Origin of the sequence: Arthrobacter wenxiniae (assembly GCF_013376105.1) — a bacterium.
Taxonomy (GTDB): Bacteria; Actinomycetota; Actinomycetes; order Actinomycetales; family Micrococcaceae; genus Specibacter; species Specibacter wenxiniae.
Window position 1 is genome coordinate 1 of record NZ_JAAMFM010000018.1, and the last position, 81518, is coordinate 81518.

Genomic DNA, 81518 nt, shown 5'->3' on the forward strand with positions numbered 1-81518 from the left:
ACTCCTGCGAGTGGAACCCATAACAATAGTCTCCTACAGTCGGGAACCCGGGCCAACCTCATCCGTGTGCACCAAACCGGGGACGCTCCAGTTGGCGGGGCTCTGTGACGGTACGGCCGCCGGAACAACCATCGACCGCAGGGTCGGTGAAGACCCGGCGGTAGTCGGTTTGCTGGTTGCCAGCGGCTTGCTGGTTGCGAGCGGCTTGCTGGTTGCGAGCACTGTGAATGGAGTAGACAGTGTGCTGGTACCGGGGGCGGTGACAGTTATGTTCCGGGTCCCGGCGCTGGCCGTTGGTACGGTGCCGTTAATCCTGAAGGTACCGTGGGCGTCGACGATCGCAGACCCGATTCGAAGGCCGCTTGTGCCGAAGGCCGCGGTGACTTTAACTCCCGGCGTGTACCCGGCTCCTGCGATGACAAAGCCCGCACCTGCCGCGCCTGTGCCGGCTGACAGTCCAATCTGCGGATGCACGGATGCATCAAGGACGGTGTACTGCGCGGTTTGGGGCGCTGTAGTCCGCGATCCGACCACGGTGACCATGTCCGCCCCCGCTGCCGCCCCGTATGGGACATTGGCCAGAACATAGGTCGAGGCGTCAGTACCGACGGTGGATTGTTGGATCAACTGCCTGTTGGGGCCGAAGAGGACCTGCACGGTTTCGTTCGGAATGTAGCCGGCAACGTTCACCTTGAATTCCGCCCCGGGTATCCCTGAGGCGGGGGTCAGGGAGAGCGCCAGGGATGGGGCAACGACGTCGAACGCGAACTGTTGTGATGGGTCCTGGTCCGAGGACACCTCGATTGTCTGCTGTCCGGCGGGGATCATATACGGCACAGTGACAGGAAGGGAGAACGTGCCGTTCCCGGCCCCCGACACCTGCGCCGAACCCAACTGCATGCGGCCCAGAAATACCGTCAGGGTCTCCCCCGTGGTGTAGCCAACACCGGAGACCGTGAACCCGGATCCACGGATCCCAGCCATGGCGGACACAGACATAACCGGTGGGAGTACAGTGAATGGCAGACTCTGGAGCGGTTGGGACGCCATGTCTCGCAAGGTGATGACCTGCTGACCCGGCGCGGTGCCGGCCGGAATGCTCACCAACACGGAGAATGTTCCATCCGCCGCCACCCGGGCGGTGCCCAAAAAATCTCCCATGTCGTAACCGGAGTTCGGTCCCATGAATACGTTCAACTGCTCGCCGCTGGGATAGCCGGAGCCCGACACTGTGAAGGGCGATTCCTGGTAGCCGGTGGCGACACTGAGCTGCATCGCAGGTTGACCCGTAACGGCCGGTTGCGATACCGGGGACGGGGCCACGGCGGGCGTCGAAGCATCGGCTGCCGTGATGCCCGCGGTCGAGCTCGCGACCAGCAGCAACCCGCCGACCGCTACAGATATCCAAGCCCCTGCGCGTGATTTGATCTTCAAGACGTCCTCGGTATCAGTGACGGAAGTTGATGTTCTTCAACCCTCCGCAACCAATACAGGATGCGACCCACTCCATGGGTGGCATCCAACGTTGCCGACTATCGACACGTAGCTACCTTTGCGCACGTGCGGGCTCGCCCGGCCGTAACACGCCCGCAAGCATCCGCAGGGCTGGCCGCCTGATGTCGGGCGCTCCGTCAAAGGCGACGGAAAACCGCCTCGGTACTGGAGCGTCCCCGCTGCGGTGATCTGGCCGGCACGGCCGCGCGGGAGTTTGCCGCGATCCGGCAGCGCCGACCCCCGGCCTCTGGCCGGACAAGCAGGACGCCCCCGCCAGGGTGGCCCACTGACCACCACCGTCACCACCCCGCGCCCCTCCGTCCGCACGTCCAAAGTGTTGCCAAAGTCTTTATTTGTCCAACCTTGGGGCAATAAAAGCCCCCCAACCTGCCGTCTACCGCAGCTCAGGGGCTTTCGGGTGGAGCCAAGGAGATTCAAACCCCTGGCCTCCTCTCAGGGGAGGGCACTTTTGGGCAGTTGCGTTAGGTCGCTAAATCTCTGAGTTTCCGCGAATTTTGAGGCTGTTTTGCGGCATTCGAAGCTTCCCATATGTGGTCATTTTCGATCGTTTCCGCGGGGTAAACGTGGGGTGAGATTCCTGCGCATCGTTCGCATGCACAGAACCGATCCCAGTTCTCGCCGCAAGGGCCGCAACTTCGGAGCACGTGATCCGCGGTCAAGGCCGCGCCCAGCTTCCGCAAGTGCTTCCTACGTCCAAGCCTTAATGGTCTGACCAGTTTCAGCGCCATAGACGCTGCGTACAAAGGCGGCCGCTGCCACGCCGCCGGGAACAGGCTGGAAACCTGGGAAGACTGACGCATATGCGTCGGCTGACTCTTCCAGCACCGTGGCGCTGACAGTGTTCAGCCGCAAATTCGGCAGTTCTGCGGAGGCGCTTTTGACGAATGCGTCGAGCCCGATGTTGACGATGGCGCTGGGTGACCCACCGTGGAAGACGTAATGGCCCACGATGCCACTCGTGAGCGTTATTGACCCGCCCGTACTAACGTGGACTCGAGCCGCCAGCGCAATGCGAAGCTGGCACAACAATTTACCTTCGAGCGTCGACTTGTACGTTCCAAGGTCAGCCTCCGAAGCCGATGCCCATTTGGCGCCGCCAATGGTGCTCACCACTGCATCCACGATGCCGACTTTTTCAAAGAGTGACCGGACGCTCAGGTCGTCGTGGCAATCAACAGGGTACTCCGACGATGAACGTGAGGCACTGAGGATTTCAAGGGTTCCCGTGCAGTATCTGGCGTGGTGCGCCTGCAGCGCATTCACGACGTTCTTCCCCAAGGCGCCCGTGGCACCGATGACGAGTATTCGCATGATTGTGTCCTCCATTGTCGGTTCTCAAAAATGTTTGGATTGCGCCCTGGGTCTTATGGACGCAAGGGGTCGAAATCCCTAATTTCCGGTGGGATCGTTCCGGTCATGATCTGCTCTGCCAGGAGTTGTCCCGTTGCCGGGCCGAGTACCATTCCCCACATGCCGTGTCCCCCAGCCGCATAGATTCGGGGCGGGGCCAGGCGCCCGACGACTGGTAGGCCGTCGGGTGTAACGGGCCGGGAGCCGACCCACTCATCTCGTCGTGACGACCAGTCGATGCCTTGCAGGAGAGGACGAACAGCTCGCACCACAGAGTCGAGTCGGGAAGTGTTCATGGGCTCATCCGGGCGAAGAAACTCCATGGTGCCGGCAATTCGGAGAGCACCTTGATAGGGGGTGCAAACGACTCGTTGTTCCGGGAAGTAAAGCGGCCCTGCCGGCAGGCGGTCACCGTCGACGGTGAATGAATAGCCGCGGCCGGCCTGAACCCCAATTTTCAGTCCCCATTTTTTTGCGAGGCCGTGTAGCCAAGCTCCGGTGGCGAGGACAACGACATCGGCTTGAATGGTTCGTCCGTCGTCGGTGGATACTTCTGCCGTTGCCAGGCCGGCATCGATCGCGGAAGCGCAGGTACCTTCCAGGATTTGCCCGCCGCGCGACTTAAAGTCTCTGGCAAGGTCGCCAACAAATTCCCCAGGGTCCAGGTAGCTCTGCCCGGTCATTTCCACGCCTTGAACCACGGTGCTCGAGAGTATTGCCGGGCGGCGCTCGGCATTGATCCGGCTCACGCCGATGTTTTGGCCCATGTCCTGCAGGTGTTCAAGTTCGGCCAGGAATGTCTCCGCTGCTTTGGCGTTGGTGAAGCCGGCAACGTAGGGGGCGGCCAAAACTGGTGAGGCGATGCCGTTGGCCTGCATGAACGCGAAGGATTCGTCGACCATCCTGGTGATGGGCCCCAGCGAAGCCATGGTCTTTTGCCACCGCTTCGCGTTCATATTCATGGCGAAGCGGACCAGGAACTTCCACAGCTGAGGGTCCAACCTGAGCGGGACGTGCAGGGGCGCATTCGGGTCCGTAATGCTTTGAACGGCATATTTCCAGGCTCCGGGTTCGGCCAGCGGCATGACCAATCCCGGTGTCACCCATCCTGCGTTTCCCCAACTTGCTCCCGCGGCCGGCCCCTCTTTGTCGATGACCGTGACTGCTACCCCACGTTTCTGAAGATGCCAAGCGGTGGACAGTCCGATTATTCCTGCACCCACGACCAGGGCGGTTCGTGGAGTTTCCGGCTGGTTGGTCATCAATTCCCCATCTCCTAGAGGTGCCGGCTCAGTAGGCGTTCCGCGCCGACGGACAGCCACGTTGCGGGGATCGAAATGGCGGCATAAAGTAGGCCGGCAACGATGAAGACGGGCAAATATTGGAACGTGGACGAGCCGATGGAGTAGGCCTGGCTCATGAGTTCCGGTACCGCGACCGAATACGCAAGCGACGTGGCTTGGAAGAGGAGGACCGCAAATCCCATCAGTGATGGAAGCGCGATGCGCAGCCCCTGCGGGATGACAACGAATCGAAGGCAGTCTCGGTAACTCATGCCAAGTGCGTGGGAGCCTTCGATTTCACCCGAAGGTACGGACTGCATTCCGCCGCGGATTAATTCGGCGCTGTAGGCAGCAGTCGTCCACGTTAGTGCCAGGCATGCCGAAGCCATGGAGCTCAGCGTGAGGTTGGCATTAGGCAGGCCGTAGTACATGAGTTGAAGGAGGACCAGGGCTGGCGCACCACGACCAACCTCGACGAAGAACACTGAAATATAACGGAATGCCTTGTTCTTTGCCGTGACACCAAACGAGAAGAGAAGGCCAATCGGCAGGCCCAGGGCCAGGCTGAGGATCGTTAGCGTGAGGCTGACTTTAAGCCCGCCAAGCAGTGTTGGACCGTATTCGATCGCGACATCCACGAGATTGTTCATCGGGCGACCGCCTTCCGCATCTTCACGTCAAGATGCCTCGAGAGCAGCCCCAGCGGAACGCTCAAAAGTATGTAAATACCCGCCGCGACGAAAAACACCAAAATCCCGGATCCTGATTGCCGTGCATATTGGCTGGACATGAACACGATCTCGGAAACGCCGATCGTGGAGGCAATCGATGAGTCTTTGAGCAGCCCAATGGCAAACGTCGTGTACGCAGGGATTGCTGCCCGCGCGGTTTGCGGACCGACGATTCTGGTCCAGACGGTGGCCCGGTGAAAGCCCAGGGCAGAACTGGCTTCCCATTGACCTTTGGGGACCGCGGAAATTGCGCCCCGGAAGATTTCCGCCAGGTAGGCGGCGGCGACCACCCCCAGCCCCAGGACTCCAGCCTGCAACGCCGAGAGCCTCACGGCCCCGATGGAAATGCCGTAGTAAAGCATGAAGAGCCACACCACAGGCGGGATGCCGCGGAGCAGGTCAACGAGTCCGCGGGACATCAGCCAAATGAGCCGATTTCTGCTTCTCAGCCCGGCTACGATCGGGAGTGCCACGACCGTGCCAATCATCAGGGCCAAGATTGTCACCAGAACTGTGAGTGGCAGGCCGATGGCAATCGCCTTGAGCATCTCCATGGCTCAGCGCTCCAGCACGGCACGGAGGAAGCGGCGGGTACGCTCATGCTGGGGATCCTTCAGGATCTGTCCGGGATGACCCTTTTCGATGATTCCTCCGTCGGCCATCACTACCAGTTCGTCTGCTACGTTTTCTGCGAACGCCATCTCATGAGTCACCACGACCATCGTCATGCCAGTGGAGGCAAGTTCCTTCATGACTTCCAGAACTTCGACCCCCACTTCTGGATCCAACGCCGAGGTTGGTTCGTCAAACAGCATGACTCGGGGGCCAAGTGCCAGTGCCCTCGCAATGGCAATGCGCTGTTGCTGGCCGCCGGAGCAGCGCGAGGGATATTGGTCGGCTTTATCTGCCAGCCCCATGCGCTTGAGCAACTCCATGGACTTCTCATTGGCCTGCTCACGGCTACATCCAAGGACCCGCTCCTGGGGGAGACTGACATTGCGAAGAACCGTCATGTGGGGGAAGAGATTGAAGTGTTGGAAAACCATGCCCGCGCTGCGTCTCAGAGCCGCCAGGCTCTTCGGGCTGGTCTTCTTGCCCGCATTGATGCAGTGCCCGTCAATAACAATTTCACCGCTGTCTGGTTGCTCCAACAGGTTCATGCAGCGCAAAACAGTGCTCTTGCCGGCGCCGCTTGGCCCGATCATTGCCGTCACGGATCCTTCGGCCACGGACAGTGATACATCGCGAAGCACTACGTTTGACCCGTAGGCCTTGGCAAGATTCTTCACCTGAACAACCGGCTGTGTGGTCTGGGGATTGAGTTCAATCATCAGTTGTTCCATTTCTAGTAGTCCTTCCGTGTCGTTCACTGGGGCGCCTTGGCCGAAGGTATGCCCGCTGGGTAAATCCGATGCGCGACAATCCAGTGCTAGGCAGCTTTTGAAGAGAATGCTTCGTAGACTGCCGTTGCCACCGCCAGGTCTTCCCACGGCATGCCTGTGGTCTTAAAGACAGCCGGCCTGTCGACGGGCACCTCCGTGCGCCCCACGACCAAATCAGCCAAAGTGACCAGCTGTGCCTCGTCCGCTATGGCGCCGGACTCCAGTGCCTGGATGACGTCACCAGCCTCACGTGTTGCCGAGTCACGCGATTCAACACAGACTGTGGCCCTTGACAAGAGGGCGTCATCCAGCTCGCGGTGGTCGCGGTCATGTGATCCTATGGCCACCACGACGGCGGTTGGTTTCACCATGGTGCCGTCAAAAAGCGGCGTCGACGACGCTGTGGCGCAGACGACGAGATCGGCATCCTTCACGGCATCGGGGCCCGCTGCGGTGGCGTGCAATCCGATCCCTTGGGCGTCTCTCGCCATGTCCTTCGCCGTATCCGAATTCCGGCCAACGATTTCCACGCTGGCCAGGTCAAAAAGTTCAGCAAATGCGACGATGTGAGCCCAAGCCTGGACGCCAGTGCCGAAAACAACTAGCCGCTTGGTTCCTGGAGACGCCAGCAAAACTGCCCCCATCACCGAAACCGAAGACGTTCGCAAGTTGGTCAATGCAACTCCATCAAATACCGCGAGCGGTCGCTGGTCGCCTCCACCGAAGAGCGCGTAGAGTCCCTGGATTACAGGGGACGCCGTTGTCGCATTCCCCGGCGTGATCGTCAGGAGTTTTGTCCCGACGAATGTGCCGCTGGCGGCAGGCATCTGCATGAAAGTTCCGCCCTCGGTCTCAAGACGGGTCCTGGGTGCGCCGGATTCGGGATCGAACCCGGAAGCAAGGAGCGATTTCATGGAACCGACGGCCGCGCGCACCGTCAGTGAACCGGCAACCTCGGCATCATCGAGGTAGACGGGGCCTGACCGTTGTCGCTCAAGGAAGCTGAGGCTTGAATCCATGGAATTCTCTCCTATTGGTGACTGTACGAAGGGTGCTGCGCGGAGTCGGACCTATTTCACCAGGCGGGGTGCACCCGTATCGGCTGCGGATTGAGGCAGACCATAGGCCTTCACGATCTCCGCGATCTTGCCGCTGGACTTCATGGAGGCGATGGACAGGTCGACGGCCTTGGTCATGTCAGTGTTGTCTTTACCGATGGGGAAACCGATTTGGGCAGGTTCTTTGGACGCAATCACCCGAGCGTCAGGTGTGGCACCTTCAACCTTGTACTTGGAATCGGTCTTGTACATTTCGACGGCGGATCCGAAGCCATCGAGACCGGCCTGTATACGCCCGGCCTTGAGGTCAGCCTGCATTTCGACGGCGCTGGGGTAGATGGTCAAATTCGCGCCCATCACCTTCTTCATGTCCTGCACCCAGAGGTAGCCGTCAACGGTGCCGACCTTGAGGCTCTCGAGGTCCTTAATGTTTTTGACGCCGGATTCGGAAATGATCCCCATCTGATCCGTGTAGATGGGGTCGGACAAGCTGACGATGTCCGCCCTGATTGCGGTCCGGTAGTAGCAGCCAATCGCCACATCTGCACGTCCGCTCTGGACGGCCGGAATGGTTCCTGCATAGGCCGTCGACTCGACCTTGATGTCGAGACAGTTCTTGGCTGCGAATGCCTTGATGACGTCGGCGTCAACGCCGGTAAGCTTTCCATCCTTGTTGGAAGAAAACGGCGGAAATTCCGGGGCAGCGACGGTCAGAAAACCGGCGTTTATTGTCTTGAATGTTGATTCAGGCTGGCACCCCTTCGCAACGCTGCTCGCTGCAGAACCCCCGCAGGCGGTCAGTGAGAGTGCCAGCAGCGCAATGGACGTGCCGCCTACCAGGAGCTTTCGAGCATTCATGGTGATCCCCTTTGATCAGTGCTGATATTTTGTCGATGCCGAACGATTCGAGACACAGCCACCGGCTACAATGGTGATGTATGACACACAATCGATTGTCGATAACCAATCTCTATTGATTCCCCACGGATGTCAAGTGGCAAGCCCGTAAGAACCAAATGGACATCGGCCAGCAGCTGGCAAAATCCGCCCGATTGTCACCTACGTTTGACTTAGGGTTAGCCATAACGACCACTGACTGAGGAGCAAAATGACAGAACAGCGAAACCCCGTTGTGGGAATATCCGGCTTGGCGGAAAGCCGGCCGACCCTCAAGGACGAAGCCGTCTCCATCGTTCGACGCGCCCTCATGTCAGGAGACATGCAGCCCGGCAAGATCTACTCGGCCAATGCCTTGGCAAGCCAGTTGGGCGTCTCCAACAGCCCTGTCAGGGAAGCCATGATGGCGCTAAGCGAGAAAGGGCTGCTTGAAGTCGTGCGCAACAGGGGTTTCCGCGTTGTGGAAATGAGTCCGGACGATCAGCGGGAGGTTTACGATCTTCGCCTGCTGATTGAAGTTACCGCTGTCGGCCGGGTCGCCGATCGAGGCGTATCCACTGAGGATGGCCAACGACTGGCTGCCATGGTAGACGCCACTCTCGCAGCCGCCAGGCCCGACAACATGATCGACTATCTGGAGCGGGACCAGGAATTCCATTTGTCCATGGTTCAACTCTTGGGCAACACTCGAATGACCAAAATCATTGAAAACCTCAGGGACCAAAGCCGCGTGAGCGGCTCTTACCATCTTGCCGAGCGCGGGCTGCTCGTCGCAAGTGCAGCCGAACACGGACCTATTCTGGCCGCCCTTCTCAGCGGCGACCGAAACCTCGTCGAATCCCTCATGACAGAGCACCTCAGCTACTCGCTGCCATGACCGGCACCCTTTAGCCCGGCCCCCACCCCACGTAGAAGATTAGATGCTGGGGTCGGTTCGCCGCCAAAGGGGGCCACTTTGGCGCGCCCTCTACCCCATTGGCCGCTGGCGGACCGACCCCGGAACGTCCATCGGCGAACAATGATTAAGCCGCAAGGGTCGCGTCGCCAAGGGCGCCTGGCGACCTCGATGAGCAATCTCACGGAAGTCCACTCGCAAGCCGGTCCCTGAAAAATCGATAACGCGACAGCTTGACGCAGATCACACTCTGACTCATGATGGTTATATATAACCCGTTACCGATAGTTGATACCCACGGAGTGGTGGGTACAACATCCGCATCTGAGACAGGACGATCAATGTCACGTGTGGTCTCGCTTCAGCTTCCCCCCGGAACCAAACAACCTTCGCACGCAGATGTGGTCATCATCGGCGGAGGCATTATGGGAACCAGCATCGCGTTTCATCTTGCCGAGGCCGGTATTCGCAACATCGTTCTTGTTGACCGGTCCGAGCTCGGCACCGGGTCCTCCGCCAAGCCGCTTGGCGGCGTGAGGGCGACATTTTCAGACCCCGCCAACATTGTCCTGGGCCAGCGCAGCCTGGCCGCTTTTGACACTTTCCAGCAGCGATTCTCCACCGACATTGGATTGCGCAAGGTCGGATACCTCTTCCTGTGCCGCAGCGAGTCAGAAATGCTTGACTGCGAGCGAAGCACAGTCATCCAAAACAGTTTGGGCGGGGACAGCCGGATGATTTCCCCTGCCGAGGCCGTCAGGATCAACCCCTTCCTGAGCCAGGACGCCCTCATGGGCGCTTCCCACTCACCACAGGACGGATTTGCCGAGCCCGGAAAGGTTGTCCGGGCCTACGCCGATGGGGCGGCTGCCCTTGGCGTGCGCATTCTTGAACACACGGAAGTCATGGATGTCGGCACGACCGGCGGAAGCATAAGTTCCGTGACCACCAATCGCGGCACCATCAAGACGGCCGCCGTCATTTGTTGTGCCGGCGCCTGGTCCAAGCGAATTGGCGGAATGGTTGACGTCAGTCTTCCGGTGGTACCGGTGCGGCGCCAGATTGGCATGACCCGCCAAATGAGCACACCAATGCCTACCGTACCGTTCACGTTGGATCTTGCGACCACGATGTACTTCCACAACTATGGCAACGGCATGCTCCTCGGCATATCCAACTCCAACCAGGAACCTGGGTTCGACCGGGACTTCACGCACGAATGGCTGCCCGAGTTCACGGCGGCGGCCCGGGTGTGTGCGCCCGCATTGGCTGCCCCGGACCTGGAAGGCGGCTGGGCCGGTCTCTACGAGAACACTCCCGACCACAACGCGCTCATCGGCACGTCCCATTCCGTCGAGGGATTCTACTACGCCACCGGATTCTCCGGACACGGCTTCCTCCAGGGACCCGCCGTCGGCGAACTCATTCGAGACCTCTATCTGGGCCGGGAATCCTTCATGGACCACACCTCGTTCTCCGCGGACCGATTCGAAACGGCCGATCATCGCATCCAAGAAGTCCACATCATTTGATACTGGCCCCGTAGCACCCGGCAATCTCGCATCATCAACGCATTTATCGAAAGGAACCATGCAATGACCGTCCTTGAAACGTGGGAACTTCGGGCCGAGTTCGCACGGCGGCTCTCCGTCATGTACGGAGAGGAAGTACCTGCCTACAACACGCTCGTCGACGTTTCCAAGGAAGTGAATGAAGCCTATGTCGCCAAACACGGCGCCGAGGCTGAACGGCTGGGAAGCATTTCACGCGTTACTGCTGAGCGCCACGGTGCCATTCGTGTCGGATCGCCGAAGGAAATGGCCCAGGTTGCCCGCATCTTTGCCGCTTTTGGCATGTACCCGGTGGGTTTTTATGACCTTCGAGACGCCTCCTCCAGTTCGGTGCCAGTGGTTTCGACGGCGTTCCGTCCCATCGACAGCAACGAGTTGGCAAGGAATCCCTTCCGCGTCTTCACGTCCATGCTCGCAGCGGAAGATCCGAGGTTCTTTGACAGCGATCTACGTGCCGAGCTGGCCAGATTCATCGGGGCACGAAAACTCTTTGGTGAGGATCTGCTGCGTCTGGCCGACAAGGCCGCGGCCGATGGCGGGCTTGACCAGGACGACGCCGAGCGTCTCCTCGATCTTGCGACGGCGGCCTTTGAACTCTCAGGAGACCCTGTGGACTACCAGTGGTATAGGAAGCTGGAGGCCGTCTCAGCCGTCGCCTCCGACATCGGCGGCGTTTCCACTACTCACATCAACCACCTCACACCACGCGTCCTGGACATCGACGATCTCTACGCGCGCATGCAAGCCCGCGGAATCACCATGATCGACGAGATCCAGGGTCCCCCGCGCTGGGACGGACCTGATGTGCTCCTTCGCCAGACGTCCTTTCGGGCACTGGGAGAAAACCGAGTATTCCGCTACGCGGACGGTTCCACTAATGAAGGTGAGCTACGGGTTCGCTTCGGCGAAGTCGAGGCGCGCGGCATCGCCCTGACCGTGAGCGGGCGCGACCTCTACGACCGCATGGTTGCCGAATCTGACGCCAGACTCGCAGAGGCTCCGCCCGGAACGACGCGCGTTGAGGCAGCAGCCGGGGTGTGGGCCGAGAATCTTCCGCGCACGGAGAAGGAACTGGCACTGCAGGGCCTGGCGTACTTCACCTACCGACTGGACGAGGGGCAGCTTGGTCAAACGCCTTTCGCCAGCCCGGTCACATTGGCCGACCTTGTCGAAGCCGGCATCGCCGTGCCGGAACCGATTGTTTACGAGGACTTCCTCCCCCGCTCTGCCGCCGGAATCTTCCAGTCGAATCTGACCGAGGAAGGCTCAAAGGACGAGGAGCAGACCGGCACCAACTACGACATCCACCGAATGTCGAGCATTGTCGGCACGAAAGTCCACGACCCCAATGAGCTTTACCAGCGCCAGCAGGAGGACTCGATTGCATCCCTCGCGCAACGCCTCAATGTCTCCATCACCAATTAACCACCCTTCATCCACAGACAATCAATACCAACCACAGGAGATCACGATGACTGAAACTCTGACCCAGACGTCTGAAATTGCAACGATGGTTCGATCCTCGCTCGAAGCCTGCGGCGTCAACATTGATGCCCTTGGCGGCGCCCACGAAGCATCTTCGCCCCTCACCGGTGAAGTGTTGATGACCCTGCCGGTCAACTCGGCCGAGGACATCCACACCATGATCGGGCAGGCACACGAGGCCTTCAAGACGTGGCGCGATGTGCCGGCACCGGTCCGCGGCAATCTGGTCAAACGCTGGGGTGAACTGCTGACCGAGCACAAGGACGACCTGGCGCGGATTGTGACAGCCGAGGCTGGCAAAATCCAGTCCGAGGCCCTTGGCGAAGTACAGGAAATGATCGACATCTGCGACTTTGCCGTCGGCCTGTCCCGTCAGCTTTATGGCAAGACCATGCCGTCGGAGCGTCCCGGCCACCGTCTGATGGAGACCTGGCACCCACTGGGTGTTGTCGGCGTCATCTCGGCCTTTAATTTCCCCGTGGCGGTCTACTCGTGGAATACGGCCTTGGCCCTTGTCTGCGGCGACACCATCGTGTGGAAGCCTTCCGGGATGACCATGCTCAGCGCACTTGCTGCTGATGCCCTGCTGGGCCGTGCCGCGAAGGATGTTGGCGCGCCAGAGAACCTCCACAAGCTGGTCCTGGCCGACCGCACCGGTGGGCAACTGATAGTCGATGACCCCCGTGTTGCACTGCTCTCCGCAACCGGGTCCGTCCGGATGGGCCAGGAAATCGCCCCCCGCGTGGCACAGCGTTTCGGCCGCGCGCTCCTGGAACTGGGCGGCAACAACGCAGCCATCGTCACGCCGTCGGCCGACCTGGACTTGGCCCTGCGCGGAATCGTTTTCGCCGCTGTCGGAACCGCCGGGCAACGTTGTACTTCCATGCGCCGACTGATTGTCCACGAGTCGATTGTCGAGGACCTGACGGCCAAACTGGTCAGCGCCTACGCGACGCTTCGCATCGGCACGCCGCTGGATGAGGAGAACCTGATCGGGCCGCTGATCAACAAGGCCAGCTTCGAGGGAATGCAGGACGCCATCAAGTCTGCCCAGGAGCAGGGGGGCACCGTGTTGTGCGGTGGTGGCCGGGTAAACGCCGACGGCGAGCCCGGCGCCTACTATGTCGAGCCGGCAATCGTGCGCATGCCCTCACAAAGCGCCGTCGTCAAGGACGAGACGTTCGCCCCCCTGCTCTACGTCATGACATACACCGATTTTGATGACGCCGTTGCCCTGCAAAACGACGTTCCCCAGGGCCTGTCGTCGGCCGTGTTCACCAACGATCATGCCGAGGCCGAACGCTTCATGTCGGCCAGCGGCTCGGACTGTGGCATTGCCAACGTCAACATCGGCACCTCCGGGGCCGAGATTGGCGGGGCCTTCGGCGGCGAAAAGGAAACCGGCGGTGGCCGCGAGTCCGGCGCCGACTCATGGAAGACCTACATGCGCCAGGCAACCAACACCGTCAATTTCTCCGGTCAGCTTCCACTGGCCCAGGGCGTGAAATTCCTCTAGGTCCCGGACGGAGCCGGTGCCGGCATATTCTGCCGGCACCGGCTCCAACCACCCCGTTACGCCTGCCCAAGAACTTTGCCCTAACACAGAAGGAGTACCCAACGATGGCCAGTCTGTTCGACATGATGGATGAATGGGGACCGGAAAAAATCGTCTCGGTCAGCGATTCCAAGACGGGGATGAAAGGCGTTCTTGTCATCGACAACACCGCCCGCGGCATGGGCAAGGGCGGCACCCGGATGCAGCCGGGCGTCACTGTCGAGGAAATTTCCCGGCTGGCCCGGGTCATGACGTGGAAGTGGGCCGGCGTCGACCTCTTCTTCGGAGGCGCCAAGGCCGGCATCCGGGCCGATCCCCATTCCCCACACAAGGAAGCAATCCTCCGTTCCTTTGTGCGCGCCCTAAGCAACGAGGTCCCTTCCGAATATGTCTTTGGTCTCGACATGGGTCTGACTGAAAACGATGCAGCCATCATCATTGACGAACTCGGTGACCGCGGCGCCGCGGTGGGCACACCCTATGACTTAGGCGGCGTGCCCTACGACCAGCTCGGCATCACCGGCTACGGGGTCGCTGAAGTAGCCGATGAGGCAGCAGCAACCATCGGTCTGCAAGGCCAGCGCGTCGCCATTCAAGGCTTCGGTGCCGTCGGCCATGCAACCGCCGCCCGGCTGCACGCGCTCGACTACAGCGTTGTGTCCATCTCCACGGCGGAGGGTGCCTTGCACGACCCGGCAGGCCTGGACATTCCGAAACTTTTGGCCATGCGGTCCCGCCTTGGCGACGGGTTCGTAAAGGAGTTCCCGGAACTGGCCATCCCGATCGGTTCGGAGTTGTTCGTGGATGCCGAAATCGCGATTCCTGCCGCACTGCAAGATGTCATCAACGAGACAAATGTTGGCGGGATCTCCGCCAAGCTTGTTGTGGAAGGTGCCAACCTCCCCACCAATGGCGCCGCACAGCAGGCTCTTCGCGCCGCATCCGTCACGGTGGTACCGGACTTCGTTGCCAACGCCGGCGGAGTCGTAAGTGCAGCCTTTGCCATGGAATCCAGGTATTCGCCGTTCCGTCCCGAAACGGAGCAAATCTTTACCACCGTTTCCACGAAGCTCAGGGCCAACACGGTCACCGTTCTGGCCGAGGCTGACAGACTGAACTCGACCACACATGAGGCGGCCCGGTCCCTGGCACAGAGCCGTGTGCGCCGCGCCATGGAGCTCCGCGGCAAGCCCCTGCATTACTAGTAGCCGCCACACACCTCTGCAGGGAAAAGGAATGCACCGCGCATGAACATCGATCAGGTTGTCCGCGAATTGACCGCGGCCGTTGCAGGCATCGTGGACAGCAGCACGCGCCGGCGCGCGGAGTATTCAACGGATGCCTCGAACTACCGCGTGGTGCCCCAGGTGGTGGTCATGCCCAAAGACGAGGACGACGTCGTCACCGCCGTCAGAATTGCCCGTAAACACGGACTGGCCGTCACCGGCCGGGGCGGCGGCACATCCTGCGCCGGCAACGCGGTGGGTCCCGGGCTGGTGCTGGACTTCAGCAGGTTCATGAACCGGATCATCAGCATTGATCCGGACAGCAAGACTGCCGTTGTCCAGCCTGGCGTTATTCTCAGTGACTTGCAGAAGGCTGCAGCTATCCACGGGCTGCGATTCGGACCCGATCCTTCAACGTCCACCCGGTGCACCATCGGCGGCATGATCGGCAACAACGCATGTGGCCCCCACGGCCTCGCCTATGGGCGGACAGCCGACAATGTGCGCAGCCTGCGATGGCTGACCGGCTCGGGCCAGGTTGTCGGGTTGGGGTCCGGGAAGGACGCCACGGCGCAGATCCCCGGACTCGACGAATTTATCCTCTCGAACCTGGAGGTCCTCCGGCTGGAATTCGGACGGTTCGGGCGACAAATCTCCGGATACAGCCTCGAACACCTCCTCCCTGAAAATGGACGGAACGTGGCCGCTGCCCTGACCGGCACGGAAGGAACCTGCGGCATCATCCTCGAGGCCGAGGTCCGGTTGGTGGCACAGGCACCTGCCCCCGCCCTGGCCGTGCTCGGATACCCGGACATGCCGGCCGCGGCCGACGCGGTCCCCCGGTTGCTCCCGCACCACCCACTGGCACTTGAGGGCCTCGACGCCCAGCTCGTGAACGTCATCCGCACCGCCAAGGGTGAGCACTCCGTCCCGCATATGCCTTCCGGAAACGGGTGGCTCATGGTCGAAGTCGGCGGATCAAGCTCCGAAGAAGCGATGGCCGCGGCGGAGAAGTTGGTCCTGGACGCGGGGGCACTTGACTCGCTGATCCTGCCGGCCGGACCCGAGGCAAAACGATTGTGGCAAATTCGGGCCGACGGAGCAGGGTTGGCCGGACGGACCGCAGCAGGGGACCAGGCGTGGCCCGGCTGGGAAGATTCAGCCGTCCCACCGGAGCATTTGGGAGACTATCTGCGCGACCTTGAGCACCTCATGGCCCGCGAGGAGGTTTCAGGATTGGCCTACGGCCACTTTGGCGATGGCTGCGTTCACGTTCGGATTGATTTCCCGCTCGACGGCGACGCGGTCGTCATGCGACGCTTCCTGACCGCGGCCGCAGACCTCGTTGCCAAATACGGAGGATCACTGTCAGGGGAACACGGCGACGGGCGAGCCCGGGGTGAACTGCTAAAGACCATGTACTCGGCCAAGGCTCTGGCGGCCATGGCAGGTTTCAAGGCGCTCTTTGACCTGCAGGACATCTTCAATCCAGGTGTCGTCATCAACCCGGAACCCTTCGACGCAAACCTGCGCCGGCCTCAGGCCAAGAACCTGTTGGCCTCCGATGGCTTTGCCTTTGCGCACGACGGCGGCAACATCACCAATGCGCTCCACCGTTGCGTTGGCGTGGGGAAATGTCGGGCCGACCTGCGCCAGGAAGGTGGATTCATGTGTCCGTCGTACCTGGCAACCAAGGATGAAAAGGATTCGACCAGGGGTCGTGCACGCGTGCTGCAGGAGATGCTCAACGGCGGGACCGTGGACATGTCATGGAATTCCCCCGAGGTCCATGACGCACTGGATCTGTGCCTCAGCTGCAAGGCCTGCGCCAATGACTGCCCCACCGGCATCGACATGGCCATGTACAAGTCCGAAGCACTGCACCAAAGCTACAAGGGCAAACTGCGTCCCATCAGCCACTACACCCTCGGCCGGTTGCCCACATGGCTGGGCATGATCGGACCCTTCGGACCGTTGCTCAACAATGTTGCTTCCGTTGGGATCCTTCGTCGGACGATGCTGCGCCTTGCCGGAGCGGACCCCCGCCGCAGCCTGCCCACTTTCCCGAAGGCACCTTTTCATTCGCTAAAGGAAGCCGCCCGTCCGACGAAGGTCCATTCCCACGGCCCGACTTCCGATCTGACTAACCCCACATCCGGCGACGCACCAGCAAGACCACCCCGCGTCCTGCTCTGGGTGGATTCTTTCTCCGACGCCCTGAGTCCCGACGTTCCGATTGCTGCCCTCAAGGTCCTCCAGGCCGCGGGCTGCGACATCGAGATCGCTGGTCCCGGCGCCTGTTGCGGATTGACACTCATCTCCACGGGGCAATTGACAGCCGCCAAGGCGTCCCTGCGAAAAACCCTTGACATTCTGTACCCCCACGTCACTGACGGCAGAACAATCATCGGCCTTGAACCGTCCTGCACGGCCGTGTTGCGATCGGACTTGCTGGAACTGTTGCCGGACGATGAACGTTCCCGGCAGGTTTCCACGGCAACGAAGACAGTGTCGGAGTTTCTGGCATCCATCAGCTGGCAGCCCCCGGCAAGTGACGAAAGAATCGTTGCCCAGCCGCACTGCCACCAACACGCCGTCATGGGGTACGACAAGGATCTGGCCCTATTGGAATCCATGGGCTGCGATGTAGATGTCTCCAACGGCTGTTGCGGGCTCGCAGGAAACTTCGGCATGGAAAAGGGACACTACGACGTCTCGGTTGCGATAGCCGAACAAGGAATCCTGGCCAAAATGTCGAACCATCCCGATCGATCCGTCGTGGCGGATGGATTCTCGTGCCGGACGCAAGTGGCCGATCTGGCCGGCCGCAACTCCCGCCACCTTGTGCAGGTCATCGCCGAGGCCCTGGAAAAAGATGGCAACGAATAAAGACCCCTTAGGATTAGGGCCGACGACCCCCGCTTGCCGGACAGGGGTTAATACAAACCTGCCGATGGGTCGTTTTGGCCTTCTCCTGCATGACATGGTTGCAACAATGCAGGATACTAGCTGGCGCCTGTTCTGCCTTCAAAAGTATGAGTTTTGTATGACGCGGTGGGAACTCCCGCCTGCATGACCTTGAGTGTCGCCGATCGGCCACCGAGCCATGTTCGCTGTTTTCCTCCTGGTTCATCCCGCGGCGCCCAGCTGGGCAGTTAGACCTCAGGACGTATTCATTTCTCCTTTGATGCCTGGGTCTTTTGGGATGACAGGCGTCGTTAGACGATTACCGGCTGGTCGCGACGGACGGGCATCATTTGCCGCTACCGGGCTGGTGTTCCTTAGCTGCACTACCGACGCAGTTCGGCTCGGTGGCAGTCGATCTGGAACCCCCAGCGCCGCTTCATGCGCGTATTCCCGCGAGATGGCTCTCGGCGGGCGTGATGTGCCCCAGGCACCGGTTCGGGCGCACGAAGGGCTCGATGTGAACCGCGCTTGGTGGGGCTTGCATCTGGGCCAGTGCCCCTGGATGAGGCCCGGGTGCACGGCGCAGACGACATCGGTGTGCCCGCGCGCGATGTCGTAGAAGAGGCACTGATGCACCTCGATCGCCGTCGCGTTCCCGGTGGCGTTCCCCGTGGCGCCGCTGAGGGTCCCGACTGCGGTTGCGTTGCTGACTCGCGGTGCGGACCCCACCTCGTCAAGCAGCCCGACGGCACGGTCAAACGCGCGTGCGGAGTCCAGCGGTCCAGCGCCCCGCGTCCATGAGCTGGTCGAGGCGGGAGCCTACCGTATTGGTGTGCAACCCGATCTGCTTGGCGATGTCCTGAATGTCGAAACAGTCCGACGGTCACCCGCAGGGCACGCAGGACGGCAACCGGGCTTACTCCCGCAGGCACGCGATGCGTGCGGGAGTCGACCGTTTCAGGAGCGGGCGTTGTTTGCCCATGGCTTGTCGGCAAAATCCATGGGCCCGGCTTCAGCATGAGGTTCGTGACCGCATAAGCCGGTGACCATGAGTCAGGTCGCGCATCCCAGGCTTCGCGGCGTCCCCGGACAGAGTGCCTTCGGTCATGTCGTTGCCTCTTTCGACGGGAGATCGGGTGGTAGCCAAGATGGTAGTTTTTACTAAGAGTATAGTAAAAAAGAATCGTGCTCGACGGTCCAGAACCCATCACATGTCAGGAGACCCAGATGTCGCTCGAAACCCACCAGTCCTCCCCCACTGCGCCCGCCCCCGACGAACTGGACGTCCGGAACCTGCCGCACGGCGGGCGCCACGACATCATCTTCGCCAACCTCGACCAGCTCCGCCCGGGCGGCACCTTCGTCATCCTCAACGACCACGATCCCAGGCCGCTGCTGTACCAGACCGAGGCACTGTGGCCCGGACGGTACGAATGGAACTATCTTGAAGCCGGACCGCTCCTGTGGCGGGTCCCGATCACCCGTGCCGGCTGAAACCGCAGGTCACGAGACCATCGACGGGCTCACCCGAGTCCTGTCGCGAGCCTGTCGCCACCTCGCTCACGCCGGGCAACCCGAGGAAGCGGGCCGGCTCGCGGCGGATGCGTGGGCCCTGCTCCGCCATACCCATCCCGTTCAGGCCCAGCGCCTGGACGGCGTCATGCACCATGTCGCGCTCCTGGAAACCAAGCCGGAGGCGACGCCGTCGTCCGACCGAGAGGAAACAACCATGCCCGTCACCGACCGCATCGTCGATGTCCGTACCGAGATCCCCCGTATCCGCCACCAGCTGATCTTCGACACCTTTGCGTCGCTGGATGCCGGCACGGGATTCGTGTTGGTCAATGACCACGACCCCAAGCCGCTGTACTACCAGCTCGCGGCGGAGAACGCCGGCGAGTTCTCCTGGGACTACCTCGAGGAGGGTCCAGAGACCTGGCGGGTGCGGATCGGGCGGCTGGCTCCTGCCTAAGTCAGAAGACTGGCCGCCGAACGGAGCCAGCATCGCAAAGAGCTGACTCCCGGCGTCCAGGACGCTTTCCAGACCCCGGCAAGGCCGTCTTCGCTGACGGTGCGCTACCGGAGAAGACCGAGCAACCCGTCGCGGTGGCCTTCGCACACGTAACCCAACGCCCGGACTGCATCAAGGGCAGCACCGACCTGGCCGTCCGAAAGGGCAACAACCCCGAGGAAATCATGGAGGCGATTCCGGTCGCCACAGAGATGCGGGCCGTGGGTGCTTTCTCCCACTCGACCCTGGCCCTGGACCCCATCGAGGCCGCGCAGCCACATGTCGTGACCTGACGGGCCTCGGCCTGGCCCTGGTCCCTGGACAATGGCCGCCACATCACTTCACGTCGGGTGGACTCGAGCCGGTTCGGCCACCGCTGCCACTCTTTGCCACGGATTCAGCCGCGCAGACGGTTCAACGCAGAGGACGCCTGAAACACCCGCGACGCCGAAAGGGTGGCCTCGGCGTCTACCCGGGACTCCCCTGGCGCAACCGCGACTCACGACCTTTTCATTGCTGGTCACGATGCGATCGTGGAGTTCCTGCGGGGCGAGCGGGAACTGGACGACGTGCTGCGCAAATTCTGGGTCCGCTTGACGCTTACCGCATCGCCGTGCGTTTCCAGTACGAAGAGCATGACAGCGCGGGCGCCTGGTTTCGTCGGGACGGCAACGACCCATGGGAGTTCGTCTCCGATGGGTTGATGAGACGTGTGAAGCCAGCATCAACGAGGTGGCCATCGCCGCGCCGGACCGTCGTTACCTCGCGCCGCGGACCCGGGCCCAGACTCGGGCCGACTGGCTGCATCAGAACGGCACCAGTGACACACGCCACAAGACTCATTAGTGTTTTAAACTAATTTCAATGATAAAACTTAGAACATTCGGTTAAATGTACTAGACGTAACTAAACGCAAGTGGAGAGAAGAGCTCATGAACAGCAGAGTGAAACTGACGGTGGCCGCAGTCGCCTTTGCGATCGCCCTGGCGGTTCCGACCTGGGCGAGGGCGGAGCCACTGACCGCCGGCGGTTCTCCCGCGCCGGGCACGGCAGTTTCCTCCTCGATGCCTGACACGGGGGCAGGTAACGCCACGACGGGGGCGTCCTCGGGCGCTGCGGCCGGTGACTGGAAGGCGATGGACAAAACGATGGCTGCGCGGGACAAGAGCTTCCCGGCGGCCACCAAGGGGCGCGGCGGACAGCTGTTGGTTCCCAAAGTGCTGGCCGACGGAACCAAAGAGTTCCATCTGACCGCCGAGATCGCGAAGTGGGAGATCGAGCCGGGCAAGATCGTGGATGCCTGGACGTACAACGGAACGGTGCCCGGACCAACGATCCATGTGAACTTCGGGGACAAGGTGCGCATTGTGGTCAAGAACGAGCTGCCTGAGTCGACCAGCGTGCATTGGCATGGACTTCACGTGCCCAACAGCATGGACGGCGTTTCGGACGTGACCCAAGCTCCGATCAAGCCCGGCGCTTCCTTCACTTACGCCTTCAAGATCACCCAGCACGTAGCGGTGAGCTGGTACCACTCGCACCATGACGGGACCAAGCAGGTGTCCAGCGGGCTCTGGGGTGCGTTCCTGGTTGGCGAGATGCCTGTGCCGGCCGGGGTGCACGTCAACCAGCACGTGAACTTCCAGCTGCAGGACTCCGGCACCATCGGGTTGACCATCAACGGCAAGTCGTTCCCAGCCACGGAGCCGGTCAAGGCTCATCTGGGGGACTGGGTGGAGGTCAACTACTTCAACGCGGGCACGATGGCCCACCCGATGCACCTTCACGGCGTTGACCAGCTGGTCATCGCCAAAGATGGATTCCCCCTACCGGCACCGTATCTGGCAGACACGGTCAATGTGGCCCCCGCTGAGCGTTACACCGTGCTCGTCCACGCCGATGCGCTGGGTACTTGGGCATGGCACTGCCATATCTTCCCCCACTCCGAAGGGCCCCAGGGCATGTTCGGTTTGTTCACCGAGATGGTCATCTCCTAGGGCGCCCGACGTCCTCGTCGCGCTCAGCGGCCCTCACCAGAGGTCAATAAGGTGCCAGGCGCCGCGCTATCTTCTTCGCCCTGACAGTCACCCCCTTCCGTTTGGAGTATTTAGGTGCCAAATCTCTCATTACAATCCCTTCGCAGCCATGTCCGCCAGGCTGCAATATCCCTCAACAAGCTCCTGCCGGTGATCGGTACAGCCCTCAGCCTGGGGCTCATCATCGGTCTCATCATCGCCGGTACCTATCCCTCCACCTCACAGGGCGCGACCATGTCCTCCGCGGGCACGGGACACCCAGCCCTGGCCTCGACCTCGAAGAAAGTCACCTTTGAGATCGAGGAAGGAGACATGTACGTCAAGCCGAGCTCGATTACGGTTCCGGCGGGCGCGGACGTCACCGTGCATGTCACCAACAAGGGATCCCAACAACACAGCCTGGCATTGGAGGGCCAGAACGCTGTGATGATCGACGCCGGGAAGTCGGCGACCTTCCACTGGGGCACGATAGCTCAGTCCACCCAGGCTTGGTGCGTAGTGCCCGGCCATAAGGACGCCGGCATGGTGCTCGACGTCAAAATCGCCGGCCAGTCCGCAGCGCCGGCCCCAGCCGCCGCTGCTGCAGCCAGTAGCAACGACGCGACGATCGATGCGAACGCCAAGCCTGCAGCCGGCTGGAAGCCCCGCGACGCCACACTGCCGCCTGCGGACGGCCAGAAGATCCATTCGGTGACTTTCCATGTCACAGAACAGAAGATGGAGGTTGCCCCCGGCGTCAAGCAGCTGCGCTGGACGTACAACGGCACAGCGCCTGGCCCGATCCTACGGGGCAAAGTGGGCGACATCTTCAAGATCCACCTGGTCAATGACGGCTCGATGGAACACTCCATCGACTTCCATGCCTCCAAGGTCGCGCCGAACGTGCAGATGCACACCATCAAGCCGCATCAGTCGCTGGACTACCAGTTCACCGCGCACTTCTCCGGCATCTTCACCTACCACTGTGGAGCGAACCCGATGATCTACCACATGGGAAACGGCATGTTCGGCGCCGTGGTCATCGACCCGCCCAGCCTTGACAAGGTCGACAACGAGTTTGTCCTGGTTCAGTCCGAGCTCTACCTCGGCCCGAAGGGCCAGCCCGGCGATCTGAAGAAGATGCTGGCAGGCAAGACCGACGCCGTCGTCTTCAACGGATACTACAACCAGTACGCACTGGCCCCCATCAAGGTCAAGCCGGGCGCCCGGGTCCGGGTCTGGCTGGACGATGCCGGGCCCAACGAGAACATGGCGTTCCACACCGTCGGCACCATCTTCGACACCGTGTGGAAGGAAGGCCACTACGAGCTGAAAGCGGACAACGCCGACCACGGCGGCTCCCAAACCCTCGACCTCCAGCCCACCCAGGGCGGATTTGTGGAGTTCACCTTGCCCGACGCCGGTACCTATCCCTTCATCACGCACAAGATGATGAACATGTCCAGTGGAGCCCTCGGCCTCTTCCAGGTCGGCTGAGATAAGATGGAGCAGATCATGACCACCACCAGCACCCAAACCACCACTGCCGGCAACGTGAGAATGCGGAGATCCGCGGCGTTGCCGGTGGCAGCCACCGCCTCGGTACTGGCCGGCTTCATCCACTACATCGTGATGCCGGAACATCTGGCCGAATGGTGGGTGTATGCCGCGTTCTTCACTGCCATCGGCATGTTCGAACTGATCTGGGCTGCTTTGGTCTTTACCGGCCGGAATCGACAGGTGTTGCTGGTCGGAGTCCTGGTCAACGTCGCCGTCCTGGCGTTGTGGGTGGTGACGCGCACGACCGGACTCCCTATCGGTCCCGAGCCCGGCACACCCGAAGCGGTGGGTATCTGGGACCTGGTCAGCTGTGCCGCCGAGACCGTAACGGTCCTGGCAGTGCTCTACAGCCTGCTGGGCTCCAAGCGAACGCACCATGATTGAGGCGCGCCACAGCAGAGTCCGACACTTGGCCTCAGCATTTCGAGGAGGCAAGAAATGAAGCTGCAGCATCGTGGTAAACCTGATCCCGCGATCGGCGCACTGGGAGCTAGCAGAACACGCGTCCTGGAGGTGCTCCAGGACGCGGGCACGCAGCTGAATGTGAACGACATTGCCGCCAGGGTGGGCCTGCACACCAACACGGTCCGCTTCCACCTCGACGCCTTGGTCGCCGCCGGGCTCGTTGCCAGTAAGGCCGAGGAGCGCGAGCTGCCTGGACGTCCGCGGACTCTTTATGCGGCCAACGCTAACAGCGACAACGCCGGGAGCCGGAGCTACTTGCTCCTGGCGGAGATCCTGGCCAGCTCGATGTCGACTCAGACACCAGAGCCCCGCGAGGCCGCCGTCAAGGCCGGTCAGGAATGGGGCCGGTACCTCGGAGAAAGCCCCCCGCCGTTCAAACGAGTGGATGCCGAGGAGGCGACCGAGCGCCTTGTCAGTGCGATGGATACTCTCGGGTTCTCCCCAGAAAAAGTCACCCGCGGTCGTCAGCGCCAGGTGTTGCTGCACCACTGCCCGTTCCGCGAGGTCGCTAAGGAATATCCGGAGGTGACGTGCTCGATCCATCTAGGGCTCATGAAAGGCCTCCTTGCCGAGCTTGACGCACCGCTGGAAGTGGAGCGGCTCGACCCCTTCGTCGAGCCGACGCTGTGTGTGGCCAGCCTCGCCAGCCTCGCCCCCGGCACCGGCGACTGAGCTACAAGGAAACGGTTAGCGGCGTCGGGGCCATATATCTGACCGGACTGGTTTTGTTGACGCCATGGGCGGGCTGACAGCGGGCATTCCATGCTTGGTGGGCGTCCGCGTGGTTAGGACGGTGTCTGGCTAGCTGTATTGCCCGGGGACATTAGGTACATGCGGCGTGGCTGAGTGGCAAAAAGAAGACCTCTGGGTGAGGTGGAACTTTTCCAGAGATCCATTCACCCAACCCGGAGGTCCTCTTCATGTCCCATGTTGATGCTGTTTTGGCTCCGAAGGGGCGGCTGAAGCTGAACCGGTGCGTTGTGGAAGACGGCTGGCCCGTGCGTCGGGCTGCCGGGCGCGTCAGGTCTCGGCCGCGACCGCGTCCCGGCGGGCGGGCCGCTACCGGGAACTGGGCGATGCGGGCATGAGGGATCGTTCGTCCCGGCCAAGCCATTCCCCGCATCTGACTCCGGAACGCATGGATCATCAGGGTACGGGTGAAGCGTCGTTGGGGACCGGCCCGGATCGCCTGGCCCGGATTTTGCCTGATGCTCGGGTTGCCGGCCCGGCGGGGATTTGATTCTCTGTCGGGCCAGTATTCCTGTGCTGCACGTGCGGCTGGGGCCTCTTGCCGCTGGGTGGGCGTCAGTTTCCACTGGTGCCCAGGAGTTCGTGCTGATGGTTGGAGGGCGGGTCCTGGGTTTTCAGGACCGCGGCGGGACCCGTTGTCGGCGCTGTGCGAGCTCGGAAATGGCGGCCAGGAAGACCATGGCTGGATTGAGGACGGTAAAGCTGCCACCCTTCGCGGCTGCCACCCTGAAGAAGAAAATTTGCGAAGAGCGTCCGGAACCCGACGACATGCTGTTCCCATCTTCAACCGGCACCGTTCGAAGCCCCCACAATTTCAGGCGGCAATGGCGGGACGCCCGTGCCGGTTCCGCCTGCGAGTGGGTCACGCCGCATGTGTTCAGAAAATCCGTCGCCACGCCGATCGACCAGAAATACAGTTCGAAACGGCCGTCCCCCCAGCTGGGACACACGGGCACCGCCATCATGGAAAAGCACTATATTGCCAAGGCGTCGGAGACGCCCCACCTCACGGATGCACTTCAAAAGCTTGGCCAGCAGGAACCGCCGGAGGAACCCGGCAGCTAGGCTGTCGGAAAGTTCCGTCCGTAAGAGGCACCTGCCCCACAGATCGTCCTGCGAAGGCCTCCTCGAGTCTCCTAACCATCCCTCCGCATAATCTGTCACCGGAGAGGACAACCGTGTAGCTGAGATACAGGTCCAGATCCTGATGGAGTGCGTCTGCCGGACGCTTGATCAGATCATGTAGGTCGGTGGCGTCTCTTTTCCAGCCAGTTGCCGCCTCGCGGAGGAGACAGGGGCGGGAACTGTCAGGGGATGCTGTCGGGCCGCCTGCTCTCGGAGGAACACGTAGTAGTGGATGAGCTTACCCGTCGCATCGCCTGCAGGCTCCTGGATCGACTCTCCTTGGAGATGAGTGATGAGTTCCGTCGCCGCGTCTCCTGGGGGCCGCCAGATCGATCCAGTAGGGAACGCATAGGCGGGGGACGCTGCGCTTGATGGCGACCACGAGCCTGAGTCGTACTTCACGGACCCTCCGATGACGATGCGCTCGAAATCGTTCCTAGTGCCGTCGAGGGCCTCTTGGCCTCTCGGGTAGATCGGGAGTCCTAGGCTATTGTTCCGCATTTCTTTGGGCGAGAGGCAGTGCCAGTGTAAGTGGAAGACTGTAGCTTCGGCATGGGGGGCGGCCCAGCAAAGTCTCCCTCTGCCCACGGCCGAGGTATGCGGGTCGCTCCAGCAAAAGCGGGACTCCGCCGACTTCAGGAAGAGTGCCGGCCAGTTGGGCGGGCGCCTGGACCTGCAGGGGACCAAGTCCTTCCGCACTGGCCGGCCGCCCGCGCCAGCCCCAGAAGTTCGGAGTACCGCGCCAGCGTGGGAATGTAGACCCGGCTGGAGGAGGCGGCAACCACGGCCCCGCTGGACCGTGACGGCGATGGGGGCTTCCGCCAGCCCCGGGGGCGAGGACAGGACGTCCGCGGTCGTCCTGGCCATCGTGTGAAAGGCAAAATACACGCCCGTGATGAAGGCGACGAATCCGTGACGGCGTGCCCGGTGCAGGGGCACGGCCAGGCTAAGCGCCATGGACCCATCTCCGGCCCACCATGGTGGCCTTCACCACGGCGGCGGAGATGTTGCCGGGTGCTGTCTGGGCGGCAATGGGGTCCCGGTCGAGCAGAATGAGGTCTGCGACCATGCCTGCCTCGAGGGTGCCCCCTGCCCGCCCATGCCAACCAAGTCCGCGCTAATGGCGGGGGCCACGTGAAGGCCTCTAGGTGCACTCGGCCGGGACGTTGGTTACATGGTGAAGGGGGTGAAGACCTCTTAGCTTGGTGGTTGCCACACACACCGAACGACCAGGAGGTCTTCATGGTCCACCGTAATGCCCGTCCGACTCCTGCTGGTAGGACCATCCTTGTTCAGAGTGTTCTTCAGGGCCGGCCCGTGGACCATGTGGCGAAGGAAATGGGGGTCTCCCATACCTGCGCGCACCGGTGGTTCCGGCGCTATTTCGAGCACGGCTGGGCCGGAATGGAGGACAGATCCTACCGTCCGGGTTCGTGCCCGCACGCCACGGCCGAGGCGAAGATCCAGGAGGTCCTCGCGGCGCGGGTGAAGCACCGCGAAGGCCCGGTCAGCGGCGAACGCATCCGCGCCCGCCGGGCCACCGACCACCGCTACGAACGCGACACCGCCGGGGCACTGCTGCCCATTGATGTGAAGAAACCCGGGCTGCATCCCCGACGGTGGCGGCTGGCGGGTCCATGGCCGGCCCGAGGCCGTCAGAGGCCGCGGCATCGGCTACGACTACGTCCACGTCGCCGTGGACGATCATTCCCGCCTGGCCTACGTGGAGGTCCTGCCCGATGAGAAAGACCCGAGCTGCGCCCGGTTCCTGAGCAACGCCGCGGCGTTCATTGCCGCCAGCGGGGCACCTGTGCAAGCCAGCGGGGCACCCGTGCAAGAGGTCATGGCCGACAACGCCCTGGCCTGCATCCGCTCCGCGGCCCCCGCCACGGCCCTCGCGGATCCCGGCGCCAAACACCGGCGCACGAAGCCGCGCAGCCCCCGGCAAAACGGCAAGGCCGAACGATTCAACCGCACCCTCCAGGAAGGCCGGGCCCACAAGAACGCCTACGACTCCAGCGACCACCGCACACAAGCCCGCACAGGATGGCCAGGCTTCGACAACCACCGCCGCAACCACAGCGCCCTCGCCGGACCACCACCCATCAGCAGATGCAACCAACCTCCCGGCCGAGTACACCTAGACGGCGAAAAGAGCTTCGCGCACAGCGTGCTCGAAACCACTGATGTGGCTCCGAGCGAGCTCCGCGGCCCGGGCCTCATCTCCGTCGATAACCGCACGGAGCAGCCCCACATGCTCATGCACATGACGGGAGAGGTCGGGAAGGCGATCCAGGACCATGCACCAGATTCGTGTCGCGAGATTGTCGTAGCGAATCAAGATATCTTCGAGGTGGGGATTGGCGGCGGCCGCGTAAATGCCTTGGTGCACACGGGCATCGAGGCGCAGGGTTTCAACGACGGAGGCCGCATTTGTGTCGAAAGACTCGACGGCCTTCATGACGGCCCGCAATTGCTCTCTCATCGACTCCGTCGCCACGCGAGCAGCGCGGGAGGCGGCAAGAGGCTCAAGCTGGGCGCGGATCTCGGAAATAAACGCAAGATCAGTGATCTCCACCCGCGACGCGAAAGTGCCCCTCCGCGGATACGCAACTACCAGGCGATCCAGCTCCAGCCGCTTAAGGGCTTCTCGCACCGGAGTCCGGCCGACGCCAAGGTCCTTGGCGAGGTCATCGTCATCAAGCAGGTCCCCGGGCTTGATGTCAAGCATCAGCAGCCGGTCCCGGATGCGCTCGTACGCCACGTCGGCCAAGGACTTCTTGACCATGTCTTCCGCGCTTGCCAAAGCTTCAACTGCCATAACCCGGACCTCTTTCCATTCAAGTCAAACAGGCTATTGACCTCGCCCACTGACCAATATACGCTGACTCAAACCTAATATATCAGTTCCTGATCTGAGAATATATCTCACGAGAAGATACCTAAGGAGGAGACATGACCCTAGTGGCAACAGACTCATCAACCAGCACGCTGACTCAGCCCGACCCCCGCGTGGAAGACCAGGTCCAGAAGTTCGTACTCACACTGTCGTGCGTCGAACGTGCCGGTATTGTCCAGGCGGTCACCACTTTTCTCTTCGAACGCGGCTTCAACATCGACGAGCACCAGCAGTTCGACGACGGGCTCCGCGAGACGCTGCACCTGCGCACGGCATTCTCGGGTTCACCCGAATACACGCCGGAGAGGCTCCAAGAGGAGTTCAGCGCCATAGCGGACCGCTTCGAGATGAAGTTCAGCTTCCATGACCAGACCAAGCAGCGCATTCTGGTGATGGTGTCCAAGTTCGGCCACTGCCTGAACGACCTGCTCTTCCGCTGGCGGGGCGGAAGCCTCGGGGGCGACATCGCCCTTGTGGTTTCCAACCATGAAACCCACCGGGCCATGGCCGAGGCCGCCGGCCTGCCCTTAATCTACCTCCCGGTGACCCCCGAGACAAAGCTGGATGCCGAACAGCGCCTGCTGGAACTGGTGGACGAGCACAACATCGACCTCGTCGTGCTGGCCCGGTACATGCAGGTGCTCTCCGACGATCTCTGCCGTTCCCTTGAAGGGCGGGCCATCAACATCCACCATTCCTTCCTCCCTGGGTTCAAGGGAGCTCGCCCGTACCACCAGGCGTACGACCGTGGCGTCAAACTGGTAGGTGCTACTGCCCACTACGTGACAGCTGAACTCGATGAAGGTCCGATCATCGAACAGGAAGTCATCAGGGTCGACCACAGCTACGGACCGACCGCCTTATCAACCGTCGGCCAGGACGCAGAAGCGCTGGCACTCTCCCGCGCCGTGCGGTGGCATTGCGAACACCGTGTATTGCTGGACCGAACCAGCACTGTCGTGTTCCGGTAAGCACGCCCACCACACCAGCAGAGACAACACACGAAAACCAGTAGGAGAAACCACATGGCATCGACGCCAAACATTGTCATTATCGGAGCTGGAATCGTCGGCACAAACCTTGCCGACGAACTGGTCACCCGGGGTTGGAACAACATCACCGTCCTGGACCAAGGACCCCTGAACATGCCCGGAGGGTCCACGTCCCACGCCCCCGGTCTCGTCTTCCAGACCAACGCTTCAAAGTCCATGGCGCTCTTCGCCAAGTACACGGTGGAGAAGCTTCTGTCCTTAACCGAAGACGGCGTCAACTGCTTCAACCAGGTCGGCGGCCTCGAGGTCGCCACCACCGAGACCCGTCTGGCGGATCTGAAGCGGAAGCTCGGATACGCCGCATCGTATGGAATTAGCGGCAAGATCCTTTCGCGTGAAGAGTGCATGGAGCTCTACCCGCTGCTGAACGAGGAAGACATCCTGGGAGGGCTCCATGTCCCCAGCGACGGCTTGGCCAATGCTGCCCGCGCCGTTCAGCTGCTGATCAAGCGTACGGAAGCCGCGGGCGTCAAGTACCAGGGCAACACCACGGTCACGGGCATTGAACAGTCCGGACGGCGCGTCACTGGCGTCCAGACATCGGAAGGTGTTATTCCCGCGGACATCGTGGTTTCCTGCGCAGGCTTCTGGGGGGCCAAGATTGGCGAAATGATCGGCATGTCCGTCCCCCTTCTGCCGTTGGCCCACCAGTACGTCAAGACCACTCCGGTGCCGGCGTTGAAGGGCAAGAACCACCTGCCCAACGGCGCGTCCTTGCCCATCCTGCGGCATCAGGACCAGGACCTTTACTACCGCGAGCACGGCGAACGCTACGGCATCGGCTCCTACGCCCACCGCCCCATGCCCGTGGATCTTGCGGACCTGGGCACCTTTGAGCCGGGCGCGATCAGCGAACACAACATGCCCTCCCGGCTCGATTTCACCCTGAAAGACTTCCTCCCGGCGTGGGAAGCCACCAAGCGCATGCTGCCTGCGCTGCGCGAAAGCGACATCGAGGATGGCTTCAACGGCATCTTCTCCTTCACTCCCGACGGGGGATCACTGGTGGGCGAGTCCAAGGAGTTGGATGGTTTCTTCGTCGCCGAGGCCGTCTGGGTGACCCACTCGGCCGGCATTGCCCGTGCCGTTGCCGAACTCCTGACCACCGGCAGGTCGGAGATCGATCTGGGTGATTGCGATATTCACCGCTTCGAGGAGGTCCAGCTGACCCCGGAATACGTCCGCGAAACGTCACAGCAGAATTTCGTGGAAATCTACGATGTCCTGCACCCGCTCCAGTCCAAGCTTTCCCCCCGCAACCTTCGAGTCAGCCCTTTTTATGCCCGCCACAAGGCCTTGGGAGGATTCTTCCTGGAGGGCGGCGGATGGGAACGCCCCTACTGGTTCGAAGCCAACGCGGAACTGCTGAAGGAGATGCCGGCTGAGTGGCAGCCCCCGGCCCGTGATGCCTGGTCGGGAATGTTCAGCTCCCCCATTGCCGCCGCGGAAGCCTGGAAGACCCGCACCGCGGTGGCCATGTACGACATGACTCCGCTCAAGCGCCTCGAGGTCTCCGGCCCGGGAGCATTGAAGCTGCTGCAGGAACTCACCACCGCGGACATGACAAAGAAGCCCGGCGCCGTCACCTACACCCTCCTGCTGGACCACGCCGGCGGCATCCGAAGCGATATCACCGTTGCCCGCCTGAGCGAAGACACCTTCCAGCTCGGAGCCAACGGCAACATCGATACCGCCTACTTTGACCGGGCAGCACGCCACCAGACGGAAAGCGGAACCGCCAGCGACTGGGTCCAGGTGCGCGACACGACAGGCGGCACCTGCTGCATCGGCCTGTGGGGCCCCCTCGCACGGGACCTCATCAGCACCGTAAGCAGCGACGACTTCTCCAACGACGGCCTCCGTTACTTCCGTGCCAAAAAGGTGCTCATCGGCGGCGTCACCGTCACCGCCATGCGCCTGTCCTACGTCGGCGAGCTGGGCTGGGAGCTCTACACCAGCGCGGACAACGGCCAGCGCCTCTGGGATGCCCTGTGGAAGGCCGGACAGCCCTTCGGTGTCATCGCGGCGGGCCGGGCCGCCTTCAGCTCGCTCCGTCTCGAAAAGGGCTACCGCTCGTGGGGCACCGACATGACCACCGAGCACGACCCCCTGGAAGCCGGCCTCGAATTCGCCGTCAAGATGACCAAGGAAAACTTCGTCGGAAAGGCCGCTTTGGAAGGCCGCACCGAGGAAAACTCCGCCCGCCACCTCCGCTGTCTGACGGTCGACGACGGCCGCAGCATCGTCCTGGGCAAGGAACCGGTCTTCTACAAAGACCAGGCGGTCGGCTACGTCACCAGCGCCGCCTACGGCTACACCGTTGCCAAGCCGATCGCCTACGCGTACCTCCCGGCCGCTGTCTCCCTTGGTGACTCAGTCGAGATCGAGTATTTCGGACGACGCATACAGGCCACAGTCACCGCAGATCCGCTGTACGACCCCACGATGACCAGGCTCCGCGGCTAACCACGCGACGGACCATTAAAGGACGCGCGGCCCGGACTCATGCCGTAGAACCAGAGTCCGGGCCGCCGTTCTTCCATGGCCCGTCCCATACACCGCCCAGTCGACTCGAGCGAAGCCCAGGAAGACACATGATCAATTCAGAAACAATCACCGAATACCTCGCCAGCCTTGCCTCACGCGAGCCGACCCCAGGCGGCGGCGCAGCCGCGGCCCTCCACGCCGCGCAGGGTGCAGCGCTCGTCGCCATGGTTGCCAGATACACCACAGGTGCGAAATACGAGCAGCACGCCGAACTCGTTCAAAGGACCATCAACGCCGCCGACGGACTCGTAGTCGAGGCCCTGCGCCTGGCCGACGCTGACCAACATGCGTTCCAAGGCGTCATCGATTCCTACAAACTTCCGTCCGGAAGGGAAGACCTCAGGGCCGTGAGAACAGCATCCATCCAGGAAGCCCTCATCCTGGCCGCGCAACCCCCCACACAGCTCGTCAAGCTCGCCGGCGCCATCGTGGATCTTGCCACGGAACTCTTCGAGGTCGCGAACGCCAACGTCATCAGCGACATCGCCGCTGCCGCCGACGCAGCCCGCGCAGCCGCCACCACGGCGCGGGTGAACATCGACATTAACGTTGTCGCCATCAAAGACACAGCAGCCCGTTCACGGTTGGCTGACCAAACCGACGGCCTGGAGGAAAAGGTTATCCTGGCAGCGGACTCCCTCGTACGGCGTGTGCGCGAAAGGATTCTCGGTTGAGCACCTTACTCCTCTCCGGAAAGACACTGGCAAAGACCATTCAGCAGAAAGCCCACGATGAGGCCCGCGGCCTCGAGGCCGACGGGCTGCACCCAACGCTCGCCGTGGTTGTGGCCACGGACGACGGCTCCACGCACTGGTATGTCCGGTCCATCGAACGGGCCGCAGAAAGGGCCGGGATCAGTTGCCGCATTGTGGACCTTGGCCACGATGCTACCGGGGACGACTTGGCCGTTGCACTAAAGGACCTCAACGCCGATCCCTCAGTGAACGGCATCATCCTCCAGACGCCTCTGCCTCCCGGTGTCGAGTCAGATGAGCTGGTCGGGCACATTGCCCCGGAGAAGGACATCGATGGCGCGAACCCGTTGAGTCTCGGCCGACTGGCTGTCGGGCAGCCCTCGTTCGCACCTGCCACGGCCCGCGCCGTCATCGAGATCCTTGACCATTTCGACATCCCACTCGCAGGCCGGAACGTCGTCGTCATTGGCCGTTCCGCCGTCGTGGGGAAGCCATTGTCCCTGCTGCTGCTGGAACGCGACGCCGCCATTACCATCTGCCACTCCAAGTCTGGTCCGCTGGAAAGATACACCAAGACCGCCGACGTCGTGGTCGTCGCAGCCGGGCGCGCCGGCCTGCTCAACGGCGGCCACGTTTCTTCCGCTGCCATAGTGGTCGACGTCGGCACCAACGTCCTTCCCGACGGCTCCCTCGTGGGGGATGTCGATGAAGCCAGCGTGCGCGGCGTTGCCGCGGCACTGACACCTGTCCCCGGCGGCGTCGGCTCCGTCACCACATCCCTGCTTCTTCTGCACACCACCCAGGCCGCGCGGCAACAGTCGCGTGCTTTGATCCCCGGAACCGCCGGATGACCCGCCGAGGGCGCAACTGCCACCGCGCGGAACCCGTTGTCATATCCATCGAAGGCGCCGAGGCGTCTGACGGGCGGACCCTTGTCTCCGCACTGGTGCAGCTGCCGAGGCTGCAGGAGACCGCCACACTGCCACCCAGCAACCCTGCCAGCTCCCTGTTTCGTGCCCAGATCTGAAGGAACAATCACAGGTCTTCCAAAGCCCCGTTGCATGACATCGACGAGTCCAGGCTGACCGTCGGCAAACCCAAGACGAAGGCCGTCGGCATTCCCGCGGTGGTGAACTCGCTGAAGATCTCTCTCCAGCAGATGGGCCCGGTGCGCAGCGTGCAGAGGCTGCTGGCCGTCAACCAGGTCGACGGCTTCGACTGCATGGGCTGCGCCTGGCCCGAACACGGCAAGCGCAACACGGCGGAGTTCCGTGAGAACGGCGCGAAGGCGGTGATCGCCGAGGAGATGAAAGGGATGGACCACCCCGACGAAGCGGTTTTCTATACGTCGGGGCGGACCTCCAACGAGGCCGCCTTCCTCTACCAGCTCCTCGTGCGGGGCCTGGGGACAAACAATCTCCCCAACTGCTCCAACATGTGCCACGAATCCTCCGGCTCGGCCCTCGTGGAAACCATCGGGATCGGGAAGGGCTCGGTCAGCCTCCTCGACGTGGAAACCGCCTCGCTGATCTTTGTCGCCGGGCAGAATCCAGGCACGAACCACCCGCGCATGCTCAGCGCCCTGGAATAGGCGAAGAAGAACGGGGCGGGCATCGTCTCCGTCAACCCGCGCCCCGAGGCCGGGCTCCTGCGCTTCGAGAATCCACAGACGATCTCCGGCACGCTCGTGGGCACCCAGTTGACCGACGACTTCCTCAAGGACCACACCGTAGGCCTCGAGGACTACCTGGGGTTCCTCCGGAAGGCCCGGTGGGATGACATCGTCGAGGCGACGGGCCTGACGTTGGAGCAGATCCACTCGACGGGTGAACGCCTGCTGGCCTCCCATGCCACCATCGTGTGCTGGGCCATGGGCCTGACCCAGCACAAGCACTCGGTGCCGACCCTGCGCGACGTCGTCAACGTGCTGCTGCTCCAGGGCAACATCGGCAAGCCCGGGGCAGGCGTCTGCCCCATCCGCGGCCGCTCCAACGTCCAGGGCGACCGGACCATGGGCATCTTTGAAAAGATGCCGGAGGAGTTCCACGACATGCTGGACCAGCAGTTCGGGTTCCTGTCCCCCCGCAAGCACGGCTACGACACCGTGGCGGCGATCCGCGCCATGCGGGACGGGAAGGTCCGCGTGTTCATCGGCATGGGCGGCACCTTCGTCGTCCCCCACCCGCCGCGCGACGCCCGCAGGTTCGAGACGCCGTCGGGCAAGGCCCACTTCACCGGCAATGAGCTGGAATTCATCAAAATCCCCCCGGGGCGGCTGGTCCTGCAGACGCTGCGCTCACACGACCAGTACAACACCACCATCCACGGCAAGGACGACCGATACGGCGGCATCCACGGTGGCCGCCGGGTGGTCATGGTCAACGGGGCGGACATCGCCGAGCTCGGATTCAGCGACGGCGACATGGTTCACCTGGTATCCGAGTTCCAGGGGGTTGAGCAGGCCGTCCGCGAATATCTGTTTGCGATCGGAGGGAACCCGGACAGGCCAGGGCTCGTGGATACGCCCGCGCGGGTAGCCCGGGCGGCTGCGGAGATACTTGGCGGGCTTCACGAGGTCCCCCTGGCAGTGCTGGATAAGACCTTTGACCTTGGGCACGGAGAAATGGTCCTCGTCAAGGACATCCCCCTCTACTCCGCCTACGAGCACCACCTGGTGCCGTTCCACGACGTAGCCCACATTGGCTACATCCCATCGGCTGACGGTCTCGTCACGGGACTGAGCAGGCTGGCCCGGCTTGTCGATGCGGGGTGACCGGAAGCCCGGGGCCAGGACCATCACTTCAGCCGTCCGCGGGGAGCTGCGTCTGCCGGCGGCCCGGGCCGAGGCGCTCAGCCTGATCCACGGGCGTTAGGAAATTTCTGGACACACGCCGGCAACGGCGTGACCAGACCGACGAGCTCACGAATGTCGGCCCTACGAATCGCCAGGACGACCACGAGCAGGACTTAAGCCACTGCAGGGCTGTGCTGATTGCAGTGGTTGTACTTTCCCCGCGGCAGGCTCTTCTGCTTGGGGGAACTGCTTCGCATACTCCTTGGCTGTGCCGAATTTCGGCTTCCGCGGCGATTCCCGTGGCAGCCTCGTGGGCCCGGATTTCGTCCAGGACTTCAGCTAGCTCTGGCTCAGGCAGCCGATTCACCCGGAGATTGGAAGTCAGGCGTTCCTCGTAGCGCATGGTTGTTCCCGTCGCGTCGTCTGATCTCGGTAAGAGCTTCGCTCATTCGCCGCCGGGCTGTCCTGAGCGCTCGAATTCCTGCCGGCCCAGCTCAGTGAGTGTGAACTGCTTGCAGCCCGGACCGGTCTGGCCGTGTTACACCGTCTGCTCGACGAGGCGCCGGCCGCGGACCTGTCGCCACGTTCTAGACCTGCTGGCCCGTCGACAACAACTCGTGGCCATGCGATTTCAGAGATCGTCTTCGGGTCGGGCGGCGAGGATCCGATTGGCACTGACCTGAAGGATGCCGAGCGACTCCTGGATCAGGGGCGATGCGATGCTCCCCTTGCGCACAGCGGCGACAATGCGGCGCGCGGGCTTTCCGCTTCCCGTGATGCGCAATCTAACCACGTTTTCGGCACTGCGCAGGGGCGCCAGCCGCGGCAGCAGGCCCACGCCCAGACCCGCACCAACGAAGGCGATCTGGGTTTCCCATTCAACGGCCTCATGAGCAATCCGCGGTGTCACCCCGACTGCAGTGAACGCCGCGGTAAAAAGGGCATGGTAGGTGGAACCGGCGGCCTCTGTGATCCAAGGTTCCGACGCCAGCTCTTCGAGCGTCACCGTTTCCCGCGATGCCAACGGATGATCGGAGGGAATGATCACGTCCAAAGGATCGTCGAGCAGAACAGTCTGCTCGAAGCGCGGATCGTCCTCAACATAGGTGTCGGATTGCATCGCAACGATGACGGCGAGGTCGATTCGCTCGGCAACCAACAAGTCGAAGCAGCGAGCCGGATTGGCCTCAAGAACCTGCACGTCCAGCAGGGGACGTGTCGAGCGCAGGGTGGCGGCCAGCGGCGCGAGCAACTGGGCAGCCGCCGTGGAGAATCCGCCGAGCCCAAAATGGGACTGCACCTGGTCGCCGGCTTCCATGGCCGCGGCGCGCAGGCTCTCCCATTCCGCGATGAGCGCGTCCGAGCCCGCGACGAGAAAGCGGCCCGTGGCGGTCAGCCGCAGGCCCCGTCCCTCTTTCGTTAATAGCTGCATTCCGAGCACGCGCTGGAGCTCTCGCAGTTGCGCGGAGACGGCAGAGGGAGAATAACCGGTGAGCTCCGCAGTGGCGCCTATGGTGCCGCAACGGGCGAATACGCGGAGTGTGACGAGCCTCGCATCGATCATGCATCCATTGTGCACTGTGTTCCCTCAAATTTTGCGCTTTTCTTGCAGAACATTTGTGACTAATCTCATGGCTACAACATTTGCGAGGACGCCGACGGTTGCACCCCACCTCCTGGCCTCCCGAATCGCACACTTCCCCAGCCCTCCCGAAGGAAACCCATGACGGCTTCAGTGAACGTACCCCTCAATTCACGCGGAAAAATCGCTTCATCATTGCCTGCCGAGCAGCTGGCAGAAATTACCGCGTTGTTTGAGTTTCGGCGCGCCGGCCACTCCCTCGATGCCCCCTTCTACACCGACTCGACGATTTTCAAGATCGACATGGAAGCCATTTTCGGCCAGCACTGGATCTTTGCCGCCAGCACCGCCGAACTTCCGGAGCCGGGCGACTACGTCACCGTCGACTACGGGCCCTACTCCCTGATTGTGCTGCGCACCGACGACGGCGGCGTGAACGTCCTGCACAACGTATGCCGCCACCGCGGCGCCCGCGTTCTCACCGAAGCCGCAGGGTCAACCGGGAACCTGGTTTGCGGCTACCACTCCTGGACCTATTCCCCGGAGGGCAACCTGATCCATGCCTCCGCGCCCGGGGAAACGAAGTTCGACAAGAGCTGCTTCGGCCTCAAGCGCGCCCACGGCCGCGAGGTGGCCGGACTTATCTTCGTCTGCATTGCGGATGACCCGCCGGCGGACTTCGACGAAGCCGCAAAGATTTTTGAGCCCTACCTCGCCCCCCACGATCTTTCGAAGACAAGAATCGCCTACCAGCAGAACATCATCGAAGAGGGCAACTGGAAGCTCGTCATGGAGAACAACCGCGAGTGCTACCACTGCGACGGCCACCCTGAGCTCGCCTGCTCCCTCTTTCCCACCTGGGGCCTGACGGAGGGCCTGATCCCGACGCATCTTGAGGAAGTGTGGAACCGAAACAACGAAGCCCAGTCCTCGCTCGAGCAGCGGTGCCGCCGCTATGGCCTTCCCTATGAGGTCGTCGAGCAGCTTGACACGCGCATCGCGGGAATACGCATCTCTCGGGAATCGCTAGACGGAGACGGTGAATCGTTCTCGCCCGACGGGCACAGGCTCTCCAAGAAGCTGCTTGGCGACTTGCCCGACTTCCGCCTTGGCCGCTGCTCGATGCACCTGCAGCCCAACAGCTGGTTCCACTTCCTCGGCGACCACGTCGTCACGTTCGGCGTTTTCCCCATCAACGAACACCAGAGCCTCGTACGCACGACGTGGCTGGTGGCTGACGACGCCGTGGAAGGCGTCGACTACGACCTGGAGAAACTCACCTACACCTGGAAGCAGACAAACCTGCAGGACAAGGCGTTCGTGGAGCTGTGCCAGCAGGGCGCCGGCAGTCCCGCCTACGAGCCCGGCCCTTACATGAAGAGCGAATACCAGGTCGAGGCATTCATCAACTGGTACGTGCAGCGCGTACAGGAGCACTTGGCATGATTGAAGTCCTCACCGAAACGGCAATCCAGGAACCACAGCGGATTCGCGGTCTTGAAATGCCGTGGAACAGGGTGATGGGCAGCAACGAGGGACCCGCCCGGGCAGCCCACGCTTTGGGGCCCTGGCATCCGCAGGAGTTCATGGCCGAATGCGTCGAGACCGTTCCCGAGTCCGGTGCGATGATGACCTTCGTGTTCCGCCGCTGCGACGGTGCGCCCCTGGCGTTCCGAGCGGGCCAGTACGTGAACGTCGCGTTTCCCGTCAATGGCGAGGAGCAGGAACCGGTGGACCGCAGCTATTCGCTATCAAGTTCGCCCACCGAACCGTGGACCTTCAGTATTACCGTCAAGTGCGACTCCACGGGACTGGTCTCGCCATGGGTGCACGAGAACGTCAAACCCGGCACCGTTCTTGAGATGCTGGGACCGGTGGGCGCATTCCACCTGCCCGATGCCGACCGCCGGGCCCGGTACCTCTTGCTTGCCGCCGGCGCAGGCATCACTCCCATCATGTCCATGGTGCGGACCATCCACTCCCTGCCCGGACGCGCCGATGTTGCGGTGCTCTACCACGGCTCGGATGCTGGAGGCTTTGCCTTCCACCGGGAACTCGCCTATATCGCCTCCGTGGACTCACGCATCAAGGTCTACTACTCCCTGGGCGACCGCGGTGTACCGGAACTGTGGGAAGGACTCAGCGGAAGGCTGACGGCGGCCATGCTCGAGGAGGTGGCCCCGGACGCCAATGGCCGCCAGGTGTACGCATGTGGTCCTGAGGGTTACCTGAACACCGCCACCGAGCTCCTCAAGAAGGTCGGTGTGGACGACACTTCCATCTACATGGAGTTCTTCTCCGGAGACCGCCAGACCCTCCTTGAATACCAGGCGGAGGTGGCTCTCGCGGCCGACTTCGCGGAAGAGATCGCCGAGGAGATCGCAGAATCCGCCGAGGACTACTTCGAAAGCCAGCCCGCCGCATTCGGCCTCTACGAGCCGGTTTACGGCGCCGATGGAACCCTACGGGCCTCGGGGCTGCCGCTGGAAATCGTCGCCCCTGCGGCGCCCGGCTCCGACGCCTCAGCCGAGAGCGCGGGCCGGGAGCCGGAAGCTGCTTCACCTGATGACTCGAGCTTCGACACCGTGGGTACAGGCAGCCTCACCATGTCATTCATGCGTACCGGCGTCAATGTGCGGATCGACCCCAGTGAGCTCATCCTCGAGGTGGCCCAGCGTGCGGGCGTCAGAATTGGCGCGAACTGCAAGGAAGGCATGTGCGGCTCCTGTAAGGTCGTCAAGCTTTCAGGGGAGATCGAGATGAACCACCAGGGCGGGATCCGGGCACGGGAAATCTCTGCAGGCAAGTTCCTGCCCTGCTGCTCCACCGCGCGCACCGACATGGTGATCGATGCCTAACCGCTTCCAGCTGCTCTATGCCGGGCAGCAACAGGGATCGTTTTCACGGCACGAACACAAGTCCGAGAATGCCAGGCGTGGCGTTTCGTTTGCCCTCTATGGGTACGCGGGCTCCCCCAACCTCCTCGGGCCTTTCGGGGATATAAACGCACCACCGGCTCAAGGGCATGTTAGGACAAGTGCCGGCCACCAAACCCCCATCCATCGCGCCAGCCGGCCTGAACGCCTTCGTTGCCCGGTAGCGGTGTGCGTTGCATGTATCAATTAGCCCAACTCACTTCGCGAATACTGGCAACAACTACCTCGCAGACAGCCTGATGCACCCAGCATCACCGTGAAGCTCATGACTCGCCGAGCAAAGGATTCGCTCGTGGCTACAGGCAATGACTCAAAACCCCCTACGCCCGAGGAGTTGGCCGCCGAGAACAGCTTGGCACCAGCTTCCCCTGACGCAGAACCCAGAAGGGAACAAATCTCAATGATCCATCCGACCAGGACGACGGACTCCGTCGACACCTCCATATCAAAAGAGACCAGCTCCACGTTCAAACGCCGCTTCATGGTGCGGCTTGTCGCTGTCTTCATCGGCGGAATGTTCCTCGACGGTTACATCCTCGGAATCATCGGCCCCGTCACGGGACTCATGAGGTCAGAGCTCCATCTCAACGCACTATCTCTGGGCATGATTGCTGCAGGCCCGCTGGTTGGCATCTTCGTCGGCTCCCCGCTGGCTGGCTGGGCTACTGACAAGTTCGGACGCAAGCCCATGTTCCTCGTGGACATGGGCCTGTTCCTGGTCGCCTCAGGGGCCCAGTTCTTCGTAACATCCGGAGACGGGGCCGTGATCCAGCTGGCCATCATCCGGTTCATAATGGGCGTCGCGATCGGCGGCGAGTACTCAATCGGTGGGCCATTGCTATCAGAGTTCTCCCCTCCAAAGCTCCGCGGGCGATTGCTCGGGCTGACTCTGATCGCCTGGTACGTCGGTTTCATGATGGCATTCATCATCGGCACGCTCCTGCACGACGCCGGCACCCCCTGGCGCCTCATCATCGGCACGAGCACGATACTCGCATTCGTGCTGTTCCTCGCCCGCTTGGGCCTCCCCGAATCGCCGAGCTGGCTCATTACGAAGGGACGGCACACGGAAGCACTCGCGATCGCACGCAGCCATGTCGAATCGCCCCAGATGCACGACAGCATCACCGAAGAGATGGATCTGAGGATGATCCAGGAGGCCCACGCCGCACAGAGTGGGACAAAAATCAAGGGCGCCTCCTTTGGAATGCTGTTCTCGAGGCAGAACTGGCGCACCACCCTCTTCACCGCAGGTTTTTGGTTCTGTGCGGTCACTCCGTACTTCGCGATCGCGACCTTCGCCGACGACGTGCTCAACCGATTCGGCTTCGGCGGCTGGACCGGTGGAGTCGGCCTGTCCGCACTTGCGACGGCGGGTGTTGTCACCACCGTACTTCTGATTGACAAGCTCGGCCGCCGAATCCTCACCGTGCCCGGGCAGTGGCTCTGCGCAGGCATCCTGCTGATCATCGGAGTCTGGGCGGATGCACCAGCGATCATCGTGCTCGTACTGTTTCTCGCCTTCTCCTTCTTCAATGCCAGCTACACCACGCTGACCCAGGTCTATCCGGCCGAGCTATTCCCCGGCCACCTGCGCGGCATCGGCATGGGCTTCGCCGCGGCATTCAGCCGCATCGGAGCCGCACTCGGCACCTTCGCGCTGCCATGGGCGATCAGTAACATCGGCCTGGGCCCAAGCATGATCGTAGCCGCCGCCGTCGCATTACTCGGCGCAGTCCTCTCGCAATGGCTCGCGCCTGAGACGAAGGGGCGCACCCTCGCCGAAATCTCAGCAAACTTCTCCCACTGACACCGGAACTGCACGGTGACTTCGAGCCAGAGCCAAGGCCCCCAGGCGGATCATTGTCAGTAGGCAAATTCGCGCTTTGGGTGCCGGCCTCCTCGGAGAAAGGATCTGATACGTGATGTACGATCCGGTCGATCACGGTTGGGCCACGACGGGGTCGCCGAAGACGTCCACCACAAGGCGAACGGAAGATTCGAGGTCAGAATCAGGCAGGAGTGCTCGTAGTAGTGCCCATTAGCGTGGTGTAACAGCCCACCTCGGGCGTGTTGCTACCGGACGTAAGGCGGCCACCGCGTGATTCTTGAAACGACCTACCAAAGTACGTTTCGAAAGAGAGCCCACGCGATGACCGCACCCCATGTTATCGATCCTGCCCGCTTCCTGTCAGAACAGCTTGAGCAGGCATCACTGGATCTGATGCGATCCATGCTGACCACCTTTATCAACGCGCTGATGAGCGCCGAGGCGGACGCTGTTTGCGGCGCCGAATATGGTGCCCGCTCCGAAACCCGGACGAACTCCTGCAACGGCTACCGCCACCGGGACTTCGACACCCGGGTCGGGACCCTGGACGTCGCTATCCCCAAGGTCCGGCAAGGGTCCTATTTCCCGGACTGGCTGCTGGAGCGACGGCGTCGGGCCGAGGCCGCGCTGACGACGGTCGTAGCGACGTGCTACCTGCTTGGGGTCTCCACCCGGCGGATGGAAAAGCTCGTCGAGACCCTCGGCATCACGCGACTGTCGAAGTCCCAGGTCTCGGTCATGGCCGCGGACCTGGACGCGCAGGTGGAGGAGTTCCGCACCCGGCCCCTGGATGCGGGCCCGTACACGTTCGTCGCCGCCGACGCTCTCGTGCTCAAGGTCCGGGAGGGCGGGCGGGTAGTCAACATTCACGCCATGGTTGCCACCGGCGTCAACGCCGACGGGCACCGCGAGGTCCTGGGCATCCAGGCCTCCTCCGCCGAGGACGGAGCCGGTTGGCTGGGCTTCTTCCGTGATCTGGTCGCCCGCGGTCTGACCGGGGTGAAGCTGATGACCTCCGACGCGCACGCCGGCCTGGTCGCGGCGATCGGGGCGACCCTGCCCGGCGCGGCCTGGCAGCGGCGCCGCACGCATTACGCCGCGAACTTGATGTCAGTGACCCCGAAGGCTTCCTGGCCCTGGGTGAAGACGCTGCTGCACTCGGTCTACGACCAGCCCGACGCCGTCTCCGTGCATGCCCAGTTCGACCGCGTGCTGGACGCGCTGGAAGGGAAGCTGCCAAAAGTCGCCGAGCACCTGGAGGCCGCCCGGGCCGACATTCTGGCGTTCACGGCCTTCCCCAAAGGTCTGTGGCGTCAGGTGTGGTCCAATAACCCCCAGGAGCGGCTCAACCGGGAAATCCGCCGCCGCACCGACTTGGTCGGCATCTTCCCGGACCGTGCCGCGCTGATCAGCCTCGTCGGGGCCGTGCTGGCGGAGCAGCACGACGAATGGATCGAATCCCGCCGCTACCTCGGGCTCGACCTCATCCAACAATCCCAAGCCGCCGGCACCGCGCCAGCGACAGAGACAGAACAGGAGGACTCCAACCCCGATCTGGCGCTCAGCGCCTAACCAAAATCAAGAATCACGCGGCAAACACCTTACACCACGTCAATGGACTTGACCTTTTTGATCGCTTCCGTGGGGTAAGCGTGGGGTGGAACTTCAGGCGAGCCTTCATCTTAAATCTTAAGATGCTGTCCGCCCATAATTGATTTGCCGATGCCCTGGCACCGGGGTGATCTCGGTGGCTATGGCCGCACTCATTGCGGTGGTCTTTCATTAGTGGATCGCCGGGGCTGATGTCCACGTGGGCTGGCAGGTGCAGGCGCGTGTCAGCCGTGTTCCACGGCGTACCCCTGACCGGGGATTTCCTCGGAGGAAACCACTGGGCCTGGCGGCGGGACGAATTCATCACCGAGAACTGCTGGCTGGAACGGGGCTTTTCTTGTGCCACGGTGCTGTTGTTTCAGGCGTGCCAGCGCCCAGCCGGCGATCCCGCACCAGATGATGCTCGTGATCGCAGACGGCCAGGCCGAGTGGTAGATGCTATTGATGATCATCGCCCCTGCGCCCACCAGGTTCGCTGTCTGAAAGAGGTATCCGTTGGGGATCCGGTGGATCGAAAACAACAGGTAGGCCGCCGCGACGGTCAGGGCCCCGAGCCAGCCGCAAACTTCGATTGCAGTGCTGAACATGCGTGTCTCTTCCTATCACTCCGTGAATTGGGTCTGCCCATCGAACCGGAAACGGGCGGTGGCGGTTCTGTGGGCAGGGCGGTCATGCTGCCAGGCTCTGGAGGAAGCCCCCGCGCCGGCTGCCCCGTATGAGCCACAGGAGGTGACCTCTGTCGCTGGTGGTCATTTCCTTCACTACTGCGATGATGGTCAGCTGGTCTCCGGCAACGATTTCCTGTTTTAGGGAAGTTCCAGTTCGCCGTCGTCGTCACGATGCGGTACGAAGCGGACGAACATGGCCTTGAAACCCGGGGTGTTCGATTCCCTGGCCACGTTTTCCTTGTGGACCAGGGCATTGGCCTCGGGAAAGTACGCGGCAGCGCAGCCCCTCGCCGTCGGGTAGGCCACCAGCCGGAAACTATCCGCCCTCCGGTCCTGTCCCCGGAACGTGCTGACCACGTCCACGCGGTCGCGATCTTGGAATCCGAGTTCCGCCAGGTCCTCCGAGTGGACCAGAATTACCCGGCGGCCGTTGGAGATCCCGCGGTACCGGTCGTCCAAGCCGTAGAACGTGGTGTTGTACTGGTCATGGCTGCGCATGGTTTGCAGGACGAGGTGGCCCTCCGGCGGACTCAGGTATTCCAGCGGGCTGACGGTGAAGCGTCCGCGGCCGATGTCTGTCTTGAAGGACCGCGTATCGCGCGGCGGGTTGGGCAGCACGAAGCCGTTCTTTGTCCGGACACGGGCATTGAAGTCGTCGAAGCCTGGGAGGACCCGGGAGATGTGGTCCCGGATCACGTCGTAGTCCTCGGCCATTGACTTCCAATCCACCGGATGCCCTGAGCCGAAGGTTGCTTCGGCCATCCGCGCCACGATGACAGGTTCGGCGAGCAGGTGCTCGGACACTGGCTGAAGCCTCCCTTGGGTCGAATGGACCACGGACATGGAATCCTCTACGGACAGGAACTGGGCGCCCCTCGGGTGTTTGTCGTCCTTGTCCGTGCGGCCCAAGGTGGGGAGGATGAGGGAGGTGCGCCCGTGCACCACGTGGGACCTATTCGGCTTGGTGGACACATGAACCGTCAAGCCGATCCGTTGCATGCCTGCTTCCAAGGTCTCGGTGTCCGAGCACGCCAGCGAGAAATTGCCGCCCATGGACACGAAGACGTCCACCTCGTTCCGCTCGAAGGCTTCCATGGTCTCCACCGCGTCATGGCCGTGGTCCCGCGGGGACCGGATGCCGAATTCCTTCTCGAGGGCTTCGAGCAGCCACTCCTGTGGTTTTTCCCAGATGCCCATGGTTCTGTCGCCTTGGACATTGGAGTGCCCGCGTACCGGGCAGGCGCCGGCGCCGGGTTTGCCGAAGTTGCCCTGCAGGAGCAGAACGTTGATCATTTCCTTGATGGTGTCCACCGAGTGCGGCTGTTGGGTGACGCCGAGGGCCCAGCAGAAGATGGTTGCCTTGGACCGCCCCAGCATCCCCGCCACGTCCTCGATCTGCTGCCGGCTGAGCCCAGTGGCCCGTCCAGTCTCCTCCCAGTCAAGTTCGCGGCGTGCCTCGCGGTACGCTGCGAAGCCGTCGGTCTGCGCCGCGATGAAGGAATGGTCGACGACGGCGCCAGGGTTTTGCTCCTCGGCCTCCAGCAGCAGGTGGCCGAGGGCCTGGAACAGCGCAAGGTCCCCGCCCACCTTGATCTGCAGGTATTCGTCGGACAGCGGTGTGCCACCGCCGACCACGCCGGAGAGCGTCTGCGGATCCCTAAAGTTGAAAAGGCCGGCCTCCGGCAGCGGGTTGACGGCCACCACCTTGCCTCCCTTGTCCTTGCACTCCTTAAGCGCCGAGAGCATCCGGGGATGGTTGGTGCCGGGGTTCTGCCCGACGACGAAGATCAGTTCCGCATCGTGGATATCCTCCAGTGAGACGGTCCCCTTTCCGATGCCGATGGTCGGGTTCAGTGCTGAGCCAGAGGACTCGTGGCACATGTTTGAACAGTCCGGCAAGTTGTTGGTGCCCAGGGCCCGTGCAAAAAGCTGGTACATGAACGCCGTCTCGTTGGCCGTGCGGCCCGACGTGTAGAAGACGCAACGGTCCGGGCTGCTTGCGCGGAGGTGTTGGCCGACGAGCTCAAAGGCGTCCGCCCACGAGATCGGCGAATAGTGGGTTTCCCCTTCCCTGACCACCACCGGTTCGCTGAGTCTGCCCTGGTTGCCCAGCCAGTACTCGGTCTTCCCTGCCAGTTCCGCAATGGAATGCGTGGCCCAGAACTCCGAACCGGCCGTGCGCAGGGTACTATCCTCGGCCACGGCCTTGGCACCGTTCTCACAGAACTCGGCCGCCTTGCGTTTCTTATCCGATTCCGGCCACGCACAGCCGGGGCAGTCGAACCCGCCGCGCTGGTTCAGGCGCAGCAGTGACTTGGCCGTCCGCGACACCCCGGCCTGGGCCACAGCCCGCTCCAGGGCAACCATCACCGCCTTGACTCCGGCAGCTTCCTTCTTGGGTTCATGGACCACAAGGGCATCCTCGTTGATGTCCGCAACGGGGGCCGGCTGCTTGCCAAACTTCACTGGATCCTCATTCTTAGGGGGTAGTTCTTCGTTGACCGCTTCATGGAAAGCGCGGGCTTCGCCCAACTGCCCGCAAAGATGCAATACACCGCGGCGGGAGGCGGCGGACAACCTCATCGCAAAGGCATACGGAGCTGGCACGGACGCGAACGCGGAAGGCCGGACGGCATCGAGGCAGCATGCCGACCGGTTCGGCGCTGTTCAGTCCATGAAGCCCGGTGTCTCCGGGCACACCCTCCGATTCTGTCTGGGGAATACCTCCAGCCTTGTCCCGGGTCTCGGGGTGGGGCGTTGAACATTCGCGCGGAGAGCAGCCGGAAGCGGCGATGACCCCGACCCGAAAGGGGCATGGAATCATCGCCGCACCGCTTTGCCCTCCAGGCGGGCAGGGACGATCTAGGAGGCTGGGACGACGTCGCCCACCTGGTCCTTGACCCAGTCGTGGAAGGCCCCGATGTGATGTTCGCTCGGGACCAGGACGCCTCCGTTGGCGTAGATCTTCGAGCCCATCGACGGCTGGCAGCGTTCGCAGGCGTCAAAGTCCTGCCGGTTGACGCGGTCAAAGAGCTCCACGGAGGCAGTAAGGTCCTTGCCGCTTTCCACGACGCTGGGCAGGAAGAGCCAGTCGCACTCGACGATCGTCCGGTCCGCGGCCAGGGGGAACATGCGGTGGATGATGACATGGTCCGGCACGAGGTTCACGAACACCGTGGGCTTGATGGTGATGGCATAGTAACGGCGATCCTGGTCAGCGTCGATCCCCGAGATCCGTTCCAGGCCCTCGGAGCCGTCCACGGTGAATCCCTTGATGTCCTCGCCAAACTCCGCACCGTGACCGACGAAAAACTGTGCGGCGAGGCCGTCGGCGAACTCCGGGAGGACCTCGGTCAGCTCCGGGTGGATGGTGGCACAGTGGTAGCACTCCATGAAGTTCTCGATGATGAGCTTCCAGTTGGCTTTCACGTCATAGCGGATGCGGCGGCCGAGGCTGAGATTGGCCACGTCGTAGCCATCGATGGCATGAACGTCACCCAATCGTTCCTCGATGGCACCCATGACGTCTTCCTCGAAGGACGGAGGTTCGTCCGCGAGGCAGACCCAGACGTAGCCTAGATATTCGCGGATATGGACCTTGACCAGCCCGTACTCATCGCGGTTGATATCCGGCATCTTCGTCAGGTTCGGCGCCGCGATGAGCTTGCCCTCAAAGTCGTAGGTCCATGCGTGGTACGGGCACTGGAAGTTACGGGCGACTTCGCCTTTCTCTTCCATGCACAGCTTCACGCCGCGGTGTCTGCAGATGTTGTAGAAGGCGCGGATTTCACCCTTTCGGGTCCTCGAAATCAGCACGCTCTCGCGCCCGATCTGGACTGTCTGCCAGGCGCCGGGATTGTCCAGGTCTGCCGAACGGATTGCACAGAACCACATCTGTTCGAAGATGCGCTCCTGCTCGGCGCGGAATACGGCCTCGTCCACATACGTGGATCCCGGCAGGGTCGGGATCAGGCTGGGGGTGCTTACCTCAATAGACAATTGTCCTCCTTGGAACATCACTGGGAAGTGCGGATAATTTTGTGACTGAAAACTCGGGGGCCGGTTCCCGGCACCGGCGCCTTAGGGTGATAGGGCTGCAAGCAGACCGGGCTGGACTTCCGGTTGGTGGGCGTGGGCGCTCAGATTGCGCCGCCATCTAGTGAACAGCCGTGGCTGGTTCATCCCAAGAACGGCCACCGCGTCGTCGCCGCGGTAATACACGGCAAGGAAATTGTGCTGCTCAGGATCACCTGCCACTACCTCCACACGGTCGTGGCCGGCGGAGTGTCCGGCGAACTGGATCTTTACGCCATGCTGATCCGACCAGAAATAGGGCGGCTTCAGCGGCACCTCCGGAGCCCCGCTGTCCAGAAGGGCTTGAATCGCGGGAACGGACTGCTCAAGGGCGCCGGTCCAATGCTCGATCCGCCGGTGGCCCCCGTGAACCTCGTCGAACCAGGCAGCGCAGTCGCCGACAGCGACTATCCCCGGAACACCGGTGCGGCCCCTCGCATCGCATAAAACGCCCGGACCCGGGTCGATGCCAGAGCCGTGCAGCCATTCCGTATTCGGCTCGGCACCAATACCCACCACGACGACGTCCGTTACCAGTTCGCGCCCGTCCCCCAGCCTGAGTCCGGTGACAGCGCCTTCACTGCTGTGGAACTCTTCGATGACCGCGCCGGAGATTAGCTCCACGCCATGTGCCATGTGCAGCCTGGCAACGACAGCCCCCATGTCCGGCCCGAGTTGGGTGGTAAATGGGACCGGTGCGCTGTTGATCATGGTTACCTGCATTCCCCGCGATGCACCGGCTGAGGCCACTTCGGCGCCAATGAATCCGGCGCCAATGACAACCATCCGGGCACCGCCCACCAACTTGGACGCCAATCCCTGGGCGTCGGTGATTGTCCTGAGGTAAAAGACATTGGCCATTCCGGCCAGGGCCGGCAGTTGGCGGGCGCGGGCGCCTGTGGCTATGACAATACCGTCCGCGGTAATGGATCGTCCGTCGTGCAGGAGAACGGTGCGTGCCGCCGCATCAAGGCCAATGGCGCCGCCCCCAAGAATCCATTCCGCCTGCAGGCAATCATCCTCCGCTTCCAGGAGAAGGTCTTCGGCGGTGATTTTGCCCAGCAGGAAGTCCTTGGACAGCGGCGGCCTGTCGTAGGGTCGGTGAGGCTCATCGCCAATGATGAGCAGCCGTCCCGTGAATCCTTGAGCCCGGGCCGCCCTGGCTGCGGAGAGCCCTGCCAGCGATGCTCCTACAATCGCAAGCGTCTGCATCATTCACCTACTTCTTAAGTGCTTCATACGCATCATCATGCGTCATATGCAACAGAATGACGCACGTCACGCCCACATGTCAACCATCAATGCGGGAATGAAAAACGGCCCGTAACAGGAAAAAATATCTTGACAAGCAATGTGATCTAGCGCACTCTGTTGCTTAACGCGAAATTGGTCTCTGCTTGCGGAACACGTGAAGCGCGGCACAAGCGCTCTCATCACTGAACGAAAAACGAATCCCACCCCGTACACAAAAAAGAGGTGCCCCATGCATAAGGCCTGCCCCCTCAGTGAACTCGCCCCCGGGGAGGCGCTGCGGCTTGATACGGCGCCACCAATAGCGGTCTTCCACACCGAGGAGGGCGAACTTTTCGCTATTGACGACACGTGCACCCATCAGGACGCATCCCTGGCCGACGGCTGGGTGGAGGGGTGCGAAGTCGAGTGTCCGTTGCATGCCTCCCGCTTTAATCTGCGTACCGGCACCGTGGATGCACCGCCGGCCAAGCGGCCGGTCCGCGTACATGAGGTGAGCGTGATCGACGGCGACATCATGGTCATCGAATCGGACGCCGCGCCCAATCTGCCTCCCGGTCTGAGCGTCCAGGGCCTCACCTGATGTCCTCCGGCAGTCGCCCGGTTTCCCATTGAAAATACTTATCGCAAGGTGGTGAAGGTGAATCAACCTACCCAGACACGGCTCTCCCCGGCTTTGGCAGTCAAGAATGAGCTCATCCCCGGGCAGGAATCTCCCGGCGACGCACCCTATGTGCTGACACTGAGCTGTCCGGAACGGCCGGGAATTGTTCACGCCGTCACAAGCTTCCTCGATGGGGGCGGCTTCGACATCCTGGAACATCAGCAGGTCGACGACCACGTCTCGGGCACCCTGTTCTTGCGCACTGCCTTTCGCCCCGACGGCCTTCGCGCCCACCGGGACGCGGTGTCCGCCGCTGAACTGAGCTCGGCATTTGCCCCGATCGGTGAGCAGTTCGGCATGACTTTTCAGATTAGCGACGGAAGCCGGGCCCGGCTGCTCATTATGGTCTCCAAGTTCGGGCATTGCCTCAATGACCTGATCTATCGCTGGCGCTCCGGGAGCCTGAGCGCGGACATCGTGGCGGTTGTTTCCAACCATGAGGACCTGCGTCCGATGGCCGAGACTGCGGGCCTGCCGTTCATCCACATTCCAGTAACCCCGCAAACCAAAGCCGCAGCTGAACACCGGCTGCTGGACGCCGTGACGGATTATCAGGCCGATCTAGTGGTTCTGGCCCGCTACATGCAGGTGCTGTCGGACGATCTGTGCGTCGCCCTCAAGGGCCGGGCCATCAACATCCACCACTCGTTCCTTCCGGGGTTCAAGGGAGCGAAACCATATCACCAGGCCTATGAGCGCGGCGTGAAACTCGTGGGGGCCACGGCGCACTACGTCACCGCGGACTTGGACGAAGGACCCATCATCGAGCAGGAAGTGATCCGGGTGGATCATTGCCTCGATCCGGCGTCGATGGTCGCCGTGGGACGCGACGCGGAGGCCTTGGCCCTCTCCCGGGCGGTGACCTGGCACGTCGAACACCGGGTCCTGCTCAACAAGTCCCGGACAGTGGTTTTCCGTTAACCGGCCTCCCTGCACATCATCCCCGCCCTTCCGAAGCCTGGCCCGTCCCAACCGCATTTCAAGCCCAATGGAGATCCTCGAATGACCCCAACACCTCGCGTTGTCATCATCGGCGCCGGCATCGTCGGTGCCAACCTGGCGGACGAACTTGCCAGCCGTGGCTGGACCAATACGACAGTCCTCGAGCAGGGCCCGCTGCACCTGGCCGGAGGTTCCAGCTCACATGCTCCCGGCCTGGTGTTCCAGACCAATGCGTCCAAGACGATGAGCGAATTCGCCGGCTATACGGTGGAAAAGCTGCTCTCTCTCAGTGCCGACGGGGCTTCCTGCTTCAACCAGGTCGGCGGCCTGGAGCTGGCCACCACGGAGGACCGACTGGCCGAATTGCACCGCAAGCTCGGCTATGCGACGTCCTGGGGGATCGAGGCAAGAATCATTGACGCCGATGAGTGCGAAAAGCACTATCCCCTCCTGGGCCGCGGCCAGGTTTTGGGCGGGCTCCATGTTCCCTCTGACGGCTTGGCGTCTTCGGCGCGGGCCGTCCGGCTGCTGATTGATCGTTCCGCTGCAGCGGGCGTGACGTTCGCCGGCTCCACGACGGTCATTGGCATAGAGCACCTGGGCGGCAGAGTCACCGGTGTGCGAACCGAGGACGCGGTGATCCCGGCCGACATCGTGGTCTCCTGTGCCGGTTTTTGGGGGCCCAAGATCGGGGCCATGGTGGGCATGGCGGTGCCGTTGCTGCCGCTGGCCCACCAGTACGTCACGACGACGCCGTTGGCGGAGCTGAAGGGCAGGAACACCCTTCCCAATGGCGCCCAGCTGCCGATCCTCAGGTACCAGGACAAGGACCTGTACTATCGCGAACACGGTGATCGGATCGGCATCGGTTCCTACGCCCACCGGCCGATGCCCGCTGACCTGGACAGGCTTCCCCAAGTCAGCCCCGCAGACATGACCGAGCATTCCATGCCCTCCCGGCTTGACTTTACCGAAGCGGATTTCCTGCCCGCCTGGGAAGACAGCCGTGCCCTGTTGCCGGCCCTGCACTCTGCCGGGATCGCAGACGGCTTCAACGGCATATTCTCCTTTACCCCCGACGGCGGCCCGCTGGTGGGCGAATCCCCGGACGTGGCCGGTTTTTATGTGGCCGAGGCCGTCTGGGTCACCCATTCTGCCGGCGTGGCCCGTGCAGTGGCCGAACTGCTGGTCGAGGGCAGCTCCCGCATACCATTGCACGAATGCGAGGTCTCACGGTTTGAGGAAGTGCAGACCGCCGAAAGCTACGTGCGTGAAACGTCCCAGCAGAACTTCGTGGAGGTCTACGACATTCTCCACCCGCTCCAGCCCCGGGTTTCCCCGCGGGACTTGCGGGTCAGCCCATTCAACGTCCGCCAGAAGGAGCTGGGCGCCTTCTTCCTCGAATCGGCCGGTTGGGAGCGCCCTCACTGGTTCGAGGCCAACCGCAGCCTGCTGGCCGAGCTGCCCCTCGAATGGCAACCGCCGGAACGCGATCCGTGGTCCGCGCGGTTCTCCTCCCCCATTTCCGCCGCCGAAGCGTGGAAGACGCGCACCGCCGTCGCACTTTTCGACATGACACCGCTCAAACGACTGGAGATCTCCGGCCCGGGGGCGCTTGCACTGCTGCAACGCCTCAGCACAGGACAAGTCAACAAGAAGCCCGGTGCGGTGACGTACTGCCTTCTGTTGGCCGAAGACGGCGGCGTGCGCAGCGACATCACGATCGCCCGGTTGGATGAGGAGACGTTCCAGGTCGGGGTCAACGGCAACATTGACCTCGACTACTTCATCGTGGAGGCCCGGAAGCAGACCAGCGCGGCGACGGAACGGTGGGTCCAGGTGCGCGACATCACCGGGTCCACCTGCTGCATCGGCCTCTGGGGGCCCCTCGCCCGCGAGGTCATGGCAAAGGTGAGCTCAGACGACTTCAGCAATGACTCCCTGCGCTACTTTCGCACCAAAAAGGTGAGAATCAGCGGTGTCCCCGTCACGGCCATGAGGCTGTCCTACGTCGGCGAGTTGGGCTGGGAGCTGTACACCACGGCGGAAAATGGTCTTCGCCTCTGGGATGCGCTCTTCGCTGCCGGCCAGGAACACGGCATCATCGCCGCCGGCCGCGGCGCCTTCAACAGCATGCGGCTGGAGAAGGGCTACCGACTCTGGGGCACGGACGTGACGCCCGAGCACGACCCCTACCAGGCCGGCTTGGGATTCTCCGTGAGCAAGGCCAAAACCGGCGAAGACAACGCCGGCAACGCCGTCAAGTTTGTCGGGGCCGACGCCCTGGCGCGCCGCAGGCAAACCCCTGCAGTCCGCCAATTGCGGTGCCTGACCATCGACGACGGAACGTCAATGGTGCTCGGCAAGGAACCGGTGTATTTCAAGGGAGAACCCGCCGGTTACGTCACGAGTGCCGCCTACGGCTACACCATCGGCAGGCCCATTGCCTATGCGTGGCTGCCCGCGGCAACGGCAGTCGGCGACAGCGTCGACATTGAATACTTTGGCCGGCGGATTCGTGCCACGATCACCCCTGAACCGCTCGTGGATCCGGGGATGGAACGCCTGCGCGGGTAGCACCAGGCAGCGGCCCAGCCCGGCCACCACCGTAAATCGTTTGAGGAGACCTGCACAATGACGGAAAAATACTACGACTATGTAATCGTCGGCGGCGGCAGCGCCGGCTCGGTACTGGCCAATCGCCTGAGCGCCGACGGCACTCACAGTGTGCTGGTCCTTGAGGCGGGCCGAAGCGACTATCCCTGGGACCTGTTGATCCAGATGCCCGCAGCACTCACCTTTCCCAGCGGCAGCCGGTTCTACGACTGGCGCTACCAGTCCGATCCCGAGCCGCACATGGGCGGACGGAGGATCGCCCACACAAGGGGCAAGGTACTGGGCGGCTCAAGCTCCATCAACGGCATGATCTTCCAACGCGGCAACCCGCTGGACTATGAACGTTGGGGTGCCGATCCGGGAATGGAGACGTGGAACTACGCTCACTGCCTGCCCTACTTCAAGAAGATGGAGAACACCCTGGCCGCGGCTCCGGACGATAAATTCCGCGGCCATGACGGGCCATTGGTCCTGGAACGCGGCCCCGCTCGGAACCCGCTGTTCCAAGCCTTCTTCCGTGCGGCCGAACAGGCAGGCTTCCTGCGCACCGAGGACGTCAACGGCTACCGCCAGGAGGGCTTTGGCCCGTTCGACCGTAACGTGCACAAAGGACAGCGGCTGTCCGCCTCACGGGCCTACCTGCGCCCAAACCGTGGCAGGCCAAACTTGCGCGTGCTCACCCGGGCCTTCGTCACCAAAGTCAACTTCACCGGCACGGCGGCAACGTCCGTGAGCTACCGCAGGAACGGGCGGCGACACACTGCGCACGCCACGGAGATCATCCTGTGCGGCGGCGCCATCAACACCCCGCAATTGCTGCAATTGTCGGGAGTTGGCGACACGGCGCACCTGGGGAAGCTGGGCATCCGGCCGGTTGTCGACCTGCCCGGCGTGGGTGAAAACCTGCAAGACCACCTGGAGGTCTACATCCAGCATGCCTGCACCCAGCCCGTCTCCATGCAGCCGAGCCTCAGTCCCTGGCGCTACCCCTTCATCGGTCTGCAATGGCTTCTGGGACGCACCGGGCCGGCGGCCACCAACCACTTCGAGGGTGGCGGTTTTGTACGCTCAAACGACAAGGTCTCCTATCCAAACCTGATGTTCCACTTCCTGCCCGTCGCCGTGCGCTATGACGGGCAGAAAGCCGCCGCCAAACACGGCTACCAGGTTCACATCGGGCCGATGTACTCGGATTCCAGGGGCAGCGTGAAAATCCTGTCCACGGATCCCAAACGCCACCCGTCGATGAAGTTCAATTATCTCTCGACGGATCAGGACCGCAGCGAATGGGTGGAGGCGGTACGGATCTCCCGCGACATCCTGGGCCAGGCTGCCATGGGCGCGTTCGACGGCGGGGAGCTCTCCCCCGGCGCGGCTGTCCAGACCGACGAGGAGATCCTTCAGTGGGTGGGTCGGGACGCCGAGACGGCGCTGCATCCGTCCTGCACCGCCAAAATGGGACCGGCATCGGATCCCCTGGCTGTCGTTGACCCGCTCACAATGAGGGTGCACGGCACGAGCGGGCTGCGTGTGGCCGATGCGTCCGCCATGCCGTATGTTACCAACGGCAACATCTACGCCCCGGTCATGATGCTCGCCGAGAAGGCGGCCGACCTCATTCTTGGACAACCCCCGCTCACCGCACAGGGCACCGACTTCTATCGACACGGTTCCAGCCCGCAGGATCCCGACCCGCTGGCTGGCGGGGCGGCCGGCGGCCGTGAGCAACTGTCACCGCAGACACAGGGCAGGACCCAATCGTGAGCCCGCAGGCAGTTGACCTGGGCATCCAGGTGGCACGCGGCATCTACGTCGGCGGAACATGGGTGGCGTCGGACGGGGGCGCTGTCCGAACCATTTGTTGTCCAGCGGATGGAACCGAGGTTGCCAGCGTGGCCGAGGGCACTGCAAAGGACACGGAGGCCGCCATCGGCAGCGCCCGGCATGCCTTTGATTCCGGCCTCTGGGCCGGAATCCCGGAAATCCAACGCGGCCGGATGCTGCTGCGCACCGCCGATCTCCTCCAGAGGGACAAGGCCGCCTATGCCACGGCGGAGGCCTTGGACACCGGCAAGCGGTATGTCGAGGCGGAATACGACATCGATGACGTCATATCCTGCTTCCGGTACTATGGCGGCCTGGCCGGCACGGAGGCGGGCCGCGTTATTGACACGGGCAGCCCCGCCGCCGTCAGCCGGATCGTCCATGTGCCCGTCGGGGTCTGCGGGCTGATCACACCATGGAATTACCCGCTGCTCCAGACCTCCTGGAAGGTTGCCCCGGCACTGCTGGCCGGCAACACCTTTGTCCTCAAGCCCAGCGAGTTGACGCCGTCGACCGCGATCCTGTTAATGGAAACGCTGGCCGAGGCAGGGGTTCCCGCCGGCGTGGCGAACCTTGTCACCGGCGCCGGACCTGTTGTTGGTGCCGGGCTGGGTACGGATCCGCGCGTGGACCTGGTTTCCTTCACCGGCGGGCTGGCAACCGGCAGGGTCCTGATGGCAGCAGCCGCTGCGACAGTGAAGCGGGTGGCGCTTGAACTCGGCGGAAAAAACCCGAACATTGTTTTTGCCGACGCCGACCTCGAGTCGGCCGTTGACTATGCATTGACGGCCGTCTTCCTGCATTCCGGGCAGGTCTGCTCGGCCGGGTCCCGGCTCCTGGTGGAAGAGTCGATCCACGACGAATTTGTGGCCGAGGTCGCCGTGCGGGCGCGCCACATCCGCCTTGGCGGTCCGTTTGACGAAGACGCCCAGGCGGGCCCGCTGATCTCCGCGGCCCACCGGGACAAGGTGCACGCCTATGTCACGGCTGGAGTGGCCGAGGGCGCCCGTCTGCTCTGCGGCGGACACATCCCAACCGAACCCCGCTTGGCGGGCGGCAGCTATTACCCGCCCACCATCCTTGACGGCTGTGCGACGGGGATGCGCGTGGTGCAGGAGGAGTCCTTTGGACCCGTGCTCACGGTGGAGACTTTCAGGACGGAAGAAGAGGCTGTGAGGTTGGCCAACGACACGATCTATGGGCTGGCGGGAGCGGTATGGACCCGGGATGGCGCCCGCGCCCAGCGGGTCGCGCAGGCGCTGCGGCATGGCACCGTATGGATCAACGACTACCATCCCTACGTTCCGCAGGCGGAATGGGGCGGATTCGGCCAATCCGGGAATGGTCGCGAGCTCGGTTTGGCAGGGTTGGGGGAATACCGGGAGACGAAGCACATATGGCAAAACATTGACCCCGGACCCAGCCATTGGTTCGATACTTCGACAGCAGGAGCATAGCCGTGAACAGTCCCGTAATATCAGTCCGAAACCTCTGGAAAGTCTTCGGAACGGGGGGAGAGAAGGTTCCCGGCAACGCCGGCCTGTCCGGCCAGAGCTCGGCCGAGCTGCTTGAGAGCACCGGCTGTGTCACGGCCGTGCGAAACATGAACTTCGATGTCGCCAAGGGCGAGGTCTTCGTGGTGATGGGACTCTCCGGCTCGGGGAAGTCAACATTGATCCGTTGCCTCACCCGGCTGATCGAGCCCACCTCCGGCCAGGTGCTGGTGGACGGCCGAGACGTGCTGCAGGCCGGCACCGTGGAGTTGCGCGAGCTGCGCCGGCGCAAGATGTCCATGGTATTCCAGCATTTCGGCCTGCTGCCGCATCGCACGGTGCTGGACAACGTCTCCTATGGCCTGCAGATCCGCGGCACGGCCAAGAAGGAGCGGGAGAGCCGATCCCGCGAAATCATCGAACTCGTCGGGCTGAAGGGGTATGAACAGCACTACCCCGACCAGCTCTCCGGCGGCATGCAGCAGCGCGTCGGACTGGGGCGTGCCCTCGCTGGGGACCCGGACACCATCCTCTTCGACGAACCGTTCTCAGCGCTGGATCCACTGATCCGCCGCGACATGCAGGCAGAGGTAATCCGCCTGCACAAGGAGATGGGAAAGACCATGGTTTTCGTCACCCATGACCTGTCCGAGGCGCTCAAGCTGGGAGACCGCATCCTGATCATGCGCGACGGCGAGATGGTCCAGATGGGCTCGGGGGACGAACTGGTGGGTTCACCGGCGGACAGCTACATTGCCGATTTCGTCTCCGAGGTGCCGCGGGCAGATGTCCTGACGCTCAAGTGGATCACGGGGCCGGTGGCCGCCGGCACGCCGTCCGACGCCCCTGTTCTGGCGTCGACAACACTCATCAGGGACGCCATCCCCCTGGTGAGCGGTGCCAGCAGCCCCGTCCTGGTGGCCGACGGCGGCGGAAGGATCATGGGCCAGATCGACCGGGACAGCATCCTGGCCGCCATCCACAGCTCCGGCAGCCACCACCCGGCCACCCCGGGCAAAGTAGCCGTTGGCGCCAGCAAAGAATCCGCAGCATGATGGCCACGTTGTTTCGTGCCCGACCGGTGCTGGCCGCCGGACCCGGCACCACGGCTGGGAACCGGCGCCGGATCAGCCGGCGGACCGCACTGCTGCTGGGCGCCGGAGCCCTCTGGCTGCTGGGCTACCTGTTCCTGCACGGCACCGGCACCTTGGCGCTGCCGGCTTCCGAGCTGACGGACCTGCACCGGAGCCTGAACCATTTCAATTCCTGGATCGCGGAGAACCGCGCCGGAAACCCAGTCTTCATGTACGTCCTCACTCCGCTGCGCGGCGCCGTAGGATCGGTCGCGGGCTTCTTCATGGCCGTCTTCGCTGCCAGCCCCACCGGCCAGGTCATCCCCGTCATGGGCTGGCTGGGCACCGTCGCCGTGCTCACCTGGGTTGCCTTCGCCGTCGGCAACCTCCGGGTAGCCCTGCTGACCGCCGTCGTGTTCAGCTTCTTCGGGTTCCAGGGTCTGTTCGTCGATGCCGCCTACACCTTTGCCCTGGTCGTCACGGCCGTGCTGTTGACCTTGCTGGCGGGCATTCCCTTGGGTGTGCTGGCCGGAATCAGCAGCCGCGTCCAGAAGGTTGTCACCCCCGTTCTGGACTTCATGCAGACCATGCCTTCGTTTGTATATCTGGCCCCGCTGGCGCTGGTCTTCCTGATCGGCCCGGCGTCCGCGGTGATTGCGACCGTGATCTTTGCGGCACCGCCAGTCATCCGGCTGACCTCCCACGGCATCCGCAGCATTCCCGAGAACACCAGGGAAGCTTCCGATTCGCTGGGCACAACCGGCTGGCAGCGGCTGCGCACACTCCAGCTTCCGATGGCGCGCCGGACCATTGTGATGGGCATCAACCAAAGCACGATGGCGGCGCTGTCCATGGTGACCATCGCGGCCCTGATCGCCGCTCCGGGGCTGGGCCAGGTGGTCGTCGTCGCCCTACAATCGCTGGATGTGGGGACCGCGGTCAACTCGGGCCTGGGCATTGTGCTCATGGCCATTGTGCTGGACCGCGTCACCACCGCCGCGAGCCAACGTGCCGAGCCCGGTGCCCGCCGGTCCGGCAGGTTGTCCGGCCGGACCCGGTTCATCGTGCTCTCAGCAGCCCTGATCCTGACACTGGGACTTGTCCAGGTCTCCCGCACCGTGATGTGGGCCGCCGTCTTTCCGCAGAACCTCAACGTGGGGCCGGCGATCAGCGGCGGCGTCAGCGCTGCCAGCGACTGGCTGCAGACCAACCTGTATTTCCTGACCCACTCCTTCCAGGAGTCGGTCACGATCGGCATCCTCAACCCGTTCCAGTCGCTCCTCACCGACACGCCCTTTTTCGTCCTGGCCGCCGCGATCGCGATCGCAGCCTTCGCCGTCGGAGGCTGGAAGCTGGCAGCGGTGACCTCCTTTTGCCTGGCCGCGATCATCTCCCTGGGGCTCTGGAACGACACCATGGTGACGCTCGCCAGCAGCCTTTTGGCCATCATTGTCGTGATGGTGCTGGGTGTGGTCTTCGGCGTGGCCATGGGCCGCTCCAGCAGGATTGACCAGGCCATGCGACCCATGCTGGACGCCGGCCAGACCATGCCGGCGTTTGTCTACCTGGTTCCCTTCCTGGGGCTCTTCGGCGCGAACCGCTTTACCGCCATCGTGGCCGCCATCATCTACGCCGCGCCGGTGGCCATCAAGATCACCGCCGACGGCATTGCCGGGATTTCGCCGACCGTCGTGGAGGCTGCCGTGTCCAGCGGTTCCACACCGTGGCAGGTGATCAGCAAGGTCCAGCTTCCGATGGCCCGCAAGACACTGGCACTTGCCGCCAACCAAGGTCTGATGTACGTGCTGGCCATGGTCGTCATCGGTGCCCTGGTCGGCGCCGGCGGCCTCGGGTACGACGTTGTCGCCGGCTTTGTCCAGAGTTCGGTGTTTGGAAAGGGCCTGGCGGCAGGCCTGGCCATCGTCTTCCTGGGCATTCTGCTGGACCGCATCACCCAGGCCGCCGCCGCGGCCCCCGTCCGGAAGCGAATCAGCTAGCGAAAATCTCGATTCCCACTACCGCATTCCCACCACAGCGCATTTCCCGCCAAAAGGAGAAAACCATGTTCAAATCAGCACAGCTATTAAGCCGAAGTCTTCCTGCCGCAGCTGCGGCAGTTGGGGCGCTTTTGCTGCTCACCGGATGCGGCGCTGCATCCGTGAACCAAGCAGGCGCGGCCGGTTCCGCCAAAACGGACTGCGGGACGGTGAACGTCGCGCTCAATGCCTGGGTCGGCTACACCGCCGACGCGGCCGTGTTCGACTACCTGGCCAAGAACAAGCTCGGCTGCACGGTGGTGGAGAAGAACCTGAACGAACAGATCTCCTGGCAGGGATTCGCTTCCGGCCAGGTGGATGTCATTATGGAAAACTGGGGCCATGCCGATCTGGCCAAGCAATACATCACGGACCAGCACGTCGCCGTCGACGCAGGGCCCACCGGCAACGTGGGACACATCGGCTGGTATGTCCCGCCGTGGATGGCCGCGAAGTACCCCGATATTACCAACGGCAAGAACCTGAACAAGTATGCCAACATGTTCAAAACCTCCGAGTCCGCGGGCAAGGGGCAACTGCTCGACGGCGATCCGGCCTTCGTGACCAACGATGAGGCGCTGGTGAAGAACCTCAACCTCAACTACAAGGTGGTCTTTGCCGGCTCCGAAGCGGCCCTCATCCAGTCGTTCCGGACCGCAGAAGCGAACAAGACCCCGCTGCTGGGCTACTTCTACGACCCGCAATGGTTCCTCTCCGAAGTCCCCCTGGTCAAGGTCAGCCTCCCTGCGTGGACCCCCGGCTGCGACTCCGACCCGGAAAAGGTGGCCTGCGACTACCCGGTCTACAACCTGAACAAGGTGATCTCCACGAAACTCGCCAACAGCGGATCCCCTGCCGCGAAACTCATCAAGGCCTTCAAATGGACCAATGCGGACCAGAACGCCGTCGCGAAGGACATCCAGGGCGGCATGGCGCCGGATGCGGCGGCCAAGAAGTGGGTGGATGCCCATGCCAGCGTCGTAAACGGCTGGCTGAAATAGGAGCGCGCTGGTGCCCGGAACCCCCGGGCGCCAGCGCCTCAACCGCATGCTCCTCGGGACCGACGCATAACGGCTGCTCCATGCTCGGACGCCAGTAACCCCTCGGGACCGTCCCTCAACGCCCAAAGCGGCGCAACCCCGAAGCTGCCACGGCGTCGGCTCAAGATTTCCGACCTCAAAGTCGTCAACAAGCAAATGCTCAAGAAGCCCTCGGCGGCACGATCGTGGGCAACACGATGGAATGGTATGACGTCGGCGCATTCGGTTACCTCATTACCACCATGGGCCCGGTCTTCCTCCCTGAAGCTGACAAGTCCGTGCAGACACTCTTCCTGCCACGCGGCGGGCGTCGGAGATGGACTTCAGGTCACGGATGTTCACGTCCGCGCTGATGGTTCCCCGGCGCGGATAGACGGTCAGCATCCGGTCAGACTCCAGGCGCCTGACCGCCTCGCGCATGGGTGTGCGGCCAACCTTGAGCTCGGCCATTTGGTCGTCTTCATTCAAGGCCGCACCCGGAGGCAGCCGCATGTCAATGATGCGCTCCCGCAATTCAAGATAGGCATGTTCCGCCCGGGTCCGGCCGCCAGCAGAAGTTCCATTCACAATGCCGGGCCACTTCCTCGATCCAAAGAACCAATTTGCGGCTCACTCTAGATTTATCGGATCCGTTGGCCCGGCACGACGATAGCTGCTCGCGCCTGTTCGGGATGGGAGGGCGGCTCACCATCCCGTGCAATGGTGCGGCGAATGTGCCTGTCTACCGGCGGGGGTAGCCCATGTTGGCGCTGATCTGCAGGCCCGCCTGCTTCAGTGCTTCGAGGAGTCCAGGGGTCTTTTCGGGATCGAAGCGAAAGGCCGGCCCAGAAATGCTCACCGCCCCAATGACATTTCCCGCGTGGTTATAGACCGGCGCCGCCGCGGCATTCAATCCAATCTCTATCTCATCCCTCGCCACCGCATATCCCACGCGTGAAACCTCCAGCAGCTGGCTCTCAAGCTGGTGGCGGTCGGTGATGGTCCGCGGCGTCCTTGCGGGCAGTCCCGTCTCCTCCAGGATGCGGGCACGTTCGTCAGCGGTCAGGGCTGCCAGGAGTACCTTTCCGCTGGAGGTGGCATGCAGCGGGGTCAGGCTGCCCACCCAGTCGTACATGACAAGCATTGAAGGCCCCATGGCCTGGTCGACGTTGACGGCAAAGTTGGAGCGGAGCACGGCAAGATTCACCGTCTCCTTATATTCCTCGGCCAGGCATTCCAACACCTGACGGGCCTCGTGAACGAGACTCAACCGTCCGGGGATGGAGCTGGCCAGCCGCAGGACCCCGAAACCCAGCTGGTACTTTCCCCTCCCGTTGTCCTGTTGGACCAAGTCCCTGCCCACGAGGGAGACCAGCAGCCGGAAGATCGTGGATTTGTGGAGGTTCATTTCCTCGGCAATTTCGCTCACGCCGGCATAGCCGTCGCGGGCCAGAATGTCCAAGACGGCAAGCGCCCTGTCCACGGATTGAACACCTCCCTGGGGGCCCTTGCCTGCATCAATAGAAGATTCAGCGTCATTATTCGGAATCACGGTGCACACCTTCCAGTAGTTCCCGTGATTGTCCTACCCGCCACAAAGTCATCTCCACCGCTCGCCCGATTAGCTTCATACTCCAAATCCTAGCGGTGGCCGGATTAGCCGCATGGAATAGGGCCGATCACACCCTGTATTTAACGCGGTAACGGCGGACTCAAGGCCGCGCTGTGGTCAACCAATCATGGCGGCCAAAACGGAAAGGTGCAACGAATCCTAAGCTCCGGCACCCCAGCCCGGCGAACGGCTGGCTGTCCGCGAGCCGTTCCCGCGGCCCGCGCAGGTCCTGCCCCGGCCCGACGCCGCCGACACCGCCGATGGCGCGTTCTCGCTTTGTCGTCAGCCCTATCTGGGCCGAACGTGTTGCCGGGGATCGGCCCAACCTGCCCAAGGTGGTGATGACAAAGGTCGGGGGACGCTCCTGGCCGTATTCAACAATGGATGGCCCACGGGGCGGCAGTTGTTATCTTTCAACAGGCCCAGGCAGAGCGTCGTGATCTCTGTCAGCAGCCTCGATCACTCACTGTTCAGCCTTCACGTCAAGATAGAGAAAGACTCCACCCATCCCCTTGGCGGTCGGCCTCGGGAAGAAACTGAGATACAAAAGGATCCGAGGAAGCTGGCCGCAGCCCCAGGACGTGCAGCCCAAGTTGTAAAGGACACCACCGTAGAGGAATGCATGGCGCCCTTGTTCTTCCGGCGGGGTGACTGCAGGCATTTCAATGGCGGCGGGCAAGGCAAAAAAGTTCCTTCGCAAAAACGCCCGCTGCCGGTCAATGCCAGTTACCTTCATGCGGATGTGGTTCATGGGGCTCGTCCTGATTGCCATGGTTGCCTCGCCCCACCGCTGGCCGTTTGCCGCCGGCGGCAACAAATGTGGTCTTGGCCAGCCGGGGTGCCCCTGGTCAGGCCGTCTCTTCAGCGGGTCGGTTTGGAATCTCCGGCAGTCAGGGCATAATCTAGAAAAGTTGACGGCTTCACAGCCGTCACGGGGCTATGGCGCAGTTGGTAGCGCGCCTCGTTCGCATCGAGGAGGTCAGGGGTTCGAATCCCCTTAGCTCCACCCGAATGGCCCCCTGACCTGCGGAAACGCTGGGTCGGGGGCCTTTTGTCTTCCCAAAAGGCGCCAAGCCGCACGTACCCGCCCAGATTTGGGGCAGAGTACGCGTGACCAAGTGTTGGCGACGAACAAAGAACTTTGGGACAGGTGGCCACGGCAGACAAGCCTCTCCGCATGCTGATTTGACGAGTTCCTTCGGCGGCTCAAGCGTTGCAAGCTTATGAAGAGCATCGGTGGGATCGTGCGACTCCGACGCCCCGGCGTCGGCCATGGCGGCGTCAAGGACACCGGCAGCGGCTTCATTGTGGAGTTCCGCGACCCAGACAACATTGCGTTGGAATTGTTTGCGCCGAGGGTTTCGACAAGCTCAACCACCGGGAAAACGCAGGCCCAGTCACGGTGCCAGTTTCTGCTCGGTCAGCCAGTCATTGAACTCAATGCGTCCGACGGCGGCATCCGGCGCCAGGTTTCGACCGGCCCGTAGAAAAGTGCCGAATGCCCCCGGCAGCGGCATGGTCGTCACCACGCCGTGGCGCCCCGTGGTCGCCTTCCACTGTTCCGCCAGGGCCCTCATGGGCCACACGGACGGCCCGCCCGCCTGGACCGAGCGGTGCGGCACGGCACCCGGTTCAAGGCCGGCCACCGCTTCGTCGACCAGCACAGCCGCCACGTCCGCCGTCGCAATTGGTTGAAAGGAGACGCCGGAGAACGCCGGAATGATCCCCACTTTGGCGGCAGTGGAGAAAAGGCCCGCCACGAGGTTGTGGAACTGCGTGGCGTACACCACCGTGGTGGGCATCCCAGACGACTCATAGCTGCGCGCCCGTGACGCCTGCACCTGGTAATACCCCATGGAACATTCCGCGGCATTGACAATGGTCAGCAACACACAGCGCGCGACCTTGGCCCGCCGGGCCGCCGCAAGCACGGCGACAGTTGTTGCCGGCAACGCCTTCAATGCCGGCCCCGTCCGCGCGTCGAGGGTCTCCACGACGACGTCGACTCCGGCCAGCGCGCCCGCAACACCGTCACCCGTGCGGAAATCCGCCTCCACGTATTCGGCGCCGGCCACTCTGCGCGGATCCGTCAGCTGGGGAACGTGCCTGCTCACCGACCGGACCCTCAGCCCGCGGCCCACCGCGTCCGCAACCACGGCCCGGCCAGCGGTACCCGTTCCTCCGGCAACAGCAATCAGCACCATGGCTCGAGGCTACCCTCGGGCGGGGCATGGGGCCACCGGTAATTGAGCTCGTCGAAATCAGGGTCTCGACGCGCTCGCAAAGCTCGCTGCTCGACCACCGGGCCTGGGGGGTCTCGACGCGCTCGCAAAGCTCGCTGCTCGACCACCGGCGACAGGCTCGACCACCGGTCGGCGTTTACGCGCGGCGGCGCCGGAGCACTACGTCGAGGTTGTTCAGTCCGTGGCCGGCATTTGCCGGCTTCTCGGCGGCGGCCGGCTCCTCCCCCGCCTTGCCGCCGTCCACAACGGCCGGCGCCGCAGCGGCGTCAGCCGCGGGCATTCCAATGCCGGCCTGGTCGGCCTTGATGGACGTCCCGGCGGATCTGGGCACTGCGGGAACCTGAAGCGGGGCGGCGGCCGCGGCGGCGGCACGGGCTGCCGTGACATAGCCGGGCTTGGGCACCTCCACGGGCTCCCAGGTCTCCGCGGAGAGCTCACCCTCGGCCACGGTCTGCGTGTGGGCCAGCTTCGCGTCCGCCGTGCCCTGGGCCGCGACGCGCAGGGCGGCGTTGCGCAGTTCCTCGGCCGTCAGTGGCTTCTGCGCGCGGGTGGGCTTGCCGGCGGGGGCGCCCTGGGCCCCGTCAAACAGGACCGTCGGGCGCGGTTCCACGGCGGGACCGGACGGTGCCGCGGACCCGGCGTCCGACGTCGTACGTTCAGCCGCCAGCCGGACGGCCGCACGGCGTGCGTTGTGGTCGCGCACGGCCACGGCGCGCAGCCCGGCCAGCACGGCCAGGAAGACTATGAGGCCCGTCCAGCCGAGCACGGAAGAGCCGACACGGAACAGGCTCAGGCCGCCGGAGACAAAAGCGGTAAGGAGCGCGATGAGGCCCACGGCGGCAACGGCCGTCCGGCCCCAGTAAATGGTGAGCGGGGCAGGTCCGGAAACGGGCGCGGCGGATGGGCGTCCCGGCTCCACGTGGGCGTGGGCGTCGGAAATAGTGCGTTCCATTGACGTCTCCTGCTACTGCTGGTCTGGCGTGCCTGCGGTGCGGCAGTCGCAACAACTACCAAATATGGGAAACCCGGCCGCGGCGCTTCCACATTTCAACCCTAGAGGTCAAACATGCCGCCACCGGCATTACTGCCGGTGTGTCGCAAGGTGGCGAAACAATTACCGGAGGCTGCCGAGCCACCGGTTCAGCAGGCCGCCGGGGACCTCCTCCGCCGTCAGGGCAAAGCTGCGGTGGTCGGCCCACTCCCCGTTGATGTGCAGGTAGCGCGGGCGCAGCCCCTCATCGCGAAAGCCCAGCTTGTCCACCACCCGCAGGCTCGGGGCGTTTTCCGGCCGGATGTTGATCTCCATCCGGTGCAGGCCCAGCGTGCGGAAGCAGTGGTCCGTGACCATGGCGACCGCCGTCGGGGCGATGCCGCGGCCGGCCCGGTCCCGGTCCACCCAGTAGCCCAGCGACGCCATCATGGCCGAGCCCCACATGATCGAGGACACCGTCAACTGGCCCACCAGTGCCGGCTTTGACTGCCCCGGCATACGCTCGGTGATGACGAAGGGAAGCGCCGTGGCCGCCCGTGCCTGTTCGTTGAGGGCGCGGACCATGCCGCCAAAGGTGGGCAGTTCACCCTGGCCGGCCGGGCTGCTCGCCTCCCACGGCTGCAGCCAGGCGGCGTTGCGGGCCCGCACCCGCGTCCATTCCGCCTTGTCCCGCAGCTTGATGGGGCGCAGGACCAGATCACCGGATTCCAGCGTCACCGGCCAAATAGCCTGGCCCCACACGGACGTTACTTCTGAAGTTGGGCTGCGAACTCGCCCAGCCAGTCACGCAGGTCCGGGCCGAGGTCGTCGCTCTCGCATGCCAGGGTCACCACGGCCTTCAAGTAGCTGAGCTTGTCTCCGGTGTCATAGCGGCGACCGCGGAACACCACACCGTAGACGCCTCCGCCGTCCCCCTCGCGGGTCGCGAGCGTCTGCAGGGCGTCCGTGAGCTGGATTTCATCCCCGCGTCCCGGCGGCGTGTTTTCCAGCACCTCAAAAACAGCCGGATGCAGCACGTAGCGGCCAATGACGGCAAGATTCGACGGCGCGTCCTCCACCGCTGGCTTCTCCACCAGGTGGTTGACCTTGACGTAGTTTTCCCCCTCAACCACGGTCATGTCGGCGCAGCCGTAGGCGGAGATCTTGTCCCGCGGAACCTCGATCAGCGCAATGACGGACCCCCCCGTGCGGGCCTGGACGTCGATCATGGTGGTCAGCAGCTCGTCGCGCTCGTCAATGAGGTCGTCGCCCAGCAGCACCGCGAACGGCTCATTTCCCACGTGGGTCTTGGCACGCAGGACTGCGTGGCCCAGGCCCTTGGGATCACCCTGGCGCACGTAGTGGATTTCACCCAGGTCGGTGGCGTGCTGGATGGCCGCCAGCTTCTCGGTGTCGCCCTTGGCCGCGAGCAGCTGCTCCGTGACCGGGACCCGGTCAAAGTGGTCTTCGAGGGCGCGTTTGTTGCGCCCGGTGATCATGAGCACGTCCGTCAGGCCCGCGCTGACTGCCTCCTGAACCACGTACTGAATGGCCGGCTTGTCCACCACGGGCAGCATTTCCTTCGGCATCGCCTTCGTTGCCGGCAGGAAGCGGGTTCCCAGTCCGGCCGCAGGAATGACGGCTTTACGTACGCGCGAAACATCAGTCATGCTCCTAGGCTAACGGACGCGGCTGCGCGGAGCGCAGAATGCCCTAGTTTCGGGCCCGCGCCCTGCTAGCTTGGGCTGGGTAACCACCCGCATCGACCGGAGAAGAGGAGAATCCTTGGCACCCACCACCAAGGCCGAGTGGCGTTCCCGCCTGCGCGCCGCCCGCCTTTCCATGGACGACGCCGCCCGTCACCTTGCCGAGGCCGGCCTGGCTTCCGCCGGGGTGGGGTGGGCCGCGCAGCTGCGCGGCCCGGAGCCGCCGGGAACCGTTTGCGCCTACATTTCCTCCGGCGTCGAGCCAGGGACCGGCCTGTTGCTGGAGGCCCTGGTCCACGCCGGACACCGCGTCTTTGTGCCTGCCTGCGAAGCGGACCACCAGCTCTCCTGGGCTGAGTGGACCCCCGGCGTCAAGCTGGGGCGCAGCGCGCTGGCACCGGTCATGGAACCGGTGGGGCCGCGCCTGGCCTTTGCCCGGCTGGGTCCCGTGGACGGCATCCTGCTGCCCGCGCTGGCAGCGGACCCCGCGGGTGTGCGCCTGGGCCAGGGAGGCGGCTACTACGACCGTTTTCTGGCCGCCCTGGCGTTCCCCGGCTCCCCCGCGGACGGCGCCGGGCGCGCGGCGCCCACGGCCGCCGTCGTCCTTGAACGGGAGGTGTTTCCGGAGGGCACCCTCCCGCACGACTCCCTCGACCAGCCCGTCGGCTGGGTGGTGACGCCCGGAGGCTGGAGCAAGGCTGGGCGTGCCCCGCGGTGAACCGGACCTTGTGAAATAAGTAACGCGCCCGGGGCGTTGTGGTAAGCGGTGATAGAATTAGCACTCGGGACCTTGGACTGCCAGCCAGTGCATCAGCCACTGCTGCGGAAACCGCGGTCCCGACGCATGCATCCAGGAGGAAATCAGTGCCCACTTACGCGTACGCCTGCAAAGATTGCGGCCATGCATTCGACATCCAGCAGTCGTTCAGTGACGACTCCCTGACCGTCTGCCCGGAATGCCGCGGAAAGCTGCGCAAGAAATTCAACTCCGTCGGCGTGGTCTTCAAGGGCTCCGGCTTCTACCGCACTGACTCGCGCTCCGGATCCAGCACCGTCCCTGCCGCCAGCAGCGCTTCGGGGTCCGACAGCGGGTCCGGTGACTCCGGTTCCAAGGCGCCCGCGCCGGCCACCGTCGAGGCAACGTCCGGTTCCGCCTCCACCGCTTCGGCTTCGACCGTGTCGGCTTCCAAGGCCACCGCCTCCGTCGCCAGCTAGATTCCGCGGCGGCGACGCAGGGCCTGGCGGCGTAAGGGCCCCGGCCCGGAAGTGCCGGCCGGCTGGCGACGTTCCGCTAGCGACGTCACGCGGGCGCTGGTCCTCTGGCGGCGTCCTGCGGACGCGGGACTCCAGCGCGCGGCCCACCCGGGACATGACCAAGGGCATTCATCCCTCCACAGGCTGCGTGGCGACGCCCGCTGCCCACATTCCGGCTTCCGGTCCTGTCCGTGCGGCGTCGAGGCACCTAGCGTTGGGCCATGAGGTCCTCCACCAGCCCCGGACGTGGCAGCCAGCCGCGGTACCCCGCACCGCTTTATCCCCCACTGCGGGGTCCGTCCTGGTCCGCGCGGACCCGACCGGCCACTCCGGGCCAAAGGCTGTGGCGCCAGCTCAAGCGTCGGCGCCGGCTGGCTGCCGCCCTGCTGCTGTGTGCCGCTGCTGCCACTGCCGTGCAGCAGCTGACGCCCGTGCCCCCGGCCACCTCGCTGGTCTGGGTCGCTGCGCGCGACCTGCCTGCCGGGCACTCCCTGGGTCCGGCTGATCTCACGCCGGCCGACGTCAGTCCTTCCATGGTGCCGGCGGGGAGCCTGGGCGCACCTGATCCGGACTCCGCAGCGGGCCGGGGCGGCAGCGGACCCCCGGGAAGTGCCACCTTGGGGCAGTCCCCGGCCGCTGTGCCGGCCTGGGTGGGCACCCGGCTCTCGGGCCCCGTGCGTCGCGGCGAAGTCCTGACGGACGCGGCCCTCATCGGTGACGGCCTGCTGGTGGGTGCCGCGCCCGGAAGTCAGGCCGTTCCGCTTCGGCTCACCGACCCCTCCACCGTGCAGCTGCTGCGCCAGGGCCAATTGGTCGACGTGGTGCTGAGCGCAAGCAAGGGCCTGGACGGGCCGATGCAAAACGATGTGCTCGCAAGGTCAGTGGCGGTGCTGTGGACCCCGGCGCTGGCCGCTCCCAGCGGTGGGCTGCTGTCGGCCCAGGACTCCGAGGGCCTGGTGGTGGTTGGCGCCTCCCGCGACCAGGCGGTCCTCCTCGCTGGCGCCTCTGCCCGCGGCAAGATCTTTCTGGTTCTGGTGAAATGACACCGTCAAGCCTGCAGGCCACGGTTGGACCTGCAGAACCGTGCCCGGCCGCCCATGCGGAACCATGCCTCTGCGCCCCTGCACAACCCTGCCTAACCCCAGTGCGGCGGCTTGTTCTCGCGCAGCCACTCGTCGTGGCCCTGGTTGGCTCGGTCGTCGCCCCAGGTGTGCGCCGCGTCGTTGGGGGCGAGCTTCGGCAGCACGCCGGCATCATCTTCCGTGGTGTCCGCCGCGGCGGCCGGGCCGTCGGCCGGTGCGTTGCCGCCGTGGGTGTTCTTCGCCGGTTCGTTCACCGTGGTCACGCTTTCTTCACTAGCCCTTACTGCTTCCCAGTCGTCCATGGCGTGTCCCGCAGGCGCCGGCCCGTTCGGCCCCGTCGCAGCGGATCCGCCCCTGGTGGCGGCAGGACCCGTCGGCGCGCCGGCCGCCGGGCGCCGCCGGGACCGCGGCGAATCGATGACAGCTGTCATGGACGTGTCGAGGGGTGTCCCCATCAGGGACGGCAGTTCGTCGTCGCCCGCGCTGGACACCAGCCCGAGGTACCGGCCGATCTGGTCGGCACAGCTGGAGGGGTCCGTGAAGACTTCGATCGTCCACAGCGGAACGTAGCGCCAGCCGAGGCGTTCGAGCATCTGCGGCCGGAGGCGGCTGCGCTCGCGCACGCTCATGTTTTGGTATTTGGCCGTGCCGTCGGACTCCACGGCCACGGGCACGGGGATCTCGTGGTCCTCGCGGCCCAGCAGCGTCACCGGGTCCGGCGCAGCCACAACGTCCAGCACCCCGTCGTAGTGGTGCCAAACCCTTGCCCCGCGGGCCCGGAGGCGGTCCGCCAGGTCGGCGACCAGCGGGTCCTCGCCGGTTTCCCGTTCGCTGTCCTCCGCCCGGGAGGCAGGAGACCCCAACAGGGAGTTCCCGGCCAGCTCACGGTCCAACAGTTCAAAGAAGTCCACGGCGCCGTGGCTGAGGCGCTTCAGGTCCAGGTCCTCCGGGCGGAAGCAGCTGATGATGTGGTTGTGGTGCCGGGCCCGCGTCATGGCCAGTGCGAACTTGGCGCGGCCGTCGGGCTCGGACAGCGGGCCGAAGCCGTGCAGCGCCCTGCCATGGGGCGTGCGGCCGTAGCCAAGGGAGAAGATGACACGGTCGCGCACCAGCCCCGCGGCCCGGTCCACTGTGACCACGCGGAAGGACTCGGGCCCGGATTCGAAGAATCCGGCCAGCAGCGGGTGGTTCGCCATCTGCAGGCGGATCGCCTGTGCCACCCGGACGGCGTGCCGGTCGCTGGCGGTGATGACCGCCAGGGATTCGCGCGGCCGGACCCGGGCATGTTCAAACACCATGTCCACCACGCGGTTGACCTCGGCCACCACCGATTCCACGCCGCCGTCGCCGGCACCGGGAAGGCCCTTGCCGTCCGGCAGGTAGTCCACGGAGAGGGAGCGTTCCAGCCCGGTCACGGAACGGCCGTCGGGCAGGCGCTCCAGCTGCGAATCGTAGAAGCCGCGGCTCAACTGCAGGACCAGGTCCTCGTCCACGGCGCGGTAGGAGACGGTCAGCCGGTGCCGGGGCAGGACGCGGGACAAGGCGCCGAGCACGCTTTCCAGCGGGTGCTGGTCCACCATGCGGCTTGCCGGGTCGCCCACGGCAACCGTGAAGCTCCGTGGGCAGGCGGTTTGTTCGTCGCCGAAGGCCACCACCTGCTCGGCCCGGGCCAGGGCCGGCAGCGCCGATTGCAGCGACGTGGATTCGGCGTCGAGGATTACCACCGTGTCGAAGCGGAACCCCGCCGGGATGACGGAGGGCACCACCAAGGGGCTGGCGGTGAACACCGGCACCAGGTTCTTCAAAAGGTCCGGGGCCTGGACGCCCAGCGCAGCCAGGGAGACCCGGCCGTCCTTGAGCACGTTGCGCAGCATCTCGCCCTGGCGGTTGCGTCCGGCCACCACCTCGCGCCACTCCTGTGCCAGCTTCCAGCGGATCCGGGCAGGACCGGACGCCACATGCGCCTGGTCTGCCAGGCGGAATTCGGCCTCGAGCCTGCGCAGCTTGTCGCCGTCGGACATGGCCAGGTAGTCGTCGCCGCTGATCATGGCCTCCAGCGCGGACTGCCACCAGGCAAGTTCCAGTTCGGCCCGGGTTTCCGACGGGCCCACCTCGCGGCGGGCAAGGTCGTCCAGCAGCTCGCCCAGCCCCTGCTCGCGCATGCTCTCCAACAGCAGGGTCCGCTCGGGCAGCGTCTCCAGAGACACCTTGTCCTGCACCAGTGCGTCAAGGCGGCCCGTCAGCTCGCCGACGTTGGCATTGGCGAGGTCGCCGCCGTCCACGGTGCGTTCCAGGGCGGCGCCGAGCGTATTCAGTTTCTCGGTGAGCTCGCGATAGTTGCCGTTCAGCTCGGCCAGCCCGGACGGAACTGTCGGGTGGCGCTTGCTGGTGGCCGCCTCGGCCCAGCGGGCGCTTTGCTCATTGACCAGCACCAGCGACTCGTGCAGGTCGGCTATGTGCACGCCCGGGCGGACGAAGTCCTTTGCGTTGCGGCGGTAGCGTGCCCGCTGGAGGGCGGGCATGTCAATGCCGCGCTCGCGGCGCCACGCGGCCGTGGCCGTGGCGGCAATCATTTCATCGATGGGCCAGTCAAAAACATCGGACTTGAACTTGTCCAGGCTTTCACGGATGGCCACCAGCATCTCGAGCTGGCGTCCCCATTCGGCAAAGGTGTTGCCGTGCCGGATCTGGCCGAAGTCGGCAACGTCGCGCATCTTCGCCGCGAACACAGGGACCTGCTTGAACAGCTCCTCGGCCAGGGCGTAGGCCGCTTCGGTTTCCTTGCGCGTCACCAGCCGCGCGCCGTGCCACGCACTGCCGACGGCCACCTTGCTGAAGGAGCCCAGTTCGGCCGCCCGGCGCAGGCGCCCGCTCAATTCGCCGCGTTCCCTGACGCTGTCCAGGACGCTGCGCTTGAGCCGCACCGTGGTGGACGGTGCCGGGTGGATCGATGTCAGTTCGGCCAGGGACTGCATGGCCTGATACGGCGAGCAGCCCCAGCGCTCGCGCACATTGTGCAGGCTCGACACGTGGTCCACCAGCTGGTGGCGGTGGTCCACGAGTGTCTGGTACAGGCTGGCGAGCTGGGGTTCCTCAGCCTTTTCATTGCGTGTGATGGCGCGGATCAGCTGGGACTTGATCTGCTGGGGACCCGTCTGGGCGCTTAGCTGCAGGAGCAGGGAATCCAGGTCCATGCTGCCCAGGTTCTGCGCCAGCTCGTTCAGGGTGCTGCGGCGCTCACCCACCACCAGGACGCTCTTGCCGGCATGGACCAACTGGGCGATGGCGTTGATGGCCGTCTGCGTCTGGCCCGTGCCGGGCGGCGTGGACACCAGCACGGATTCCCCTTCACCGATCAGGTCCAGCACGTACTGCTGCTGGGGATCGGCATCGAGGACCAGCAGCTCGTCCTGGGGAGGGCGCTGGTCAAGGGGGGTGAACCGGGAAAAGTCGGGTTCCAGCTCGACCGGGAGAACGTCGCCTTCGCTGTTGCGCTGCAGCCGGCCCAGCAGTTCCGTCCCGGCCAGCAGGGCAGGGTCGCGGAGGTTGTCGGCCAGAAACGCGAAGCTGGAAACGAGCAGGTCGTGCTCCACTGTGGCGCCGGCGATGGGCGACAACAGGGACCGCAGCTTGTCCAGCACGGGTGCCGGGTCGAACCGGGCGGTGCTGTAGGCCAGGCGGCCCAGGGCGGCCCCGTCCACCCGGATGTTGGCGTTCTGCGCAAGGTGCGCCACCAGGGCCGGGTTCAGCTGCGCCTGCTCCATGAGCTGGAGCTCGTAGTCGTCCTGCCCCGCCCGCACGGTCAGTGCGACGGCGGCCAGCAGCACGGGCGCGCAGACATCGCCGCTGTTGGGGCCCCCGATCACGGACCAGCGGGCCAACCCGGCGGCGAGGTATCCGACGTCGATGCCGCGGTCGGTGCTCAACTCGAAGATCTTGGCGCGGAGTGCGGCGGCGGCACGCTTGGCCGAGGAGTAGTGCTCGGGTTCGCGGATCAACGTGGACAGCCGCGTTTTCCGTCCGGCCAGGAGCTGGGCCAGCCCGGACGGGTGCGCATGTGTCAGGTCGATGCAGCCGGACTCCGTCTTCCTGAAGGCCAGCGCGGTGTCGGGGCCCGCGTAGCTGTCCAATCCCGCAAGCCAGGTTTGGAGCTCAACCGAGCTCTCATCGGGACTTGCGACTTCGGACACGGATGCCTTCTTCTCTGCGCTCGTTCGGAACGGTCTTGACCATACTGACATGCAATTCAGGCTAGCGCCCCAACCTCGCAACGTCCGTCCGGCACACTGGGGGAAGCCAAATTAGGCCCTCAAAGGGACTATCGGACCGCCTCCGGCGTTCGGTTAGGGCGATTACTCCCACTCAATGGTTCCCGGCGGCTTGGACGTCACGTCCAGGACCACCCGGTTGACGCCCTCCACCTCGTTGGTGATTCTGTTGGAAATCCGCGCCAGCAGATCGTATGGCAGGCGCGACCAATCGGCCGTCATGGCGTCTTCGGAGGAGACGGGGCGCAGCACGATCGGGTGGCCGTACGTCCTGCCGTCGCCCATGACGCCGACGCTGCGGACATCGGCCAGCAGGACTACGGGCATCTGCCACACGTCGTTGTCGAGGCCAGCCGCGGTCAGCTCGGCACGGGCAATGGCGTCGGCCTTGCGCAGCAGATCGAGGCGGTCGCCGGTAATTTCACCGACGATCCGGATGCCCAGGCCGGGGCCGGGGAACGGCTGGCGGCCGACGATCTCCGCGGGCAGGCCCAACTGGGCGCCGACGGCACGGACCTCGTCCTTGAACAGGGCGCGCAGCGGCTCCACGAGTTCAAAGCGCAGGTCTTCCGGCAGGCCCCCGACGTTGTGGTGGCTCTTGATGTTCGCGGCGCCTTCGCCGCCGCCGGATTCGACGACGTCGGGGTACAGGGTGCCCTGGACCAGGAACTTGATCTCTTCTCCCTCGGAGGCAGCCTCGGCCATGATGGCCCGCTCGGCTTCCTCGAAGGCGCGGATGAATTCGCGGCCGATGATCTTGCGCTTGGTTTCCGGGTCGGACACGCCGGACAGCGCGTTCAGGAAGCGGTCTTGTTCATTGGCGACGTAGAGCCTGGCACCGGTGGCCGCCACAAAATCGCGTTCGACCTGTTCGGCCTCGCCCTGGCGGAGCAGTCCGTGGTTCACAAAGACGCAGGTGAGCTGCTCGCCCACGGCGCGCTGCACGAGTGCGGCGGCCACGGCGGAATCGACGCCGCCGGAGAGCCCGCAGATGACCTTCGCGTCGCCGATCTGTTCCCGGATCCGCTCAACCTGCTCGTCGAGGATGTTTCCGGTGGTCCAGTTCCGTTCCACCTTGGCGGCGTTGAAAAGGAAGTTTTCCAGCACCTTTTGGCCGAACTCGGAGTGCTTGACCTCGGGGTGCCACTGGACCCCAAAGAGGCACTTCTCCTCGTTGGCGAAGGCGGCCACGGGGGCGCCGGCCGAGGAGGCGAGCACGTCAAAGCCGGCAGGGGCCTCCAGGACGCTGTCGCCATGGCTCATCCACGCGTTGAGCGACGCGGGCGTGGAGGCGAGGATGGACCGGCCTTCGCCGGCGAGGGTCACATGGGTGGCGCCGTATTCGCGCGCGCCCGTCTTGGCGACCGCGCCGCCCAGGGCAGCTGCCATGGCCTGGAAGCCATAGCAGATGCCCAGGACCGGGACGCCGGCTTCGAACAAGTCTGCGCCAACGCTGGGCGCACCGTCGGCGTACACGCTGGCGGGTCCCCCGGAGAGGATGATGGCAGCCGGGTTTTTTGCCAGCAACTGCTCAGTTGTATGGGTATGCGGCACGATTTCCGAGTACACATTGGCCTCACGCACGCGGCGCGCAATCAACTGGGCGTACTGGGCTCCGTAGTCCACAACCAGGACGGGCTTCTGGGAAGTCTGGGCCGTAGCGGGATTAGTCACGGTTCAATCTTAACCCACGCCATCCGCCTGCCCGCCCGCGGGGGCCGGCCGAGTGACGGGGCACTCATGCGCGGCAGCCCACCGGGGACACGGCGCCCTCAGGCGGACGGTTAGTACCGCTTCCCGGCCTTGGGGTTAGCCGCCACCTCGGCCAGGACTTCCTTGTGGATCCGGCCCTCGACAATGAAGGACAGGAACGGGACCACGCCGCCCAGGGCGATGAGGACCAGCCGGCCGAACTGCCAGCGCATCAGCGACCACAGGCGGAAATCCGCAATCAGGTACACCACGTACATCCAGCCGTGCACAATGAGCACCAGGGTGGAGACGTTCACGCCCCCGGTGACGACGCCGTCGGACCCCACAAAGCCGAAGCCGTGCGAGGCGCCCGTCACGGAGTTCGTGCCACCCGCCATCAGGACACTGTGGAAGCCGTAGCGGACAATCAGTTCGATGCACAGCAGCAGCAGCATGGTGCCGGTGGCGTAGGCCAGGACCTTGTAAAACTTCAGCGCGCCGAGGATCTGGGCGGGCGTGCCCCCGAATCTGCGCTTGGCTGCCGCCGTCGGGACGCCACTTCCTGCCGGGGTGTCGTTGGGCTGGGCCGGGTTTGTTTCGCTCACTGTGCTGACTCTCCTAAGTCTGGTTCCAATGCCTCATCGCCGTGGTGGACGTCGAAGAGCTCGTCTTGTTCGCGGCGGTAGTCGTCGGCCACCAGGCGCCACCACAGGAACACGGCAAAGCCGGCGAACACCACCCACTCGATGGCGTAAAAGATGTTCAGCCAGTTGACCTTGCCGTTTTGGTCCGTCGCCGTCACGGTGATGCGGACCAGCTCTCCATGGCTGGCGGCGGCGCCCACCTCGGCCCCGCCCGACTGCTCCTGGTAGGACACCACGAACGCCGCGTAGGTGGAGGTCTGCCAAAGGTTTGTCAGCTCCGCCGAGGACAGTGCGCTGACCTGCCCGGCCGGCAGGTTTTTGGACAGGATGGGGCCCTCGGAGTTGAGCAGCCGGCCCTCGAGCTCCACGGTTCCCGGCGGCGGGGGCTTCGCCGCCGCCGCGTCGGGGACCCAGCCGCGGGCCACGGGAATGACCACTTCGTCGGTGGCCGCCTGTCCCTTAAGTTTCGGTGCACCGTCCACCACGAACGCGGTGACCACCCAGAAGCCGACCCTGCCGTCCTGCATCCGGGACTGCACCACCACCTGCCTGGCCGCGTCGAAGTGCCCCGTCGCGGTGACCAGCTGGCCTTCCTGGCTGCCGAGCAGCGGCTGGCCGGGCCGGAGCGTTTGAAGCAGCGGCTGGATCTTCTCCGTCACGCTGGGCGGGGCAACGTCGGTTTGCGTGGACCGGGAAAACTGCCATTGGCTCAGCAGGACAAAGACGGCAGCGACGGCCAGGGCAAAGACCAGGGCTGCAATCCATTTGGGCTTGACGGCGGTTTTTAACACACTACAACGGTACTTCGTAGGCGTGTAGAACAACGAATGCGCCGCGGGGTGACGGGGCGGCGCAGGCGGGCGGGCGGCGCCACTGGACGTTCCGGCGTCGTACTTCTAGTGGTCAAAGAAGACCAGGCTGGAATTGATGAGCTCGGCAATGACCTCTTTGTCGTGGGCGCGGCGCAGGGATTCGCGGAAGTTCTCCTTGAAGAGGCTGCGGGCCAGCGTGGCCAGGACCTCCAGGTGCTCGGAGAAGGAACTCGCCGGGGTGGCGATGAGCAGGATCACCGTGGCGGGGCCGTCCACGGCGCCGAAGTCCAGGCTGTGGCCGAATTTGGTGATGCCGACGGCGATGGACGTCTGCGTGACGTAGTCGCTGCGGGCGTGTGGCAGGCCGATGCCTCCGGGCAGGCCCGTCGCCATCTGGTGTTCGTGGGCGTTGACGTGGCGCAGGAAGCCTGCAAGGTCGCTGACCCTGCCTTGTTCAAAGAGCTTCGCGGCCAGCTGCGCCGCGGCATCTTCCCTCGATTCGGCCTCAAGCTCCAAAATCACGAGGCCGGGGTTGGTGAGCTCGGTCTCATACCGCTCAAGTGAACCGTTTATCATCAGTACCTTTCGTCGCTGCCCTACTTCAGCGGGACGATTCCGGGGGCGCCCAGCCGTGCCGCGTCCGCCGTGACGTCGTCGGGCTGCTGCTGGCTGAGCCGTTCGGCCTCAACCCGGGCCAGGTAGTGGGCCACTTCGTTGTCCACCTGGGTCTGGCTCCATCCCAAAACATCCCCCATCAGTCTAGCGGCGACGGGAGCGGCCGACACCCCCCGGTCCCACGCCTCAATGGAGATCCTGGTCCGGCGTGTCAGCACGTCGTTGAGGTGCAGGGCGCCTTCATGCGTTGTCGCGTACACCACTTCGGCGCCCAGATAGTCGTCGGCGCCAGGCAGCGGCTCGGCCAGCTTGGGATTCCCGGCCATCAGGTCCAGGACGTCCTGCGCCATGGAGCCGTACCGGTTGAGCAGGTGTTCGACGCGCACCACATGGACGCCGGACTCCTCGGCCGTGCGGTTCCGGCGGTTCCAGGCGGCCTTGTACCCGCTGGCGCCCAGCAGCGGGATGGTTTCCGTGCAACTGTCGGGGACCTTTTCATCGAGGGCCCTGCCGGCCTCGTCCACGGCGTCCTTGCCCATGACCCGGTAGGTGGTGAACTTGCCGCCGGCCACCACCACCAGCCCGGGCACTGGATGTGCCACGACGTGTTCCCGGGAGAGCTTGGCCGTCGAGTCGTTCTCCCCCGCCAGCAGGGGACGGAGCCCGGCGTAGACGCCTTCCACGTCCTCCCGGGTCAGCGGCCGCTTGAGGACCTTGTTGACATGCTCGAGCACGTAGTCGATGTCCTGGCTCGACGCGGCCGGGTGGGCCTTGTCCAGCTTCCAGTCGGTGTCGGTGGTGCCGATGATCCAGTGCCTGCCCCACGGTATGACGAAGAGGACGGACTTTTCGGTGCGCAGGATCAGTCCCACCGTGGACTGGAACCGGTCGCGCGGGACCACCAGGTGGATGCCCTTGGACGCGCGCACCTTCAGCTGGCCGCGGTCCGTGACCATGGCCTGGGTTTCGTCCGTCCAGACCCCGGTGGCGTTGATGACCTGCTTGGCGCGGATCTCAAATTCCTCGCCGTCCTCCAGGTTCTGGACCTTTGCCCCGACCACGCGCTCGCCTTCGCGCAGGAAGTCGACCACCTTGGTCTGGTTCACCGTGTGGGCGCCGTAGCTGGCGGCCGTGCGGATGACGTTGGCCACCAGGCGGGCATCGTCCACCTGCGCGTCGTAGTAGCGGATGGAGCCGATCATGGCGTCATCCTTCAAGCTGGGCGCCGCCCTCAGTGTTCCCCTCCGGCTCAGGTGCTTGTGCATCGGGACGCCGCGGCTGTTGCCGCTGGTCAGGCCCAGGGTGTCGTACAGAAGTATCCCCGCCCCGACATAGGGACGCTCGACGAACCGCTTGGTGAGCGGATAGAGGAAGGGGACCGGGCGCACCAGGTGCGGGGCAATCCGCTGGATGAGCAGCCCGCGCTCCTGCAGGGCCTCCTGAACCAGCGCAAAGTCAAGCATTTCCAGGTAGCGCAGTCCGCCGTGAATCAGCTTCGAGGACCTCGACGACGTTCCCGCGGCCCAGTCGTTTGCCTCCACCAGGCCGACCGTCAGCCCCCGGGTGACCGCGTCCAGGGCCGCCCCGGCACCAACCACGCCACCGCCCACAATGAGTATGTCCAACTCCTTGCCCGGTTCAGACGTGGCCTTCAAGGCCGTGAGGTTTGCCTCTCGCGCGGCCGGGCCCAAATTGCCGGTGGGGTGGGGTGAAACAGACATTTCGGACCTCCTGGAGATACGACTAGCTGGTATCAAAAACCATACGCGGTTGCCGCCGAGAAAGGCAGGGGTGCCAATGGCTGCCCCGTCCACCGACGCTCGGTTGCAACCGGGGCGGTTTGACCCGACGCTCGGTTGCAACCGGGGCGGTTTCGCCCGACGCTCGGTTGCAACCGGGGCGGTTTCGCCCGACACTCGGTTGCAACCGGGGCGGTTTCGCCCGACGCTCTCGAAAGAGGGGCACCCCGCCTTCGCGCCGACAAGACGGTGCGGGTGGGCCCCGCCATCATCGAGGCCCGCGGGCGGGCCGGCTTGTGGATAAGTTGTGGCCGGGATCACACATCTGGGGTAGCTTGTTGTCTAGCTGAAATGGGGCTCCAGTCACGATGGATCCCCTCCACAATGTTCGCCGGGGGCTCCCATGACGACCAGCAGGACGCATTCACAACCACAACCCGACCGCGCACGCAGCCACCGCGGACGATGGCGTCAGCGGCACCACTTCGTAGCCGTCGCGGGCCTGGCCATTGTGGCTGGACTCGCCCTGACGGGATGCACCCCAACGGATGCCCCGCCCACCGCCGCCACCGGCCCGGCCACGGCGACGGCTTCCACCGCGGCGCCGGCCACGACCTCGGACGCACCGTCCCCCACCGCGGTCTACAAACCCGCCACCGCCTCCGGCCCCGCCCAAAACGTCCCCGTGCCCGTCCTGCCCGCCAAGGCCAAGGAATTCTCCAAGGCCGGACTCGAGGCCTTCGCCACCTACTGGTACTCCACCCTCGGCTACGCCTTTGAAACCGGCGACTCCGCGCCAATGATGGCCATCAGTGATCCCGCTTGCCAAACATGTGCAGCAATGAAGAAAGCCGTGCAAAATGAACATGCCGGCGGCAAATGGATCGTGGGCGGCCGAATGGTCGTCCAGAGTGTGACTGGAAACATCGCCCCGGCACCCGATGGCAGCTATCAGACCATAACCATGGTTCGGCAGGAGAACGTGAAGTACTACAACGCCGACACGAGTCTCTCCGAAGACATGGGTGTGACAACATCCATTGCAGACATAGTTGTCACTCACTATGTCAATGGCCATTGGATCGCCAAGACCGTGGAGCATTTGCAGGGTAGCAAGGGAAACTGAGATGAAGCTCCGGCGTTTGGGGACAGCCGCAATATTTGCGATGCTTGCAACCCAATTCCTACCGTGCATGCCAAGCGTGGCCGGGAGTCCAGACCACGTCACATGGAACGATTCGGGCACCGAATCATTGGTTTGGCAACAGCTGCCCGGAGAATCGGACCATTGGGGGCAACTGCCGTCTGCCGGGCCCGTCGACCCCTATATCTACAAGTACAAACTCGCCTGCATGGCCGCCGATCAGTCCATGTATCCAGCATGTTCAGCCAACCTGCCAGAATGCAAGCAAGCCACAGAGGGAACTGCCGTCTACTGGTACCACTCGTTGAGGATCCTAGCGAATCCTGTTTGGGTATTCGACTCCGGCCCC

General features: G+C 63.8%; 66 protein-coding genes, 1 tRNA gene and 4 pseudogenes. 42 read left to right on the top strand and 29 right to left on the bottom strand.

Features of this window, described 5'->3' with window-relative positions; genetic code table 11:
* Window positions 1-33: 33 nt before the first annotated feature.
* From G6034_RS12095 to G6034_RS12130, 8 genes are all read right to left on the bottom strand, one after another.
* Window positions 34-1434, bottom strand: a complete 1401-nt coding sequence (locus tag G6034_RS12095) for a hypothetical protein (RefSeq protein ID WP_176635372.1) — start codon at window positions 1432-1434, stop codon at window positions 34-36.
* Between the two features lie 768 nt (window positions 1435-2202).
* On the bottom strand, window positions 2203-2826 hold the full coding sequence (locus tag G6034_RS12100) for a short chain dehydrogenase (protein ID WP_176635373.1): 624 nt from the start codon (window positions 2824-2826) through the stop codon (window positions 2203-2205).
* Window positions 2827-2879: 53 nt separating this feature from the next.
* Complete coding sequence (locus G6034_RS12105; RefSeq protein WP_176635374.1) at window positions 2880-4127, bottom strand: NAD(P)/FAD-dependent oxidoreductase; 1248 nt, start codon at window positions 4125-4127, stop codon at window positions 2880-2882.
* 14 nt (window positions 4128-4141) lie between these two features.
* On the bottom strand, window positions 4142-4798 hold the full coding sequence (locus tag G6034_RS12110; protein ID WP_176635375.1) for an amino acid ABC transporter permease: 657 nt from the start codon (window positions 4796-4798) through the stop codon (window positions 4142-4144).
* On the bottom strand, window positions 4795-5433 hold the full coding sequence (locus tag G6034_RS12115; protein WP_176635376.1) for an amino acid ABC transporter permease: 639 nt from the start codon (window positions 5431-5433) through the stop codon (window positions 4795-4797). Before G6034_RS12115 ends, G6034_RS12110 begins: the two co-directional genes overlap by 4 nt.
* A gap of 3 nt (window positions 5434-5436) precedes the next feature.
* Window positions 5437-6249 (bottom strand): amino acid ABC transporter ATP-binding protein, encoded by an 813-nt coding sequence (locus G6034_RS12120; protein WP_343038033.1) that lies wholly within the window; start codon window positions 6247-6249, stop codon window positions 5437-5439.
* A gap of 59 nt (window positions 6250-6308) precedes the next feature.
* Window positions 6309-7280, bottom strand: a complete 972-nt coding sequence (locus G6034_RS12125) for an ornithine cyclodeaminase family protein (RefSeq protein ID WP_176635377.1) — start codon at window positions 7278-7280, stop codon at window positions 6309-6311.
* Window positions 7281-7331: 51 nt separating this feature from the next.
* A complete protein-coding gene (locus G6034_RS12130) occupies window positions 7332-8177 on the bottom strand; it encodes a substrate-binding periplasmic protein (RefSeq protein WP_176635378.1) in 846 nt (281 codons plus the stop codon).
* Between the two features lie 250 nt (window positions 8178-8427).
* Here G6034_RS12130 and G6034_RS12135 point away from each other — a divergent pair, with 250 nt between their 5' ends.
* The 7 genes from G6034_RS12135 (at window position 8428) to G6034_RS12165 (ending at window position 19349) form a co-directional block, all read left to right on the top strand.
* The gene (locus G6034_RS12135) at window positions 8428-9093 is read left to right on the top strand and encodes a GntR family transcriptional regulator (RefSeq protein WP_176635379.1); all 666 of its coding nucleotides are present in this window, start codon (window positions 8428-8430) and stop codon (window positions 9091-9093) included.
* Window positions 9094-9452: 359 nt separating this feature from the next.
* Window positions 9453-10643, top strand: a complete 1191-nt coding sequence (locus tag G6034_RS12140) for an NAD(P)/FAD-dependent oxidoreductase (protein WP_176635380.1) — start codon at window positions 9453-9455, stop codon at window positions 10641-10643.
* Between the two features lie 63 nt (window positions 10644-10706).
* Window positions 10707-12107, top strand: a complete 1401-nt coding sequence (gene hglS / locus G6034_RS12145) for a 2-oxoadipate dioxygenase/decarboxylase (RefSeq protein ID WP_176635381.1) — start codon at window positions 10707-10709, stop codon at window positions 12105-12107.
* A 46-nt stretch (window positions 12108-12153) separates the two neighbouring features.
* Window positions 12154-13683: an L-piperidine-6-carboxylate dehydrogenase gene (gene amaB / locus G6034_RS12150; protein ID WP_176635424.1), complete on the top strand. Its 1530-nt coding sequence runs from the start codon at window positions 12154-12156 to the stop codon at window positions 13681-13683.
* A gap of 104 nt (window positions 13684-13787) precedes the next feature.
* On the top strand, window positions 13788-14927 hold the full coding sequence (locus G6034_RS12155) for a Glu/Leu/Phe/Val family dehydrogenase (RefSeq protein ID WP_176635382.1): 1140 nt from the start codon (window positions 13788-13790) through the stop codon (window positions 14925-14927).
* Window positions 14928-14969: 42 nt separating this feature from the next.
* Window positions 14970-17837 (top strand): FAD-binding and (Fe-S)-binding domain-containing protein, encoded by a 2868-nt coding sequence (locus G6034_RS12160; protein WP_176635383.1) that lies wholly within the window; start codon window positions 14970-14972, stop codon window positions 17835-17837.
* Window positions 17838-19082: 1245 nt separating this feature from the next.
* On the top strand, window positions 19083-19349 hold the full coding sequence (locus G6034_RS12165) for a DUF2249 domain-containing protein (RefSeq protein WP_176635384.1): 267 nt from the start codon (window positions 19083-19085) through the stop codon (window positions 19347-19349).
* On the opposite strand, the gene G6034_RS12170 is transcribed toward G6034_RS12165, so the two are convergent.
* Complete coding sequence (locus tag G6034_RS12170) at window positions 19333-19524, bottom strand: hypothetical protein (protein WP_176635385.1); 192 nt, start codon at window positions 19522-19524, stop codon at window positions 19333-19335. The two genes, G6034_RS12165 and G6034_RS12170, sit on opposite strands and share 17 nt — an antisense overlap.
* A 60-nt stretch (window positions 19525-19584) precedes the next feature.
* Here G6034_RS12170 and G6034_RS12175 point away from each other — a divergent pair, with 60 nt between their 5' ends.
* The 9 genes and pseudogenes from G6034_RS12175 to G6034_RS12215 all read left to right on the top strand — a co-directional run bounded on the left by G6034_RS12175 (window position 19585) and on the right by G6034_RS12215 (window position 25721).
* Complete coding sequence (locus tag G6034_RS12175) at window positions 19585-19827, top strand: DUF2249 domain-containing protein (protein WP_176635386.1); 243 nt, start codon at window positions 19585-19587, stop codon at window positions 19825-19827.
* Window positions 19791-20159: a carboxymuconolactone decarboxylase family protein gene (locus G6034_RS12180; protein ID WP_246295761.1), complete on the top strand. Its 369-nt coding sequence runs from the start codon at window positions 19791-19793 to the stop codon at window positions 20157-20159. Before G6034_RS12175 ends, G6034_RS12180 begins: the two co-directional genes overlap by 37 nt.
* 320 nt (window positions 20160-20479) lie before the next feature.
* Window positions 20480-20725: a DUF1348 family protein gene (locus G6034_RS19825; RefSeq protein WP_343038035.1), complete on the top strand. Its 246-nt coding sequence runs from the start codon at window positions 20480-20482 to the stop codon at window positions 20723-20725.
* 73 nt (window positions 20726-20798) lie between these two features.
* On the top strand, window positions 20799-21863 hold the full coding sequence (locus G6034_RS12190; protein WP_176635387.1) for a multicopper oxidase family protein: 1065 nt from the start codon (window positions 20799-20801) through the stop codon (window positions 21861-21863).
* Window positions 21864-21977: 114 nt separating this feature from the next.
* Window positions 21978-23378, top strand: a complete 1401-nt coding sequence (locus G6034_RS19830) for a multicopper oxidase domain-containing protein (RefSeq protein WP_176635388.1) — start codon at window positions 21978-21980, stop codon at window positions 23376-23378.
* Window positions 23379-23396: 18 nt separating this feature from the next.
* A complete protein-coding gene (locus tag G6034_RS12200) occupies window positions 23397-23825 on the top strand; it encodes a hypothetical protein (protein WP_176635389.1) in 429 nt (142 codons plus the stop codon).
* Between the two features lie 54 nt (window positions 23826-23879).
* Window positions 23880-24578 carry a helix-turn-helix transcriptional regulator gene (locus tag G6034_RS12205; RefSeq protein ID WP_176635390.1) on the top strand — a complete coding sequence of 233 codons (699 nt, stop codon included), beginning with the start codon at window positions 23880-23882 and terminating at the stop codon, window positions 24576-24578.
* Window positions 24579-24826: 248 nt separating this feature from the next.
* Window positions 24827-25099: pseudogene (locus tag G6034_RS12210) on the top strand (leucine zipper domain-containing protein); the annotation flags it as partial.
* A gap of 217 nt (window positions 25100-25316) precedes the next feature.
* Window positions 25317-25721 (top strand): tyrosine-type recombinase/integrase, encoded by a 405-nt coding sequence (locus tag G6034_RS12215; protein WP_176635392.1) that lies wholly within the window; start codon window positions 25317-25319, stop codon window positions 25719-25721.
* A gap of 1006 nt (window positions 25722-26727) precedes the next feature.
* On the opposite strand, the gene G6034_RS20160 is transcribed toward G6034_RS12215, so the two are convergent.
* Window positions 26728-26850 carry a hypothetical protein gene (locus G6034_RS20160; protein WP_281375472.1) on the bottom strand — a complete coding sequence of 41 codons (123 nt, stop codon included), beginning with the start codon at window positions 26848-26850 and terminating at the stop codon, window positions 26728-26730.
* A 173-nt stretch (window positions 26851-27023) separates the two neighbouring features.
* Here G6034_RS20160 and G6034_RS20465 point away from each other — a divergent pair, with 173 nt between their 5' ends.
* Together G6034_RS20465 and G6034_RS20470 are read left to right on the top strand one after the other, a co-directional pair.
* Entirely contained in the window at window positions 27024-27524 is a 501-nt protein-coding gene (locus G6034_RS20465) for a leucine zipper domain-containing protein (protein ID WP_218063867.1), read from the top strand.
* Between the two features lie 100 nt (window positions 27525-27624).
* A pseudogene (locus tag G6034_RS20470) lies at window positions 27625-27825 on the top strand (integrase core domain-containing protein); the annotation flags it as partial.
* Window positions 27826-27921: 96 nt separating this feature from the next.
* On the opposite strand, the gene G6034_RS12225 reads toward G6034_RS20470, so the two are convergent.
* The gene (locus G6034_RS12225; RefSeq protein ID WP_176635425.1) at window positions 27922-28602 is read right to left on the bottom strand and encodes a GntR family transcriptional regulator; all 681 of its coding nucleotides are present in this window, start codon (window positions 28600-28602) and stop codon (window positions 27922-27924) included.
* A gap of 134 nt (window positions 28603-28736) precedes the next feature.
* Between G6034_RS12225 and purU (G6034_RS12230) the strand changes: the two genes are divergently transcribed.
* The 6 genes and pseudogenes from purU (G6034_RS12230) (at window position 28737) to folE (ending at window position 35847) form a co-directional block, all read left to right on the top strand.
* On the top strand, window positions 28737-29651 hold the full coding sequence (purU, locus tag G6034_RS12230) for a formyltetrahydrofolate deformylase (RefSeq protein WP_176635393.1): 915 nt from the start codon (window positions 28737-28739) through the stop codon (window positions 29649-29651).
* A 54-nt stretch (window positions 29652-29705) separates the two neighbouring features.
* Window positions 29706-32198: a GcvT family protein gene (locus tag G6034_RS12235; RefSeq protein ID WP_176635394.1), complete on the top strand. Its 2493-nt coding sequence runs from the start codon at window positions 29706-29708 to the stop codon at window positions 32196-32198.
* A gap of 128 nt (window positions 32199-32326) precedes the next feature.
* Window positions 32327-32953: a cyclodeaminase/cyclohydrolase family protein gene (locus tag G6034_RS12240; RefSeq protein ID WP_176635395.1), complete on the top strand. Its 627-nt coding sequence runs from the start codon at window positions 32327-32329 to the stop codon at window positions 32951-32953.
* On the top strand, window positions 32950-33825 hold the full coding sequence (locus tag G6034_RS12245) for a bifunctional 5,10-methylenetetrahydrofolate dehydrogenase/5,10-methenyltetrahydrofolate cyclohydrolase (protein WP_176635396.1): 876 nt from the start codon (window positions 32950-32952) through the stop codon (window positions 33823-33825). The genes G6034_RS12240 and G6034_RS12245 overlap by 4 nt, the downstream gene beginning before the upstream one ends.
* Window positions 33826-34031: 206 nt before the next feature.
* Window positions 34032-34565, top strand: coding sequence for a molybdopterin-dependent oxidoreductase (locus G6034_RS20475; RefSeq protein ID WP_218063868.1), 534 nt, complete (start codon window positions 34032-34034; stop codon window positions 34563-34565).
* A gap of 564 nt (window positions 34566-35129) precedes the next feature.
* Window positions 35130-35847: pseudogene (folE, locus tag G6034_RS20480) on the top strand (GTP cyclohydrolase I).
* Between the two features lie 552 nt (window positions 35848-36399).
* Here folE and G6034_RS12255 read toward each other — a convergent pair.
* Window positions 36400-37332 carry a LysR family transcriptional regulator gene (locus G6034_RS12255; protein WP_176635397.1) on the bottom strand — a complete coding sequence of 311 codons (933 nt, stop codon included), beginning with the start codon at window positions 37330-37332 and terminating at the stop codon, window positions 36400-36402.
* A 159-nt stretch (window positions 37333-37491) separates the two neighbouring features.
* On the opposite strand from G6034_RS12255, the gene G6034_RS12260 reads away from it, so the two are divergent.
* From G6034_RS12260 to G6034_RS12275, 4 genes are all read left to right on the top strand, one after another.
* The gene (locus G6034_RS12260) at window positions 37492-38796 is read left to right on the top strand and encodes an aromatic ring-hydroxylating oxygenase subunit alpha (RefSeq protein WP_176635398.1); all 1305 of its coding nucleotides are present in this window, start codon (window positions 37492-37494) and stop codon (window positions 38794-38796) included.
* Window positions 38793-40208, top strand: coding sequence for a ferredoxin reductase (locus tag G6034_RS12265; RefSeq protein WP_176635399.1), 1416 nt, complete (start codon window positions 38793-38795; stop codon window positions 40206-40208). The genes G6034_RS12260 and G6034_RS12265 overlap by 4 nt, the downstream gene beginning before the upstream one ends.
* A 478-nt stretch (window positions 40209-40686) precedes the next feature.
* Window positions 40687-42096 carry an MFS transporter gene (locus G6034_RS12270; protein WP_176635400.1) on the top strand — a complete coding sequence of 470 codons (1410 nt, stop codon included), beginning with the start codon at window positions 40687-40689 and terminating at the stop codon, window positions 42094-42096.
* A gap of 342 nt (window positions 42097-42438) precedes the next feature.
* A complete protein-coding gene (locus G6034_RS12275; protein ID WP_176635401.1) occupies window positions 42439-43689 on the top strand; it encodes an IS256 family transposase in 1251 nt (416 codons plus the stop codon).
* Between the two features lie 263 nt (window positions 43690-43952).
* Here the strand turns inward: G6034_RS12275 and G6034_RS12280 are convergent, their stop codons facing one another.
* The 4 genes from G6034_RS12280 to G6034_RS12295 all read right to left on the bottom strand — a co-directional run bounded on the left by G6034_RS12280 (window position 43953) and on the right by G6034_RS12295 (window position 49685).
* Window positions 43953-44315 carry a CBU_0592 family membrane protein gene (locus G6034_RS12280; RefSeq protein ID WP_176635402.1) on the bottom strand — a complete coding sequence of 121 codons (363 nt, stop codon included), beginning with the start codon at window positions 44313-44315 and terminating at the stop codon, window positions 43953-43955.
* A 219-nt stretch (window positions 44316-44534) separates the two neighbouring features.
* Entirely contained in the window at window positions 44535-46862 is a 2328-nt protein-coding gene (locus tag G6034_RS12285; protein ID WP_176635403.1) for an FdhF/YdeP family oxidoreductase, read from the bottom strand.
* A 396-nt stretch (window positions 46863-47258) separates the two neighbouring features.
* Window positions 47259-48395 (bottom strand): aromatic ring-hydroxylating oxygenase subunit alpha, encoded by a 1137-nt coding sequence (locus G6034_RS12290; protein ID WP_176635404.1) that lies wholly within the window; start codon window positions 48393-48395, stop codon window positions 47259-47261.
* Window positions 48396-48476: 81 nt separating this feature from the next.
* The gene (locus G6034_RS12295) at window positions 48477-49685 is read right to left on the bottom strand and encodes an NAD(P)/FAD-dependent oxidoreductase (RefSeq protein WP_246295757.1); all 1209 of its coding nucleotides are present in this window, start codon (window positions 49683-49685) and stop codon (window positions 48477-48479) included.
* 268 nt (window positions 49686-49953) lie between these two features.
* On the opposite strand from G6034_RS12295, the gene G6034_RS12300 reads away from it, so the two are divergent.
* The 9 genes and pseudogenes from G6034_RS12300 to G6034_RS19840 all read left to right on the top strand — a co-directional run.
* Entirely contained in the window at window positions 49954-50304 is a 351-nt protein-coding gene (locus G6034_RS12300; RefSeq protein WP_176635405.1) for a bifunctional 3-phenylpropionate/cinnamic acid dioxygenase ferredoxin subunit, read from the top strand.
* A gap of 93 nt (window positions 50305-50397) precedes the next feature.
* A complete protein-coding gene (purU, locus tag G6034_RS12305; protein WP_218063875.1) occupies window positions 50398-51306 on the top strand; it encodes a formyltetrahydrofolate deformylase in 909 nt (302 codons plus the stop codon).
* 81 nt (window positions 51307-51387) lie between these two features.
* A complete protein-coding gene (locus G6034_RS12310) occupies window positions 51388-53904 on the top strand; it encodes a GcvT family protein (RefSeq protein ID WP_176635406.1) in 2517 nt (838 codons plus the stop codon).
* Window positions 53905-53961: 57 nt separating this feature from the next.
* Window positions 53962-55707 carry a choline dehydrogenase gene (gene betA, locus G6034_RS12315; RefSeq protein WP_176635407.1) on the top strand — a complete coding sequence of 582 codons (1746 nt, stop codon included), beginning with the start codon at window positions 53962-53964 and terminating at the stop codon, window positions 55705-55707.
* Window positions 55704-57224 (top strand): aldehyde dehydrogenase family protein, encoded by a 1521-nt coding sequence (locus G6034_RS12320; protein ID WP_343038036.1) that lies wholly within the window; start codon window positions 55704-55706, stop codon window positions 57222-57224. Before betA ends, G6034_RS12320 begins: the two co-directional genes overlap by 4 nt.
* A 2-nt stretch (window positions 57225-57226) precedes the next feature.
* Complete coding sequence (locus tag G6034_RS12325) at window positions 57227-58315, top strand: quaternary amine ABC transporter ATP-binding protein (RefSeq protein WP_343038037.1); 1089 nt, start codon at window positions 57227-57229, stop codon at window positions 58313-58315.
* Entirely contained in the window at window positions 58312-60330 is a 2019-nt protein-coding gene (locus G6034_RS12330; RefSeq protein WP_218063869.1) for an ABC transporter permease, read from the top strand. Before G6034_RS12325 ends, G6034_RS12330 begins: the two co-directional genes overlap by 4 nt.
* 161 nt (window positions 60331-60491) lie before the next feature.
* Window positions 60492-61370: an ABC transporter substrate-binding protein gene (locus tag G6034_RS12335; RefSeq protein ID WP_218063870.1), complete on the top strand. Its 879-nt coding sequence runs from the start codon at window positions 60492-60494 to the stop codon at window positions 61368-61370.
* A 144-nt stretch (window positions 61371-61514) separates the two neighbouring features.
* Window positions 61515-61705 (top strand): annotated as a pseudogene (locus G6034_RS19840) (MFS transporter); the annotation flags it as partial.
* On the opposite strand, the gene G6034_RS12340 reads toward G6034_RS19840, so the two are convergent.
* The 3 genes from G6034_RS12340 to G6034_RS12350 form a co-directional block, all read right to left on the bottom strand.
* Entirely contained in the window at window positions 61644-61976 is a 333-nt protein-coding gene (locus G6034_RS12340; RefSeq protein ID WP_343038038.1) for a GntR family transcriptional regulator, read from the bottom strand. The pseudogene G6034_RS19840 and the gene G6034_RS12340 overlap by 62 nt on opposite strands.
* Window positions 61977-62130: 154 nt before the next feature.
* Entirely contained in the window at window positions 62131-62937 is an 807-nt protein-coding gene (locus G6034_RS12345) for an IclR family transcriptional regulator (RefSeq protein ID WP_425485522.1), read from the bottom strand.
* 526 nt (window positions 62938-63463) lie between these two features.
* The gene (locus G6034_RS12350) at window positions 63464-63751 is read right to left on the bottom strand and encodes a hypothetical protein (protein ID WP_176635411.1); all 288 of its coding nucleotides are present in this window, start codon (window positions 63749-63751) and stop codon (window positions 63464-63466) included.
* A 182-nt stretch (window positions 63752-63933) separates the two neighbouring features.
* Here G6034_RS12350 and G6034_RS12355 point away from each other — a divergent pair.
* A tRNA-Ala gene (locus G6034_RS12355) sits at window positions 63934-64006 on the top strand.
* Between the two features lie 391 nt (window positions 64007-64397).
* Here G6034_RS12355 and G6034_RS12360 read toward each other — a convergent pair.
* The 4 genes from G6034_RS12360 to galU all read right to left on the bottom strand — a co-directional run bounded on the left by G6034_RS12360 (window position 64398) and on the right by galU (window position 67883).
* Window positions 64398-65204: an SDR family oxidoreductase gene (locus tag G6034_RS12360; protein WP_176635412.1), complete on the bottom strand. Its 807-nt coding sequence runs from the start codon at window positions 65202-65204 to the stop codon at window positions 64398-64400.
* Window positions 65205-65379: 175 nt separating this feature from the next.
* Window positions 65380-66195, bottom strand: coding sequence for a hypothetical protein (locus G6034_RS12365; RefSeq protein ID WP_176635413.1), 816 nt, complete (start codon window positions 66193-66195; stop codon window positions 65380-65382).
* A 162-nt stretch (window positions 66196-66357) separates the two neighbouring features.
* Complete coding sequence (locus tag G6034_RS12370) at window positions 66358-66975, bottom strand: GNAT family N-acetyltransferase (RefSeq protein WP_176635414.1); 618 nt, start codon at window positions 66973-66975, stop codon at window positions 66358-66360.
* A gap of 5 nt (window positions 66976-66980) precedes the next feature.
* Complete coding sequence (gene galU / locus G6034_RS12375; RefSeq protein WP_176635415.1) at window positions 66981-67883, bottom strand: UTP--glucose-1-phosphate uridylyltransferase GalU; 903 nt, start codon at window positions 67881-67883, stop codon at window positions 66981-66983.
* Between the two features lie 115 nt (window positions 67884-67998).
* On the opposite strand from galU, the gene G6034_RS12380 reads away from it, so the two are divergent.
* The 3 genes from G6034_RS12380 (at window position 67999) to G6034_RS12390 (ending at window position 70216) form a co-directional block, all read left to right on the top strand.
* Window positions 67999-68637, top strand: coding sequence for a 5-formyltetrahydrofolate cyclo-ligase (locus G6034_RS12380; RefSeq protein WP_246295759.1), 639 nt, complete (start codon window positions 67999-68001; stop codon window positions 68635-68637).
* 146 nt (window positions 68638-68783) lie between these two features.
* A complete protein-coding gene (locus G6034_RS12385) occupies window positions 68784-69134 on the top strand; it encodes an FmdB family zinc ribbon protein (RefSeq protein ID WP_176635416.1) in 351 nt (116 codons plus the stop codon).
* Window positions 69135-69394: 260 nt separating this feature from the next.
* Window positions 69395-70216 (top strand): SAF domain-containing protein, encoded by an 822-nt coding sequence (locus G6034_RS12390; RefSeq protein WP_176635417.1) that lies wholly within the window; start codon window positions 69395-69397, stop codon window positions 70214-70216.
* 92 nt (window positions 70217-70308) lie between these two features.
* Here the strand turns inward: G6034_RS12390 and G6034_RS12395 are convergent, their stop codons facing one another.
* The 6 genes from G6034_RS12395 to G6034_RS12420 form a co-directional block, all read right to left on the bottom strand.
* The gene (locus G6034_RS12395; RefSeq protein ID WP_176635418.1) at window positions 70309-74496 is read right to left on the bottom strand and encodes an AAA family ATPase; all 4188 of its coding nucleotides are present in this window, start codon (window positions 74494-74496) and stop codon (window positions 70309-70311) included.
* Window positions 74497-74607: 111 nt separating this feature from the next.
* The gene (guaA, locus tag G6034_RS12400) at window positions 74608-76197 is read right to left on the bottom strand and encodes a glutamine-hydrolyzing GMP synthase (protein ID WP_176635419.1); all 1590 of its coding nucleotides are present in this window, start codon (window positions 76195-76197) and stop codon (window positions 74608-74610) included.
* 110 nt (window positions 76198-76307) lie between these two features.
* Window positions 76308-76820, bottom strand: coding sequence for a DUF3817 domain-containing protein (locus G6034_RS12405; RefSeq protein ID WP_176635420.1), 513 nt, complete (start codon window positions 76818-76820; stop codon window positions 76308-76310).
* Window positions 76817-77650, bottom strand: coding sequence for an SURF1 family cytochrome oxidase biogenesis protein (locus tag G6034_RS12410; protein WP_176635421.1), 834 nt, complete (start codon window positions 77648-77650; stop codon window positions 76817-76819). Before G6034_RS12410 ends, G6034_RS12405 begins: the two co-directional genes overlap by 4 nt.
* Window positions 77651-77755: 105 nt before the next feature.
* Window positions 77756-78247, bottom strand: coding sequence for a PTS sugar transporter subunit IIA (locus G6034_RS12415; protein ID WP_218063872.1), 492 nt, complete (start codon window positions 78245-78247; stop codon window positions 77756-77758).
* A 20-nt stretch (window positions 78248-78267) separates the two neighbouring features.
* The gene (locus tag G6034_RS12420; RefSeq protein ID WP_176635422.1) at window positions 78268-80007 is read right to left on the bottom strand and encodes a glycerol-3-phosphate dehydrogenase/oxidase; all 1740 of its coding nucleotides are present in this window, start codon (window positions 80005-80007) and stop codon (window positions 78268-78270) included.
* A 421-nt stretch (window positions 80008-80428) separates the two neighbouring features.
* Between G6034_RS12420 and G6034_RS20165 the strand changes: the two genes are divergently transcribed.
* Complete coding sequence (locus tag G6034_RS20165) at window positions 80429-81151, top strand: DUF6318 family protein (protein ID WP_281375473.1); 723 nt, start codon at window positions 80429-80431, stop codon at window positions 81149-81151.
* Window positions 81152-81518: the final 367 nt, after the last annotated feature.

What these genes read in the sequence shown, in the direction of transcription:
- G6034_RS12125 (WP_176635377.1), bottom strand. Translation starts at nt 7,280, where the DNA reads ATGGATTCAAGCCTCAGCTTCCTTGAGCGACAACGGTCAGGCCCCGTC.
- G6034_RS12265 (WP_176635399.1), top strand. Translation starts at nt 38,793, where the DNA reads ATGATTGAAGTCCTCACCGAAACGGCAATCCAGGAACCACAGCGGATT.
- G6034_RS12360 (WP_176635412.1), bottom strand. Translation starts at nt 65,204, where the DNA reads ATGGTGCTGATTGCTGTTGCCGGAGGAACGGGTACCGCTGGCCGGGCC.
- hglS (WP_176635381.1), top strand. Translation starts at nt 10,707, where the DNA reads ATGACCGTCCTTGAAACGTGGGAACTTCGGGCCGAGTTCGCACGGCGG.
- G6034_RS20160 (WP_281375472.1), bottom strand. Translation starts at nt 26,850, where the DNA reads ATGGTCGCAGACCTCATTCTGCTCGACCGGGACCCCATTGCCGCCCAG.
- G6034_RS12275 (WP_176635401.1), top strand. Translation starts at nt 42,439, where the DNA reads ATGACCGCACCCCATGTTATCGATCCTGCCCGCTTCCTGTCAGAACAG.
- G6034_RS12260 (WP_176635398.1), top strand. Translation starts at nt 37,492, where the DNA reads ATGACGGCTTCAGTGAACGTACCCCTCAATTCACGCGGAAAAATCGCT.
- G6034_RS12190 (WP_176635387.1), top strand. Translation starts at nt 20,799, where the DNA reads ATGAACAGCAGAGTGAAACTGACGGTGGCCGCAGTCGCCTTTGCGATC.
- G6034_RS12395 (WP_176635418.1), bottom strand. Translation starts at nt 74,496, where the DNA reads ATGTCAGTATGGTCAAGACCGTTCCGAACGAGCGCAGAGAAGAAGGCA.
- G6034_RS12310 (WP_176635406.1), top strand. Translation starts at nt 51,388, where the DNA reads ATGACCCCAACACCTCGCGTTGTCATCATCGGCGCCGGCATCGTCGGT.
- G6034_RS12175 (WP_176635386.1), top strand. Translation starts at nt 19,585, where the DNA reads ATGCCCGTCACCGACCGCATCGTCGATGTCCGTACCGAGATCCCCCGT.
- G6034_RS12270 (WP_176635400.1), top strand. Translation starts at nt 40,687, where the DNA reads ATGATCCATCCGACCAGGACGACGGACTCCGTCGACACCTCCATATCA.
- G6034_RS12255 (WP_176635397.1), bottom strand. Translation starts at nt 37,332, where the DNA reads ATGATCGATGCGAGGCTCGTCACACTCCGCGTATTCGCCCGTTGCGGC.
- G6034_RS12240 (WP_176635395.1), top strand. Translation starts at nt 32,327, where the DNA reads ATGATCAATTCAGAAACAATCACCGAATACCTCGCCAGCCTTGCCTCA.
- G6034_RS12155 (WP_176635382.1), top strand. Translation starts at nt 13,788, where the DNA reads ATGGCCAGTCTGTTCGACATGATGGATGAATGGGGACCGGAAAAAATC.
- G6034_RS12365 (WP_176635413.1), bottom strand. Translation starts at nt 66,195, where the DNA reads ATGGAACGCACTATTTCCGACGCCCACGCCCACGTGGAGCCGGGACGC.
- G6034_RS12330 (WP_218063869.1), top strand. Translation starts at nt 58,312, where the DNA reads ATGATGGCCACGTTGTTTCGTGCCCGACCGGTGCTGGCCGCCGGACCC.
- G6034_RS12170 (WP_176635385.1), bottom strand. Translation starts at nt 19,524, where the DNA reads ATGGTGCATGACGCCGTCCAGGCGCTGGGCCTGAACGGGATGGGTATG.
- G6034_RS12390 (WP_176635417.1), top strand. Translation starts at nt 69,395, where the DNA reads ATGAGGTCCTCCACCAGCCCCGGACGTGGCAGCCAGCCGCGGTACCCC.
- G6034_RS12200 (WP_176635389.1), top strand. Translation starts at nt 23,397, where the DNA reads ATGACCACCACCAGCACCCAAACCACCACTGCCGGCAACGTGAGAATG.
- betA (WP_176635407.1), top strand. Translation starts at nt 53,962, where the DNA reads ATGACGGAAAAATACTACGACTATGTAATCGTCGGCGGCGGCAGCGCC.
- G6034_RS12105 (WP_176635374.1), bottom strand. Translation starts at nt 4,127, where the DNA reads ATGACCAACCAGCCGGAAACTCCACGAACCGCCCTGGTCGTGGGTGCA.
- G6034_RS12420 (WP_176635422.1), bottom strand. Translation starts at nt 80,007, where the DNA reads ATGTCTGTTTCACCCCACCCCACCGGCAATTTGGGCCCGGCCGCGCGA.
- G6034_RS12130 (WP_176635378.1), bottom strand. Translation starts at nt 8,177, where the DNA reads ATGAATGCTCGAAAGCTCCTGGTAGGCGGCACGTCCATTGCGCTGCTG.
- G6034_RS12415 (WP_218063872.1), bottom strand. Translation starts at nt 78,247, where the DNA reads ATGATAAACGGTTCACTTGAGCGGTATGAGACCGAGCTCACCAACCCC.
- G6034_RS12115 (WP_176635376.1), bottom strand. Translation starts at nt 5,433, where the DNA reads ATGGAGATGCTCAAGGCGATTGCCATCGGCCTGCCACTCACAGTTCTG.
- G6034_RS12280 (WP_176635402.1), bottom strand. Translation starts at nt 44,315, where the DNA reads ATGTTCAGCACTGCAATCGAAGTTTGCGGCTGGCTCGGGGCCCTGACC.
- G6034_RS12350 (WP_176635411.1), bottom strand. Translation starts at nt 63,751, where the DNA reads ATGAACCACATCCGCATGAAGGTAACTGGCATTGACCGGCAGCGGGCG.
- G6034_RS12300 (WP_176635405.1), top strand. Translation starts at nt 49,954, where the DNA reads ATGCATAAGGCCTGCCCCCTCAGTGAACTCGCCCCCGGGGAGGCGCTG.
- G6034_RS12205 (WP_176635390.1), top strand. Translation starts at nt 23,880, where the DNA reads ATGAAGCTGCAGCATCGTGGTAAACCTGATCCCGCGATCGGCGCACTG.
- amaB (WP_176635424.1), top strand. Translation starts at nt 12,154, where the DNA reads ATGACTGAAACTCTGACCCAGACGTCTGAAATTGCAACGATGGTTCGA.
- G6034_RS12225 (WP_176635425.1), bottom strand. Translation starts at nt 28,602, where the DNA reads ATGGCAGTTGAAGCTTTGGCAAGCGCGGAAGACATGGTCAAGAAGTCC.
- G6034_RS12215 (WP_176635392.1), top strand. Translation starts at nt 25,317, where the DNA reads ATGGCGGCCAGGAAGACCATGGCTGGATTGAGGACGGTAAAGCTGCCA.
- G6034_RS12110 (WP_176635375.1), bottom strand. Translation starts at nt 4,798, where the DNA reads ATGAACAATCTCGTGGATGTCGCGATCGAATACGGTCCAACACTGCTT.
- G6034_RS12135 (WP_176635379.1), top strand. Translation starts at nt 8,428, where the DNA reads ATGACAGAACAGCGAAACCCCGTTGTGGGAATATCCGGCTTGGCGGAA.
- G6034_RS12295 (WP_246295757.1), bottom strand. Translation starts at nt 49,685, where the DNA reads ATGATGCAGACGCTTGCGATTGTAGGAGCATCGCTGGCAGGGCTCTCC.
- purU (WP_176635393.1), top strand. Translation starts at nt 28,737, where the DNA reads ATGACCCTAGTGGCAACAGACTCATCAACCAGCACGCTGACTCAGCCC.
- G6034_RS12160 (WP_176635383.1), top strand. Translation starts at nt 14,970, where the DNA reads ATGAACATCGATCAGGTTGTCCGCGAATTGACCGCGGCCGTTGCAGGC.
- G6034_RS12100 (WP_176635373.1), bottom strand. Translation starts at nt 2,826, where the DNA reads ATGCGAATACTCGTCATCGGTGCCACGGGCGCCTTGGGGAAGAACGTC.
- galU (WP_176635415.1), bottom strand. Translation starts at nt 67,883, where the DNA reads ATGACTGATGTTTCGCGCGTACGTAAAGCCGTCATTCCTGCGGCCGGA.
- G6034_RS20165 (WP_281375473.1), top strand. Translation starts at nt 80,429, where the DNA reads ATGACGACCAGCAGGACGCATTCACAACCACAACCCGACCGCGCACGC.
- G6034_RS20465 (WP_218063867.1), top strand. Translation starts at nt 27,024, where the DNA reads ATGGTCCACCGTAATGCCCGTCCGACTCCTGCTGGTAGGACCATCCTT.
- G6034_RS12165 (WP_176635384.1), top strand. Translation starts at nt 19,083, where the DNA reads ATGTCGCTCGAAACCCACCAGTCCTCCCCCACTGCGCCCGCCCCCGAC.
- G6034_RS12140 (WP_176635380.1), top strand. Translation starts at nt 9,453, where the DNA reads ATGTCACGTGTGGTCTCGCTTCAGCTTCCCCCCGGAACCAAACAACCT.
- G6034_RS12235 (WP_176635394.1), top strand. Translation starts at nt 29,706, where the DNA reads ATGGCATCGACGCCAAACATTGTCATTATCGGAGCTGGAATCGTCGGC.